The sequence below is a fragment of the Ekhidna sp. genome, from assembly GCF_040220215.1.
Taxonomy (GTDB): domain Bacteria; phylum Bacteroidota; class Bacteroidia; order Cytophagales; family Cyclobacteriaceae; genus Ekhidna.
Window position 1 is genome coordinate 115,343 of record NZ_JAVJTR010000020.1, and the last position, 114,405, is coordinate 229,747.

Annotated in this window: 117 protein-coding genes (2 of these 117 only partly in view); 51 read left to right on the forward strand and 66 right to left on the reverse strand. The window is 40.0% G+C overall.

Annotation, left to right across the window (positions count from 1 at the left end):
• On the reverse strand, positions 1–1,644 hold the 5' portion of the coding sequence (locus RIC88_RS14205; protein ID WP_350218217.1) for an ABC transporter permease. 768 nt of this gene lie to the left of the window's left edge; the window shows 1,644 of its 2,412 coding nt (coding positions 1–1,644); its start codon is at positions 1,642–1,644; its stop codon lies beyond the left edge, outside the window.
• 124 nt (positions 1,645–1,768) lie between these two features.
• Here RIC88_RS14205 and RIC88_RS14210 point away from each other — a divergent pair, with 124 nt between their 5' ends.
• Both RIC88_RS14210 and RIC88_RS14215 read left to right on the forward strand, forming a co-directional pair.
• The gene (locus tag RIC88_RS14210) at positions 1,769–4,207 is read left to right on the forward strand and encodes an ABC transporter permease (RefSeq protein ID WP_350218218.1); all 2,439 of its coding nucleotides are present in this window, start codon (positions 1,769–1,771) and stop codon (positions 4,205–4,207) included.
• 72 nt (positions 4,208–4,279) lie between these two features.
• The gene (locus RIC88_RS14215; protein WP_350218219.1) at positions 4,280–4,765 is read left to right on the forward strand and encodes an RDD family protein; all 486 of its coding nucleotides are present in this window, start codon (positions 4,280–4,282) and stop codon (positions 4,763–4,765) included.
• A 194-nt stretch (positions 4,766–4,959) separates the two neighbouring features.
• Here the strand turns inward: RIC88_RS14215 and RIC88_RS14220 are convergent, their stop codons facing one another.
• The 7 genes from RIC88_RS14220 to RIC88_RS14250 all read right to left on the reverse strand — a co-directional run bounded on the left by RIC88_RS14220 (position 4,960) and on the right by RIC88_RS14250 (position 11,161).
• The gene (locus RIC88_RS14220; protein WP_350218220.1) at positions 4,960–5,637 is read right to left on the reverse strand and encodes a VOC family protein; all 678 of its coding nucleotides are present in this window, start codon (positions 5,635–5,637) and stop codon (positions 4,960–4,962) included.
• Between the two features lie 6 nt (positions 5,638–5,643).
• Positions 5,644–6,015: a VOC family protein gene (locus RIC88_RS14225; protein ID WP_350218221.1), complete on the reverse strand. Its 372-nt coding sequence runs from the start codon at positions 6,013–6,015 to the stop codon at positions 5,644–5,646.
• Between the two features lie 64 nt (positions 6,016–6,079).
• Complete coding sequence (locus RIC88_RS14230; protein ID WP_350218222.1) at positions 6,080–8,248, reverse strand: S9 family peptidase; 2,169 nt, start codon at positions 8,246–8,248, stop codon at positions 6,080–6,082.
• A 125-nt stretch (positions 8,249–8,373) separates the two neighbouring features.
• Positions 8,374–9,261, reverse strand: a complete 888-nt coding sequence (locus RIC88_RS14235) for a 3-hydroxybutyryl-CoA dehydrogenase (RefSeq protein ID WP_350218223.1) — start codon at positions 9,259–9,261, stop codon at positions 8,374–8,376.
• 116 nt (positions 9,262–9,377) lie between these two features.
• Positions 9,378–10,442, reverse strand: a complete 1,065-nt coding sequence (gene fbaA / locus RIC88_RS14240) for a class II fructose-bisphosphate aldolase (RefSeq protein WP_350218224.1) — start codon at positions 10,440–10,442, stop codon at positions 9,378–9,380.
• A 79-nt stretch (positions 10,443–10,521) separates the two neighbouring features.
• Entirely contained in the window at positions 10,522–10,668 is a 147-nt protein-coding gene (locus RIC88_RS14245; RefSeq protein WP_350218225.1) for a hypothetical protein, read from the reverse strand.
• 157 nt (positions 10,669–10,825) lie between these two features.
• Positions 10,826–11,161 carry a DUF6249 domain-containing protein gene (locus tag RIC88_RS14250; RefSeq protein ID WP_350218226.1) on the reverse strand — a complete coding sequence of 112 codons (336 nt, stop codon included), beginning with the start codon at positions 11,159–11,161 and terminating at the stop codon, positions 10,826–10,828.
• A gap of 127 nt (positions 11,162–11,288) precedes the next feature.
• Between RIC88_RS14250 and RIC88_RS14255 the strand changes: the two genes are divergently transcribed.
• On the forward strand, positions 11,289–11,834 hold the full coding sequence (locus RIC88_RS14255; protein ID WP_350218227.1) for an RNA polymerase sigma factor: 546 nt from the start codon (positions 11,289–11,291) through the stop codon (positions 11,832–11,834).
• Positions 11,831–12,175 (forward strand): hypothetical protein, encoded by a 345-nt coding sequence (locus RIC88_RS14260; RefSeq protein WP_350218228.1) that lies wholly within the window; start codon positions 11,831–11,833, stop codon positions 12,173–12,175. The genes RIC88_RS14255 and RIC88_RS14260 overlap by 4 nt, the downstream gene beginning before the upstream one ends.
• 4 nt (positions 12,176–12,179) lie before the next feature.
• Here the strand turns inward: RIC88_RS14260 and RIC88_RS14265 are convergent, their stop codons facing one another.
• From RIC88_RS14265 to RIC88_RS14275, 3 genes are all read right to left on the reverse strand, one after another.
• On the reverse strand, positions 12,180–12,572 hold the full coding sequence (locus RIC88_RS14265) for a VOC family protein (RefSeq protein WP_350218229.1): 393 nt from the start codon (positions 12,570–12,572) through the stop codon (positions 12,180–12,182).
• Between the two features lie 83 nt (positions 12,573–12,655).
• On the reverse strand, positions 12,656–12,910 hold the full coding sequence (locus RIC88_RS14270) for a hypothetical protein (RefSeq protein WP_350218230.1): 255 nt from the start codon (positions 12,908–12,910) through the stop codon (positions 12,656–12,658).
• 7 nt (positions 12,911–12,917) lie between these two features.
• On the reverse strand, positions 12,918–13,634 hold the full coding sequence (locus RIC88_RS14275; RefSeq protein ID WP_350218231.1) for a hypothetical protein: 717 nt from the start codon (positions 13,632–13,634) through the stop codon (positions 12,918–12,920).
• Between the two features lie 117 nt (positions 13,635–13,751).
• Between RIC88_RS14275 and RIC88_RS14280 the strand changes: the two genes are divergently transcribed.
• From RIC88_RS14280 to RIC88_RS14290, 3 genes are all read left to right on the forward strand, one after another.
• Positions 13,752–15,806 carry a carboxy terminal-processing peptidase gene (locus RIC88_RS14280; RefSeq protein ID WP_350218232.1) on the forward strand — a complete coding sequence of 685 codons (2,055 nt, stop codon included), beginning with the start codon at positions 13,752–13,754 and terminating at the stop codon, positions 15,804–15,806.
• 51 nt (positions 15,807–15,857) lie between these two features.
• Positions 15,858–16,766 carry a DUF4097 family beta strand repeat-containing protein gene (locus RIC88_RS14285; RefSeq protein ID WP_350218233.1) on the forward strand — a complete coding sequence of 303 codons (909 nt, stop codon included), beginning with the start codon at positions 15,858–15,860 and terminating at the stop codon, positions 16,764–16,766.
• A 75-nt stretch (positions 16,767–16,841) separates the two neighbouring features.
• The gene (locus tag RIC88_RS14290) at positions 16,842–17,399 is read left to right on the forward strand and encodes a redoxin domain-containing protein (protein ID WP_350218234.1); all 558 of its coding nucleotides are present in this window, start codon (positions 16,842–16,844) and stop codon (positions 17,397–17,399) included.
• A 64-nt stretch (positions 17,400–17,463) separates the two neighbouring features.
• Here the strand turns inward: RIC88_RS14290 and RIC88_RS14295 are convergent, their stop codons facing one another.
• The gene (locus RIC88_RS14295; RefSeq protein WP_350218235.1) at positions 17,464–18,009 is read right to left on the reverse strand and encodes a carboxymuconolactone decarboxylase family protein; all 546 of its coding nucleotides are present in this window, start codon (positions 18,007–18,009) and stop codon (positions 17,464–17,466) included.
• 232 nt (positions 18,010–18,241) lie between these two features.
• On the opposite strand from RIC88_RS14295, the gene RIC88_RS14300 reads away from it, so the two are divergent.
• From RIC88_RS14300 to RIC88_RS14330, 7 genes are all read left to right on the forward strand, one after another.
• Positions 18,242–20,221, forward strand: coding sequence for an OPT family oligopeptide transporter (locus RIC88_RS14300; RefSeq protein ID WP_350218236.1), 1,980 nt, complete (start codon positions 18,242–18,244; stop codon positions 20,219–20,221).
• A gap of 139 nt (positions 20,222–20,360) precedes the next feature.
• Entirely contained in the window at positions 20,361–22,790 is a 2,430-nt protein-coding gene (locus tag RIC88_RS14305; protein ID WP_350218237.1) for an ABC transporter permease, read from the forward strand.
• A 103-nt stretch (positions 22,791–22,893) separates the two neighbouring features.
• Positions 22,894–24,378 (forward strand): sodium-dependent transporter, encoded by a 1,485-nt coding sequence (locus RIC88_RS14310; protein WP_350218238.1) that lies wholly within the window; start codon positions 22,894–22,896, stop codon positions 24,376–24,378.
• Positions 24,375–24,485: a MetS family NSS transporter small subunit gene (locus RIC88_RS14315; protein ID WP_350218239.1), complete on the forward strand. Its 111-nt coding sequence runs from the start codon at positions 24,375–24,377 to the stop codon at positions 24,483–24,485. The genes RIC88_RS14310 and RIC88_RS14315 overlap by 4 nt, the downstream gene beginning before the upstream one ends.
• Entirely contained in the window at positions 24,478–24,948 is a 471-nt protein-coding gene (locus tag RIC88_RS14320) for a pyrophosphohydrolase domain-containing protein (protein WP_350218240.1), read from the forward strand. The genes RIC88_RS14315 and RIC88_RS14320 overlap by 8 nt, the downstream gene beginning before the upstream one ends.
• Before the next feature lie 33 nt (positions 24,949–24,981).
• Complete coding sequence (locus RIC88_RS14325; RefSeq protein WP_350218241.1) at positions 24,982–25,581, forward strand: SGNH/GDSL hydrolase family protein; 600 nt, start codon at positions 24,982–24,984, stop codon at positions 25,579–25,581.
• Positions 25,574–25,984 (forward strand): DoxX family protein, encoded by a 411-nt coding sequence (locus tag RIC88_RS14330; RefSeq protein WP_350218242.1) that lies wholly within the window; start codon positions 25,574–25,576, stop codon positions 25,982–25,984. Before RIC88_RS14325 ends, RIC88_RS14330 begins: the two co-directional genes overlap by 8 nt.
• Before the next feature lie 42 nt (positions 25,985–26,026).
• Here RIC88_RS14330 and RIC88_RS14335 read toward each other — a convergent pair whose 3' ends face one another.
• Positions 26,027–26,491 carry a hypothetical protein gene (locus RIC88_RS14335; RefSeq protein WP_350218243.1) on the reverse strand — a complete coding sequence of 155 codons (465 nt, stop codon included), beginning with the start codon at positions 26,489–26,491 and terminating at the stop codon, positions 26,027–26,029.
• Positions 26,492–26,618: 127 nt separating this feature from the next.
• Between RIC88_RS14335 and ffh the strand changes: the two genes are divergently transcribed.
• Positions 26,619–27,947, forward strand: a complete 1,329-nt coding sequence (gene ffh / locus RIC88_RS14340) for a signal recognition particle protein (RefSeq protein WP_350218244.1) — start codon at positions 26,619–26,621, stop codon at positions 27,945–27,947.
• Positions 27,948–27,949: 2 nt separating this feature from the next.
• On the opposite strand, the gene RIC88_RS14345 is transcribed toward ffh, so the two are convergent.
• The 3 genes from RIC88_RS14345 to RIC88_RS14355 all read right to left on the reverse strand — a co-directional run bounded on the left by RIC88_RS14345 (position 27,950) and on the right by RIC88_RS14355 (position 32,099).
• The gene (locus RIC88_RS14345) at positions 27,950–29,161 is read right to left on the reverse strand and encodes a M14 family metallopeptidase (protein WP_350218245.1); all 1,212 of its coding nucleotides are present in this window, start codon (positions 29,159–29,161) and stop codon (positions 27,950–27,952) included.
• 45 nt (positions 29,162–29,206) lie between these two features.
• Positions 29,207–30,187 (reverse strand): pyruvate dehydrogenase complex E1 component subunit beta, encoded by a 981-nt coding sequence (locus RIC88_RS14350; RefSeq protein WP_350218246.1) that lies wholly within the window; start codon positions 30,185–30,187, stop codon positions 29,207–29,209.
• Between the two features lie 148 nt (positions 30,188–30,335).
• Positions 30,336–32,099 carry a tetratricopeptide repeat protein gene (locus RIC88_RS14355; protein WP_350218247.1) on the reverse strand — a complete coding sequence of 588 codons (1,764 nt, stop codon included), beginning with the start codon at positions 32,097–32,099 and terminating at the stop codon, positions 30,336–30,338.
• A 148-nt stretch (positions 32,100–32,247) separates the two neighbouring features.
• Between RIC88_RS14355 and RIC88_RS14360 the strand changes: the two genes are divergently transcribed.
• Positions 32,248–32,457 (forward strand): PspC domain-containing protein, encoded by a 210-nt coding sequence (locus RIC88_RS14360; protein WP_350218248.1) that lies wholly within the window; start codon positions 32,248–32,250, stop codon positions 32,455–32,457.
• On the opposite strand, the gene RIC88_RS14365 is transcribed toward RIC88_RS14360, so the two are convergent.
• From RIC88_RS14365 to hisS, 4 genes are read right to left on the reverse strand one after another with little or no spacing between them, the layout of a single operon-like run.
• A complete protein-coding gene (locus RIC88_RS14365) occupies positions 32,454–33,440 on the reverse strand; it encodes a glycosyltransferase family 2 protein (RefSeq protein WP_350218249.1) in 987 nt (328 codons plus the stop codon). The two genes, RIC88_RS14360 and RIC88_RS14365, sit on opposite strands and share 4 nt — an antisense overlap.
• Complete coding sequence (locus RIC88_RS14370) at positions 33,441–33,773, reverse strand: YbaB/EbfC family nucleoid-associated protein (protein ID WP_350218250.1); 333 nt, start codon at positions 33,771–33,773, stop codon at positions 33,441–33,443.
• A 7-nt stretch (positions 33,774–33,780) separates the two neighbouring features.
• Positions 33,781–35,403 carry a T9SS type B sorting domain-containing protein gene (locus RIC88_RS14375; protein WP_350218251.1) on the reverse strand — a complete coding sequence of 541 codons (1,623 nt, stop codon included), beginning with the start codon at positions 35,401–35,403 and terminating at the stop codon, positions 33,781–33,783.
• A gap of 30 nt (positions 35,404–35,433) precedes the next feature.
• Positions 35,434–36,789 (reverse strand): histidine--tRNA ligase, encoded by a 1,356-nt coding sequence (hisS, locus tag RIC88_RS14380; protein WP_350218252.1) that lies wholly within the window; start codon positions 36,787–36,789, stop codon positions 35,434–35,436.
• Positions 36,790–36,862: 73 nt separating this feature from the next.
• Here hisS and RIC88_RS14385 point away from each other — a divergent pair, with 73 nt between their 5' ends.
• The gene (locus RIC88_RS14385) at positions 36,863–37,255 is read left to right on the forward strand and encodes a hypothetical protein (protein ID WP_350218253.1); all 393 of its coding nucleotides are present in this window, start codon (positions 36,863–36,865) and stop codon (positions 37,253–37,255) included.
• A 108-nt stretch (positions 37,256–37,363) separates the two neighbouring features.
• On the opposite strand, the gene RIC88_RS14390 is transcribed toward RIC88_RS14385, so the two are convergent.
• From RIC88_RS14390 to RIC88_RS14405, 4 genes are all read right to left on the reverse strand, one after another.
• Positions 37,364–38,245 (reverse strand): hypothetical protein, encoded by an 882-nt coding sequence (locus RIC88_RS14390; RefSeq protein WP_350218254.1) that lies wholly within the window; start codon positions 38,243–38,245, stop codon positions 37,364–37,366.
• A gap of 91 nt (positions 38,246–38,336) precedes the next feature.
• Positions 38,337–38,870 (reverse strand): hypothetical protein, encoded by a 534-nt coding sequence (locus tag RIC88_RS14395; RefSeq protein WP_350218255.1) that lies wholly within the window; start codon positions 38,868–38,870, stop codon positions 38,337–38,339.
• A gap of 20 nt (positions 38,871–38,890) precedes the next feature.
• Positions 38,891–39,397, reverse strand: a complete 507-nt coding sequence (locus tag RIC88_RS14400) for a DUF4199 domain-containing protein (protein ID WP_350218256.1) — start codon at positions 39,395–39,397, stop codon at positions 38,891–38,893.
• A 73-nt stretch (positions 39,398–39,470) separates the two neighbouring features.
• On the reverse strand, positions 39,471–39,899 hold the full coding sequence (locus tag RIC88_RS14405) for a helix-turn-helix domain-containing protein (protein ID WP_350218257.1): 429 nt from the start codon (positions 39,897–39,899) through the stop codon (positions 39,471–39,473).
• 35 nt (positions 39,900–39,934) lie between these two features.
• Between RIC88_RS14405 and RIC88_RS14410 the strand changes: the two genes are divergently transcribed.
• Both RIC88_RS14410 and RIC88_RS14415 read left to right on the forward strand, forming a co-directional pair.
• On the forward strand, positions 39,935–40,333 hold the full coding sequence (locus RIC88_RS14410) for a DoxX family protein (RefSeq protein WP_350218258.1): 399 nt from the start codon (positions 39,935–39,937) through the stop codon (positions 40,331–40,333).
• The gene (locus RIC88_RS14415; protein WP_350218259.1) at positions 40,333–40,905 is read left to right on the forward strand and encodes a toxin-antitoxin system YwqK family antitoxin; all 573 of its coding nucleotides are present in this window, start codon (positions 40,333–40,335) and stop codon (positions 40,903–40,905) included. Before RIC88_RS14410 ends, RIC88_RS14415 begins: the two co-directional genes overlap by 1 nt.
• Here RIC88_RS14415 and RIC88_RS14420 read toward each other — a convergent pair whose 3' ends face one another.
• Both RIC88_RS14420 and RIC88_RS14425 read right to left on the reverse strand, forming a co-directional pair.
• Positions 40,906–41,640 (reverse strand): VIT1/CCC1 transporter family protein, encoded by a 735-nt coding sequence (locus tag RIC88_RS14420; protein ID WP_350218260.1) that lies wholly within the window; start codon positions 41,638–41,640, stop codon positions 40,906–40,908. It lies immediately after the preceding gene.
• Complete coding sequence (locus RIC88_RS14425; RefSeq protein ID WP_350218261.1) at positions 41,640–42,062, reverse strand: hypothetical protein; 423 nt, start codon at positions 42,060–42,062, stop codon at positions 41,640–41,642. The genes RIC88_RS14420 and RIC88_RS14425 overlap by 1 nt, the downstream gene beginning before the upstream one ends.
• A gap of 45 nt (positions 42,063–42,107) precedes the next feature.
• Here RIC88_RS14425 and RIC88_RS14430 point away from each other — a divergent pair, with 45 nt between their 5' ends.
• The 7 genes from RIC88_RS14430 (at position 42,108) to RIC88_RS14460 (ending at position 47,695) form a co-directional block, all read left to right on the forward strand.
• Positions 42,108–42,317, forward strand: coding sequence for a hypothetical protein (locus RIC88_RS14430; protein WP_350218262.1), 210 nt, complete (start codon positions 42,108–42,110; stop codon positions 42,315–42,317).
• A gap of 30 nt (positions 42,318–42,347) precedes the next feature.
• Positions 42,348–43,364, forward strand: coding sequence for a D-alanine--D-alanine ligase family protein (locus tag RIC88_RS14435; RefSeq protein ID WP_350218263.1), 1,017 nt, complete (start codon positions 42,348–42,350; stop codon positions 43,362–43,364).
• A gap of 77 nt (positions 43,365–43,441) precedes the next feature.
• Positions 43,442–43,630: a hypothetical protein gene (locus RIC88_RS14440; RefSeq protein WP_350218264.1), complete on the forward strand. Its 189-nt coding sequence runs from the start codon at positions 43,442–43,444 to the stop codon at positions 43,628–43,630.
• Positions 43,623–44,603, forward strand: a complete 981-nt coding sequence (locus tag RIC88_RS14445) for a hypothetical protein (protein WP_350218265.1) — start codon at positions 43,623–43,625, stop codon at positions 44,601–44,603. The genes RIC88_RS14440 and RIC88_RS14445 overlap by 8 nt, the downstream gene beginning before the upstream one ends.
• 2 nt (positions 44,604–44,605) lie before the next feature.
• Positions 44,606–45,196, forward strand: coding sequence for a DUF4230 domain-containing protein (locus tag RIC88_RS14450; RefSeq protein ID WP_350218266.1), 591 nt, complete (start codon positions 44,606–44,608; stop codon positions 45,194–45,196).
• The gene (locus RIC88_RS14455) at positions 45,193–46,902 is read left to right on the forward strand and encodes a DUF4230 domain-containing protein (RefSeq protein WP_350218267.1); all 1,710 of its coding nucleotides are present in this window, start codon (positions 45,193–45,195) and stop codon (positions 46,900–46,902) included. The genes RIC88_RS14450 and RIC88_RS14455 overlap by 4 nt, the downstream gene beginning before the upstream one ends.
• Positions 46,903–46,906: 4 nt before the next feature.
• The gene (locus tag RIC88_RS14460) at positions 46,907–47,695 is read left to right on the forward strand and encodes a peptidoglycan-binding domain-containing protein (RefSeq protein ID WP_350218268.1); all 789 of its coding nucleotides are present in this window, start codon (positions 46,907–46,909) and stop codon (positions 47,693–47,695) included.
• Between the two features lie 635 nt (positions 47,696–48,330).
• Here the strand turns inward: RIC88_RS14460 and RIC88_RS14465 are convergent.
• From RIC88_RS14465 to RIC88_RS14550, 18 genes are all read right to left on the reverse strand, one after another.
• Positions 48,331–50,391, reverse strand: a complete 2,061-nt coding sequence (locus RIC88_RS14465; protein ID WP_350218269.1) for a M13 family metallopeptidase — start codon at positions 50,389–50,391, stop codon at positions 48,331–48,333.
• Between the two features lie 610 nt (positions 50,392–51,001).
• Positions 51,002–51,625 (reverse strand): hypothetical protein, encoded by a 624-nt coding sequence (locus tag RIC88_RS14470; protein ID WP_350218270.1) that lies wholly within the window; start codon positions 51,623–51,625, stop codon positions 51,002–51,004.
• Positions 51,626–51,734: 109 nt separating this feature from the next.
• Positions 51,735–52,358 (reverse strand): hypothetical protein, encoded by a 624-nt coding sequence (locus RIC88_RS14475; RefSeq protein WP_350218271.1) that lies wholly within the window; start codon positions 52,356–52,358, stop codon positions 51,735–51,737.
• An 80-nt stretch (positions 52,359–52,438) separates the two neighbouring features.
• Positions 52,439–53,014: a Crp/Fnr family transcriptional regulator gene (locus tag RIC88_RS14480; protein ID WP_350218272.1), complete on the reverse strand. Its 576-nt coding sequence runs from the start codon at positions 53,012–53,014 to the stop codon at positions 52,439–52,441.
• A gap of 309 nt (positions 53,015–53,323) precedes the next feature.
• A complete protein-coding gene (locus RIC88_RS14485; protein WP_350218273.1) occupies positions 53,324–53,611 on the reverse strand; it encodes a hypothetical protein in 288 nt (95 codons plus the stop codon).
• A gap of 36 nt (positions 53,612–53,647) precedes the next feature.
• A complete protein-coding gene (locus RIC88_RS14490; RefSeq protein WP_350218274.1) occupies positions 53,648–53,917 on the reverse strand; it encodes a hypothetical protein in 270 nt (89 codons plus the stop codon).
• 53 nt (positions 53,918–53,970) lie between these two features.
• Positions 53,971–55,311, reverse strand: coding sequence for a cell envelope integrity protein CreD (creD, locus tag RIC88_RS14495; protein WP_350218275.1), 1,341 nt, complete (start codon positions 55,309–55,311; stop codon positions 53,971–53,973).
• A 49-nt stretch (positions 55,312–55,360) separates the two neighbouring features.
• Positions 55,361–55,651, reverse strand: a complete 291-nt coding sequence (locus RIC88_RS14500; RefSeq protein WP_350218276.1) for a winged helix-turn-helix domain-containing protein — start codon at positions 55,649–55,651, stop codon at positions 55,361–55,363.
• Entirely contained in the window at positions 55,648–56,262 is a 615-nt protein-coding gene (locus RIC88_RS14505; protein WP_350218277.1) for a hypothetical protein, read from the reverse strand. The genes RIC88_RS14500 and RIC88_RS14505 overlap by 4 nt, the downstream gene beginning before the upstream one ends.
• 69 nt (positions 56,263–56,331) lie before the next feature.
• Positions 56,332–56,901 (reverse strand): redoxin domain-containing protein, encoded by a 570-nt coding sequence (locus tag RIC88_RS14510; RefSeq protein ID WP_350218278.1) that lies wholly within the window; start codon positions 56,899–56,901, stop codon positions 56,332–56,334.
• 265 nt (positions 56,902–57,166) lie between these two features.
• The gene (locus tag RIC88_RS14515) at positions 57,167–57,778 is read right to left on the reverse strand and encodes a hypothetical protein (protein WP_350218279.1); all 612 of its coding nucleotides are present in this window, start codon (positions 57,776–57,778) and stop codon (positions 57,167–57,169) included.
• A 320-nt stretch (positions 57,779–58,098) separates the two neighbouring features.
• The gene (locus RIC88_RS14520; protein ID WP_350218280.1) at positions 58,099–58,395 is read right to left on the reverse strand and encodes a rhodanese-like domain-containing protein; all 297 of its coding nucleotides are present in this window, start codon (positions 58,393–58,395) and stop codon (positions 58,099–58,101) included.
• Positions 58,396–58,444: 49 nt separating this feature from the next.
• The gene (locus tag RIC88_RS14525; RefSeq protein ID WP_350218281.1) at positions 58,445–59,179 is read right to left on the reverse strand and encodes a tRNA1(Val) (adenine(37)-N6)-methyltransferase; all 735 of its coding nucleotides are present in this window, start codon (positions 59,177–59,179) and stop codon (positions 58,445–58,447) included.
• A gap of 85 nt (positions 59,180–59,264) precedes the next feature.
• Positions 59,265–61,883 (reverse strand): FtsX-like permease family protein, encoded by a 2,619-nt coding sequence (locus RIC88_RS14530; RefSeq protein WP_350218282.1) that lies wholly within the window; start codon positions 61,881–61,883, stop codon positions 59,265–59,267.
• On the reverse strand, positions 61,880–62,206 hold the full coding sequence (locus RIC88_RS14535; RefSeq protein ID WP_350218283.1) for a PadR family transcriptional regulator: 327 nt from the start codon (positions 62,204–62,206) through the stop codon (positions 61,880–61,882). Before RIC88_RS14535 ends, RIC88_RS14530 begins: the two co-directional genes overlap by 4 nt.
• Positions 62,207–62,367: 161 nt before the next feature.
• Entirely contained in the window at positions 62,368–63,813 is a 1,446-nt protein-coding gene (locus RIC88_RS14540; RefSeq protein ID WP_350218284.1) for a glycosyltransferase family 2 protein, read from the reverse strand.
• Between the two features lies 1 nt (position 63,814).
• Entirely contained in the window at positions 63,815–64,564 is a 750-nt protein-coding gene (locus RIC88_RS14545; RefSeq protein WP_350218285.1) for a hypothetical protein, read from the reverse strand.
• Between the two features lie 110 nt (positions 64,565–64,674).
• A complete protein-coding gene (locus RIC88_RS14550) occupies positions 64,675–65,091 on the reverse strand; it encodes a response regulator (RefSeq protein ID WP_350218286.1) in 417 nt (138 codons plus the stop codon).
• A 170-nt stretch (positions 65,092–65,261) separates the two neighbouring features.
• On the opposite strand from RIC88_RS14550, the gene RIC88_RS14555 reads away from it, so the two are divergent.
• Both RIC88_RS14555 and RIC88_RS14560 read left to right on the forward strand, forming a co-directional pair.
• Positions 65,262–66,512 carry a YaiO family outer membrane beta-barrel protein gene (locus RIC88_RS14555; RefSeq protein ID WP_350218287.1) on the forward strand — a complete coding sequence of 417 codons (1,251 nt, stop codon included), beginning with the start codon at positions 65,262–65,264 and terminating at the stop codon, positions 66,510–66,512.
• A gap of 13 nt (positions 66,513–66,525) precedes the next feature.
• The gene (locus RIC88_RS14560; RefSeq protein WP_350218288.1) at positions 66,526–66,735 is read left to right on the forward strand and encodes an RNA-binding S4 domain-containing protein; all 210 of its coding nucleotides are present in this window, start codon (positions 66,526–66,528) and stop codon (positions 66,733–66,735) included.
• On the opposite strand, the gene RIC88_RS14565 is transcribed toward RIC88_RS14560, so the two are convergent.
• Complete coding sequence (locus RIC88_RS14565; RefSeq protein WP_350218289.1) at positions 66,725–67,090, reverse strand: VOC family protein; 366 nt, start codon at positions 67,088–67,090, stop codon at positions 66,725–66,727. The two genes, RIC88_RS14560 and RIC88_RS14565, sit on opposite strands and share 11 nt — an antisense overlap.
• A gap of 52 nt (positions 67,091–67,142) precedes the next feature.
• Here RIC88_RS14565 and RIC88_RS14570 point away from each other — a divergent pair, with 52 nt between their 5' ends.
• The gene (locus tag RIC88_RS14570; protein WP_350218290.1) at positions 67,143–67,772 is read left to right on the forward strand and encodes a 2OG-Fe(II) oxygenase; all 630 of its coding nucleotides are present in this window, start codon (positions 67,143–67,145) and stop codon (positions 67,770–67,772) included.
• Positions 67,773–67,968: 196 nt separating this feature from the next.
• On the opposite strand, the gene RIC88_RS14575 is transcribed toward RIC88_RS14570, so the two are convergent.
• A complete protein-coding gene (locus tag RIC88_RS14575; protein WP_350218291.1) occupies positions 67,969–70,473 on the reverse strand; it encodes a DUF7151 family protein in 2,505 nt (834 codons plus the stop codon).
• Positions 70,474–70,690: 217 nt separating this feature from the next.
• Between RIC88_RS14575 and RIC88_RS14580 the strand changes: the two genes are divergently transcribed.
• Positions 70,691–73,141: an ABC transporter permease gene (locus RIC88_RS14580; RefSeq protein ID WP_350218292.1), complete on the forward strand. Its 2,451-nt coding sequence runs from the start codon at positions 70,691–70,693 to the stop codon at positions 73,139–73,141.
• Here the strand turns inward: RIC88_RS14580 and RIC88_RS14585 are convergent, their stop codons facing one another.
• Both RIC88_RS14585 and RIC88_RS14590 read right to left on the reverse strand, forming a co-directional pair.
• Entirely contained in the window at positions 73,142–73,591 is a 450-nt protein-coding gene (locus RIC88_RS14585; RefSeq protein ID WP_350218293.1) for a peroxiredoxin, read from the reverse strand.
• Positions 73,581–75,776, reverse strand: coding sequence for an efflux RND transporter permease subunit (locus RIC88_RS14590; protein WP_350218294.1), 2,196 nt, complete (start codon positions 75,774–75,776; stop codon positions 73,581–73,583). The genes RIC88_RS14585 and RIC88_RS14590 overlap by 11 nt, the downstream gene beginning before the upstream one ends.
• 106 nt (positions 75,777–75,882) lie before the next feature.
• Between RIC88_RS14590 and RIC88_RS14595 the strand changes: the two genes are divergently transcribed.
• The 9 genes from RIC88_RS14595 (at position 75,883) to RIC88_RS14635 (ending at position 88,002) form a co-directional block, all read left to right on the forward strand.
• Positions 75,883–76,677, forward strand: coding sequence for a thymidylate synthase (locus RIC88_RS14595; RefSeq protein WP_350218295.1), 795 nt, complete (start codon positions 75,883–75,885; stop codon positions 76,675–76,677).
• Positions 76,678–76,717: 40 nt separating this feature from the next.
• Positions 76,718–77,395, forward strand: coding sequence for an L-serine ammonia-lyase, iron-sulfur-dependent subunit beta (gene sdaAB / locus RIC88_RS14600; RefSeq protein ID WP_350218296.1), 678 nt, complete (start codon positions 76,718–76,720; stop codon positions 77,393–77,395).
• A gap of 90 nt (positions 77,396–77,485) precedes the next feature.
• Complete coding sequence (locus RIC88_RS14605; protein WP_350218297.1) at positions 77,486–78,919, forward strand: TolC family protein; 1,434 nt, start codon at positions 77,486–77,488, stop codon at positions 78,917–78,919.
• A 32-nt stretch (positions 78,920–78,951) separates the two neighbouring features.
• Complete coding sequence (locus tag RIC88_RS14610) at positions 78,952–80,307, forward strand: efflux RND transporter periplasmic adaptor subunit (RefSeq protein ID WP_350218298.1); 1,356 nt, start codon at positions 78,952–78,954, stop codon at positions 80,305–80,307.
• 110 nt (positions 80,308–80,417) lie between these two features.
• Positions 80,418–80,939, forward strand: coding sequence for a lipocalin family protein (locus RIC88_RS14615; RefSeq protein ID WP_350218299.1), 522 nt, complete (start codon positions 80,418–80,420; stop codon positions 80,937–80,939).
• 17 nt (positions 80,940–80,956) lie between these two features.
• Entirely contained in the window at positions 80,957–84,262 is a 3,306-nt protein-coding gene (locus tag RIC88_RS14620) for a SusC/RagA family TonB-linked outer membrane protein (RefSeq protein WP_350218300.1), read from the forward strand.
• Positions 84,262–85,734, forward strand: coding sequence for a RagB/SusD family nutrient uptake outer membrane protein (locus tag RIC88_RS14625; RefSeq protein WP_350218301.1), 1,473 nt, complete (start codon positions 84,262–84,264; stop codon positions 85,732–85,734). The genes RIC88_RS14620 and RIC88_RS14625 overlap by 1 nt, the downstream gene beginning before the upstream one ends.
• 7 nt (positions 85,735–85,741) lie before the next feature.
• Positions 85,742–86,617, forward strand: coding sequence for a substrate import-associated zinc metallohydrolase lipoprotein (locus RIC88_RS14630; RefSeq protein WP_350218302.1), 876 nt, complete (start codon positions 85,742–85,744; stop codon positions 86,615–86,617).
• Positions 86,614–88,002, forward strand: a complete 1,389-nt coding sequence (locus tag RIC88_RS14635) for a DUF4302 domain-containing protein (RefSeq protein WP_350218303.1) — start codon at positions 86,614–86,616, stop codon at positions 88,000–88,002. Before RIC88_RS14630 ends, RIC88_RS14635 begins: the two co-directional genes overlap by 4 nt.
• Here the strand turns inward: RIC88_RS14635 and RIC88_RS14640 are convergent, their stop codons facing one another.
• The gene (locus tag RIC88_RS14640) at positions 88,003–88,563 is read right to left on the reverse strand and encodes a hypothetical protein (protein WP_350218304.1); all 561 of its coding nucleotides are present in this window, start codon (positions 88,561–88,563) and stop codon (positions 88,003–88,005) included.
• A 101-nt stretch (positions 88,564–88,664) separates the two neighbouring features.
• On the opposite strand from RIC88_RS14640, the gene RIC88_RS14645 reads away from it, so the two are divergent.
• Positions 88,665–90,587 (forward strand): OmpA family protein, encoded by a 1,923-nt coding sequence (locus RIC88_RS14645; RefSeq protein ID WP_350218305.1) that lies wholly within the window; start codon positions 88,665–88,667, stop codon positions 90,585–90,587.
• Here the strand turns inward: RIC88_RS14645 and RIC88_RS14650 are convergent.
• The 4 genes from RIC88_RS14650 to accC are packed head-to-tail and all read right to left on the reverse strand — an operon-like array spanning position 90,584 to position 94,341.
• Positions 90,584–90,946, reverse strand: a complete 363-nt coding sequence (locus tag RIC88_RS14650; RefSeq protein WP_350218306.1) for a DUF5615 family PIN-like protein — start codon at positions 90,944–90,946, stop codon at positions 90,584–90,586. The genes RIC88_RS14645 and RIC88_RS14650 overlap by 4 nt on opposite strands.
• Positions 90,946–91,518, reverse strand: a complete 573-nt coding sequence (locus tag RIC88_RS14655; protein WP_350218307.1) for a Maf family nucleotide pyrophosphatase — start codon at positions 91,516–91,518, stop codon at positions 90,946–90,948. The genes RIC88_RS14650 and RIC88_RS14655 overlap by 1 nt, the downstream gene beginning before the upstream one ends.
• On the reverse strand, positions 91,502–92,806 hold the full coding sequence (locus RIC88_RS14660; protein ID WP_350218308.1) for a DUF1015 domain-containing protein: 1,305 nt from the start codon (positions 92,804–92,806) through the stop codon (positions 91,502–91,504). Before RIC88_RS14660 ends, RIC88_RS14655 begins: the two co-directional genes overlap by 17 nt.
• A gap of 44 nt (positions 92,807–92,850) precedes the next feature.
• A complete protein-coding gene (accC, locus tag RIC88_RS14665) occupies positions 92,851–94,341 on the reverse strand; it encodes an acetyl-CoA carboxylase biotin carboxylase subunit (RefSeq protein ID WP_350218366.1) in 1,491 nt (496 codons plus the stop codon).
• Between the two features lie 97 nt (positions 94,342–94,438).
• On the opposite strand from accC, the gene RIC88_RS14670 reads away from it, so the two are divergent.
• Together RIC88_RS14670 and RIC88_RS14675 are read left to right on the forward strand one after the other, a co-directional pair.
• On the forward strand, positions 94,439–95,701 hold the full coding sequence (locus tag RIC88_RS14670; protein ID WP_350218309.1) for an aminotransferase class I/II-fold pyridoxal phosphate-dependent enzyme: 1,263 nt from the start codon (positions 94,439–94,441) through the stop codon (positions 95,699–95,701).
• 90 nt (positions 95,702–95,791) lie between these two features.
• Positions 95,792–95,968, forward strand: coding sequence for a BF3379 family histone-like protein (locus RIC88_RS14675; protein WP_350218310.1), 177 nt, complete (start codon positions 95,792–95,794; stop codon positions 95,966–95,968).
• Positions 95,969–96,039: 71 nt separating this feature from the next.
• Here RIC88_RS14675 and RIC88_RS14680 read toward each other — a convergent pair whose 3' ends face one another.
• Positions 96,040–97,407, reverse strand: a complete 1,368-nt coding sequence (locus RIC88_RS14680) for a T9SS type A sorting domain-containing protein (RefSeq protein ID WP_350218311.1) — start codon at positions 97,405–97,407, stop codon at positions 96,040–96,042.
• Between the two features lie 63 nt (positions 97,408–97,470).
• Positions 97,471–97,923 (reverse strand): hypothetical protein, encoded by a 453-nt coding sequence (locus RIC88_RS14685; protein WP_350218312.1) that lies wholly within the window; start codon positions 97,921–97,923, stop codon positions 97,471–97,473.
• An 87-nt stretch (positions 97,924–98,010) separates the two neighbouring features.
• Here RIC88_RS14685 and RIC88_RS14690 point away from each other — a divergent pair, with 87 nt between their 5' ends.
• Entirely contained in the window at positions 98,011–98,136 is a 126-nt protein-coding gene (locus tag RIC88_RS14690; RefSeq protein WP_350218313.1) for a hypothetical protein, read from the forward strand.
• On the opposite strand, the gene RIC88_RS14695 is transcribed toward RIC88_RS14690, so the two are convergent.
• The 7 genes from RIC88_RS14695 to ligA form a co-directional block, all read right to left on the reverse strand.
• Complete coding sequence (locus RIC88_RS14695; RefSeq protein ID WP_350218314.1) at positions 98,137–98,355, reverse strand: nuclear transport factor 2 family protein; 219 nt, start codon at positions 98,353–98,355, stop codon at positions 98,137–98,139.
• 11 nt (positions 98,356–98,366) lie between these two features.
• Positions 98,367–98,849, reverse strand: coding sequence for a RidA family protein (locus RIC88_RS14700; protein ID WP_350218315.1), 483 nt, complete (start codon positions 98,847–98,849; stop codon positions 98,367–98,369).
• The gene (locus RIC88_RS14705; RefSeq protein WP_350218316.1) at positions 98,846–99,643 is read right to left on the reverse strand and encodes an MBL fold metallo-hydrolase; all 798 of its coding nucleotides are present in this window, start codon (positions 99,641–99,643) and stop codon (positions 98,846–98,848) included. The genes RIC88_RS14700 and RIC88_RS14705 overlap by 4 nt, the downstream gene beginning before the upstream one ends.
• Before the next feature lie 63 nt (positions 99,644–99,706).
• A complete protein-coding gene (locus RIC88_RS14710) occupies positions 99,707–100,579 on the reverse strand; it encodes a helix-turn-helix transcriptional regulator (RefSeq protein ID WP_350218317.1) in 873 nt (290 codons plus the stop codon).
• Between the two features lie 50 nt (positions 100,580–100,629).
• Positions 100,630–101,502 carry a 4-hydroxy-tetrahydrodipicolinate synthase gene (gene dapA / locus RIC88_RS14715; RefSeq protein WP_350218318.1) on the reverse strand — a complete coding sequence of 291 codons (873 nt, stop codon included), beginning with the start codon at positions 101,500–101,502 and terminating at the stop codon, positions 100,630–100,632.
• A gap of 344 nt (positions 101,503–101,846) precedes the next feature.
• On the reverse strand, positions 101,847–102,326 hold the full coding sequence (locus RIC88_RS14720) for a DUF6913 domain-containing protein (RefSeq protein ID WP_350218319.1): 480 nt from the start codon (positions 102,324–102,326) through the stop codon (positions 101,847–101,849).
• Positions 102,319–104,400: an NAD-dependent DNA ligase LigA gene (gene ligA / locus RIC88_RS14725; RefSeq protein WP_350218320.1), complete on the reverse strand. Its 2,082-nt coding sequence runs from the start codon at positions 104,398–104,400 to the stop codon at positions 102,319–102,321. The genes RIC88_RS14720 and ligA overlap by 8 nt, the downstream gene beginning before the upstream one ends.
• Before the next feature lie 148 nt (positions 104,401–104,548).
• On the opposite strand from ligA, the gene RIC88_RS14730 reads away from it, so the two are divergent.
• Together RIC88_RS14730 and RIC88_RS14735 are read left to right on the forward strand one after the other, a co-directional pair.
• Positions 104,549–105,997 (forward strand): CCA tRNA nucleotidyltransferase, encoded by a 1,449-nt coding sequence (locus tag RIC88_RS14730; protein WP_350218321.1) that lies wholly within the window; start codon positions 104,549–104,551, stop codon positions 105,995–105,997.
• A 32-nt stretch (positions 105,998–106,029) separates the two neighbouring features.
• Positions 106,030–106,749 (forward strand): tetratricopeptide repeat protein, encoded by a 720-nt coding sequence (locus RIC88_RS14735; protein WP_350218322.1) that lies wholly within the window; start codon positions 106,030–106,032, stop codon positions 106,747–106,749.
• Here RIC88_RS14735 and RIC88_RS14740 read toward each other — a convergent pair whose 3' ends face one another.
• Both RIC88_RS14740 and RIC88_RS14745 read right to left on the reverse strand, forming a co-directional pair.
• Complete coding sequence (locus RIC88_RS14740) at positions 106,750–107,208, reverse strand: SRPBCC family protein (RefSeq protein WP_350218323.1); 459 nt, start codon at positions 107,206–107,208, stop codon at positions 106,750–106,752.
• Between the two features lie 31 nt (positions 107,209–107,239).
• Positions 107,240–108,460 (reverse strand): cation:proton antiporter domain-containing protein, encoded by a 1,221-nt coding sequence (locus tag RIC88_RS14745; RefSeq protein ID WP_350218324.1) that lies wholly within the window; start codon positions 108,458–108,460, stop codon positions 107,240–107,242.
• Between the two features lie 105 nt (positions 108,461–108,565).
• On the opposite strand from RIC88_RS14745, the gene msrA reads away from it, so the two are divergent.
• Positions 108,566–109,096: a peptide-methionine (S)-S-oxide reductase MsrA gene (msrA, locus tag RIC88_RS14750; RefSeq protein WP_350218325.1), complete on the forward strand. Its 531-nt coding sequence runs from the start codon at positions 108,566–108,568 to the stop codon at positions 109,094–109,096.
• On the opposite strand, the gene RIC88_RS14755 is transcribed toward msrA, so the two are convergent.
• The gene (locus RIC88_RS14755) at positions 109,093–109,623 is read right to left on the reverse strand and encodes a hypothetical protein (RefSeq protein WP_350218326.1); all 531 of its coding nucleotides are present in this window, start codon (positions 109,621–109,623) and stop codon (positions 109,093–109,095) included. The two genes, msrA and RIC88_RS14755, sit on opposite strands and share 4 nt — an antisense overlap.
• Positions 109,624–109,770: 147 nt before the next feature.
• Between RIC88_RS14755 and RIC88_RS14760 the strand changes: the two genes are divergently transcribed.
• A complete protein-coding gene (locus tag RIC88_RS14760; protein WP_350218327.1) occupies positions 109,771–110,151 on the forward strand; it encodes a rhodanese-like domain-containing protein in 381 nt (126 codons plus the stop codon).
• A 399-nt stretch (positions 110,152–110,550) separates the two neighbouring features.
• A complete protein-coding gene (locus RIC88_RS14765; protein WP_350218328.1) occupies positions 110,551–111,114 on the forward strand; it encodes a carbonic anhydrase in 564 nt (187 codons plus the stop codon).
• Between the two features lie 54 nt (positions 111,115–111,168).
• Here the strand turns inward: RIC88_RS14765 and RIC88_RS14770 are convergent, their stop codons facing one another.
• Positions 111,169–112,056, reverse strand: a complete 888-nt coding sequence (locus RIC88_RS14770; RefSeq protein ID WP_350218329.1) for a hypothetical protein — start codon at positions 112,054–112,056, stop codon at positions 111,169–111,171.
• A gap of 184 nt (positions 112,057–112,240) precedes the next feature.
• Between RIC88_RS14770 and RIC88_RS14775 the strand changes: the two genes are divergently transcribed.
• The 3 genes in view from RIC88_RS14775 to RIC88_RS14785 are tightly spaced (each overlapping or abutting the next) and all read left to right on the forward strand, a layout consistent with a single transcriptional unit that may run on beyond the window.
• Positions 112,241–113,674 carry a sodium:solute symporter family protein gene (locus RIC88_RS14775; RefSeq protein WP_350218330.1) on the forward strand — a complete coding sequence of 478 codons (1,434 nt, stop codon included), beginning with the start codon at positions 112,241–112,243 and terminating at the stop codon, positions 113,672–113,674.
• Positions 113,671–114,120, forward strand: coding sequence for a GNAT family N-acetyltransferase (locus RIC88_RS14780; protein ID WP_350218331.1), 450 nt, complete (start codon positions 113,671–113,673; stop codon positions 114,118–114,120). Before RIC88_RS14775 ends, RIC88_RS14780 begins: the two co-directional genes overlap by 4 nt.
• Positions 114,102–114,405 carry the beginning of an amidohydrolase gene (locus RIC88_RS14785; protein WP_350218332.1) on the forward strand. It continues 833 nt past the right edge of the window, so 304 of the gene's 1,137 nt are visible here — the first part of the coding sequence; the start codon lies at positions 114,102–114,104; its stop codon lies beyond the right edge, outside the window. Before RIC88_RS14780 ends, RIC88_RS14785 begins: the two co-directional genes overlap by 19 nt.

A 114,405-nucleotide genomic window follows, 5' to 3' on the forward strand; every position in this document is an offset into this window, starting at 1 on the left:
TTCCAAATTCATGAGGTCTATATAATTGGGATCCACTGAAAAATGATAGAGAGTAATCGGTTCCTGATCTTCTTTCCATCGTGCCCCATTGCCATGCGATCTGCCAATGGCCGGATGATGAGAGGTGAAAGAAACACTCTCAACCCCGGCTAATTTTCCGTAATGTGATTTCAGCACCTGCGGATCATGATCATGGGTGTTTACGTAAAAGACCTCTGACTCATTAAATCCATAGTTCGCATTTACCAAGAAATTGGCCTGCTTATGCAAGATCAAAATGGTAACAAGCATCAGAATGGAAAGGCAAAACTGAGCACTAATTAGCGTTCGCTTTCCAATGAAAAGTGACGCGAACGATCGTCGTTTGGTAAAAGATTGAGATAATGATCCTTTTAGCGAATTGACGGTCTTTATCTTTGATAGAAATATAGCTGGCCCAATCCCGGTAAATAAGCCTAGTACTATGGTGAAAAGGATAAAGTAGCCGTAAGTGCCTACTGAATCCTTGAGTGAAATTCCAACCTGATTAAAGATCCAGATTTCATTGAACACATTGATGAGGTACCGGTAGATGAAGACTGCAATGACTAATGAAATAAGGGCTGTAAGTACCGATTCCGTCAAAAACTGAGAAATGATCTGTCGCCTGCTTGCACCATTTACTTTTCTGATGCCAATCTCCTTGGCTCTACTTAGTGATTTGGCAATGGAAAGATTGGTATAGTTGATTGATGCTGTGACAAGTACAATCAAACCGAGTAGCCCGAAAAATGCTAGCATAAACCAGGGAAGCGTAAACGATATCTCATTAGACATAATTCTACCGGGTACAATTTCATTCAACGCTTGAAGTCGGAAAACTCTGTTAGGTCTATCTTCCTGAATTTCAAGGTTCGCTTTTGCGATCTCATTGATGATTTGTTCGGTTTTCGCTCTGTCAGCACGATTGTTTAGTACCAGGTAATTGTAGTTATCCCAAATATTTTCCCATTCATCGTAGCGAGCACTGATTAGTCCTTTCTCAGCTAAAATTGGTAATGTAGCCATGGAAGCAAGTGCTTCAAATTCAAGATGAGTATGATCTTCTACCCTTGATACAATGCCTGTGACCTTATAGCTCCCATGATCCTCAAATTCAATGGTTTGACCAAATGCGGATTCTACAGGGAAAAGTTTATCGGCAAGCTCCCGACTCAACACTACACTATATGGATCAACTAATGCCTTGGCGGGATCACCTTCATCTAGTTGAAAACCAAACACTTCAAAAAAGTCTTGATCTGCATATAATGATTGGATATTAAGAATTTTGTGAGGTGATCGTACTTCTCCTCTAAAACTACCATTTAGGTTAGTTGCTTTATTTATAAAGGAATAATCATCTATCAGATGCTTTTTGAAAAGCAAAGAGGATGTTGCATAACCTTCATCAAACATCCCTTCCTGTCCTTCAGCATAGGTAGTGATGCGATAAGTAGTGTCACCATGAGGATGAAACTTGTCGTATTGGAAATGATCGTAAACCAATAGAATTAGTACCAGACAAATAGACATACTTAGTGATAAGCCAAATATGTTCAGGCCCGTAAATAGCTTATGCTTCCAAAGATTTCTGAAGGCAATAGTTAGGTAGTTCTTTAGCATTCTTTTTAGCGTTTTGTCTTGCATGATATGACATTGGTAACACTAAGGATGTTGCAGTTTTGATTTGGTTGTATGAAACCATAAGCTTTATTAAGAGTATATTATTAAAAATCCAATCCCTCCCATGTTTAAGAATCTGATAATTTCCGCCCTAAGAAGCCTAAGAAAAAAGCCGGCTTTTTCAGCTATTAATATTTTGGGTCTCGCCCTTGGCATGGCTACCTGCCTAACTATTTTGCTCTACGTTAATCATGAAACTTCCTTCGATGAATTTCAAAATGATAATGTATACAGAGTTGCTTTGAACCGTGTATATCCTGAAAGAGAAGTTGACTTTACAGTAATCCCACACTCGATAGGGCCACAGATGGTAAAGGATTTTCCTGAGGTTAAAAATCAAGCACGGTTCTTCAAGCCCAACAACATAGCGACATTTCAATACGAAGACAAAACACTAACGGAAGAGCACTTTGTATTCGCAGATTCCACCATCTTCTCATTGATGTCAATTGAGCTTATAGAAGGAGATGTAAAATCTGCCTTGGTAGAGGAAAATTCCATTGTTCTGACAGAAAGTACAGCCAAGAAATTTTTTGGAGATGAGCCTGCGATAGGTAAATTATTGAGTGTTCAAGGTGGTAATAGTCTTGAGGTGACAGCAATTACTGCAGACTATCCTGATAAATCTCACTTTGAATTTGGAGCCATTATTCCGCTCCATTCCATTCCGTTTTTCAGACAGAGTAACTGGGCAGGATTTTCAACCTTGACCTACATAGAACTGGCAGAAGGCGCTGACCCTGATGCGTTTGAAGAAAAAATACCAGCATTTATTAAACAGTATGCCGAAGGAGAAATTCAGCAAAGAAATGGAATATCCTATGATGAATATATCGCTGCAGGAAACGGTTATAACTATTATTTGCAGCCGATTAAAGACATCTATCTGACAAGTCATATATCCGGGGAGCTTAAACCAAACGGAAACATTACCTATGTCTATATTTTCTCAATTGCTGCAGCTTTCATCTTACTAATCGCATGCATAAATTTCATGAATCTGGCCACAGCGAGATCGGTGGAGCGAGCGAAGGAGGTAGGAATACGTAAGGTAATGGGCTCTCATAAAAAACAGCTGGTTGCTCAGTTTTTATCAGAGTCTACCTTCATTGCCATAATGAGTGCGGTTATCGCTCTGGTGATTACTTATCTTTTTGAAGGAAATTTTGCTCAGCTTTCAGGAAAAGACCTTTCGTTAATTAGTTTTTTAACTACACAGAATACGTTTATTCTTGTTGTTTCTGTACTGACAATAGGAATTTTAGCTGGATTGTACCCGGCTTTCTTCATATCTTCTTATTCGCCTGTTGGAATTATGAGAGGAAATCTAAAGACTTCTAAAAAAGGTGTTGGACTTAGAAATGCTTTAGTGATTTTCCAGTTCACCATATCTATAGCTTTAATCTCGGCTACTCTATTGATTTATAATCAAATGGATTACCTGTTAAACAAACCTTTAGGTTTTGAAAAGGAACAGGTAGTAGTGATTGAAAATGGATTCAGCATTAATAATGATCCAAACAATCTGAATTGGGATCGTTTTGAGACCTTTAAGAATGAAATTATGAACCTGCCAAGTGTTTCAGGGGCTGGTTATACATCCTCTCTTCCGGGTGATATCCTTCAGGGTTTTATTGTCCGGGTTCCAGGATATGGGGAGAAAGAAAGCCTGGTGACCAGAATGATTTCTGCGGATGATGATTTTTTGACCAGTATGAATATGGAGATATTGGAAGGTCGAAATTTCTCTAAAAATTATAATGACTCTTTATCGGTGATCATTAACCTGGCTACAAAGGATAAATTAGGATTGGCTGATCCGATTGGGAAGAGGCTTATTCATGTAGATGATTCTTCTCAGGTATCTTATACTGTTGTAGGTGTTGTAAATGATTTCCACTTCGAGTCGCTTCATTCCGAGGTAGAACCTATGGTGATTACTAAAATGGGATCAGCACAAAGTTTTGTAAACAAGTATACAGTCAAAATCGATGGCGATAATGTTCAGCAGGCACTTGCAAATATGGAAGAGGTATGGAGACGTTTTGTTCCTAATGCACCGTTTAGGTACTATTTTCTGGATGAAAGCCTTGAGCAGTTTTATCAGTCTGAACAGACCTCCGGGAAACTATTTACAGTCTTCACGTCCTTAGCCATCATCGTAGCTTGCATTGGTTTGTTAGGATTGTCTGCTTTCATTATCAATCAAAAAAGGAAAGAAATAGGAGTGAGGAAAGTGTTGGGTGGAAGTATTTTTTCTATTGTGTTCCTTTTGTCAAAGGACATTCTCAAGCTGATTCTTATTGCCACATTGATCGCCATTCCTGCCGCCTATTTTTGGGCAGATAGCTGGCTTCAAAACTTCGCTTATTCGACAGGAGTAAGCTGGCTGGTTTTTGTGTTTGCAGGAGTGGGTGCACTGCTTATAGCATTGATTACCGTCAGTTTTCAATCAACTAAAGCAGCCATGGCCAATCCGGTGGAATCGTTGAGAGATGAGTAGAACGTCTATTGGAATTAGTAAAACTGAAATGAATGAGTTAATTTGTTACGTATAAACTAAACCTAACTCATTATGTCAGAAAACAAATACGCAGGATTTTGGCTCAGATTTGTAGCCTACTTGATCGATGCAATTCTTTTAAATTGTATAAACTGGCTGGTCATTTTCCCTGTCATGGGAGCGATCGGATTTGGAATTGGCGCAACAGCCACCGGGTTTGATTTTGACACCATGTCTGAGGGTGACATCATAGCAATGGCAACTGCCGTAGGTGGGATGCTCTTCGCAGGTGGACTTATTGGAACCGTAATCAACATACTTTACTTCACCCTAATGGAGGCAAGTAAATACCAGGCAACTATTGGTAAGCTAGCGCTTGGTTTGAAGGTCACAGATATGGATGGCAAAAAATTGGATTTTACTAAAGCACTTATTCGACAGGTAGGTAAAATTGTTTCAGGTATTATTTTACTTATCGGTTACATCATGGCAGGTTTCACAGAGAAGAAGCAAGCATTGCATGACATGATCGCCGGAACTCTGGTTGTGAAAAAATAATTGTGATTTTTAAAAATGAAAGCCCCGAAGCAATTCGGGGCTTTTTTTCTATCAACTCCCTAATAGTTTAACCTAATCGTATTATGAGTAGTAGTGATTATAAATCACTAGATAGTAGCATATACAGTGCAAAATAGATGCCAAGGTGTTGATTAGGTAGCTACTTTTTGAGAGAATTTTTTCTTTTAACTATTTCAATTTTTTCCTTTAACTATTTCAATTTTTTCCTTGGAATAAATCACTCCAAAGGAACTGTTACCATTTTCAATCACGCATTCAAAAGGAAATGGAAAGGCTGTGTCATTACATGGAATCCAGTCTTTTTGATTGTAATCAATAGTTATAAATAAACCGGTCTCTGATCCTATGGCACAGAACTTTTGAAAGTCGCCACTGAATTTCTGAAGGTCACATTCCTGATTGAGTAAATCATACACATTTTGTACATCCTTAACAGGCAAACCAATCTCACTTATGTGTAGAAATGATTCAGAATCAAAAGATGATGTGGATGGAATTTTTAGATTTTTTCGAGCGATAAACTCAACAATATTCCCGGCAGGATCATAAAAATACAAAGCCTCCGCATTCCAGTTTCTAAAGTCTACAATTTCATTTCCGTGAAAGGGTAGAATTTTGGTTCGCTTGCTGATCCAGTCTTTTGCTTCTTTGATTTGATAGGAAGGGATGTTGATAGCGAAGTGGTAGTAAGATTTTTGCTCCACTTCCTGATAAGTCAGTCGAGTAGATCCGATTTTTAAGGTAAAACGATCATGATGACTTTCCTCCAACTTAATACCTAAAATGTCCCGATAGAAGTGTTTTTGATCTTCAAGTTCAGAGGTGTAAAGTAGGAGCGAATTGATTTTCATCTTAGATTACTCTATTTCTTCACCAAACATGATTCGATGGCCATCTATGGTTCGAATGCCAAATTCTCGTTGACCCCAGGGCTTATCCGCAAGATTGCTTATGATTTCAATCTTTTTTTGTTTCAATTCTTCAAAGATTAGATTGATGGCCTCAACATCTATATAAGCAAAATACGAATGGTTATTGGTGTCAAATGCCGACACATCAGCAGGACATTCTCCCAGCATAATCTCAAAACTTTCACGCCTAATGCACACCCAACCGTCCACTTTCCATAATAGTTTAAATCCCAGCTGGTTTTCATAGTAGGATAAGGATTTATTCAAATCCTGTACGGCTAATACGTATCTTGTTCCTATGATTTTTGATTCGGGCACATGTTCAATATAACAAAAAAGCCTCGAATTTCTCCGAGGCTTCAAAATCGTTTAGACTTCCGAACTATTCTTCAATTCCTTCTAAATCGAAAAGGAATGCATATTGAAGGGCCGTTGTTTTATATTGCTTAAACCTTCCGGAAGCTCCTCCATGTCCGGCTTCCATGTTCGTGTCCAGAATCAATGTATTCTGGTCTGTTTTCATGTCTCGTAACTTTGCCACCCATTTGGCAGGTTCCCAGTATTGTACCTGAGAATCAAACAGGCCAGTTGTTACAAGCATATTCGGATAGTCCTGAGCGGTCACATTATCATAAGGAGAATAAGACATCATATATTCATATGATTCCAGCTCTTTAGGATTTCCCCATTCGTCAAATTCGTTCGTGGTTAATGGAATCGTTTCATCCCACATCGTTGAAACCACATCCACAAAAGGAACAGCAGCCAGGACACCATTATAAAGCTCAGGTGCAAGATTTATAACTGCACCCATCAATAAACCACCGGCACTTCCACCTTGCGCATACAAGTGCTCAGGAGAGGTGTAGTTTTGTTCAATTAGGTATTTGGAACAGTCGATAAAGTCGTTGAAAGTGTTCATTTTCTTGAACATTTTACCATCTTCATACCATTGACGTCCCATCATTTGCCCGCCTCGGATATGTGCAATTGCGAATGCAAATCCTCGATCCAGTAGACTGAGACGAACCGAGCTAAAGCTGGCATCCATAGTAGCTCCATATGATCCATATCCATATTGAAGCAATGGGCCGTTTCCATCTTTCTTGTATCCTTTTTTGTATACAATCGAGATCGGCACTTTTTCACCATCTCGAACAGTAGCCCACAATCGTTCAGTCACATAGTCATCAGGGTTGTGACCACCAACAACTTCCTGTTGCTTCAGCAAAGTCTTCTCCCTGGTCTCCATGTTATAATCAAAGGTGGAATTCGGTGTAGTCAGAGATGTGTATCCGAATCGAAGCACTTTTGTATTAAATTCTGCATTGACCGAAGTATAAGCGTTATATGCAGGCTCACCGAAATCAAGGTAGTGCTCATCTCCTGATTTTTGATCGATGATGCGAAGGTTGGTCAAACCATTCTCTCGTTCATCCACCACCATATAATCATTGAAAAGCTCAATACCCTCAAGCAGAACATTTTCTCGGTGAGGAATCACATCTTTCCAGTTCTCTTTTCCTGTTGCGTTGGCTGGAGTTTCCATCAAACGAAAGTTAGTAGCGTCCCAGTTAGTTACGATGTAAAATTTATCTTCAAAGTGGGCGATACTGTATTCATGTGCATTTTCATCCCTAGGTATGAATTGTTTAAAGTCTCCTCTCGGTGTATTTGCATTCAGAATGTGATAGTCACTCACAAGCGTGCTGCTGTTCCAAATGATAACATAATCATCAGATTTGGACTTGTAAACACCAATGTAGAATGATGGATCTTTTTCATGGTAAACCATCACATCCATTTCTGGCTGTGTGCCAAGCTCATGCCTGTATATTTTCTCTGATAGGAGAGAGACCTTATTTTTTGCCGTGTAGAAGAATGTTTTATTGTCATTGGCCCAGGCACCACTACCAGTCGTGTTTTCAATTTGATCCTCCAACATTTCACCTGTCTCAAGGTTTTTGAAGCGGATGGTATAGATTCTTCGGCTCAGTGTATCTTCAGCAAAGGCCATTATTTTGTTATCCGGGCTCACATCAATTCCACCGGCGGAATAGTAACCATAGCCCTCTGCCATTTCATTGACATTCAAAAGGATTTCTTCTTCGGCTTCAAGCGTCCCTTTTTTCCTGCAGTATATTGGGTATTCACCACCCTCTTCATATCGAGTATAGTACCAATATCCATTTGAAAGATACGGAACTGACTCATCCGTTTGCTTGATACGGCCTACTATCTCATCGTATAGTTTTTGCTGAAGGTCTTCAGTATGTGACATCAACGTTTTTGTATAGTCATTCTCGGCATTGAGATATGCCAATACTTCCTTGGTGTGATTGTCTGGGTCTGCGGCTCTTTTTTGCTCATCAGTTAAGCGCATCCAGAAATACGGATCAACTCTTGTTTGTCCGTGCTCTTTTAAAATCGTATCAGCCTTCGCTGCAACAGGTGCATCGGGTCTCATGGTTTTTTCTTCAGTTTTTTGATTAGTACATGCTGCAAAAAGTACAAAAAGTAGCAGCAGCATAAAGGATTGAGTTTGTTTCATTTTTGAAGTGAATTTTAAGGTTGTAAGTTCCTGATTCGCTCAAAAATATCCTAATGGCATTATATGATCGGTAAATAAAAAAAGGCAGATCTTAGATCTGCCTCCCTGATTGTTTAGCAGTCTTATCAATTGAACATTCCACTCACGACCAAATCTTTTGAGCCGGGTGTGTATTTATAAAAACCTTCGCCTGTTTTGGCACCTAGGTACCCAGCTGTCACCATGTTCACGAGTAGTGGACATGGTGCATACTTTGGATTGCCAAAGCCTTCATAAAGGACGTTCATAATAGATAGGCAGACATCTAGACCAATGAAATCCGCTAATTGAAGAGGTCCCATAGGATGAGCCATTCCCAGCTTCATTACAGTGTCTATTTCTTCAACTCCGGCAACTCCTTCGTGCAGTGTGATGATCGCTTCATTGATCATTGGCATCAGGATTCTGTTCGCAACAAAACCAGGATAATCATTAACCTCAACAGGCACTTTACTGAGCTTTTTGCTCATTTCCATGATAGTGTTTGTGGTTTCATCTGAGGTCGCATACCCTCTGATTACCTCGATCAATTTCATTACCGGAACCGGGTTCATAAAGTGCATTCCGATTACTTTATCCGGTCGCTTAGTAGCTGCTGCTATTTTTGTGATTGAAATGGAAGAAGTATTGGTTGATAGGATAGCATTGGCCGGAGCATGAGCATCCATCGATTCAAATATCTTCTTTTTGATATCGAAGTTTTCTGTCGCCGCTTCTACAACAAGATCCGCATTTTTCACTCCTTCTTCTGTTGAAGTAAAAGTGGTGATGTTCTTGAGTGCTGTTTCTTTATCGGCCTCAGAAATCTTTTCTTTTTGGACCATTCGATCCAGGTTTTTGGAAATTGTAGCGATTGCCTTTTCCAGAGCTGTTTCATTGATGTCAATTAGTGAGACATTGTATCCACTCTGAGCAAAGACGTGAGCGATCCCATTGCCCATGGTTCCACTACCTATTACAGATATATTTTTCATAAACTAGTTTTTTTAACCGTCATTGCGAGGAGGAACAACGAAGCAATCCCAAAATTAAGATTGATTCACTTTGCTACCCTGCAGTTCTTTGCAAGTTCACAATGACGCTAATGTATTTAAGCGTTTTTACCTACACAGTTCAGATCCTCAAAAGCAACCTTTAGTCTCTCCACAAAAGACTTTTCCGCTTCTCTGATCCAAACGCGAGGGTCATACTTTTTCTTGTTAGGCTTGTCTTCTCCTTCAGGGTTACCAATCTGTCCTTGCAAATAGCCTTCGTTTGCCTGATAGTATTCTTTTACACCATCCCAATATGCCCATTGCAAGTCGGTATCGATGTTCATTTTGATAGCTCCATAAGATATTGCCTCTCTGATTTCCTCTCTTGATGAACCTGATCCACCATGGAAAACAAAGTTCACAGGGTTCTTGTCTGTATTATGCTTTTCCTGAATGTGGTCTTGAGAATTCTTAAGGATAACAGGTGTAAGCTTTACATTCCCTGGCTTGTATACACCGTGAACGTTACCAAATGCTGCAGCAATGGTGAAATTATTACTTACTTCTTTAAGTTTTTCGTATGCATAGGCTACTTCTTCAGGTTGAGTGTAGAGCATGGAATTATCAATTCCGGTATTATCAACACCATCTTCTTCACCACCGGTTACGCCAAGTTCGATCTCAAGCGTCATTCCGATTTTACTCATTCTTTTGAAGTACTCTACGCATGTACTGATATTCTCTTCAATTGGCTCTTCCGAAAGATCCAACATATGGGATGAGTAAAGTGGCTTGCCTGTTTCTTGGTAATGCTTTTCCCCCGCATCCAACAAACCATCTATCCATGGAAGTAGTTTTCTGGCGGCATGATCCGTGTGAAGTATTACTGTAACGCCATATGCTTCAGCTAATTGATGGACATGGTGAGCGCCTGCGATACCACCGGCGATAGCAGCTGCTTCACCTTCATTCGAAAGACCCTTTCCGGCCATGAAGGCAGCACCACCGTTTGAAAACTGAATCATAACCGGAGAGTTAATATCTCGTGCAGCTTCAAGTACTGCATTGACAGTGCTTGAGCTGGTTACGTTTACCGCAGGGAGTGCGAAATCGTTTTCATTGGCATAATTTAGAAGGTCTGTAACCTCCTGTCCTGTGAGTACACCAGGTCTGAATTTCATTGTATCAAGATTTGAGAGTTATAAACAGAATTTTGTTCTGCAAATATAACTTCTCATCCATTGAATGAAAACGTTTAGATCATGCTTCGTGGTAGGCTTGCTGAATTGTTTGGGTATCAATGTGTGGGTCTGAATCGATTAGTTGCGATTCGCTTTCCCATTTGTAGGCAGCTACGGCGAATAGGATGATCAGGTATAGAAGCTTGATTAGGATTTTCCACTTCATAGGATTCATTAGACACATGATGAATCCCGAAGGTTTAAAACGATTGCGTAAAATTAATTTTTGTAGACGAACGCCTTAAATTCTTAGACGAATAAAAATGACGCAACTGTTTGATTTTGAGTTTTTTGACCACTGAGTTGCGTCATACTCCCTATCGCTATTTGTCGTCTATTTCTCTTTTTACAATGCCATAGTACGCAAGAAATCCAATAGCTAAGCTCACTGCTTCAATTCCGTAGGGCATTGCTTCATCACCATCCAATCCCATGGAGTCGATTACAATCAATCCTAAACCGCCGAACAAAACAATCAATCCCCATTTCAGGGCACTTTGTCTGCTGTCCTGTTTTTTGAAAAGGTTCGCTGTATCAGTATTGACCATGTCTTTGTCAATTAGCTTCTTTTTGAGGGAATAGTTCGTAAGGATATTCACAAATAGGATTACCGATCCGAAAACAGATATAATGGCAATAACGGGTATTAAATCATTCATAATTGTGTAGATTTTAATTGAACATTTCTCCGTATGACATCAAGGGTTTGTGAAAATGTTGCAGGCTAAAGAAATATTTCTTTTGAATGCAACATTTCTACTTCATTAGCGGACTAACATGGTATCCATGGATGAAAAACAATTGGTAAAGCAAGTTTTGAGTGGAAGCGATTCTGCGATTAGGCTGCTCATAAGTAAATATGAGCGGCTGGTTGTTCATATGGTGGCCAGAGTGGTATCAGATGACATGGATAGCGAGGAACTTTGTCAGGATGTGTTCATAAAGGTGGTTGATAAACTAAGCACTTTTCATTTCGACTCAAAGCTTTCCACCTGGATAGCAACGATTGCATATCGTATGGCTGTGAATTTCGCTAAGAAGAAAAAGTTAGTTCAGGTGGATTTAGATGAAGTAGCTTTTAAGGTAGGAGAGGATGCTGAAGTAACGGAAGAGGAGGATATGAAGCGATTTATTTTAAAACTCTTAGATCAGCTTCCAATCAATTATAAGACAGTCCTAACTTTGTTTTATCTGGATGGATTTAGCTATCCTGAAATCATGGAAGTGACCGGAATGCCGGAGGGAACAGTAAAAAATTACATTCACAGAGCAAGACTTAAGCTAAAAAAGATTGTAGAAGAACAAGCAAGAAAGGAGGTAGCACTGCTATGACAAAAAGAATAGAACAATTAATTGATGAGGCCTTAAGAATAGAGCCCTCATTTCAACTGAGAAAAGACTTTAAGGACCGGGTTGTTCAGGCAATCCGAAAGAAAGAGAAGGCTAGTCAGCGAAAGCTATATATGTGGATGGCACTTGGAACCTTAATTATCATGGGATTTGGCTATGGAGTCATTTCGTATTTTTTGCCTTCCATGCTTGAAAGTTTCAAGGGATTTAGAGGGTCAAGTCAAATAGTTCCTCTAGCGGTACTTATTGGTATTATTACCATTGTGATACAGTACCTGGATAAGCGATTGGTTAAGGATAAGATGCTTACATCCAATATGTAATGCCTCAAAGAAAGGGGGCATCTATGGGTTCCCAGAGCTCGATCTTCCTGCCTTCAGGATCCATGATCCAACCAAATTTACCGTATTCGAATTCTTCAATCTCACCAATTACTTCCACACCTTCTTTCTTTAGTTGAGCTAAGAGTTCAACAAGATTCTCTACCCGATAGTTAAACATGTACTCTTTATCGCTTGGACGAAAGTAGGTGGTGTCTTTTGAAAATGGACCCCATGCAGTGGTGCATTCTTTATCTTTGTCTTCATGATCTCGCCACTTAAATAAGCCACCATACTGATCTGATTCGATTCCCAGGTGGGACCGGTACCAGTCTTTCATTTTTTCAGGGTCTTCGGTCTTAAAGAAGATGCCTCCAATCCCTGTTACTCTTTTTTTCATTATTTCAATTGTTTGAATCAAATAAACGGAGAAAATGAGAGCTGGAAAAAACAAATGTGAAAATCATCTGAAAGGGTGAGTGGTTATTGAACAGCCTTACACTCCTGATACAGTTGCATGACTCTTTCAGCTTCAGTTTGAGCCATTCTTGCTTCTGCTGCTCTATCAAGTGCGAATTGTGCTTGCATATCGGCTCTTTCTTTTTCTTTTTCTGCTTCTTCTTTAGCGACCACTGCTATTTGAGCATTCTTTTCCGCTTCATAGTCTTTAAAATACGCGAAGGTTATCGAGCAAGCTGTTGTTATTAGTAGCATGACGATTATGACATTCTTCTTCATGATTAGGTTATTTAGATTGACAGTCTCTTAAGGCAGCTTCTGCTCTAGCCATTGCTTCCTCAGCGTCAGCTTGAGCCATTCGGGCATGAGCTGCTGCTTCCTCAGCCATCGTTCTCATTTCATTTGCTTCTTCTTGCAATTGGACAACCTGAATTTGGAGCTTCTTTGCTTCAAAAGCAGCTTTTTCTGCATCATTTGCTTTTTTTAATGCAAACGCTAAAAATGTGATACATACCAACGATATGAGACAGAAAGTAATGATTTGGGTAGTCTTATTCATATGAGGTCTAATTAATAATCTATCTAAGAAAAATATCGAAACCAGAAATGGTATAGCAATAAAAACCAGGTCCAAATACATCGCCGGGACAACCATGAATGCTCCAACTACTTTTGCATAATCAACCCAATGTTTGTCTGGTCTGTTCCTGAATCGGTTAAAGTAAACTATCGATAAGGCTCCTGCCATAGTTGCTGGGAGCCATGAGTCTCCAAGGTTATAATTTCTGGACAGGACCAAAGAAATTAAAAAGAGGACGAAGAGTATAATTGTTGGTTTTTGATATTTCTTGTAAGGATTGTCTAGCAAATAATAATAGATCGAAATGATTCCGGTCAAAAGGACAAATCCAACCTGACCAACTTTGATTCCCAGCTCACCTAAGACAATTGTAATTGTTAAAAAACCTAAATAGGGAACTATATATTTGATTATATCCTTCATTTGACTTTAAAAATAATGGTTTGGTCTTAATGGGTCGACCACTCACAAAAAAACTATTATTTTTAAAATCAATCTTTTCAATATTGCGTTGAAAGAATACGTCTAAAAAATATTCATATGAACAAGTTGTTGTTGATTGCCGGGTTTGTACTACTCACTTCTTTCGGTGTTTCCACTGAGTATGGTCAGGATATTCAGTCTTTTATTGAAGGGGATACACTGAAAACACTAGCCCCTAAAGAAGAGCATCCCAGTGAGGCATATGTTATTACCAATCTCCTAAATAGAATTCACTATCGAAAGCTGCCTTTGTCAGACTCCATTTCATCAGTCATTTTCAATAGCTACTTTGAGTCACTGGATCCAAACAAAGCTTACTTCTTCAAGTCTGACGTAGCAGAATTTGAAAAATATCGATATGAACTGGATGATCAAATTCCTGAGGGTAAACTTCAATTTGCTTATGATGTATTTGACGTATATCGTAGAAGAGCGCTTGATCAAATAGATTATGTTTTTACACTTCTTGAAACGGAGTTTGACTTTTCAAAAGACGAAACTTATGTGTTTGACAGAGAGGAAGCAGACTGGCCGGAAAACAGTGAGGAACAGAATGAAATATGGAGAAAGATCATCAAAAATCAGGCACTAAGCTATAAGCTGGCCGGCAGAGAATGGGATGATATTTCTGAAAGCTTGACGAAGAGGTATCAACGTATTCAAAAGGCTATCTATCAATACAACAGTGAGGATGTATTTCAGAGCTACATGAATGCCTACACCAGCTCCTACGATCCGCACACAGATTATTTTTCCCCACCGGATGCTGAAAATTTCCAGATAGATATGAGTCTTTCGCTCGAAGGAATTGGTGCGCGATTGATGCAAAACCTGGATTACACACAAGTGGCTGAAATCATCCCTGGAGGTCCTGCTTATAAGAGCAAGCAACTTCAGAAGGATGATAAAATCATTGGGGTTGCCCAAGGGGATGATGGAGAGTTTTTGGATGTCATTGGCTGGCGATTGGATGATGTAGTTTCTAAGATCAGAGGACCAAAAGGTTCTGTGGTACGACTCCAAATCCTAAAAGCAAGTGAAGGAATCAATGCATTACCGGATACCCTACGTTTAGTTAGGGATAAAATTAACCTGGAGCAACAAGCTGCTAAATCGGAGATGATACCGATTACAGAAGGTAATACCACTTATAATTTAGGTGTCATCACTGTGCCAAGTTTCTACCTGAACTTTGATGAGTTGCGTGAGGGAAAAGAAGATTACAGAAGCACCACAAGAGATGTGAAGAACCTGATCACAAAGCTTCAGGAGCAAGGTATGGATGGACTACTTATAGACCTTCGATTTAATGGCGGTGGATCGCTTCAGGAGGCCATTGAGATGAGCGGGCTTTTCATTCCGGATGGTCCTGTCGTTCAGGTTAGGAATTATGACCAGTCTGTGGATAAGATGGACGATGAAGATGGTGGTGAGGTGTTTTATGATGGACCACTGGCTGTTTTGGTAAACAGGGGAAGTGCTTCTGCATCGGAGATTTTCTCTGGAGCTATTCAGGATTATAAGCGTGGAGTGATCATTGGTGAAAGCACTTTTGGAAAAGGCACTGTTCAAAATGTGATTGACCTGAGCAGATACATTCGAAATCCGGAATTGAATCTTGGACAAATTAAAATGACGTTAGCGAAATTCTATCGGGTGACTGGAAGCAGTAATCAGCGTGTGGGCATTGCCCCGGATGTTCAGTTTCCTTCCATTTATTCGCCGGAGGATTTTGGAGAGGCGAGCAGAGAAAATGCTTTGCCATGGGATGAGATAGCTGGCGCTAAGTTTAAGCCTGTGAATATGATCTCAGAGGAGCTTTTGGATCATTTAAATACACTGTACCGCGATGATTTAAATTCTGATGAAGACTTACAAAAGCTGGCAAGAGATATTGAAAAGGCGAAGGAAAACCGAAACAGAAAATCAGTATCGTTGAATCTGGAGACACGTCGGGCTGCCTCTAACAATGATGAAGATGACCTGGCAACAGCCGTCGATAATAGTGATTTGCCTGATCAGGCAGATATTGATGAAAAGCTCAAAAAAGATCCTTATTTAAAAGAAGGACTTAGATTACTTGCGGCGATGAAAAAATTCAAGATAGGCTAGGCAACCATTTCGGAAAATCTTCATCTTTAAGTTATAATCTAAAATAAAGTCATGAAGAACCTATTAATTGCGATTTGCACGCTTGTATCATTATCAGCCATTTCACAAAATATCCTGGCAAAAGCTGAACTGGGAGCTGAAAACGTGGATGAGGTGAGAATTGAAGGCTCATTTGTTGATGTTTATGTAAACTCCGGAGATAAAGTCTATTTCAAAGGTGTAATAACCGGTAATGGAGATGAGGACGATTATCGATTTGATACTGATATTGTTGGCAAAACCCTCGTTATTCGAGTGGATCGAAAATCGAACCTCAGTTGGAAAAACTATCGAATCAACGAATCCCGCATTGACCTGACGATTGTTGATGGTGTGCGATTGGATATTGACAACTCTTCAGGGGATATCAATGTAGCAAACTTGAGAGCATCAACATCAAACATAGAAGCTACAAGTGGCGATATAACACTACGCAGCATTGTGTCAAATCTAAAAGTAGAAACCTCAAGTGGAGATATTGACATAGACGGACTTACAGGTGATTCGGAGATTGAATCAACTAGTGGTGATCAGGAGATTTTTAACTCCAAAGGAAATATTGAGACAAGATCCAGCTCGGGAGATATTACTGTTTCTGGATTTAATGGAAAAATTAAAATTCAGGCAACCTCCGGAGATGTAGATGTCCGTAAGGGGGTTGGTGCATTAAAAATCAGAACCTCTTCCGGTGAAATTGATGGGTATGGAATTGAACTTAATGATAACTCATATTTTGATGCGACATCAGGTAATATAGAAATAGACTTTGTCAATGATCTCGATGATCTAAGTTTTGATTTGACCGCTACTTCTGGTGATCTGGAAGTAGGAAACAGGTCTGGAGAGAAAAGGCTTGTGATCGAACGTGGAGGGATTAAAGTAATAGGCACTACATCAAGTGGCGATCAGGAATACGAATAATTTCGATTTCGAGACACCCAACAGTTCAAATAATTTCGTATTTCTTTTATTGCGTTAGTAGAAAAGCGAAAGAAATTGGACAGATTCATTTTAAAGGAAGGCGAACCAATACCATCAATAAATGCGTTTGACATTTTTGACAATGAATTGGATTTAGAGTCTTTAAAAGGGAAAAAGCTTTTAATTGCATTCTTTAGGCACGTTGGATGTCCATTTTGTAACATTCGGGCCCACACTCTTCAAATGGCTTATCCGCATTTGAAAAAGAGGGGGATGGAAATGATCTTCTTTTTCGAATCAACAAAGGAAGTCTTGCTTGCCAATCATTTCTATGAAAATATGTCTCCGGTCCCGATTATCTCAGACCCGGACAGGGAGTGGTATCAGAAATATGGCGTAGAGAGTTCTCGCTCCAAATCAATAAAAAGCCACATTGTTTTTTTGATACAAACAACGCTTGTGGCAAAATTTAAAAAACTTCCGGTGCATTGGATGGCAGGAGAAGAGTCTTTCAACACTATTCCTGCTGAGTTTTTAGTTGATGAACGAGGCATCTTAAGAAAGGCCAATTATTGGAATAACCTGAAAGACAGGATTTCAATGGATGCGATCATGTCTTTCATTAAACGATAACAAAATTAGGTTAAAAAAGGGCTGGAAAACCCAGCCCAAGTTATTTATAGATACTCCAAATCTACTATGCGTGCTCCAGTTCAGGGGCAATAGGAAAATCGATATCTGTATCAGCAATATGGTTCGTATAGTTGGTGATGGTATTCACTGCAACAAATCCTATTAATTCAGCCAGTGCTTCTTTGCTATATCCTGCAGAAAAGAAGTTGTTAATAAATTCCTGATCTTGATTTCCACGGTTTGTGGTCATTTCTTTGGCAAGCTCGGACAATGCCTTCAGCTTTGTATCAGCTATTTCCCCTGATCTGATTTCGATCGTTTCTTCTTCTGTTAATCCTTGCATCTTACCTACTGCAGTGTGTGCTGCCCTGCAATAGTTACAGTCATTAGCTTCAGCTACTGAAAGGGCAATAGCCTCAACTTCTTTTCCGGTAAACTCACCTTTCGATAGCGTCTCATTTAAATCAAGTACTCCTTTTAGCGCTTTGGAAGAGTTACCGATGGTTGCGTATATGTTTGGCACTTTGCCCATTTTCTCTTTTAGTGCATTGAAAATTTCTTTTGATTCTTCAGGTGCTTGTTCAAAAGATAACGGTTCTAAATTTTTCATGTGTATTGTATTGTTTTAATTTATACTTACAACCACACAACAAGGGTGAGGCTCATAGGTTCTATGAATATGAGTTATCCTGCGGCTATGTCATCACATTGACTTTGTGCCTAATCACGTCAAGCTATGGGAACTATCAATTAAGGGTGGTGAAATCCATTTTTGTTTAATCCAACACAAATAGACATTTTTGCCGGTGTTGAAATTCAAAACCTAACCTAAAACCAACATAATGGAAAAACCATACATTGACTCGAATACCAGCCTGCCTGAGATTACCGTCAAAGCAGTTTTGCTGGGAGCCCTTCTTTCCGTGGTGCTTTCGGCGGCCAATGCCTACTTTGGACTATTTGCCGGACTGACTGTTTCAGCATCAATTCCGGCGGCAGTTATATCTATGGCTTTATTGAAGGTCTTCAAGAACTCAAACATTCTCGAAAACAACCTGGTGCAAACAGCAGCCTCAGCTGGTGAATCTCTGGCAGCAGGTGTTATTTTCACTATTCCGGCCCTGGTAATTATGGGCTATTGGGAAAAGTTCAACTATTTTGAAACCATGGCGATTGCATTATGTGGTGGAGTGCTTGGAGTACTTTTCACGATCCCGCTAAGGAAAGCATTGATTGTAGAAGAAAACCTGAAATTCCCGGAAGGTGTTGCCACCGCAGAAGTGTTGAAGACCGGTGAAGAAGGAGGGAAGTCCGTGAAGTACCTAATATGGGGATCGGTCATCGGGGGTTTATTTAAGTTGGCAGATTCATTCCTGAATCTTTGGAGCGGACTATTCGAAAAAGCTGCCTTGTTTGGACAGAAATTTTATGGATACTTCAGTCTTAACTTATCACCTGCCTTGGTGGCAGTTGGATACATTGTTGGTCTTAACATTGCCTTTCTGGTATTCTTTGGAGGTGTGATTACATGGTGGATAGCAATGCCAATCTATATTGGGTCGAATGGATTTGACGCAGTTGCGGCAGAACTGGTTGCCCTAGGGAAATTTACCAACGTGAGCGATGTAAATGCAGACACTATTGGTAATGCGCTTTGGAGTGCTAAAATGAGATATCTGGGAGTAGGAGCAATGGTAGTTGGAGGACTATGGGCTCTACTTAGTCTGGCCGGATCTTTAGGTACCGCTTTTAAAGCTGGAATTGCTGCATTCAAAAAAGGTGGTACCTCCATGAAGGATCAGGTTCGAACGGAGATGGATACACCTATGTCCTGGGTAATCATTGCAATTGGTGTGCTTGTTGTTCCAATATTTCTCATCTATCAATCTGCAATTGTGGACATTACTGTGTCCACTACCATGACATTAATTATGGTAGTTGCAGGATTCCTGTTTGCTGCTGTCGCTGGCTATATGGCTGGTTTAGTTGGTAGTTCAAACAACCCAATTTCAGGAGTAACGATAGCAACCATACTCTTTGCTTCAATCCTTCTTCTAACTTTGATGGGGACAGGAAACGAAATGGCTGGAGCCGCAGGAGCCATACTTATAGGTGCTGTCGTTTGTTGTGCCGCGGCAATTGCCGGAGACAACATGCAGGATTTAAAAGCAGGACATATACTTGGTGCAACACCTTATAAGCAGCAAATCATGCAAATTGTAGGGGTAGTAGCCGGTGCCCTTGCGATTCCAATTGTGTTAAACATACTTTTGATAGGCAATGGCATAGGGGCGCCAACCCCGGAACAACCTGAGTCCTTAGCTGCCCCTCAAGCGACTTTGATGATGAGTGTGGCGCAGGGCATTTTCGGAGGAGGTTTACCATGGAATATTATTTATATCGGGGCGGCTATCGCTGCTGCGATTATAGCGTTTGATCAATACTTAAAGTCAAAAGGATCAGAATTTAGAATGCCGGTGCTTGCAGTAGCTGTCGGACTCTACCTTCCATTTGAGCTGGATTCTTCAATTTTTGTTGGAGGGGTGCTAGCTTATCTACTGACCAGGGCTACAAAATCAAATAAAAATATTGAAAGAGGTAACAATGCAGGCTTGTTACTTGCCTCAGGACTGATTACTGGTGAGGCGTTGATGGGAATTTTAATTGCAGGTCTAACGGTTGGAGTAATGAAGTCAGGAGGAGATCCTAATGCTATGCGAATTTTTGAAGATGCCTCTAGCTGGCCTGGTTTGATCATTTTTGGCTTGATTATATATTTCATTTACAAAGTTGTGATCAAAGTATCTAAGGAAGAAGAGTAAGTACTGTCCAAATACGAACGATTTTGGTGTACACCTGGCTTCACTATTCAGAATGAAGTCAGGTGTATTTTTTTGTATATCAGCTAGTTATACAATCTGGCATGGTTTTAACTTTTAATAGTCTGAAAACCTTTTAACCATGCTCAAGAATTATCTTAAAACGGCGCTTCGCAATCTCTCAAGAAACAAAGTATACAGCGTTCTCAATGTAATTGGTCTAGCTCTGGGCATTGGGTGTGCGTTGGTTATCTACAAAGTCATTGTTTTCGAAAGCAACTTTGATAAGCATCATGAAAACTACGATAATATTTATCGTATAGTAGGTCAGGGGATTCGTGCGGGTGAGGTAAGTAAAGGTTCAGGAACACCTCACCCGGTAGGACCAGCCATCAAAGAAGATTTCCCTGATATAAAAACGGTTGTGCGTACACATTATGTATGGAGCCATCAGATCAATATCCAGGATGGTCAGAACATCAAGAAATTTCTCTTAGAAGAAGGGGTGGTCTACTTAGATCCTGAATTCTTTGAAGTTTTTACTGTCGATTTTATTGCCGGGGATAAAGAGTCTGTATTGACAGAACCAAATACAGTGGTTCTTGCAGCTTCTGAAGTTAGAAAGTTTTTTGGACTTGAAGTGGGAAGTGAGGCTCAGGCAATGGGCAGAATGATCAATGTTGGCAACCTGCAGGATTACAAAATTGTAGGGGTCATTGCTGATCCACCGGAAGCCACAAACTTTGAATTTACCGTATTATTGGATTATTACTCACAAGGCATCAATAACCCATACTTTGGTGACGGGAATAGATGGAATTCAACAGCCTCAAGTACCAATACATATATTCTGGTTGAAGATGGATTTAATCCTGAAGATTTTGATTCAAAGCTAATTGGGTTTGTAGAAAAGCATTATGAGGAAGGTGCTTCTGAGAGAAGAAGATTTGTAACTCAGCCTTTATCAGAAATTCATTTTGATGACGAATACGGCAACTATGTTTATTCTACTTCACCTGCCCTGATCAAAGCACTGGCTGTTATTGCCATATTTTTAATTCTTACAGCATGTATCAACTTCATCAATCTGGCTACTGCCCAGGCCGCTAATCGGTCAAAAGAGATAGGCATCAGAAAGGCTATAGGTGGCTATTCCGGACAATTGGTTATTCAGTTTTTTACTGAAATTACATTGATCACACTCGTTGCGTTGTTTTGCTCCTTGGCAATTGCTGAATTTTTATTTGTTCAGCTTGAAGATGTGATTAGGACACGACTTTCCCTTGATCTATTGACAAGCTTTGAAACTGTTGGTTTTCTATGTATTCTACTCATATTGGTGAGTTTCTTATCCGGATTTTATCCTTCTATTCTCCTGAGTAGTATGAATACCGTCAAGGCACTGAAGAGTAAGATTACGGCTAAAGATGCTTCAGGTGGACTTAATTTGCGGAAAGCGTTGGTCGTTGCTCAGTTCACCATCTCTCAATTTCTGATCATTGGGACGGTTATAATTGGAGCTCAAATGAAGTACTTCATGGAAAAAGATCTTGGCTTTGAGAAGGAGGCCATAATCAAAAGCTATTTACCAGAGCGGGATGAAGTAAAAAATGCTCGGTTTAAGAACCTAATGCTGGAAGATCCTACCATTGAGCATGTTACTTTTTCAATTAGTTCACCCACCGGAAATTCCAATTCACATTCCAACTTTAACTATCCCCCATTGGAGATCGAAGAAGACTTCAATGGTAGCTTTAAGCCTGCAGATGAACATTACATGGATCTTTACGAACTAGAGCTACTGGCAGGTAGAAATATTCGTAAAAATGATAGCATCAATAAGGTTGTTATCAATCAGCAAATAGCAGACCTGATGGGCTTCAAGGATAATTATGCTGGAGCTATAGGGGAGCAGTTGACATCCGGGTGGATAGAAGGTGACCTGGAAATTATTGGAGTGATGAAGGATTTTCATTCGAGGGATTTAAGCGAAGGTCTTCAGTATGTTTTCTTATTACGTCATCCGGATGTGTACTATGAGGTAGCTTATAAGACCAAAGACGGAGCTAACATAAAGACCGCTATCACCCACTTTGAAGACAGTTGGGAGAAGGTATATCCAGAATTTGTCCTTGATTGGCAGTTTTATGATGAGGAACTGGCAGAAAATTATGAGCAAGAGCAGAGTGTTGCTACTCTAATGAGCACGTTTGCTACCGTATCTATTATCATAGGTTGTCTTGGGCTCTACGGTTTGATTGCGTTTATATCCGCGAACAGGACGAAAGAGGTGGGAATCAGAAAAGTGTTGGGGGCATCCATTCTCAGCATCATTGGTAAGTTCACCAAAGAGGTATTTGTCTTGGTTATCGTGGCATTTTTGATAGCTGCACCGGTAGCATACTACATATTAAATCAATGGCTGAATGACTATGAATTTAGAATTGATATTGGTGTAGGATTTTTTGCTGTTGCTTTTGTAGTAACTCTTATTATTGCTGCCTTAACAGTAAGTCACAGAACAATTAGTACGGCATTAATCAATCCGGCAACAACTCTGAAGGACGAGTAAGCGGTTTCAGTTTTTAAGAAACCTATCCTTTATAAAAATGGCTTCTCTAGCCTGCTAAACTTTCCATATATTTGGCGGATTCCCAAATTCGCAAATGTGATTTATGAGCAAAGAACAGTTTAGTAATCGTTGGGGTATTGTATTGGCCGCTTTGGGCATGGCCATAGGTGCCGGTAACCTTTGGCGATTTCCACGTCTGGCAGGTCAGTATGGTGGGTCATTTATTTTACTTTGGATTCTTTTCTTGTTTATCTGGTCTATACCACTTTTACTTTCAGAGTTTGCTATTGGAAAGAAATTCAAAAGCGGTGTAGTAGGAAGCTTTGCGCAGTTTGCCGGCAAGAAGTACACCTGGATGGGTTTTTTTATTACCATCTGCACGTTAGGAATTGCATTTTATTATTCCATTGTCACGGCATGGTCCTTTAGATATCTGACTTTCTCATTTAACAACATTTTTAGAAGCGAAACTTTAAAGGAAACACTCCAGTCAAATCCGGACTACCTGACCAATTTTTGGGCGGGTATTTCAAATGGTGACTGGATTACGGTAGCAGTTTATATCTGCGTCATTTTTCTAGCGGCCTTCATCTTGATTCGTGGTGTTAAAAATGGACTGGAAAAAGCCAACAAACTTTTGATCCCAAGTTTGTTTATTCTATTGGTTATCATTGTCATTGTTGCACTCAACATGGAAGGTGGTGTAAGAGGCCTGGAATACATGTTTGCAATAGATTGGTCCTTATTCAGCAACCCCACCATTTGGATTGAAGCACTTTCACAATCAGCATGGAGTACCGGTGCAGGCTGGGGGCTAATGATGACACTTTCAGCGTTCTCCAGAGATAATGAAGATGTGACGCTTAATACATTTATTGGAGCGTTTGGAAACAATACGGCTTCATTACTTTCCGGTATGGCTATACTTCCTGCTGTTTTTGCATTGGCCGCTTCAGACGCAGAGGCAATATCATATTTACAATCAGGAAATCAGGCCTTGACTTTTACTATTATTCCAAAACTTTTCACGAATGTGCCCGGAGGTGATTATTTATCAGTGCTATTCTTTCTTGCGCTATTTGTAGCGGCATTTAGTTCGTTATTGCCCATGATTGAGCTTTTCCTTCAAAATGTCGCTGATCTAAATGTTTCCAAACGGAAAACGCTTATAGTAGTAATCATTTGTTTCATTGCTTTTGGTTTTCCTTCTGCATGGTCTTTAGATTTCTTTTCCAATCAGGATTGGGTTTGGGGTGTTGGGTTGATCGTTACAGGCCTATTCATATTGATCGTGGTGGCAATGAACAATCCTGTTAAGTTTAAAGAGTCCACTATTGATGTTGGATCCGATATGGTGTTGCCATCATCTTTTTTCCGTTTTGCCATTTTCAGCAACATTGCAATTGGATTTTTCCTTATTTATTGGTGGCTGTCTCAGGATTTCAGCTCTACATGGTTCAATGAACAAGGGCAATGGGATTTATTTGGAGTGTATAGCAATGCCTCTACCATCTTACAATGGGGAGTTGTGATTATTGTCGGCTTAGTGCTAAATGGATATTTGTATAAGAAATTTGTAAAACAATGAGTACTGGAGCAATCATAAGCATGGCCATTATTCTGACCGTTGTGGTTGGAGGCTTTATTTATTTTTTAATACGAGCAATCAAAAAAGAACGAAATATCAATGGATAAAATTGACCCGTTAAATCAAGTAGCTGAATTCCATAAAACATTCCGACATCCGATATTAAATGATCCACAGATACCCAGTGAGGATCGCTGCAAACTAAGAGTATCCTTAATTGCAGAAGAACTAAAGGAACTGCAAGAAGCCATAGCAGATAATGATATGGTGGAAATTGCAGACGCTTTGTGCGACATTCAATACGTTCTCTCGGGAGCTGTATTAGAATTTGGGTTGGGGGAGAAGTTTCGCGAATTATTTGATGAGGTACAGCGCTCCAATATGAGCAAGGCTTGTGATTCTGAAGAGGAAGCAAAAAAAACTGTCACACACTACAAGACTGAAAAAGATACAGATGCCTATTACGAAGAGCGTGACGGGAAATGGCTGGTTTACCGAGTAGGCGATAATAAAACACTCAAGTCGATTAACTATTCACCTGCAGATTTAAAGTCTATAATTGAAAAATAGGGAAAAGGAACAGTCGATTGTTTTTAGATCGTTATGAAGCGATCTTCCTTTTTCATTTTATTCTGTTTACTGGCTTGTCTCAGTTTTGCTCAAACTGTAAAAATTCTTTTTGTTGGAAATAGTCTAACCTACACAAACAATCTTCCGGAGTTAGTTGAGAAGGAAGCCAAAAGCAGGGGAATTAAAGTCAAAACTACCTCGCTAACTTTCCCAAATTATGCAATAGTGGACCATTGGGATGATGGTGAATTACAAAAGCACATTATGGGTAAAAGTTATGATTTTGTTATCGCTCAACAAGGTCCGTCATCTCAAGCCGAAGGGAGAAGAATGCTTATCGAAGATGGACGAAAACTGAAGAAGCTGTGCGATAAGTACGAAACAAAGTTTGTCTACTTCATGGTATGGCCATCCCAAGCATATTATCACACTTTTGATGCGGTAATTAAAAACCATCGGGATGCTGCGACTGAAAATGGTGCTATTCTCTGTCCGGTAGGTGAGGCATGGAAAGCTTATTTTGATGGAACGAAAGATTTTTCATTGTATGGAATGGATGGATTTCATCCATCTCCAAAGGGTAGTAGGTTAGCTGCGGAAGTAATAGTTGATACATTATTTAAGAATGAATAAGCTAGAAAAAATGAGAAATTATGCTGACCTTCCGATTCGACTAGCGGTTGGTTTTCATTTGATCTACGGAACTCAGGACAATGTCTTTTCCTGGAATAGAATGCTGGAATTTCGTGATTTTTTAGAAATTTTTGGAGCTCCATTGCCACTGGCCTCTGCTATCATTTCCGTATATGCACAGTTCTTTGCAGGCATCTTGTTCATTCTTGGCTGGAAGGTGAGAGAGGCAGGCGCTGTGATGATTTTTAACTTTATTGTAGCAATATTGCTGGTACATCTAAATGATCCTTACCCTAATATCTACCCGGCTATTTCTATGCTCGCCGGTGCAATATTTTTGGTCTTAAACGGGACTGGACATGTCAGTCTTCAGCATTGGCTTGAAAGTAAAAAAGGCAACTAGTATTTAGCTGCCTTTCTTTAGTAGTGGTGATTGTGCGAGTTCTTAGTTTACCCGAGTCATGTAAACCGTTCGATTGTCTTCATGCTCATCACTGACTAATATCCCATCAATAAGCTTCCATTCATCATCATCGGTGGTAATGTTGAAATCATCGTCATCGTCTTCAATGTCTTCGATGATCAAATAGCCTCTTTCATTAATATACCATGAGCCTTTTTCGGTTTCGGTCTCGTCATAGGCATTTACCGTAATCTTCAGGTCGTTATTAGCCCGAAACTCAAAGTAAATTTCAATGTCATCCATGATGCCATCCACAAATCCGGAGACCGCTTTAATGAATATTTCTTCGAGCATCGTGTCAGCTTCTTCAGCCTCTTCCTCTATCTCTTCTTCAATATTTATTACAAGTTTCCAGGTTCCAATAATATCCCTTTCTTTCACTTTTTGAGCTTGGGTGACAAAACCCAAAAAGAATGTAGCCGCTAATAGTAGAGTGATCCGTTTCATTGTTATTGTATTTTGTAATGCAAGGTACTGGTTATACTATAATAAATTTAAAAGGTTTCATTTTTATGGAACTATCATCTACTGAACACTATTTTATACCTTTGCAACTGGATTTTTAAGAGCAATTATGTTTGATAGTTTAAGTGTAAAACTGGATAGGGCGTTTAAGACGCTAAAAGGACAAGGGCAGATCACCGAGATCAATATCGCATCTACTATAAAGGAGATACGAAGAGCGCTCGTAGATGCTGATGTTAACTATAAAGTAGCTAAAGATGTAACTGATAACATCAAGGAAGAAGCACTTGGAAGAGATGTTTTGATTTCAGTTTCTCCAGGCCAGTTGCTTACAAAAATTGTATCTGAGGAGCTAACCAAATTGATGGGGGACACGAATGTTCCAATCAGCCTTGATGGAAACCCTAACATTATCCTTATTTCAGGCCTGCAAGGATCCGGTAAAACAACTTTTACTGGTAAACTAGCGAACCTACTCAAAAAGCAGGGACGAACGGTTATGTTAGCTGCCTGTGATATCTATCGTCCTGCGGCGATTGATCAGCTAAAAGTGCTTGGAGAGCAAGTAGGCGTAGAAGTTTATGCTGAACCTGAAAACAAGGATGCTGTCAAAATTGCGCAGAATGCAATTAAGTATGCAAAAGAAAATGGAAAGAGAACGCTGATCATAGATACCGCCGGTCGTTTGGCTGTTGATGAGCAGATGATGAATGAAATATCCGAGCTCAAAAAGGCTGTGAATCCTGCAGAGACACTATTCGTAGTGGATTCAATGACAGGTCAGGATGCGGTGAATACCGCAGCAACTTTCAACGAACGCTTAAATTTCGACGGAGTAGTATTAACGAAGCTTGATGGAGATACACGAGGGGGTGCCGCACTTTCAATTAGAAAAGAGGTAGAAAAGCCAATCAAGTATATATCAACCGGTGAGAAAATGGATGCTATTGACCTGTTCCACCCGGACAGGATGGCTAGCAGAATCCTTGGAATGGGTGATGTGGTAAGCTTAGTGGAGCGTGCACAGCAGAACTACGATGAAGAAGAAGCCCGAAGGATCAATAAAAAGATTCGTAAAAATCAGTTTGGTTTTGATGATTTCCTTGCTCAGATGGAGCAGATGAAAAAGATGGGAAGCATGAAAGACCTTTTGGGTATGATCCCTGGTATGGGAAAAGCGATCAAAGACATTGACATAGATGACGATTCATTGAAGCCAATTGAAGCTATTATCAAATCGATGACTCCAAAGGAACGCACGCAACCTGAAGTTCTGAATGGAACAAGAAAGCAGCGGATTGCAAAAGGCAGTGGAACTTCAATCCAGGAAGTAAATCAATTACTTAAGCAATTTGAACAGATGCGCAAAATGATGAAAATGATGAACAAGTCAGGGGGGAAGAGAGCACTTGCTAATATGCTTGGGGGAATGAAGTAGGGTTATTCGAATAGAATTTTCATCAATCCCTCGGCTGTAACCGATGACTTTTCTTTAATGAATTCCATTGGCGTGTTGTCTCCGATCTCATAAGTAATTCCGGGAACATTGAACTGTGCAACAAACCAACCTTTAGATACTGGAGATTGTAATCCAGAAGGAGCATCTTTCACTTTGTATTCAGGTATATTGTTTTCAATGTACTGAAACCACTCATCTGTAAACTTCCTATTTTTTGTCTTAAGGGTGCGATCTGTGCTATAATAAACATCGTACCATGTGCTATGAAAATCCAGGCCTAAAACGATTTCAAGTCGATCATCGTTAAGTGTGTTTATGATATGATTGGCTATTGCATTGACTTCCGGCTGTTTGTAGTACTGCCAATCCCTATTCAGGTCAACGCCAGCGGCATTATGTCTCCAATGCCCTAAATCTACACCATCAGGATTAACTAGGGGGTAGACCAGAAAACAATATTCTTTTAGAAATTTGTCACTTAATTCATTTACTAATATTTCATTGAGAAAGTATTTCAAGGCAAAAAAACCAGTAACTTCAGGTGGATGTTGACGACTTAAAATGACAATGGTCTTTTTACCAGATCCTATTTTTAGGAACGGTAATTTCCTACCAAGCATGCTTAAACCTGCGCTACTTGATTTCACATTTTCAGCGTGGGATAAGCTATCACACCAAGTACCAACTGTAGTGGATGAAACTATTGGCTGTGCTGCTATCCAGATAGTATCTGAGATTAAGGACAATTTAATTGTCAATTGCTGGGAATCTTCTGAAATCTTAACTGCTGTAGAATCAACGCGTGACCAGCTTTTCTGATCAACGCTTATATTGGGCCAATACCTATGTTTATATTTATGAGGATAGTCTATGCAAATAGTTAGACTAGTTGGAGATTTATCTAAAGCAGAAACTAGTCTTAATGCATACCAGGGACTAGAGTTTATAGGTTCATTTTCCGGAGTTGTTGTGATTGAAATTACGGAATCATTGAGAACTGTAAGGTTAGAAAATCGCGCTCCATCAAACTGATTATCGATCGTTATTGCTTCATTAACTTTAAAAATCCTTTTTTCCTGAATCGTTATTTCATTATCAGTAGTATCTACAGGGTTGGGAAATCGATGATTTTTAAGCTGAACCCGACAGCTTATTAGGCACCCAATAATTAAGAACGAAGTTAATATTTTCAAAGCTAGATTAGTAAATCAAATCTTTTAGAAGCTATCCAATGATTTTTATTTTTGATAAGTTACTGCCTTCACAGCCTCAATTGTACGAGCCACGTTAGGTAAGACTTCTTCTATTAAGGTAGGAGCATAAGGAAGCGATACATCTTTATTAGTGATACGATGAATCGGGGCATCCAGCCAATCAAAAGCATTTCGTTGTACATGGTGACTTATCTCTGAAGATATGGATGATAGCGGCCATGCTTCTTCTACAATGACCAAACGGTTGGTTTTCTTCACTGACTCCACAATTGCTTGATAATCGATCGGACGTACGGAGCGTAAATCTATTACTTCCGCTTCCGTTCCATCTTTGGCTAATTCTTCTGCCGCTTGATTAGCTACCTTCATCATCTTACCGAAAGAAACAATGGTCACATCGGAACCATCCCTTACGGTATTGGCCTGACCAATTTCCAGTAAATACTCTTCTTCAGGGACTTCTCCTTTATCTCCGTACATGAGTTCGGACTCCATGAAGATGACCGGGTTGTCGTCTCTGATAGCTGTTTTCAAAAGACCTTTTGCATCGTAAGGATTCGAAGGTACAACTACTTTCAATCCAGCAGTGTTTGCATACCAGTTTTCGAAATTCTGAGAGTGCTGCTGGCTCAGCTGACCTGCATTTCCCGTTGGTCCCCGAAAAACGATTGGTACATTGTATTGCCCACCGGACATAGATAGCATCTTGGCCGCACTGTTTATAACCTGATCAATGGCCACCAGGGAGAAATTGAAAGTCATAAACTCAATGATAGGGCGAAGGCCATTCATTGCTGCTCCAACACCCACTCCTGCAAATCCAAGTTCAGTAATCGGAGTATCGATTACACGCTTGGCCCCAAATTCGTCCAGCATTCCCTGGCTTACCTTGTACGCACCATTATATTCGGCCACTTCTTCACCCATGAGAAAGACATTTTCATCTCTTCTCATTTCTTCACTCATTGCTTCACCTAGGGCTTCTCTAAACTGGATTTCTCTCATGGTTTCAGTTGTAATTTTCGGTGTGCTAAATTAATGATGAATGCCTGATTATTGAGGTTTTAGAACAACCTTTTCAGATCACGAATACATTAGGGCATAAAAAAAGCCCTGCCATTGGCAGAGCTTTTCTGATTTTGTTGTCTGTAAATTACTTCACAGCTTCGTTTACTGCATCAGCGTAGTTAGCAAACTCAAGATCGTTCAATGCCATGTCCTTGTATGAAGGTTCAGCATCAACAGCTTTCTTAAGGTTTGACCCTACTTCAGAAGCATTGTTTTGTCTTGCTGCAGAAACCGCTAGTAGGTAGTAAGCATCAGCTCGTTCTACTTGCTTAAACTCTGCATCAGCCATGCTGTAATCATCACTCAATAAGTAAGCAAGACCTCTGTCGATCATCACATTTTCATTGTTTGTTGCTGAAGCAAAAGAAGCTTTTGCTTTGTCATATTCAGCCATTCTTACTTCAACAGCACCTTTCATAGCATTCACTTTGCCGTTTATGTCGTTTGAAGAAGAGCTCACATTTCCAAGGGTTTCGTATGCAGCAGCATAATCTCCTTGAAGTATCTGTACAGCAGCCATGTTAGCCTGAACTTCACCGGCAGAGCTCATTTTGTTCATTGCAATTTCAAGCTGAGTAGCAGCGCCATCTAGTTTAGAAGCATCGCCTCTTTTAGCCATCTGAATGTGAGCAGCAGCAAGGTTGTTGTGGGCTTGCCACATACCAGACTTATCAGCAGCTGCTTTGTAGATTGCTGCTTTTTCCTCCAAAGAAGGAGTAAGTGTTGCACTGAACATTAGCTCTTCGATTGTAAGGGTGTCAGCCTCAGCTTCTCCGTTTACAATAGCTTTTGCCAATACTGCAATCTCCGCATTTGATTTCTTTGGCTTTACAGTAAGTACTTCAGTTTTCGCAGATCTTAAACCAGGATAGACGTCATTGAATACTTTTTTGTAAGTAGAAAGCTTCTGCATTTCTTTTTCTTTTTCAACGAAAGAGCCTGACCCATTAATGATGTTATTGTATGCTTTTTTATCGTCAGCAGAAATACCCTCATAGGAAGCTAAAGCGGCTTTAAAAGCAGCCCAATCCTGAATTACAGGCTTAAGGATGAAGTCAATAGAATCAGCTGCTCCTTTATAATCGTAACGATCCATTCTACTTCTATAGAACTTTTCGATTTCTTTCGCACGATTCTGTGAAAGATCGCTGTTTATTGTTTCAGAACCTTCTGGTGAGTGAGTACCTGTAATGGTAACAGTTCTGGTAACGTTTTTCTCAGCGATAAATGCATTCAAATTATCTCTTTTTGCTTTGTTGGAAACTCCATCATAAGTCAATGAGGATCTAAGATTAGAAACTCCTTGATCAAAGTAGAAATTCACGTTGGTTGGTACCAACTCTTCTTTATCATTGTATCCGTGCTCAGCATAAGAAGCCATTGCTACATCCTTCACCCAAGCAGAAGTCATTACCAACCCTTGAGCAACAGCTAAGCGATCAGTAGATTTGGTCTTACCATTTCGTGTATCTGTTGCAACACCTTGAACATAGAGCGTTCCAGGGTTCATACCTTCCTGGTACGGCAATGAAAAGTTTTCAGCTTTTCTTGAAGTTGTAGTGGAGCTATTAGGAAACTCAGAAGCTTGGAATTCAATTGACCCAACACTCACTTCCTGATCACCATAAACATATATCGTATTCAAGGTAAAGCTTGTGTTAGAAGGAAGAATTTTTGGAGGAAGTACAGCACTCATTTCGAATGGAACATTACCACCATGTACCTCAAGCGGATTAGGGTCTACTTGAAGGTCATTCTCCTGAGCCAATTTTATCATCTTATCGAGCTTACAACCGGAAAGCAAAATTGCTCCGGCAGCAAATGCCATGGCTAGGTTAAATTTTTTCATTTGATTCAGTTTTTTAATTGTACAAACAATAAATAGTATAATTCTTAGTTATAATGCTGGCAAAATTAATCGAAAATATCATTTTCAAGCACTATTGGAGCAACTATCTAAAACATGTATTGTTTATCTTTGTGCCAATAAAATCATTATGCAGGACTATTTAGAGAAATACGCGTTTGGAGTTTGTACCCGTTTGGGAGAGAAATTTCGTATACCTACCTCAAGCATACGCCTCTTCTTTATCTATTCATCCTTTTTGACCTTTGGTTCCCCTGTGATCATATATCTGGGACTTGCTTTCGTGATGAACTTCAGAAAGCATCTTAGAAGAAGAAACAATACCCTCTGGTATTATTAAAAATCACTGAATTTCCGCTTCTTTTTCACGTAATACTCAAATACAACCATCATTGATTGCGGCGTGGCTGATGTGTTCTTCCTCTTTTTTAGGGTTTTAATCGAATAACTTAGTATATAAAAATGAGCTTTTAAAACAGCAGTAGCATGATTAAAGCTACCTTCCAAGATAAACTTGAGGGCCGCCAGCCAGTCTAAGAATATTCGAATTGGAAATTTCAGGATTAGGTGGGGCAATGGAAGGTTTTTAATAAGCAAGCTGAGCCCGTTTCTGAAATTGAGGTACGTTTTGAATGAACTTGATTTATTTAGTGTCCCACCCCCAACGTGATAAACTGTAGCTGCAGGAATTGCTCTTATCTTCATGCCCATACTCTGAATTCTCCAGCATAGGTCAATCTCTTCCATGTGAGCAAAAAAGTCCTGATCAAACCCTCTGGCGTTAAAAAACACCTCTGACCTGATCAACATACACGCTCCTGATGACCAAAAAATGTCTATTGGATCATTATACTGTCCTGAATCAGCTTCCAGCTCATCGAAAATTCTACCCCTACAGTAAGGATACCCTAATGAGTCAATGAAACCTCCACTCGCTCCGGCATATTCGAATAGTGCACGGTGATTGTAGTCTTTTATTTTTGGCTGGCATGCCGCATATTCCGGGTTGGAATCCAGAAAGGACACTAATGGATTAATCCAGTCTGGTGTAACTTCTACATCAGAATTTAGGAGGAGATAATATTCTGCTTCTATTTGTTTAAGGGCTTCATTATACCCTCCGGCATAGCCATGGTTTTCATCAAGAATTATGAGTTGAACTTCAGGATGATTGGCTTCTAAAAAAGCGACAGAGTCATCTGTAGAAGCATTATCGGCAACAATAACTGTGGCATCCTTAGAATATTTAATCACACCGGGAAGAAACTTTTCCAGATAAGCTCTTCCATTATAATTAAGTATGACGATTGCAGTTTTGGTCATTTACAACATGCCTGAGAGATCCATGCCGGGAATGTTTGGCATCAGGCCTTCCGTGGATTTTTTGATGTGCTCTTTAGCCTGGAAATCAGCTTTTGAAACAGCCTTATTAACAGCTGCGATGATTAGGTCACGCATCATATCCTTATCAGTTCCGTTTACCAGTGTCTCATCTACCTCCAAGCCAATAAGTTCCTTGTTTCCATTAGCGATGGCTTTCACCAACCCGCCACCGGATTCGCCTTCCACTTTTATGTCTTTGAGTTGATCCTGGGCTTCCTTCATTTTGGCTTGCATCTCTTTCACCTTGCCCATCATTTTCATCATATCAAACATATCCTTCTTATTTTTTAATCAATGCAAAAGTACCTTTTTGCGTTCGTTTTTCACCACTTGCTGTTTCAAAGATGATTTCGTATAGATAAGTTCCCTGCCCTGCGAGAGAACCATCGATTGTACCATCCCATCCTGGTGTTGGCTGGTCGGATGAGTATATTAACTGGCCCCAGCGATTATAAATATGGATGGTGGCGATCTCAGTGGGAAGCCCTAAAAACTCCAGTGTGTCATTCAACCCATCTCCATTTGGTGTAAAAGCATTGGGCACATAAATCACTAATTCATGTCTAACCGTAATGGCATTGGATTTTAAAATTAAACCATCAGAATAAACGGATGTAGCAGTAATGAACTGTCTTGGACTGCCGTCTTTACCATCTAATTGAATAGTAAACTGGTCGTTATTGATTTCTCCGGTGGTTTGAGAAAATGAATTTCCTGATTGATATTCATTTGATGGGATTTCGGTGAGTGAGTTAACGGGGGTAGTAAAAACTACCTGATATTCATTTGTTCGAATAGATGAAGCCTCTACCAACGGTGGGTTTGTTTGGGCAGTATAGAGCACTTGCTGACAGCTATCCACATACTCAATTTGATAAAAGTATTTTCTGCCATTTGATCCAATGATGTCAGTAAATGATGACGTTTCTTCTGAGCGGAATTCAAATTCATTATCCTCAAGCTTTCGATATACATTAAATGTTCCTGTTTCAACCAGATCAAGATTTATGAAAATCCCAGAGGAATCATATGTCGAGTAGAGTGTTTCAAACGGAGAGAGGGAGAGGTCGGTTGACTCGGCGCAGAAATCAGTACTCGTCTGACTGGTGTTATTGCAGGGATCATATGCCACAATGGTCACGCAATAATCTTCTTTGCTAAATATAATATCCTGAAGAGTCAGCGAAGTATTCTTCAAATACCCATCGTAAATTTTAGAAGACGAGGTTTGGTGAATGTTTATCCTGTAATTGGTCAAAGTATCTATTTGATCCAGTTGTAAGTAGAGTGTAAACACATCCTTGCATGATTCTTTTATCGAGGCATTGAGAATTTCAGGTGCCTCCAATACCGGAATGGGCACAACTTCCTCAAAAAACGAATTACAGTTTTCATTAGCATTGTTGAAAAAACCTTTCAATCCTATACTTTGGCTGGCGGTGGTTGAAAAAATGAAGGTGGCAGATTGATCAGTTAGCAGTGTGGCAGAGTCTGTGGATGAGAAGTAAACCCTGATGCTATCATAATAGCTATCTACAGAAGTGACTGAGACTTCAGATCCATTACATTTTTGAATTTCGATTTCCGGCTTGATTGAAGCAAAAGCTTGTACAAGTAGTGTATCAGTCTTGTCATCTATCCCGTCCGCACCGACTACCTGTACAATCTGATAGGTATCCGAATCCTGGTAAGTAAAGGTTTTACTATTTGTAATCCCCGCACCTACAAAATAGTAGTATTGACGGGTCACATCACCAAAAGAGTCGTGTTCTGTAATGTTTACGGTCATGGGGGTACATCCACGATCAAACTCCACGGAAAACCGACCCTTGCTGCTAAATACCTGGGCACCAGCCAGCATGGGCATTAGTAGTAGGATCAAAATATGTTTCCATTGTTGCATCAAACAGATTTACGAACAAGTATCGTAAAGTTAACCTTTAAAAAGCTGGATTATTTCATCCGGTTTCATAGGTTTTTGCTCTCCTGATTGCATGTTTTTAAGCATGTATTCACCCGACTCCATTTCATTATCTCCTATAACCAGCGTATAGGGGGTATGAATTTTATCAGCATAATTAAACTGCTTCTTCATCTTTTCAGAGGTAGGATAGAGGTCTGCTTTGATCCCTGCCTCACGTAGTTTCATTACAATTTTTTGTGCATGCTTAAGATTTGATTCATTGAAGTGGACGATCAGAATATCCAACGGTTGAGTGATTTTTTCTGGAAACAGGTTTAACTCTTCCATTACATCGTAGATTCTGTCAAGACCGAAAGATATACCAATGCCGGAGGTTCCTTCCAGTCCAAACATTCCGGTCAAGTTATCATACCTTCCACCACCACAGATACTGCCCATTTGTACGCTGGTAGGTTTTACTTCGTAAATCATCCCCGTGTAGTAGGAGAGGCCCCTGGCAAGGGAAAGGTCCAATTCAACTTTCAGGTTCTTGTCAGCGAATTGACCCAAACTTTCGAAATATTGGGACACTTCCTGTACGCCTCGGTTTTTCGTATCCATTGACCTCACCTTATTCATTAGCTCATTTCTGTCTTTGGATGAGATCAAGTCCATTACTTCCTCAAGCTTCTTGCTTTCTCCCCCTATGGAAAGTATGTTTTCCTTGACTTGTTCAATTCCGATTTTATCCAATTTGTCAATTTCCGAACAGAAAGAAACTTCTTGTCCTTTCAATCCTGCATGAGCTGCGAGTAGAAAAAGTATCTCCCTGTGGTTTACTTTAATCACGTAATCCTCAAGGGTTAAATCGTCAAAAACATCATTGAAAAGTAGTGTTAGCTCTACTTCATTCCAGATGCCATTGCTGCCTACTATATCCGCATCGCACTGATAAAATTCCCTATACCGCCCTTTTTGTGGGCGATCAGCGCGCCACACAGGTTGTATTTGAAATCGTTTAAAGGGAAATGAAATCTCGTGCTGGTTCATTACCACAAATCGGGCAAATGGTACAGTGAGGTCATACCTTAACCCTTTGTCGGAAATTTTTGTAGTTAGATGCTTACTCCCTTTGGCATAGTCTTTATCCTGAACCTTGCTGAGATAATCTCCGGAATTCAAAATCTTAAACAAAAGTTGATCGCCTTCGTCCCCATATTTTCCGGTTAGCGTGGAAAGGTTCTCCATGGCTGGAGTCTCCAATTGACTAAACCCGTATTTGATAAAGTTGTGTTTAATTTTTTCGATGATGTAGCTTCTTTTTGCAGAAACTTCAGGACCAAAATCGCGTGTGCCACGGGGTAGTGTTGGCTTACTTTTAGACATTTACAATTCGTTTTGGACAAAACTACATAATCCCCTAAATTTGCGGCTCATTTCACTTAAGAAGACCAAGAAAATGGCCGTAACTAGATTAGAAAGAAAAGGAAGAAAAAATAAGAATGTCGCTAAGAATAGGGTGAATGCTATGAAGCGTTTGAATACTGTTCCTACTATCAAAAATGTAGACATTGAAGAGATAAAGGCCGAATTCGCTAAGAAGGCCAAGTCTAAGAAGGAAGAGCCTAAAGCAGAAAAAGCAAATCCAAAAAAGGAAGAAGCTCCGAAAGCAGCTGCTGAAAAAGCAGAGGTGAAGGAAGTATCTAAAACGGAGGACAAAAAGGCAGCACCAAAGAAAAAGGCAGCTCCAAAGGCGGCTGATAAAAAAGAAGCAAAGCCGAAAGCTGAGAAAAAAGAAACAAAGAAGGCAACTCCAAAGAAAGCTGCAGCTAAGAAAAAAGAGGATAAGTAATATCCTTTCTTATCAAGCCAAACAGCCCTGACGGTTACCGTCAGGGTTTTTTTATGCATAAAAAAAGCACTGAAATGTCAGTGCTTCATGATTAGGTAGATTAAGTGCTTATTCTTCTGTAATTCTTTGCCTGATCCGCTTAACCTCCAGGGTGATGTCACGCATCACATCCCTCGTTAATACAAATTCGGGATCACTCTGCATTTTTGCTTCTATCTCCTGTAGGTCACCTTTATAAAGCCTGTCCAGAATAGACAGTTCAGTGATCATATCTGCAATGGTATCATCAAAAGGTAGGTCATCCAGTACCTGAATGATGTCCAAAAGAGCTTCTTCTTCCCCCAAGACAATCTTCACAAGAGGTTCCAGTAGTTTTTGATTTTCAGGAGTATTTGGAAATGTTTCCAAAGTGATCACCGCCTGGTAAAGCCCTTCTACAAAACTGCCTGTAAGTGCAAGCCCTGCCATAGTTAAATGGTGGTCTTCCTCCATTTTCATACTTGTTTCGAGGAAAAGCTTTCCTAAAATTCGAGCAATTTCTTCTTCGTTTTGGCTGGAAATATGACCTCTGAAATCATTTAAGTCTCCTTCGTTATATATAGCTGAGTCCCCCAGAAATTCAGCCATTCTATGAGAGGCCCTTAAATAATCAATGCAGTCATCTTCATGCCCGTATGCAGCCAAATAACTAATATCAGATGCATATACACCCATATTGAGGGCCATTTTATCACGATTCTTTTTGTAACTATCGATTCTGTCCAATGAATTAATATGGCCTTTATCAAAACCAGCCCCGACAGACTTTAAAGTGAAGGGTACTAACGATGGATCGGGCAAATCCTCCATTAGCTTTTCTAAATCCTTCATGGTTTTTTCTTCTGCTAGTTGCTCTTTTGACTTCTCGCTTTCTCCCGAAGATGAACTTGTACAGCTTATAAGAATAGCTGAAAGAAATAAAATGGTTAGGGATTTCAAAGGTGACTTCATTGGTTAACTTTAATGTGTTCTCTATTCAAGTTTAATGTTTTTTTGAATTAAAATGAGCTTCCAACCAATAAAATAGTGGTAGAAATCCTACCTATATGCCAATGTCATATAAAATCCCCGGCAGATCACGAGGCTGATCATCCAGTTCAACTTTTAGCTTATTATTGAGGGATTGTGGTTCATGTTTAAAAGCAAAGCTCTCGACTCCTTCATCAAAGAACACATTGATTTCCTTCCTGGTTATCAAAATATCCACGATTAGCTCTCCTTTATTGACATCAACACTGTCCAGGCTAAACTGATTTTTTTCTAAATCAATGTTACTTCCATTTACAAACCAGACGAATTCCGTAGGACTGACATCATTTGCAATTGTGATTTTGACTTTGCTAAATGGGTCCGCTATTCTTAAGCTGAACCAAGACTCACCGTCTGAGGTAAGGTTGCTCAATTTGCTTCTACGCTTGCTGGCTACATTGGAACGAACATTCTCCGGTATATAAGTGCCCGACTCTTTCTTTATAAATTCTACCACCCCGGAAGCTCCTGAGTTTTCTTTTTCAGATGAGGTGCACCCTAATGCAATAATAAGTGGCATCACCCAAATCAAACATCTTTTAATCATGAAGGAAAGTTAGATAGAATCTATTTCCTCTTCAATATCAAAGCTGAAATTAAGGTAACTATAAGCCCAACCGGAAAAATCTCAGTAAAAGTTATAGCGGCCATAACATGAGGTTGCTGATAGGTTTCTATCCAGTCTTTAATGTCTTCGATTTGCTTTTCTTTTTCCGCTGTGGGCACGTCAGACTTCTCAACTAGCTCAATCTGTGAGGCCTGATATTTATCAACGAAATCCGGGGCAAAACTCGGGAAGTAGATCATCCATCCAACAACGTAGATAATTGAAGCAACAAGAGTTATCCCTAATCCATTTACAAATCCCTCTTTAAATGTCAGGCTACCCTTTTCATCCCTGATACTTTTAACACCCATAAATACTGCGGACAAAGCAGCCAACATTATAGCATAACCGACAATTTCTCTACCTGAAAAATCAGGGTTATCACCAGATCCAATTGTGATGAACCATGAGCTTACAATCAATGCACCACTGATAAGCCCATATTTAACTACTGTTTTCTTTTTCATTGTTTTTCTTTTGGTTCAAAACACGATTATCCTGCAATCTTTTTCTTCATCCTTTTGGGTGATTTATAAAGAATCACACTTTTGAGGGATGAATTAGCGCTATTTCACGGGCCTTTTGGATAGCCTGGGTTCTTCTCTGTACATTCAATTTGGCATAAATATTTGAGATATGAGTTTTAGCAGTGTTTAGTGATACAAAAAGTTTATCTGCTATTTCCTGATTTGACAAACCTTCTGCAAGAAGAGCTAAAACTTCCATTTCCCTTTTACTCAGCCCCAGTTTTTCAGGATCAAAATGATCTGGTCTTTTTCTTTTAAATGATCCGGCCCCTAGCCACAGACCAAACCCCAGAAAAACTATTCCGATGATTGCACCATAAATTTCCATACTTAAATCGCGAACTATAGTCCGATAATGGATAACTTCAAGTATGATCATCAGAAGCCCCATTACTCCCCCGTAAATCCAGTAGATCTTATTTAGCTTGTGTAGCTTTCTCAAAATATTTCTAATTTTCGTTTCATTAAATCACTCCTATGCTTAGAAAAATTGCCTACATCGTTGCTCGTTTGGCTGCCGCATTCATCATGGGTCAAACCCTCTTTTTCAAATTTACAGGTTCTGCTGAGTCTATTTACATCTTTTCAATGGTTGGTATGGAACCTTGGGGTAGATGGATGGTGGGCGTCTCTGAGTTGATAGCCGTTATTCTTTTGATTATCCCCGCTACAGCTTGGGTCGGGGGTATGATTGCAGTTGGATTAATGGTGGGCGCCATTGGTATGCACCTCACTATTTTAGGCATTGAGGTAATGGGGGACAAAGGCCAGTTGTTTTATTATGCATTGATCGTTTTTCTTTGTGGCTTATATGTGGTTTTCAACAACCGAGAGAAGATTTTAAACGATGTACTACCAAAAATTTTAAAGAAGTAATGAAGAAACTTATTTGGATTTTAGCATTTGTTATTAGCGCCTGCGGAGGTTCAAATACATCCAATTCATCAAACACCGAAGGAAGTCAAATTCCCGGAGGAGCAATCATCCAGGATTATAAATCTGTTCCCGGGCTTCAGAAAGCAATTGTTAAAAAGGATGAGGTTACTGTTGGAGAAGGGGATTTTCTGAATGGTCAATATCATGGTTCGTGGACCAGCTATACGGCTGATGGTAAGGTGCAATCCATCACCACCTATTTAAACGGGAAAAAGCAGGGTGTTCAGCTTTTGTTTGACAATGTAGGCTATGTAGAGACTAAAGCTTCCTATCACAATGATCAACTCAATGGTGAATACCTGGTTTATAAACGAAGAATAATCGTTGAGCGGAAAAACTATACCAATGGAGTATTGAATGGATTGCAACAAAAGTATTACGTTGACGGAACGGTGATGGAAGAATCGAACTATGTAGATGGTAAAATAGATGGAGTTGCCCGGTGGTATGATCAGGAGGGAAATCTCAAGATCGAATATGAATACGACATGGGTAAACTGGTAGAAAAATGATTACCGGATCATTTGTTCTAAAAAATCTCCAACAAAGTAAGATAAAGTAGCCGCTGCTCCTCCCAGGAGCAGTGTTTCCATTACGCTCTTTAGTTTTTTGGTACCGGTGACTACACTTTTAAGAAAACCGATCCCAATAAAACACAGTCCGGTTAAAACGGATGAGATCATGAATAAATCAGATGTCATTGGATTCAGGTAGTCCACCACATAAATAAGTAGTGGGATGAAGCCAAGTAGCAAAAAGCTAAGAAAGGTGATGGCACCCATTTTGAAAGGAGATTTTGTCTCTTTTGCCATCTCAAGTTCTTCCTTCATCATAATATCCACCCAGCGATCTTTATCTTCAGTGATCACATCGACTACTTTTTCCAACAGCTCCCCTTTAAAACCTTTGGCCGCATATATTTCGCGGATTTCTTCCCGCTCTTTTTCCGGGAGGTTGTCCACTTCCCAGTATTCTATGGCTTTATGCTTTTCGTAATTTTCCTTTTCTGACTTGGTAGACAAATAGCTACCTACAGACATAGCAAAACCGTCCGCAATTAGATTGGCAAAACCAAGAATGATAACAATAGAACTCTCCAGATTTGCACCAGCAGATCCTGCCACCACCGCAAAAGTGGTGACACTTCCATCGATACCCCCATATACAAATTCACCGAGGTAGGCTTGAATCCGACTCAAGTAGGTACTTTGTCCGTGTAGCCTGGATTCGTGCTTTTGATGAGCCATTACTGAATCGTGTCAGCAGGGTCTTCTTTCATGAATATATAAGTAGTCACACACCCGGAAGAAGTGGAGTCAGAAGACAATTCAAGGCCTCCTTGCGCAAGTAAAGCAATGTATTCATCGCAAATTGTCTCACCTTCCTGATCTGAGCAGAGCTTTAGTTTACCATCCAGCACCCAAAATCCTGACTCAACGGTAAAGTCTTGTTGAAAAGTGTAATTTCCATCTCCCATTAGCTCTAGTCTGTAGCAGGAGTCATCGCATGGAACATCCTCACTGCCATTTCGGCCTTCATCCGCACAGCCGCTAACTTTAATCGTTTCGGCCACCCAGGTTCCCACAAATGAATCAGCCGAATCATCTTTACCACAACCCAATATCAATATCAGGCTAAATGTCACTATGAGTAATTGAAATTTTTTCATAAAGTAAAAATAAATCAAAATTGGGTCAATAATATTGCTTTCAATATGAGTGGATTGGCATTTTCAAGTATGCGGGTAGGTAAGAGGTACCGATTGGTCAACTATGGAGAGAAAAGCGAGTTTGTCCTGATGGAAGTGGTAGGACGAAATGACTATCGCCTAAAGGACATTTCTTCGATGGAGGATTACCTGATGAGCGAACTCATCCAATACGGAAAAGGTGAAGATTTTGAACTTCGTGAAATTTATGACTGAAATATTCTAAGTTCGTCTTAAGAAAATGCTATGAAAAACATCCTTGTCCTTTGCGGTGGCCAATCTCCGGAACATTTAATCTCTGTACGATCTGCCAGAAATATTTTGAATGCGATGGATCATTCAAAATACAAGGTAACGTTAGTCGGCATTTCACAGCAAGGTGCCTGGAGACTAATCACTATGGAAGAGATGGGTGACGAAATAACTACGCAGGGTCGTCCTGTAGCTATTCGGCCAGGTGAAAATGAATGCCTGACCTGTGAAGGTGAATCGCTTGGAATGATTGATGTGGTATTTCCAATCCTACATGGCCCGAACGGGGAGGACGGAACCATTCAGGGACTCCTAAAATTGCTAAAGCTGCCATTCGTGGGGCCGGATGTCTTAGGTTCTGCGGTATCCATGGATAAGGACGTGACCAAACGTCTGCTTCGAGATTCGGGAATGAAAGTAGCTGATTGGATTTTGATTGAAAAAGGGGAACCAGCCTTTGATACCATCACGAAAAGTCTGGGATCCGTCGTGTTTGTAAAACCAGCAAATATGGGGTCTTCCGTAGGAGTGCACAGAGTGACCAATGAAGCTGAATGGAAGGAGGCTATTTCAGATGCCTTCAAATTTGACCGGAAGGTTTTGGTCGAAAAGGGGATCAAAGGGCGGGAACTTGAATGTGCCGTGCTGGGAAATGAAGACCCACAGGCGACAGGCGTAGGTGAGGTGCAGTCGGGTGACTTTTACTCATACGAAGAAAAATACACTTCCACATCTCATGCAGAGATCATCATTCCTGCAAAAATTGATGAAAAATACCTACCTGAATTAAAGCAAACCGCGATAAAAGCATATAAAGCACTGGACTGTGAAGGAATGGCCCGTGTGGATATGTTCTTAACAGAAACAGGTGATATTTTAGTGAATGAGGTGAACACCATTCCAGGATTCACCAACATCAGCATGTATCCCAAGCTGTGGGAAGAGGCCGGCATCAGTTATTCAAAGCTGATTGATAAGCTGATCGATTTAGCTATTCAAAGAGGTAATTGAGAAAATACCACTAATCGGGTATTTGATTTCGGGCAAAAATTGATTCTCTTTAAAGAACCAACCTAATCACTTAACCCATGAGGCACGCACTCATACTTATCCTTGTTGCGGTAATTACGATTTCAGTTATTTTGATTATCTATCGTCCAGATTTGCTGGAGGATGTTTGGTTATGGTTGGTTGGTTTGATTGGCCCGATCATCGGGTTTACGAAAGCCATCATAAAATCCGTTTCCAACTTCTTCAAATCCCTGGACCATGCTTAACCTTTACCAATCACGAGATAAGGAATTGTTCAATCGTGTTTTACTTCAAGGAGTCGTTCTGTTACTTGGTGCTTTTTTCATCATACTCTTTATCCATGAATATTTCGGAAATCCCTGGATCAAGGGCTGGGGCAAACATGTGGCGGTGATCATCTCATTTGGCGTGTTTATCGTGGTTTATGCCTTTTATAAGTCCACAACAGGGAGCAAAAAGAAGAAACCGGACTCCATGTCTAAATTCTTCTTTTGGGGCATACGGGTGATCATTTTCATTTTGCTGGGTCTGGGTGCCTTTGGTGTGATGATGGTGTTTGAGACCAATACCGGAGAAAGCGCGGTGTTTAAAGCAATAGGACTTGGGATAGTGACGCTTTGGGCGTGTATCTTTTTATCTTATTTCATTTGGGCCATCTACTTCTACAATGTAAACCTTGGACTCACCGATGAGGAGTGGAACAAGATTTATTCTGCCAAAGAGGATAAACGAATGGGCAACTTCTACCATGAGGATGACATTGAGGCGGAACCGGAATACAATCCCTATAAAGACGAGACTTTTGGAATGCCAAACGGAACTGTGCGCGGAATGATTGCTTTTTCCTTGCTGTTTGGAGCCATAGCACTACTTGTGGTAAGCTTTGGAATGACCAATGAAATTGACCCAACTTCACTTTTTTGGGATCAGTATGAGTTTTTCAAAACCGCTTTCCTGATGATGATTGCATTCTATTTTGGCAGTCGTTCGCTGCAGTACTTACGACCGAATGGCGCTCCCGTTCCTGTTGGTAAAAATGGAACACCATCTGCCAGCCAGCGCGCAAAACCTTCGATCGCTGATCAGGTACAGAAAGAAATCAAAGAGCCTTCACCTGTAGGAGCGGATGATCCGATGAAAGCAACTGCGGAAGAGGCACCCAAAAAGGAGAAACCTGCTAAGGAAGACTTCTCTACCGTTGATCCAATGAAAGGCTGACAATGAGGCGACTGATTTATATCGTTTCGTTGCTGATCTTGCTGTCTGCCTGCAAGGATGATCGAGGTTTAGTGGTCGGCAAAATAAAGAAGGCCTCCAAGCTGGCTACCACGGAATTTACCATTGATAAGATCGTGTATGGTGTCAAACGAAAGCGTCTGCTTTGGGTGGTGAAGCTCAATGAAGCAAAGTTTCTGGCACATTCCAAAGCGATAGTGAAAGCAGGTGTAGACCTGGAGAAACTGAAAAAAGAGGATGTGGATATTGACGGGAAGAGCATCTCACTCAAATTGCCACCCGTCGAGGTGATCAATTTTTCATATCCGGCGGAGCAATTCAGGCAGGATACGCTTATTTCCACAGATGCCTTCCTCAATAAAATTTCATTGGAAGATCAGGAAAGCTTCTTTCAGGATGCAGAGATCGATATTCGAAACTCATTGAAGCACATGAACATCATTGAGGCGACTGAAAAAAAGACACGCCTGATGTTGGAAACCCTACTCCGCACCCTGGGCTATCAGGAGATTTACATTGACTTTCATAAAGGGGAATTGATCCCGGAAATCACAGAAGAGGAGGTAGGTGTATGATTTACTTTCTTCTCAAAAACTGGAAACTGTTCCTCGATATTGTACTCGTCGTGGGTGTACTAATCGCCTTCACTTTCTGGGATCCCATTGGCATGTTTACCAATGCCCGGACCAAACAAACGGCCAATCTGGTGACGGGCGTTCGGGATATTGGACAACTGGTCACGGCAGAATACTATGGAGAAGTGATTTCTTCATGGAAGGAATTTAAGCTTACGGAGTTCCCGTCTGATACGCTGACTGATTTTGCGGAGAATGCATGGCAGGAAGTGGCACTGACTATATGGGAAAATAAAAATCGTAAGAGTGAGCTGAAAAGCAAGGTGCGAAACACTGAATTTCATTTAGACCTGCCATCTAATAATACTTTCAACGAGTTTGTGGCCTGCCTTGGAAACAACTACCTAACCCGCGATATGAACCGGATTTACAAGGAAGCAAGCCTGGTAGGGAATGTAGAGCAGACCATTTACAAACGGATGCTCAAAGACTTTAAGAGTGAATTTAAACGTCTCAGCAAAACCAGTGGACTCAAGGGGAGTAAACTGGACTCTGCCATGAATGAATATCTGCTGGAGGTACCGGCGTTCGTATACGATTTCTTTCCGTTTTATCAGTATGTCATTGGGCAGGACCTGGATCGTGAGAAAAAGAAAAACATTGTTTTCATCGGACGGGGATCCGTCAAGGCAGGGTTTCATTTTGGTCAGTTAGATGAGAGCAACTTCCTCTATGAGGAGGATCGAAAAATGATCCACTTCTACGGGATTAAACCGACTGTTCTGGATGTGGATATCAACCCCTGGTTTATACCGGAACGGAAAGTCAAGGGCTTTGAGCTGGTGTCTTTTTCCGGCAATGTAAACTTCGAAGAAGCGAAGGAGGTGAAGCGTCAATGCAAGCAAAAGCTACTAGAGCAGGCGCGGGGTGCCGAAATTGTGGAACGAGCAGAAGCGAATGGAAAGGAAGCCTTAAGAAACTTCTTCTCCTTATTGCTGGACGAGCCAGACCTTCAGGTTTCGTTTCATACCCATCCGTATGATTTGCACCTCGCCTCCATCAAAGCAGATACCCTGGTAGATCGATATGAAGCTGCCTTTATCGATAGCCTTTACCAGCAGTATCTGGGCATGATCAATACCGTAGGGGTGGAGAAAGCAGAGAAGATGACGCAGCATTTTAAACGGTTTGTTGTCGATCTGAAAAAACTGGCCTTTTTGGAAAAGCAATATCCGTTTAGCTACTACTCGCTCGGTGTTGCCAGTATTTTAATAGACACCTTAAACATCGATTCTGCCGATGTGCTACAGCTTATAGCCACACGGGATAAGCTTCGTACCAACGAATATGAGCTGATTACTTCTGTAACCATTCAGCATTCTGACTGGTTTGTATCCGGCGATTTTCGGCAGGAATGGAACACCGCGCTGGTCGCGCTGGATAGTGCAGCTCTGAGCCGATACGACAGCACACTGAATTTGAGCAAGTTTAAATATCAACTGATTCCTCTTAAAGATTCCGTGGATATGGAGAAATGGAAGGCTTTGGCACTGAAGATGCCATTTCCATGGGATTCGCTCCAGCTGGCTGAGGTCGATACCGTGGCGAAGGTGATCACCAGGAAAAAAATGGAGGAAGAAAAACTTCGCCCGCTGACGCGCATGCAGGCTCGCATCACTGATTTTATTGACAGACTAAAAAAATAGCACCATGATCAAGAAACACTACATCAAAGAACTGAACATCTCCAAAGTGCTGAAGGTAGGAGCAAAGGGGTACGACGTGCAAAAAGTCCAGGAGTGGCTGAACCTCTGGCGGTTTGTTGATCCTGGGTGGTTTCATCGGGTGTCGGTAGACGGAGACTATGGTCCGCAAAGCGAGGCAGTGGTTCGGGACTTTCAGGCACACAAAAAGCTGACGGTGGACGGAGAGGTTGGGCCCAATACATTCCGAATGCTATGCAGCCCCATGTTCAATGCGTTTAGCCGAATCAATGGAAATGACCTCAGGCAATTGATTGTTGCCTATGCCCGTCAGCATTTGCAAAATATCCCTCGGGAGCTCTACAATTCCAACATTGGTCCGTGGGTGCGGGCTTACATGGATGGCAATGAAGGCAAAGAATGGGCATGGTGCATGGGCTTTGTGCAGACGATCCTAGATCAGGCCACTACCACACTAGGAAAGCGATTTACGGAGATCATGCCCCATTCATATAGCTGTGATGTGGTGGGAAGTCATGGCCTGAAAGAAAAGAAATTGCACCGAAATGTCAATCTTAGAAATAATCCTAAGCTTATTGAGCCGGGCGATGTGTTTCTGAATATGAAGACCCAGTACGACTGGGTGCATACTGGCATTGTGATTGGTGTGGAGGGTGATTGGGTGCATACGATCGAGGGAAACACCAACGATGAAGGCTCCCGCGAAGGGTTTGAGGTTTGCCTGAGAAGAAGAAACTTTCAGGCAAACACAATTGATGTGTACAAAGTGAGTTAAAGAAGAGACTTAGTACTTGCTTTTCTTCTCTCTTTTCTCAGCTTTTTTCTCCTTGGCCGTCTTGGCAGGAGCTTTTTTTACAGCTTTTTTTGCGTCTTGTGATTTTGACATAATGTTTCTGATTTAAGTACGCTAATGTCGCTATTTCAGGGTGAGAAAATATCAAGGTCCGGAAAATTTATTTTCAAATAACCCCATTGCATTCATGCAAGCACCCAGTGGTGGTGTAAGGACTCATTGTTGCAAAGTAAATACCCATTGGAGAGAAGTAAATGCTCATTGCTTTGCTGCAAGTCCTTCTTGCTACGCTTGAAGTCTGTCTTGCTGTACTTTAAATACTCATTGTTTTGCTACAAATGCTTCATGCTGTGGTGAAGGTGTTTATTGTTAGGATGACACATGGTATTATTTACGTGAATGTCCCGGATTTATTCCGAGACCTTCTTGTTTTTTCTGGAAGATCCCGGCACAGGGCCGGGATACTTAGTAGTATCGTTTATGGGACACGAACCGAGGCAGGTTTTAATAGACTTCCTAAGTTTTAGAAACTTCGGAAATATGAACTTATAAAATAAAATCATGATGAACACGGAAGTAACTTCCGCGCTAGGAGGGTTTATATATTTTTTAAATACTCACCAAATTTCTATCCTTTCAGTTTCTGATCTGTATAGAGCGTTTCTTTCATTGACTTTAAATGCATCGTAAAATGGCACTAAGTTCGAAAGTATTCCATTGATCCTGTACTTGTCGGGCATGTGAGCGTCAATTTGAATCCGCCCGAGTAATACTTCATCTGTGTAGATCGCCCTTTTTGATGCAGCATATGATATAAAAAATAGTTGCTCGGCAGAATATCCGTTTACTAATTCTCTTTTTGTTGATTTTTTTATGTGACGTTGTAATCCGTCAAAGGCTATGGCAACTCCAGCTAGGTCAGCAATGCTTTCATGAAGAACCAGTTGCCCATTTAAGAAAACATTGTCCATTGGTTCGTAGGTATCAATTTGCCTGGCAAATTTCTCTGCCTTTTCATCAAAACTTGCTAAATCTGTTGGCGTCCACCAATTATTCAGGTTACCATCCGCATCAAATTTTTTTCCCTGGCTATCAAAACCATGGCTGATTTCATGCGCAATAATTGATCCAATCCCACCATAATTTATAGCTACGTTTGCTCCTGCGATGTAAAATGGCGGTTGTAAAATAGCAGCGGGGATTCCGATTTCATTAAATAATGCATTGTAAAAAGCATTTATAGTGACAGGAGACATCCTCCATTCTTCCGTGTTTATTGGTTGGTTGAGAGCTTTTACTTTTTTATCAAATTGAAAGCGAAAACAGTTCATTACGTTTTGAACGTAGGAAGAATGAACTGAATCGCCATTAATATGAAGTTTGGTGAAATCAGGCCATGCCTCCGGATGTCCAATTTTAATTCTTAATAGACGAAGTTTGGAGAGGGCATTTTGTTTTGTAGAGTTTGACATCCATGACAGATTATTAATACGGTTGGCAAACGCTTCTTTTATATTATTAGCCATATCCGCTACCTCTTTTTTTGTCTGCGAGGCAAAGTGTTTTTCAACATATATTTTACCTATAATATCCCCCAATGCTTCATGTCGCATTACATTTAACACCCTTGCTTCCCTCGAACTTAATTCTTGTTCACCCCTCAAGTGCTTGCCAAAAAAGTCAAAATCAGCTTTAACAAATTTGTGATTTAAATATGGTGCAAATCCATCCAACAATCTCCATCGCAAATAAGCTTTAATATCATCTGGCTTGCTTTGAGTTAAAACCTTTTCGATTGCTTTTAAGAACCCAACGTCTCTTGAATATATTGAGTCCTGAACTAAACCTAGTTGAGAGAAATAATCAGTCCATTTAATGGAAGGTGTATATGATACCAGATCACTGATTGGAATTTTAGCCCAAAGATCTGGGTCTCTCCTTTGTACAGCATTAAGCATTGCTTCAGCTAACTCCGTTTCAATCTCTAAAACCTTTTCGGCTCTGTCACTTGCTTGAATGCGATAAATCCCACTCAAGGTTAAAATGTTTTCAATATGTTCAATATATTTTCGTCTGGTTCCTTTTGATTGATCGTCTTGCAAAAGATAATAGCTACTTTCATACAGCCCCACTCCCCAAGCGTCAAGGTAAAGCCCCAGTTGTTTGGTATTTCGCAAATCAGAGACTACACGCCAACTAAAAAAGGGTGCGTACCAGTCATGGTTTCTGGATATTTTATGAGCCTCAATCAAGTACTTTGTTACATCATCATTGTTCTTAATTTTTTCTATTAACTCTAGGTAGGGGAGTAGCGGCTTCAATCCAATTTTTTCGGCTTGAACGGAATCCATAGCTACTTTGAAAAAATTATATACCTTCTGTCTGTCAGAAGGTTCATCAACCTGATGTTTTAGAGGTCCTTCTTTTATTAATTGGATTACCTGTTGATTTGTCTTTTCTTCTATTTCTTCATTGCTCCCCAAATATGAATAACCAATTGGTAGCCTTGTGTTGTCTATCCATCTTCCATTAACAAATCTGTAAAAATCGTCACCTGGATTAACAGTAGTATCCATCTCATCAGGTGAAAACCCGGATGTTTGTACAACATTTTCTTTATTTGAAGTACACCCATTAAAAAAAATGACTGCTAATAGAGATAATGATATTATTTTCATCAGATTCAGAGCCTAAAATGCTTGAATACGCATGCACTGGGGAGTTGACATGTATCCTAAATATACGAACAAGTAAAATGATTTCATCTATATTTTAAGGCAATAGAGATGATATCTATTCACCAGTAAACTTCACTACCCATTGTTTTGCTACAAGAGCTTCTTGTTGTGGTGCAGGTGTTTATTGTTAGAATGACACATGGTATTATTTACGTGAATGTCCCGGATTTATTCCGAGACCTTCTTGTTTTTTCTGGAAGATCCCGGCACAGGGCCGGGATACTTAGTAGGTATCGTTTCGTGGGACATGAAACGAGGCAGGGGAGGGTTTTATTAGACTTCCGAAGTTTTAGAAACTTCGGAAGTATGAACTCGCTATTTCCAAGTAAGTAAAAGATATAGCCTAAAGATTTTTTTTCAAAAAAATCAGAAATGCTTCCAAATGTAGAAACGAGAAAAGTTACTAAACTTATCCAATGCGAGAATTGAACTTTAAATTTCTCACTTTCCTGTCCGACGAAGCACGAAATCCCTGCTTGCGTATAGGTGATGTTAGAGACTGGTGTCTATTATTTGTTAAAGTGGGTATTGTTAAACCCTTACTGAAATACTAAAAATTATATCCGAAATGTAGCCCTGGCTCAGGTGTCCATTTTGGCCACTTGTCATCCTTTTCTTTAAATCCAACTGGCATTTCAGATTGATATGGTCGGCCAGCAATACCAATTGATGGCTCGAAAAAAAACCTATCCTTAAATAGTTTGATGTGATAACCAACTCGATAAGTATTGAATATAATGAGACCATCACCAACTTTCTTATCGTTTTCACTCTTAAATGTTTGCCACATAGGCCCTGCATGCACTGCTGCGTAAAGACCTTTCCAAAAGTATCTTTGATAAGCAACAGAAAAACCATGTTCTCTTATATAACCAGGATATTTCTCTTCAGGTGTTCCGTATGCCTTATTATAAAAAGGGTTTATTCCAAGTGGCCAAGAATGTTTCCAGGTTATTAGTTCAATGGAAATGGCATCCTTTCCAGTGATGCGATAGCCTAAATTAAGTTGAGCGAAACCCGGGGGGTCTACTTTATCTAAATTACCCAATAGAAACATAGTGCTTCCAACGAAGCACCGTTTGTAATTGCTGTCTGTTTTAGCATATTGTGCGCTGAGTTGGAGCGTACTTGTCATCAGAATGACAAAACCAAAGAGTGAAATTTTCTTTTGCATATATTTTCTTTTTATGTGAGATGAGAGTGCAAAAGTCTGTAGGTAATAGACTTAAAATTGTTCACTTAAGTTAAGAAATGAAGTCGTGGTTATTTTCCCGATTAGGATGTTAAAACTTAAACCCAAAATCAAGCCCGGGTTGAATAAAGTAGTTACGCCATTTTTGTTCTACTTCTATAAAAGATTCTGGAACATTTGTTCTTACCGGCCAATAGCTAATTCCAATGGCTGGTTCAAAAAAGAAGCGGTTTTTACAAAACTTAAACTGGTAGCCTACATAGAAGTCCAGATATAACGTGTAACCATTTCCAACCTTCTTATTTTCCTCATCCATGTATTTTTCAAAAGCATTCAATGCATAAACGGATGTATAGACTCCTTTCCCCAAAAACCGCTGGTAACCCAAGGTAGGAGCAAGTATGCGCGCGTGTCCGGGATAGTTTAGTCCCGGTGTATCAAATGATGGCCCAAAAGGAATTCCTATTGGCCAGGCATAAGTGGATCTTTTAAATCTAAAATGAAGAACATCTTTAGGTGTAATCCTGTATCCAACATTTAATTGGACATACTCAGGTGGATTTGGGTCATTCGGAATGAAATTTCCTAACATCAGGAGTGAACTCCCAACAAACCACTTTTTATACGTGCTGTCTTGTTTGGCTTCTTGTGCTGCAAGTTGTAAAGTGCTTGTCAATAGTAAGGCAAGGCCAATCCATAGTACTTTCTTATGCATATCTTTTCAATTGATACTGCAAAAGTGGATTGGCGAGAAGTGACTACTCGTTCACTTAAGTTAAGAAATGAAATTACCTTCTATTTTTTCTCCATAATCCTAGCTCTTAGTCTGCTCAGTGATTGAGGTTTGATCCCTAAATAGCTCGCTAATTGGTGTTGAGGAACACGCTGGATTAGGTAAGGTCTTTTTTGCAGTAAGTTCAGATATCGCTGTTCGGGGGAAGAAGTCTTAAACTCGTCAAAATCGGTTCGTTCCTTGGCTAATAATTCTTCTGACAGCATCCTGCACATGATTTCAAACTTTGGAAATTTACTGTTCATTTCTGCTTCCATATCTGAATTTCCCACTGAAAGAATACTGTCTTCAACACAACTAATGTAATATTCAGAAGGAGCTTTATTTATCACACAGTGAGGCGTTAGGACTTCCATTTCTGTGTAGAAAGCTGTTGTTTTTTCTTCTCCGTCTATTAGGTAATAAGTCCGAATACAGCCTTTTAGAATAAAGTAACTATCCAGTGATTTCTGTCCTGCTTTGAGTAATGCCGTCCCTTTCTTTACGGAGCGAAACAGGTCTAACGAAAGTATTGCGTTCTTCTCATCTTCTGTCAGTGAAATGTATTTTGATATAAAATCAAATAGTAAATTTTGCATTGTTTATTTTGTCAATACTATTGTATGTTTCACTTGCCACCAACCATTTAATGTAACGTACGCTAATGCGTGTTATTTACATTATATATTTCGGTTCTTTTATCAGTTAACATGTTGATAGCCAGTAATCAGAACCTGCCTCGCCGGCGGTTCTATTCAGGTTATAACACGCACTCCAAATATATAAAAACGATTTGGTTACTTGCTAGATAGCGGAAGTGGTATTTTTAACCGTTAACCTGATGGGTTTGCCTGAGAAGACGAAACTTTTCAGGCAAACACCATTGATGTGATAGGATAGATTAACTCCTAGCTTCCTGCGAGGGGAGAACCAAAAATACCTACCGCCAGTTCTGCCCAGATAAGAAGAAAAGCAATAAGAATGATTGCAATCAGCGCAATGCGATTTTCCCTGTTTGGTACTTTTCTTAAAATCATCTCAAGCACAACTCCCGTAATGGTTAACAGAATCCCCATTACCAGAAAGTCAAAGACTGTCCAGTTGATCTCCGATGAAAATTGCATTGCGAAAAAAGGAATCAGCAGCAGGATTGGTACTGCGATCAGAATTTTCACAAGTCTTTTGTTTTTGTTCATTGCGTACATCGTATTAGAATTTAAGTTAATAATGTTTTACAAACCAGACATTTCTGCAAGATCACCTACCGCCAGTGTGACCCACATAATTAAAAAAGCCAGGATGATCTTGAAGAGGTAAGGAAACTGTAGTCCCAGCCGCTTCATTGCCACTGTGCCTAACGGCGGACAATAAATTAGGGAAATTGAGAGGTAGAAGATACCAGGAACCGGGTGTACAAACACCGCATTTAGTACACCTATTATCATGAACATGATCATAAATGCCCAGCTTAATATATTTTTAATACTTAGTGCCCTATTCATTTTCTTACTTGTTTAGCTAATGCTTGATTCATAATCATTTGTTTTACAGTTATTTATTCTGTTTCAATATTCAATTTGTACCAGTTAATATTTCTGGTGAAGTACATGGTTAATCCCAGGATGATCGTCAGCCCAACGCTTCCCATTAACAAGGCATAATCTGCTAATTGAAGGGTGACGAAGAGGAATCCGTAAATGCCGGTGATCGTGGTTATTAGCAGAAGCGAAAGCTTCATTTTTTTGAAGACACTTAGTGAGTATAGCGAGATCATAATGACAATCCCAAGCGTGGAAATTCCATAAGCTACATTAAAGTTCGTATGCTCAGAAATCGAGACCAAGAGGATGTAAAACAGGCACAGCGCAAGCCCTACCAGTGCATATTGGAAAGGATGAATTTTTCGCTTGTTCAAAACCTCCACCAGGAAGAATATGAGAAATGTAAGTGCTATGGTCATCACCGCATATTTTGCTGAACGATATGATTTTTGATAATCATCCAGTGGTAAGATCAGTTCCACACCAAAGGATGACTCCTGCATTTGCTGGCGCTGGCCATTACCAATCCATGTCTGCGGATAGTTTCTGTTGAGCTGCAGAATAGTCCAGTCTGCTGTAAAACCATCTTCACCCAGCTCCCTGTTGTCTGGCAGAAAATTTCCATTAAAAGAGGGGGACTCCCATGGCGATTTTAAATTGACATTTGTAGTGCTGCCGATTGGGATGAAAGCTAGTTTTTTGCTTCCCTGGAGGTCTAAGTCGAACGAAAATGGAATCTCATTTCCTGTTTGTTTTGCTAAAGACGGAAGATCTATGGTTACCCCCGAGTAGATGATGTCCTGAAGTTTAGAGCCGGGGTTTACGTTGAGATTCCCACCATTCCATTTCAGATTTATCTTGTTCTTAATTCCTCTTAGATCAGATATGCCAATGGTGAGAAAAGCCTGATCAAATTGAATTTGTTTTAAGTTATTCGGATCGGGCTGGCTCTTGATTAGAAAATTACCTGAAATAGCCAATACTGATTTGTATACAACCACTTCATAAATTCCTCTTTTCAATTTCTCAGGAACTATGTCACCGGTAATGTTGAGATTTTCTGGCAGGATTTGCCAGTATTTTGTGACGGAAATTTTCTCGTCATCTTTTTCATACTCATAAATCACAGGGATGGAAAGGATAGGCCCATTGATGAGCTGCTCATTCGCCCATTTGGCACTTACTTCGTTCGTTGTTTCATTATTCAGTTGCTCTCTTTCCTGGATAATTGACTGAATCATGGATGCGGGAATAAGCAGGAGCAGCATCAGGAAAGTGATGGTAACTAATTTTAGCGTAACCGAATTCTTAATCAGGTTGCTCACTTTTTCAATGGGGGTGTTATCTGTGTTCATAATGAGTAATTAAAAGTACTTTGTATTTCAAAGTGTTTATGTAAAATTTTTATTTCAATAATTGTTCAATAGCGTTAATATGTTTTCTGAAAGCTTCTTTGCCATTCGTGGTGGCAGAGTATTTTGTGTTGGGTTTACGATCAAGAAATTCTTTTTGGAATTGTACATAATCACTTTTCTCAAGCGACTTCAGGTGACTGGCTAAATTTCCATCCGTCACATCAAGTAAATCTTTAAGTGTATTAAAATCTAAAAAATCATTGACCATCAAGGCAGACATAATCCCCAGTCGAACTTTGTTTTCAAATGCTTTATCTAAATCTTGTAAAAGTTTTTTCACGACTTGTATCTCCAATGCATAATCGATCCATAAACAATATGAAGTACACCAAATCCAACAGCCCAGAAGATCAATCCGAATCCAATGAAATGCGTAGCGATAAGTCCGAGTACAATTTGAATCAGTCCTAAACTTCTGATTTCATTGAGGGTGTACTTGCTGGCATTTACAAGTGCAAGACCATAAAAGACCAGCGTCAATGGAGCGACAATTCCCACATACCCTTTGAAAAGTAACATCAGACATAAAATCCCTCCGGTGATTAAGGGAATGGCGAGGTTGATTAGAAGTCGCTTTGTTTGGATGTCCCAGATCTTTTGATTCCTCTTTTTTGTCTCCCGTGTGGTGAAATAAATTCCAGTAGTAACGGCTAGTACTAAGGTACCCACCGCAATTAAAAGAAGTTGAGTCAGGCTTTCACTCGTAAGAATAGCACTCCGATAGCCAAGATAATCCTGATTAGTATACACTGTTTGATAGGCCATATAGGCACCAAATAGTGCTATAATTCCCGCCGAGACGCCCGAAAGTCCGCTGAGTGAAATGAATCTGGAAGACCGGTTCATAATGTCCTTGATTTCCTTCAGGTCTTCTATGTATTTTTCTTTCATTTAAAAGTACTTTGAAATACAAAGTAATAATACGCAATTGAATTTTGCAAGTTTCATTGGAACGAAGAATCAGCTCTCAGTAAACTGCACAATCTCATCTATGGCCATGCGGTCTCTGAGCCCGTTTGCGTAGTGGACCTTTCGAATGATCCCTCGCTCATCCATCAGGAATTCTGCAGGGATGGTTTTGATGGATTCATTTCCATTCATCCAGTGTACCGGTAGTCCTTTTTTCTTTGCCTCAAACACCTTTTGAAAGAAGCTGGTGAAATGACTTTTAGCAGATTTGAGTCCGGAATTTTCAACTCCATAGGCATCATACCAAATTTTGCCCGGATCGGAAATTAGGGGAATGGGGGAGATGGTTTGATGGAAATTACTGGAGAGCAGCAGTTCCTTCTTTGATTCGAAGAAGAAAATCATCTCCAATCGTTTTGCTTTTATTTCCGCATGATGCTTTTGAAGGCTGTGAACACGGGTATTACAAAACGGACACCCGGCATGACGAAAGAAGGCTATGAGGACTTTCTTCCCTTTATATGCGGAAAGGTCAATTTCCCTATCGAATATATCATTGAGTTTAAATATGGGAGCTGGAGCATTGATGTCCAGCGTTAATCTCCCTTTTGAGTCTGACATTTATTAGTCGTTGGTTATAGATGGTCTATATACGAACAAGAACTACGTGGTGGATTGCATGCATAACTCACGAATGATTAATAAACCCTCACCATGATCCCACACCCTTCCTGCCTTTGCCGGCAGGAAGGCGAGACCCTCAGGGTGACACGCATTTTTAGAACGGAAATATCATTGTCAGTCTGAGGCTCTCGAAGACGATATTATCTTATCTCTATAGGCAAGACTTAATTCTGTTAATTTATCGAATGAAGAATTTCCATCTCTAGTCACATTTCTGATCATAGTTAAACACATGCTCTGCAAAATCCTTCCATTTAAGTTTTTGCTCGGTAAGTAGTGTGCAATCAGTATAAAGGCGTTCTTGAGCGAGTTTTCTGTAGCGAAAATCATCGATTACAAACGGTCGCTCTCCTGCTAACGCCACATAATGCTGATTGTCCAGTGCGCCACCTACAGTGATTCCGCTAATAGATGTACTACCAGTACTACTTGCATCCGGGTGCGCGTACACTTTAATTTTAGAATCAAACCCCGGGTTAAGTAGTTGGGCTAATTGATATCTTTCCTGCTTGCCCGGTAACTGGATACGCTCAAAAAATATCCATCCATTATCGGGTAGTACTTTGATGAATTCATCATTATCTATGTTTTGAAGTACTTTCCCCAAAGCTATATCCTCATGTTTAGCATCCTCTCCGGGGATGATTGCTAGTTTTATGACATCAGCAACTTTATAGTTACTCTTTTCATCGCCCACTTTTACGGTGAGCGCAGAAATCAAACTGTCTGTGTATGAAACACCTCTCAGGATGCCTCTGACGGTATCTCCTTCATTGGTTATCAAATAAAAGTCGGTTGGGTTTTGGACTTGCATTTGATCCAGTTGTTGGACAAAAAATTGGGCTTGGCAGTTTATTGCTATTGATAAAAGCAGGACTGATAATGATTTCATCTGATTAGATACTCGAAAAATTTAATGCGAATTTCTTACTTTAAGGAGTATTTAAGACGTTTTTTTCTATAATTATTTATCGACCAATATTCAGGATTAATTACTGGATCTTCCTTTTATTGACTATGGTTGGTTTGAGCTATGGCTTATTCCACACCCTTCGTCAGGATCAGGGTGACACGCATGCTTAAATGTAGGAACTTTATTGTCAGTCTGAGGTACTAGATGATGCTATTAAGGACTTACAGCCCATACTTCTCCAAACTCATCCAGCCGCCACCGTTCATCGCCTTAAAGCCATTGGCTTTTAGCATGCGTTTGACTTGACCACTCCTCATGCCTGAAGCACAGCAAGTGATAATAGGCTTTGTTTTGTCCAGTTGACCCATGTAACTAGGAATACTATCCATGGGGATGTTTTTGCTTGTGCGAAGATGCCCACCTTCAAATTCGGTTTTTGAACGCACATCTATAATAACTGCACCTTGTTTTATAAATTCTTCGATTTTTTTCTTTTTTCCTGTGAATAATCCTAGCATGGTTGTTAATTCTGATTTTAACCTAAAAGTAACCTGGGATTAAAAAAGTTCAGATAGGTGAATTATATGCTAAATAATAATCCTTCAGCAGTTCCCAACTCTCTTTGGTGTATTTACGATCAGCATTGCGAATGTTCAATTCGCTGGTTGTCTCTTTCTTTTCTAATAAACTGAAATGAGTCATCACCCGAAATACTGGATGGTCTTTTTGATTTCTTACAATCATCTGCCGGGCAGGAAAAAGCCCTTTGGTTAATGCCATTCTTTTGAATGCTTTCATCTCTCGTTCCGGATAGAGGAGGTAACAGCACCCATTCGAGTCAAGTAGGCGAATGATATGATTAAGTAGATCTGTTGCATCTAAACTACTTGAATGTAATGCCTGGTTTTTATTTACGTTATCTCCTTCCTGACTGTCTTTAAAGAAAGGAGGATTACAAATGATCAAGTTATATTTTTGATCAGCCTGGAAGTCCTGAATAGAAGTTTGATAGCAGAATAGTCTGTCACTCCATTTCGAATCTTTAAAGTTTTGAGTAGCCTCCTGATATGCATTTTTATTGATCTCTATTGCATCAATCTGAGACTCTTTTGTTACCTGTGCAAGCATCAACGACAAGAGACCTGTCCCAGCTCCAATGTCTAATATTCGTGTTGGTTCATCTGCCCTCTGAACCTCATTCGCAACCCAGCCTCCGAACAAGCATCCATCGGTCGTTACTTTCATACCAGATCGCCCCTGTTCGATGCGAAACTGCTTGAATTGGAAGTAGGAATTGGGCATGGAGCGAAGATATATCAACTCACCCCGACCTTCGGTCACCCCTCTCTATTCTTAGAGAGGGGAAGGGGAGAGTTAGTGATAATATCTACTCATACCTCAGCTTGGTAGCTGGATTGGCTTTTGTTACTTTGGATGCTTGCCAATAGATGGAAACAATCCCTACAAGGAATAAAAACAGAATGCTGGCGAAAATCTCAATGAAGCCAAGCCCTGTCCCGTACCGAATAAGAAAATGAAGGAAAAGCTTATCATAAAAAACGTAGGAGACAGGTATGGCTATTAGCGCTGCGATTAGAATCAGCTTAATGAAGTCTTTCGTTAGCAGGTAATAAAGGCTTCTGTCTGTAGCGCCCATAATCTTGCGCACGGCAATTTCTTTTGTTCGGTTTTCGGTGGTGTAGGAAACCATTCCTAATAGCCCCAAACATGAGATAGTGATGGCGAGGGCACTAAGCACACTAAAAAACTTGATCTGAACCCGAAGGAAATAGTAAGCGTCCTCGATTTCATCATTCAGGAATGTCGCACGGAAGCTTATCTGCTGATCGATACCCTGCCAGATATCTTCCAGTTCGTTAATTGTACGTTTAATGTTTGTAGAGCTGACTGTCAGAAGAGCATATTGACTATTCTCAACTGAATAGCGCATCATGAGCGGGTTAATCAGCTCACTTAAAGGCTCAAAATTGAAGTCTTTCAAGATACCAATGATTCGGCAGTTAGTACCATCGGCTAGGGCAAATCGCAAGGTATCCTTTTGAATATTGAATACCTTCATGGCTTGAATAAATGACTCATTCACTAAAACCAACTCTTCATTTTGATTAGACTGACTGAGTGATTGACTTTCACCCCAGGCTAGCTCCATCTGCATGTTTTCTATAAAGTCATCACCAATAAATACTTCATTCACCTCAATAGTGTCCTGCTGGTTTGAAGTAGCATCTTTCATCACTCCCAGGAACAGCCCAGGCAAGTTGGAGGAGGTCGTAAGCGCTTTTACATTCGGGTGTTTTTGTAGCTCGTTTATAGCAATTTGACGATCCATGCCTTCAAAAGGTATGGAAAGAATGTTATCAGACTGAAAACCGTGATTGTTGTTAATGACATAGGCATGTTGACGACCGATGGCCATAACACCGATTACGAACACCAGCGAAAGGAAAAACTGGAATACGAAGAGGCCTTTCTTGAACCCTGAAACGTTACTCTTTCCATTTTTAATTTCCCCTTTCATTGTCTGAATCGGGTTGAGCTTCGCAAAATACTGAGCCGGGAACATGCCTGCGAATATTCCAACGAGGATGGAAAAGATGAGGAAAGTTAAAATCTGCACAAAGCTAGGATTGGTATCCAGTACCTCGGCTGCAATGATCATGGACAAAAACTCCCTTTTCATGGGATAAAGGATTGCCAGTGAACCTATTAAAGCAAGAACAGAGAGGATAATGGTCTCGATAATAAACTGCGCTTTGATTTGTTGCTTTTCTGCCCCCACAACTTTGCGAATGCCAATCTCTTTGGCCCGCTTTAGCGCACGCGCAATGGACATATTCGTATAGTTGAATACTGCCGGCAGCAGCACCAAAAGTCCAATGACCAAAAAGAAAATCATGGTGGGCTGATCCCACCCAATTCCTATGGCCTGACTGATATTCCAGCGAGGAACCACTTCATTTAGATTGATATATTCCAATGCTATTTCTCTGTCAGGATTGAAGTTGGCGGCTTGTGCTGTGGTCTGCTCTAGTGCCTCAGCCAATAGCGGTTCTGAATCCGGATCATCCAGCAAGGCATAAACGTAGTTTCTACTGTGGTTCATCCAGTCATTGTCAAGATTAGCATCTTTCACCTGTGGGTGATTTTCAAGTGATGTGAGCACCTGAAAATATAAGTGTGTTTGCCTGGGGTTTTCCATAACCCCGGTGACATTCAGAGCGCCATAATCAGTAAGTAAAATTTTGCCAATAGGATCCTCATCCCGGAAGAGTGTCTCCGCAACTTTCTCAGTGATGACAATGCTGGAAGGAGATGTGAGGGCAGTTTTTTGATCCCCTTTTATTAGCCTGTAACTAAAGACGTCCAGAAAAGACTGATCGGTAAAATAGCCCTGGAAATTCATCAGGTTGCCATGATGATTCACTTCAGGCTTAAAATTATCCTTAATAGTGACTGCATCCTCCACAAAGGGATATTGTACCTTGAGGTGATTCCCCATCGCATTGAACGTGGATCCAAAGGTTCGGTCGCTTTCCTGATCAACAATATGGGTATTGATCTGAAAGATTCTGGATTTATGCTCCTGCCACGAGTCGGTCTGATAGATCGCGACAGATATGGAAAGTGCTAAAAGACAGATAGACATTCCCAACGCTAAGCCAAGGATGTTTAAGGATGTAAATAGTTTGTGTTTAGAGAAATTGCGAATCGCAATTTTGAAATAGTTTTTGATCATTGCAGTTGAGTTTTTGTGATAGAAAGGAGAGTAGGCGGCTTTTGACTTCCGCTTTTTTAGTCCGTAAGAAAAAAGTAGGGAAAGTACCTGATACCAGTATCTGAAGTCAGCCTTCAGCTTACCGGATTGTTCAAGGGTTAGTCCATAGACCTCATCCAGGTCTCCTTGAATATCTTCCAGGTCAGCCTTTCCTGCATACCATTTTAGCAGCTTTTCAGCAAACTTGGGTGGGTTTAAAGTGCGTTTCATTTGATAGAAAGGTTGACTTTAGATCCTGCCCATAGCTGATCTCTGAGCGCTTTCATATTGTTTAGTTCTGTCACTGCACTGTCCGTGAGTTCAAAATAGCGCTTTCGACGACCGCCTCGTTCGTTGGTAGGTTCACCCAGGTAAGAGGAGATATAGCCTTTTTCTTCCAGCCGGGTGAGTGTAGAGTGCAGTGCACCGATACTCAACTTTCGATTGGCTCGTTCTGAAATATCGTTGAGTATGGCCACACCATAGGCATCTTTTGCCAGGTTGGCGATGGTCAGTAAGACCAGCTCTTCAAATTCCCCGATGTATCCTTTCATAGGTTGATTTTTTAATGTCCATTTCGACAGGCTCAATGTGACAGGTTAGATTACTTTCTACTTTTAAGAATTAATAATACGACAAGGTTAATAGATATGTTTCTATTTTTAAGAATAAATATTAAAAATTACCTAATAAACTCGGAAAGATTGAGTTTTTACTATTCTATAGCAAGCAGCTCATTGTTTGGACTCATTGAAGAAGATTTGAACCCGGTACGCTTCATTTCACCCCAGCCTTTATTGCCCTTCAACATTTCTAGGTTACCAATAATTGCAAAGTAGACAGTAATTGGATGAAATATGAGTGGCTCCAGTAATGCAATCAAGAGTATTCTGAAAATATCATTTCGATTTGTGTAGTTAAAGTACGAGTTTTCTTCAGCCAGCAGGGTAATAGAGGAGAAGAACACAGCAAAACTGTATACCAACCCTAGAACAAGAAAGGTGTGATTCCAATCAACTAGTCCTAAAAAACTTAGAACTAATAGTGTGACTATGCCAACAAATTCCAAAATAGGAGCCAGCCACTCAAAGACAAACCAGAAAGGAAAACTCAACATTCCCATTATTCCATATTTTCTTTTGAAGAAAACGTCTTTATGCTTTACAAGCGTTTCGATGGTACCTCTGGTCCATCTGCTTCGTTGCTTTTTTAGTATATCAAATGATGATGGTACCTCTGTCCAGCAGAGAGGTTCCGGGATGTACTTGACTTTATAAGGAAGTCCATTGTCGTGCATATACCTCCTCATTCTTACTATCAGTTCCATATCTTCTCCTACAGTATTAGTGTCGTATCCACCGCACCCTATTATCACATCACGTCTAAATAGCCCGAAAGCACCTGATATCAAAATCAAACCATTCAGTTTACTCCAGGCCATGCGTCCAAGTAAGAAAGCGCGCACATATTCTATTATTTGAAAACGCACCCAGAAATTTCGTGATTGTCTGACTTTTACAATATTCCCATCATCAATGATTGAATCATTTAGCACTCTCACTACCCCGCCTACTGCTATGGTTTTATTGCTCAGGACAAATGGCTTTACCATTTTGGTCAGGGAGTCTGGTTGTAAAATACAGTCTACATCAATGCATGCGACCAATCCTGATCTTGAGTAATTGATGCCTGCGTTCAGCGCATCAGCCTTGCCTCCATTTTCCTTGTCTATTACTATAAGCTTTCTTAATGAAAATTTTCTAGAGGTATAAACCGACCTTACACGTTGACAGTCAAGCTTTCCTAATGGCTTCATCTTATCGAGCTTCAAGTCGAAGCTATGAATGAGCTTTTGTATTGTATCGTCTTTGCTGCCGTCATTAACTACAATTACCTCCAGATGACTATACTTTAGAGCCATTAGGGATTTCACATTTTCAACGATGGTTAAAGATTCATTGTAAGCCGGAGCTATTACTGATACCCTGGGAGCATACTCAGATTTAGTGATGAATGTATAATCTGAATAAATATTTGCAGACTTATATTCCCGATATGCGTGACGCGAAAGCAAGGCTTGACCTAAATAGACCAAGAATACAAACAAGGTATAGTAAATGAAAACATCATTGTATAGTTCTACGATTTCAATTGGATTCATATCAAGCTACTTTTGAAAATTCATAATTAGGTTCATTTAGCTGATTGTCCTCCTCGTCCGGATCACTATAGACAAGAATTTTACGAAGGATAAGTGCTTTTTGGGCCTCATCGGCTATACGGGCACTCTTGGATTTGACCAGGCGGCTAAGTTGGTGAAGGTCCGCCTTTTGTTGGTAATGCAATATCATACGTAAACTGAATAGAACCACAGACTTTTGCTTGTGATCGAGCCATCGAGTAAACTGTGGGATTTTTTCTTTGGGAAGTTCCTTAAGCAAACCATGTATCTTCATTGCTTCCCATACCGAAATAGTAATTTTTGGATTTTCGAGAAAGAACAAAGGGTCGTAGGAAAGCCTCATCAAAGACATAATTGCTTCTGCCCTAAGTGCTTTGTTTTTTTCTAAAACATATTGAGTAAGTACCGGAATGGCAGTTACTATTCTAAGCTTACTTAGTGCTTCAAACGCTTTCAGTTTTTTCTTTAAGTTCCCTTTTTCGGCTTGTCTTATATTATAAGTCTGCAAACCAAGATTCAGGAATAGTCCTTGCAATGCCGGCAGATGATGGTCAGAAATTGCTTTGGCAAGCTTTACTATCTCCGTTGAAGCAAGTGCTTTAAGGGAAACATGTGGATTCTCTTTTTGGATAAGGAATTTCTTCAGTTTCTTAATGTGTACTTCTTTGTTCTCCGAAGTAATGGCCTGAATTAATAGGAAAGCAATGTAACGAGCGATCCGTTTTTTCATTTTGGATCTTTTTGTTTTGGAGAATCTTATGACAAAAATCGAACAAAAAAGTATGGCGCTGATAAGAATCATGATAGTCATACTTACCAATATTATAGTAGAATTTAGTATCATGATTTTTCAGGTTTGTTTAATTGAAGCAGGAGTGAGGTGTGGTAAATCAATTCCTCTAAATGGATGGGCTTATCAATAAAGGTATTGACAAGCATATCATTCATCGACTCTCGCATTTGACTACTTACGTCAGAGGAGAGAATCAAAATTGGTATAGTCATATTGATATGATTTCTCACCGTCTCTATAAGAGTAATTCCCGACATATAGGGCAAGAAAACTTCAGTTATGATTAAATCAATTTTTTTTTCTGAGATAAGCTTCGCTCCTGAGCGACCATCTGAAACTGTGTAGCATTTGGACCCTAGCCTGTTTTTTATCATGGAGGACACCAGTGTGGAACTGATGTAATCCGTATCACAGACTAAAACGGTTTTGTCCTTTTGCTCATGGTGTGTTAGTAAAGTGTCCATTGCAAAATTTGTTTTTTGGTGATTCAAAACTCTACAATGCTCAAGCTCTAAATGAGCGCATTTTACCTAATTCATATAATTCAGTGATTCACGTATGGAAAGTCAGGAAAATGCGCAGAAATCAGTTCAAAAGGATTTTGATATTTGTACGATCGAAATACTACCAAAAAATGAAACAGATATTTTTTACCTGCCTCATGTTTCTTTTGCCATACATTGGATGTTCGCAAGAATGGAAAAAAGAATCTCCTCAAGTAATAGTTGATCATGCCCGGTCTGAAGCCGGCGAAGGAGATTATACTAAAGCGAGGGAAAAACTCCAATACATTCTTAAGATCGTACCCGATCACCAAGATGCAAGAATCCAACTTGGTCGTTCATATGCATGGGAAGGCCGATATGATGAGGCGATTCGCATATATGATGAAGTATTGAGCAAAAATCAGGATAACCTAAACGCATTGATGGCTAAAATTGATGCTCAAGCATGGAGCGGTCGCCTTAACGATGCTCAAGGAACTGCTGATCTTGCGTTGGAATATCATCCAGGTCATGAAGAAGTTTTATTTAGAAAGGCACAAATTTTATCATATAACGCTGAAGTAGGTCAGGCTATTGAAATACTGGATGAGGTATTGAGAATCAATCCTGCTAACCTGGAGGCTTTTGATTTAAAAATTAAGTTAGAAGAACAATCAAGAGCTTATGCTGTTGTCATCCGATTCGGGGTTGATGTTTTTGATCAAGCATTCGACCCGGCATTGAATGGTTCGATAGAAGTGAACAAAGAACATAGTTGGGGAGCAGTGATCGCGAGAGTGAACTATGCCCATAGATTCAAACTGAATGGAGCTCAATACGAAATGGATTTCTACCCGGCTATCAATGACAAAGTATACGGGTATGTTAATTATGGTTTTTCCCAAAGTGTGTTGTTTTCAAATCATCGGATGGGTGCAGAGGTGTTTGCAGTAGTTTTGAATAAGTTAGAGACATCTATTGGAGCCAGGTATCTTCAGTTTACCACGCAAAATATTCTCACCTATACTGCCTCGATGAGGTATTACTGCAAGAGTATGGAATTTTCCGTGCGTCCATTTTATACTCATAAAAAATCCTTCACTGCAGCGTCTATTGATTTTGAAATAAAGAAGAATTTCAAGCAAACGGAGACTTTCATTGAACTATCTACAGGTTTTGGATTCTCACCCGATATCAGGTTCAATCAGACATTTACAGGACAGTCGGAACAGTTCTATACTCTGGAATCGAGACGAATTGGACTGAAAATTCAAAAACGTTTCGGTGATCGTTGGAATACCTCATTAGAATCAAGAATGAATTATCGCGAATTGTCTGAAGCTTCCAATGACTATTTGTTAATAACCAGCATTATTTCGAGCATCAGATACAAAATTTAATCAGCTTTGCTTCATGCAAACATTCGAACTGGAAGGACACGACTTTATAGAGTTGAATAAACTATTGAAAATCATGCAGTTAGTTGGCTCAGGAGGGGAGGCCAAGCAATTTATTGATGAAGGGTTGGTTCAGGTAAATGGAACCATAGAAAAGCAGCGTAGAAAGAAACTGCGTAAGGGAGATAAGATCCTGTTCGAAGGACAAGAAGTGATTATTGGTTAAATTCCCCCAGGTGCCATAGCACACCCGATGGATCGTATACAAACCCTTCCCGACCCCAATCGAAGGAAGTGGGCTCAACCAATTTTACCCCCTCATATTTCTTATGTAGATTTTTTGCTTTTAACACTTCCCAATAGCTGGAAAGGTCAGATACCTCTAGAAATATCATGGAGTTGTTCACCCAGTCTTTTGAATAATGGTCTTGTAAGTAAAAACCAAATTTATCAATTGAGAAGTAAGACATTTTAGGAGAGGTGATAGATTCATTAAATCCCCATTCTCGGTAGAAGCTTCGAGAAAGCTCATAATTCTTAGCGCCAATGAAAGTTCTGATTGATTCTATAGCCGGCTTCATACTGGTTGGTGATTAGTGGTGTTTGTGTAATTTCGCTCACTTTTTCGCAATTGTGAACTTTTTTCCAGAAGAAAAGTGGATTGACTGGGTTGATCAGCTTTCAGAAAATGATTATGTCGTTATTGACAATTTTCTTTCACCTGAATTATACCAGGTGGTTAGGAAGTTCTTGTTGCAGAGGCTTGAGGAGGATGAATTCAAGCGTGCAGGTCTTGGATCGGTGTTTAATAATCAGCTGGATACTTCCATCAGAGGAGACTTTACCTATTGGTTGGATAAGGACAGAGATATCACATTGTCGCCTGCATTTGAGTTAATCGAAGAAATCAAATTCACATTGAATCGATTCTGTTTTCTTAGTTTATCCGGGTATGAATTCCATTTAGCCCATTATCCTGCAGGTACCTTTTACAAACGTCATGTGGATCAGTTTCAGGATCGCAGCAACCGGATGATATCTGTGATTATATACCTCAATGAAGGATGGAAACATGGAGATGGGGGAGAGCTTAAAATCTACAAAGATGAGGAAGAACTACTTATAGATCCAATTGCTGGCAGATGTGTGATGTTCAAAAGTGCGGATGTACCTCACGAAGTAATGAAAACGAATGTAGGTCGCTATAGTCTCACGGGCTGGATGCTATATCAGCCGAGTGGTGTGGGGTATTTGTTGGGGTGATGTCCCTTTCATACTCACAGTATATGCTGTCTCTGTTTTTCAGAAGTTCAACCTTAAATTGACCATTCCTTTAAAGCCCCAACACTTTCAAAATGGTTCCCAACAAAAGCAATTAAGAAAACATCAGACATCTACAATGAAAAAGCCCCTTCCATATTTTGGTTGGGGCTTTTTGCTTAGCGACTAGGTTAGGTTACTAATCACGTTTTCTTCTTTTTAGAGGATCAAGTTTATCCTTATAAGTCAGGCTATTCCATCTGGCTTTGTATTCTTTATCTGACAGGGATGTTGTTCGTCCTTTAATACCAGTCTTAACTTTAATATATAGTGTTGGCCTAAAGTATTTATCGTCTGGATAATCACTACTATAAAAGTCAATCTCATAATTAACACGATCCAGCATCACCACGACCATGCCCTTGTTGGTATCTTCATTAGTAGCCCATGAGGTAATCTCGGTTCTATTCAGAAGGAAGGGTACGGTTCCATTAAAGTAAAAACCTTTTGGAAGTCGATACATGTCAGAGAATTCATTTGCTCCTTTGGATTCTGTTTCTGCTGCTCCGGGACTCATCCATGGATCATTACCATTTGATGTAACCCAATCAGCGTTGTTGTCTTCTACCAGAGGAGCATCACTGGTAAGCGTTTTTACGCCAACCCAGTTTTCACTATTTGGAGGGCTACCTTTTTCTGATGGAACTGCCGCTCTTAGGTAAAGAATTGCTTCGACAACCTCAAATGAAGATCCTTCAACTTCATTATTTATGATGTCCATGATTTTAGGAAAATATAGAATGGAATGTGTGCTATCATTTTCTACTGAGCTATTAACACTTAAAAGGGATCCATACTCATTGTTACCTCTATTATCAATAGAAACATCTATTGCATCTGCATAGGTATTAAATCCATTCGAAAAATAGAATTCAAAGATATTGTCAGAGTTGCCATCCGAACCGTCATTCCCGTTACAAACATGGACGGTTGCAAGAATAACATCGCCACCATCAACAATATCTCCATCATTGTTCATGTCATAACCAAATCTCAGTCTTCTACCTCCTGCTGTTCCACAACTTGCAGATGCTGTATTTTCAACAAATACACTTTGTCCGTCACTGCCATCACTACCATTAGAACCATCAGCACCATTACAAACATAATAGGTGCCTACTTCCTCACCCGTGTCGATGGAATTATTACCATTAAGATCCAAACCAACTTGGAATTCCAAACCACCATTTGCACAGTTAGCTCCAGGATTTTCAGTCGACGTACTAATTATTGTATTAGCTCCGTCGTTCCCATCATTTCCATTAGACCCGTTTAAGCCATTGCAGACACTATAGCTGGTAAGAATTTGATCTCCACCATCCGCAAGATCTCCATCGTTGTTGTTGTCGTAACCAAACGTTAGGGTTGTTCCTCCGTTTGAGCATGCTGCTCCGGCTGGAGCAGAGGTAACTATCACACTTTTACCATCAGCTCCATCGCTTCCGTTAGAACCATTTTGACCATTGCACACATATATGGGGCTTCCATACTCTTCACCTGAATCAAATATCTGATTACCATTGGCATCCAAGCCAAGTTCAATTTTCACTCCTCCATTGGCACAGTTCGTTCCGTCTGGTTCAGTTGTGGTTCGAATAAAAGTGCTAATACCGTCAGCCCCATCTGAACCATTTGATCCATCAGCACCATCCAAGCCATTGCACACAAAATAAGTGTAGTCTACTTCTTCATTTTGAAGTGTACCATCCTGCGTCACATCATCCATGCCGATTTCAATCTTTAATCCGCCATTTGCACAATTAACTCCCGCAGACTCAGTTGTCACTCTGGTTATACTGGAAGTGCCATTTGAACCATCATTTCCATCAGTGCCATCCGAACCATTGCACACATATGCTGTGGCGTCTACTTCGGCCGCATCCAATACATTATCATTATTATCATCAATTCCTACTACGATTAAAAGGCCTCCGTTTGTGCAGTTTTCGCCACTGCCTTCTGATGTGACATTAATCAGGGTGCTTAGACCATCAGATCCATTCGACCCATTAGTACCGTCAATTCCATTGCAGAGTTCGTAACTTGCATTTATTTCACCATTATCTAGTTCGCCGTTATCGTTATCATCCAATCCTACCTCAATGGTTAGGCCTCCATTGGCGCATGAGGTACTGTTAGATACTCTAATCAAACTGGTGAGACCATTTGCACCATTTTCTCCACCGTCAGCTCCATCACTTCCATTACATACATAGAAGGTGCTCTGCACCTCATTGTCATCCAAAGAGTTGTTGCTATTTGTATCTGATCCAATTTCAACAAGGGTGCCTCCCGATTCGCAATTGTTACCAGGATTTTCAGGTGACGTTCTTGCAACTAAAGAAGTACCATTTTGTCCATTGGATCCATCGTTTCCATCTCCTCCATTGCAGACGAAGCTAACAGATGATATTTCAGATTCATCCAACGTTCCGTTTTCATTGGAATCCTGTCCCACAGAGATTCGTACACCCCCTGAGGAACAATTATCTCCGGCAGGTTCGTCCCGAACATCCACCAATGCATTGAAACCATTTAATCCATCCACACCATTGGTAGGCTCTGTAGGTTCTTCGTTGCATGCTATAAGGATTATTAAAAAGAATAAAAGGAAGGTTGATTGTCTAAGGGTGAGTTTAAACATGGTAGTGAGTTTTAAATTTGACGTAATATAAAATATAAAAATATGATGAAAAAATATAATTTTAAGGTAATTGCTGATTCATTTCGACGAACACCCTTTTGTTCACTATTGAACGATGTTTATTCTCTTGCTATCTCTTAAGACGTTGGTTTTTAATTGATTAACAATTCTGGCATCTTTTATGTCTTACGTGAGACTGAAAACCTAATGTAAATACATGCTTACCTCTTTTAAATTATTCTTTCGGTCACTCAGACGAAACAAACTTTTCTCATCCATCAATATTTTAGGACTGACAGTCGGGTTTTTCTCGTCCATTCTGATTTATCTGTATGTGCAAAATGAGCTGAGTTATGACACCTTCCATGAGAAAGGTGATCAGATATATCGAATCAATCAGACTTTTATCTGGGGTGAGGATAACCCCAATCAATTTTCTAGTACCGGTCCGGGTGTAGGTTATGCTATTAATCAGGAAATACCAGAAGCAAAAGAAGTCGTAAGAATTCATACGCCTGAGTTGATGCCCATCCGATTTAAAGATGGCGATGAAGAAAAATTTTTTAATAAAGAATATGTATTAGCTGCAGATTCAAACTTTTTTGAGGTTTTTACTTTTCCATTACTTAAGGGAGATTTGTCAACGGCCCTCGACCATCCATTCTCAATAGTTCTTACTGAAGAGGTTGCGAAACGATTTTTTGGTGATGAAGAACCAATGGGGAAACTAGTAGATTTGGGTGGTGGACCAATAAGGAATACTTATAAGGTCACAGGTGTTGTAAAAGAGACAAATACTAATTCATATATAGACTTTGATATTCTCATTTCGCTCAGTAGTATCGATCGCATAAAAAGAAGTAATTGGAGTTGGATGTGGACGACTTTCGAAACTTTCATTTTATTAGAAAAGTCTGCCAATCCGAAAGCAGTCCAGGCTAAGCTCAACGAGCTTCCTGCCAAGCATGCCATCCAGACACTGGAAGTAATGGGCTATACGTATGATGAATACATTGCGGCGGGGAAAGAATGGAATTTATATATGCAGCCTTTTCAGGATGTCTATTTACACTCGTCCGGAATATATAATCGATTAAATCAGGTTGGAGATATTAAGGTAGTGGCTGCATTGATTGGATCGGCGATTTTCCTTTTGATTCTATCTTGCATCAATTTTATTAACCTAAGTACCGCACAGTTTACAAACAAGGCACAGGGAGTTGCTTTAAGGAAAGTTTTGGGAGGTAGCAAAGCTTCTTTCATTCGAAGGTATTTTGGTGAATCTTTAGCCTATTGCATTATTTCGGCCACCATTGCTATGGTTAGCCTTTTCTATGCTATTCCTTATATTAATCAATCGATAGGCACCTCACTTTCTTTTTCGCTAATCGACCCAATTCTGGCCGTCTTTGTAGTTCTGTTAATCATGATTGTGAGCGTTGTTTCCGGGCTTTATCCATTCTTGTTTTTCAATTCATTCAAACCAATTTCGGCAATGAAAGGAGAGATGAGATCAGGCAAGAAAGGCCTTAAATTGAGAAATGGAATGTTGGTTACTCAATATGTACTTTCTTTTCTTTTGATCATATGCACAATCACGATCTACAAGCAGCTGAATCACTTTATGAATGTAGATCTTGGCTTTGAAAAGACTAACTTGTTGTCAATTGAAAACGCGCATTGGACCGGGTCGCAAGTAGAGTTTGCAAATGAGTTATCAAAACTGGATGGTGTTGTAGGTACGGCTGTTTGTGATGCTACACCTCTATTAGCCTTCAATGGAGATCAATTCATTCCGGATAAACCGGAAGGCGGGTCTTTACCTTTGAATTATGTACTTGGTGATGAAAATTACATTGATCTATTAAAAATAAAGATGGCTGTAGGTCGTGGATTTGATAAATCCTACTCCGATGATGTAAATGGAATTGTCATTAACGAAACAGCTGCTCATACGATAGGATGGAAGATTGATGAATCTATTCTGAACAGGAAGATTACCAATTGGAGTGGCACTTATCATATCATAGGTGTAGCGAAAGATTTCAATTTCTCATCTCTTCACTCGCCAATCGAACCATTTGCAATTTTTCATTCCAAATCAAATGCGCAGGGAAAACGTCCACTGACACAGGTCATGGTAAAAACAAATACCACAAATACTGATTTTGAAAAATTGAAGGTTGAAATTGAAAATAAATGGCAGGAATTTGTTCCGGGGAAACCTTATGATCATGTGGTGCTAAGTGATTTCTTTGAAAACTCTTATCAAACAGAGCAAAGGTTTGGTAGTGTGCTTTCATTCTTTGCCATACTCACTATAATCATTGCCTCGCTTGGCCTTTTTGGAATTGTGGTTTTCTCTGTGGAGCAAAAGTTAAAGGAGATTGGTGTTCGGAAAGTTTTAGGAGCATCAGTAAATAGCATTGTATTTCTCTTTTCAAAGAGCTACGTGAAGCTTCTTTTGATTGCGTTTTGTGTGGCGGCACCACTTGGCTATTATTTCATGAACATCTGGCTAAGTGATTTTGAATATCACATAAGTATTTCACCTGACATCTTTCTTTTGTCTTTAGGGCTATTATTATTTATTTCATTAGCCATTGCTATTATTCAAACAACAAAAGCCTCATTAATGAATCCTTCTGAGGTCTTGAAAGATGAGTGATTAAAGTGAATTGATTATGCTTAGGGTTTCTTCGATATGCTTGTCAGCATTAAAGTCAGCTCTGAAGACATGAACCACTTTTCCGGATTTGTCAAAAACAAATGTTACTCTGGCGGGTATCAGTCCAAAGAATAAGGAAGGAATCTTAAATGCTTTGAGCGCTTCTTTTTTAGAATCACTCAAAAGAATGAATGGCAGTTTTCGGTTATTTACTACTTTCTTGTGGGATTCAGAGCTGTCCTGACTTATGCCAATGACCTCAGCGCCAGCTTCTTTAAACTGCTCATAATTATCTCTAAAACCACAAGCTTGGGCAGTGCAAACTCTGGTATTGTTTTTTGGATAAAAGTAAATGACAAGTGGCCTGCCTTTAAAATCATTGAGTGAAATAAGATTGCCATCTTGATTTACAAGTGATATTTCAGGAAGAGAATCTCCTTTATTTAGCATTTTTCTTAAACGTGATGAGAAGTAATGGCAACAAACTCAAGTCGATGATTAACGCGATCACCAGAGAAAGGCTAACAAATAAGCCTAGGTAAAAAGTTGCGCCGAAATTTGAAAAGAGATAAAGCGCAAACCCGGCGGTCATTATGATAGAAGTGATAAGCATAGCACTGCCGGCATGTTTAAATGTTTTTTCTATTCGCTTATGTGCATTTTCTTCCTTGTCTTTTAAGTAGTAACTCATCATATGAATCGTATCATCAACGGCTATTCCGAATGCGATTGTAAAGATGATTGAAGTGGTCATTTTGAGCGAAATGCCAAGCCATCCTAAAATTCCTGCTACCATTATCAGTGGAATCAAGTTTGGGATTAAGCTTATAATCATCAGCTTCCATGAGCGAAAATAAATCCCAAGGATAACCCCTATAACCCCAATTGCTGTTAGTAAGCCCTTCAGCAAATTGATGGATAGCAATTCATGACTTTTATCAATGAGATAGGTAGTTCCCGTGATTCGGTAGCTTATGATATTCCTATCAATATGCTGATCAAGATATTGAATCAATTTCTGATTTCGTTGGTCAGTTTCGTGTGAACCAAGTTCAGGAAAGAAACCAATTAAGCGTCCCGTTTTACCGTCCTCCGTTACCAGTTTGTCCAGTCGTTTCGGATCAATTCGATTTTTAAGTCTTCGAATTTGCAAATACGTTCTTTCACTATCCGGATATCTATAATTTTCATTTAAACCTCCATTATTTGCCATATTCAGGTACTTGACGATGGTTGCCGGGGATTGCACTTTAGCTATGGGATATTCATTAAGTAAGTATTCCTCAATTTTCACAATTTCGTCCATCACCTTTTTATCCCAGATAGCAAGAGAAGTATCCGCTACCTCTACTCTTACTTCATAGGGCTTGGAGCCACCGAGCTGTTCATCTGCATATTCAAAATCCTGACGGACTTGTGAATCTTTCGGTAAATCATCCAGTAGGAAAGAGTTGATTTTAAGCTTTGTTATTCCGGGGATAACCAGAAGCATTACAATTGAACAAGCTAGAACCACAATTTTCTTATGCCTGATTAAAAAGCCTAACCAACTATTTGGTACTTCAATGATCCGTTGATTAGTAGAATAGGTGGTCACGGATGCCATCAGCAGACCGAAAGTGAATGTGATAATGAATGCAATCAGTATCCCTGCAGCTGCAAAAAGTCCAAGTAATTGAACTGGCTCTGTATTGATCCAAAGTAAGCTTAAAAAGCCAATGGCGGTGGTAACTGAAGTTAGCAAAGTTGGAATCCAGACGATCTCAAGTGCCTTTTTTATTTTCTCTTTCTTACCATGTCCACTGGATTTTTTCAATGCATTCATGAGGTGCACTGCGTCAGACATGGATACAAAAAACAGGATGGGAGGTAGCAATGAGCTTAACAGATTGATTTTGTACTCCAGCATGCCCATTAATCCAAAAAGCCAGACAATTGAAAGGAGGCTTATTAGAAAAGGAAGGAGAGCAGATTTAAAGTTCTTAAATATGAGAAGAAGTAATCCAAAGCTTAGAATCAATGAGCCGATGAGGAATTTACCAAAATCGTTTTGGATGTAAGAAATGAACACCCCCGCAGCACTCAGTTTGCCTACCAAACGAATACTCGGAATCTCGTAAATCTCGCCCTTTAACTGAATGGCTTCTAATATTCGCTCACTTCGCTTTTGGTCGTTAAAATGAGCATGATTTAGATAGATACTCAGTGCTTTTCTGTTCTTACTAAAAGCAGCTTTATAAAATGGATTTCCAAAAATTCTTAAACTATCCTGCTCTAAGTGATACTCAGTTGGATTGTCCGTATGCATTAATGGAAAAATCACCAGACCTGTCGGTGACTTTATGACGTGCTGTAATGATAAAGGCGAATAGACGTTTTTGACATCAGGAATGTTGATCAGCGATTTTTCAAACTTGGCAGCATTTTTTAAAAATGATTCATTGAAAATTCCATTCTCATTTTCGATAATGATGTGGAGATAGTCATTATCGTATCCAAACTGTTCTACGTGCTCCTGATACGCCCGACTATCTGGGTGATTATTTGGAAAGAATTTCTCAAATTCGAAATCAAAAGTGACATATTGCAGATTCCAGCCAAAAACGGCAGTAATCACTACCAGTAAGCTGGTCATTATCACCTTTCCCTTTAGGGTAATTAACCGCTCGACATATTTATCTAATCGTGGGTTCAGTGTTTGTTCGTTTAAAAGTTAATTTTGTTACCAAACTACGAACAGAATGCAACAATACCTGAACCTAATGCAACATATCCTGGACAATGGCTCTGAGAAGGGCGATCGTACCGGGACTGGAACAAAAAGTGTATTCGGGTATCAGATGCGTTTCGATTTAAGCAAAGGTTTTCCATGTGTTACGACCAAGAAACTGCATCTAAGATCAATTATCCATGAATTGCTTTGGTTTCTTCAAGGCGATCAAAACATCAAGTATTTAAAAGAAAATGGTGTTTCAATCTGGGATGAATGGGCAGATGAAGAGGGGAATCTCGGACCGGTATATGGTGTGCAGTGGAGAAGTTGGGAAACACCGGATGGACGTAAAATTGATCAGATCAAAAAGTTGATTGAGGGCATCAAAAATAACCCCAATAGCCGTAGGCATATTGTAAGCGCTTGGAATGTGGCTGACGTTGATGATATGGCATTACCGCCTTGTCATACACTCTTCCAGTTTTATGTCGCAGATGGGAAGCTCAGCTGCCAACTCTACCAGCGGAGTGCTGACGTGTTTTTGGGCGTTCCTTTCAATATTGCTTCATATGCGTTGTTTACGATGATGGTAGCACAAGTTTGTGATCTGGAGCCGGGAGATTTTGTGCACACTTTTGGTGATGCTCACCTGTACAACAATCATTTAGAACAAACAGAATTACAACTTTCAAGAGAGCCACGCCAGCTTCCTACAATGAAAATCAATCCTGATGTTAAAGATATTTTCGGATTTAAGTTTGAAGATTTTGAACTTTTAAATTATGATCCGCATCCACACATAAAAGGTGCCGTTGCGGTGTAACATTTTTAAACTCAAAGTAGTCAACTAATCAGTTAGTCACATGGCAGAAAGCAGTGGAATATTCGATATGATTGGTCCGGTAATGATTGGCCCATCCAGCTCACATACGGCTGGTGTTGTTCGTATTGGTCGAGTAACAAATAAGTTATTGGGAGGGGTGCCTGATCATGCGGACATTATCTTCTATAATTCCTTTGCTAGAACCTTTGAAGGACATGGGAGTAACCGTGCGATTCTGGCAGGATTGATGGATTACCGAACTGATGATAAAAGGATAAAGGATGCCTTGAGTTTATCAGAGAAAGTAGGTTTGTCATATAAATTTAGATCGATTGGAAGTGCTTCAACCTTTCATCCAAACTCGGTGAGAGTTACCGCAAAAAAAGGAGGCGATAGTGTAGAAATTCTCGGTGAAAGCAGAGGAGGTGGTGTCATCAGGATTAAAGAGGTGAATGGGTTTGATTCGAACTTTACTGCAAGTCTTCACACGTTGATTATAGAAGCAGACGATGTGAAGGGAAGCATCGCATTCTTTACTGAGGTATTATCTCAGGACGAATGTAACATCGCCACCATGACAGTGTCTCGGAAAGGAAGAAACGATTTAGCGTGCCTGATTCTGGAAATGGACTCAGGAATAGATGATATAACACTAGAATATTTAAAGAAGAGGAAGTGGGTGCATAAAGTCATCTACATACCGGACATTGATAAATAATATGAAATGAGCTTGAAGATGAATTCGAAGTTTTAAACCAACTTGAATTCAAGCGAATTCCATTTAGCCTTTTAAAAGCAATAATTATAAATGAAAAAATTTGGACTAATTACTTTGCTGATTTTATTCGTTTTTGCGGGAATCAGTCAGGAAAAACGTGTGCTATCGCTGGAAGAATGCATAGAGATAGCGGTTAAAAATAACCTGAATGTAAAGCGTAGTGAACTTAACCTACAAACTGCCGAGGTGAACCTATTGCAATCTCAGGCAGGTAGGTATCCAACGCTAAATGCAAATGGAAACTATGGTTACAACTGGGGTCGAGGAATTGATCCAACAACAAACCAATTTATCGATCAACGGATCAATTTTAATAGCGTGGGAGTTTCCACCAATATACCTGTAATTCAAGGGTTACAGGTAACTAACAGCATAAGGCAAGGTAAGTTAAATACACAGGCCTCAAGAAAAGATCTGGAAAAAGCGGAAAATGACATTTCATTGAACACTGCAAACTTTTACCTAAATGTCATTTTCAATAAGGAACTACTCGATAATGCTCAATTCCAGCTTGAATCGAGCCAACAGCAACTTGATCGCACAAAAAAGCTTGTTGCCTCTGGCGCATTACCACTTTCTAATGAACTGCAACTTGAAAGTCAAGTTGCTACTAACGAGGTGAACCTTATTAATGCCCAAAATAATCTGGACTTAGCTGTATTAGCACTAAAGCAAGCTCTTTTACTTCCACCGGGTCAGGAAATTGATGTAGTGATTCCAGATATCACAATAGATCAGGCGGAAATTGAAAATAGTAGCATCATGAATCTTTATAACCAGGCGCTTTTAAATATGCCTGAGATTCAAAGTGCCCAGCTAAGAGTGGAAAGCAGCCAAGTTGGTGTGGAAGTTGCAAAAGGTGGAATGTATCCTTCTTTAAGTATTTCCGGAAGAATGGACACTAGATATTCTGATGCATCGCAGCAATTTGTTCCGACCTCTGATCCAGTTACAGTTCAGGTGCCCACTGACCTTGTTACAGAAAACGGTGATGATATCTTCTTACAACAGGAAATTGCCGATGGCAATTTTGAAACAACATCATTATCTACACAATATGATAACAACTTTAGTAGAAGTTTATCATTGAATTTGAACATTCCAATCTTCAATGGATTTAATACAAGAAGCCAAGTTCAACGATCTAAAATCACATTACAGCAGGCTGAGATAAATGAAAGAGAGCAGCAAAATATTTTATACCAGACGATCGAGTCTTCCTATAGAAATGCAGTAGCTGCTGCAAAAACCTACTCTGCATCTCAAAAACAGGTAGCTTCATTGGAAGAGACCTTTAGAGCAGTAGAAAATCAATACAACAACGGTGCAGCAAACTTTACAGATTATCAGGTTGCATCAAATAATTTATTTCAGGCAAGAACAGATTTATCGAGAGCGAAATATGATTTCGTATTCAAACAAAAAGTGCTGGAATTCTACCAGGGTAAACCATTAACATTCTAAAAACCGTTCACCAAATATTTATCTAAAACATCATGGCAAAGAAGAAAAAATCAAGCAATAAAATTTTATACATCCTCGGTGGTGTAGTGGTGGTATTAATACTATTCGCTATAATCGGTAAGTCTCAGGGATGGGTGGGACAGAAAAAGAAAATTGAAGTAGAAGTAGCCAAGGCAGAGAAAAATACAATCATCGAAAAAGTGAGTGCTTCAGGTCAGGTTCAGCCTGTAGTTGAAGTGCAATTAAGCCCGGAAGTTTCAGGTGAAATCATTGAAATGCAGATTGAGGAGGGTGATTCGGTTAGCAAGGGTGATTTTCTCTTGAGAATCAGGCCGGATAACTTCCAGTCAGCGTTGGAACGAGCTCGCGCTAGCCTTAATCAGCAGGAGGCCAACCTGGCACAAGCAAGATCAGCACAAGCGCGATCACAAGCAAACTATGAACGTGCAAAACAAGACTTTACTCGTCAGAAAAGCCTTTATGAGCAAAAAGTGATCTCGCAAGCAGATTATCAATTGGCTGAGGCCAATTTTAAAATAGCTGAGCAAGACTTAGAATCAGCAAGACAAAGTGTAATTGCTGGTGAATATATTGTTAAAAGCTCTCAGGCTACTGTGCGCGAGGCTCAGGAAAACCTCCGACTAACAACCTTAAGAGCTCCAATGAGTGGAATCGTTTCCAAACTTCCGGTTGAGCTAGGAGAGACAGTGCTTGGTACATCTCAGTTTCAGGGAACCGAGGTAATGCGAATCGCTGATTTGTCTAAAATGGAAGTGAAGGTTGATGTCAATGAGAACGATATTATTCGAATTAATGTAGGTGATACGGCCATTATAGATGTGGATTCATATTCTTTTAAAGAAAAAACTTTCAAAGGGGTTGTTACGCATATTGCTAATACGGCAAACGATAAAATATCCGCTGATGCTGTTACAGAGTTTGAAGTTCGCATTCAAATTTTGAATAGCTCATATAGCGACCTGGTGAAAGAAGAAGGTATTAGATACCCATTCCGACCGGGTATGACCGCAAGCGTTGATATCATCACTGAGGTTAAGAAAAACATTTTAACCGTTCCTCTTGCATCTGTTACCACTCGATCTGAAAAGGATAATGAGGATGAAGGTGATGATGATTCTACCACCGAAGCTTTAATTGACGAAGAAGTTGATGAGGTAGTCTTTGTTGTGAAGGATGGTGTAGCTGTACTTACTAAAGTAGAAACTGGTATTAGTGATTTTGACCGGATCGAAATTGTGTCAGGCCTTGAAGAGGGAACAGAGGTTATTTCGGGTCCTTTCCTTGCTGTATCGAAAAGATTGAAAGATGGCGATGATGTGGAAGCTAAGAAAGAAGGCAAGGATAAAAAGGAATCTAGCTCAGAATAAGTAAGAAATGTCATGGACTAAGTAAGGGATTTTTCATTTTGTGTTGCTTCTAGGTTAGAACAGAAGAATATTTAAATAACATGGTTATTCTGTTCATTAACATTTAAAATATGAAAAATCTAATATGTCTATTAGCAGCATCTATTGTGATTCTGTCTTGTGGGAAAGATGACGGTCCGGTCATTACACATGAGATGGGGACCTGGGAATTGGATAGTTATATCTTAACCAATGTGCCAGAAGGATTTAAATTAAGAAATGAAGGGCAAATTCTTGCAGTTAATGAGATTTCTTTTGGTGGTGGCGTGACAATTGAATCATATGAATTAACTCTAAATTCTAACAAGACTTATAAGCGTAGTATTGGTGTTACAGGTCCCGATATAAAGGATGATGGAACCTGGGAGCTTGAAGACGATGTGTTGACATTAACACCGGAAGATGAAGATGAGCAGGAGTATAGAATTGAGGAAAATGACAATGATCAATTATGGTGGAGTGTAGAGTCCCAATTTTTACTACTCCATGATACAGTAACTGCAGACTATTATAATTCTCTCGATAATGAGGGGAAAAGTGAATTGTTTACTGCTGTCAGCATTGATTTAGTCTACGCATTCGAAAGACAATAAAGAACCGAGTAAGTGCAATGAGGAGCATATCCCTTTTCCTTACTTTTCTGTTTTTGTCGATCTCTGCTTTCTCACAGCAAACCATCATTGGACAAGTAAAAGATTCGGATGGAACAGCATTAATAGGAGCAACAGTTTTTAATGAAAATACCGAAGAAGGTACCATCACAGACATTGATGGGAACTTCTCAATCATTGCAAACAGGGGAGATGTTCTGATTGTCCGTATGTTGGGGATGAAGACCCAGCGAATAACAGTAGGGCAGCAATCCTTCGTTGCAGTCACTCTTGAAGAAGATATTCTTGTTACAGATGAAGTCATCATAACGGGGTTTCAGGAAGTTGATAGAAAGCTATTCACCGGAGCTTCAGAAAGTCTTAAGATGGATGATATACGTCCGCAAGGCATGGTAGATGCTAGTCGTGTTTTGGAAGGCCAGGTGGCTGGTGTGAACGTGGATAATGTTTCCGGAACATTTGGTACATCAGCAAGAATCCGAATCAGGGGCAATGCATCCATCAATGGCAACAATCAGCCTTTATTTGTTGTGGATGGAGTGATTCTTGAGGATCTTTCCAATATAGATGCCGATGACCTCATTTCAGGAAATTCCAATACACTTGTAAGTTCATCTATTGCCAACCTTAACCCGAATGATATAGAATCCTTTCAGGTATTGAAGGATGCTTCAGCAACGGCGATATACGGTGCTCGTGCAGCAAATGGAGTCATTGTGATTACCACGAAGAAAGGAAGAAGCGGTCAATTAAGAGTTAATTACAATGCTAACTTTTCGGTAAAACTAAGACCAACCTACAATCAATTCGATCTGCTCAATTCGGCTGAAGAGCTATCTGTTTATCGTGAACTAAGCAGAAAAGGCATTGTGGATATCAGCACTTCTGTTAGAGCCAGGAATTATGGCTCCCTAGGAAAAATGTATACGCTCATTGCCAATCATGAGCTAGAATGGGGACCTGGAGGTACGCTCAATGAGGCATTTTTAAATCAATACGAAAATGCGAATACGGATTGGTTTGATGTTCTCTTTAGAGATTTTGGCCTTCAGCAACAACACTCTTTGAGCTTTACCGCGGGTAATGAAAAGTCTAATAGTTATTATTCAATTAGCTATCTGGATGATCAGGGACAAACCATTGCTGATCAGGTGAAGAGGTTTACCGGAACCGCCAGGAATACTTATTTCATATCTGATCAATTCATCTTTGGATTAAAGCTGGGCGCAAGCTACCGTGATCAAACAGCTCCCGGAACTCGAAACAGAGAACTAGATCCAATTACCGGACAGTTTAATAGAGACTTTGACATAAATCCCTACAGTTTTAGTCTCAACACCGCCAGATCTATCCGGCCTTTTGACAATTCAGGAAGAAGGGAGTTTTTCAGAAGAAATTTTGCGCCTTTTAATATTCTACACGAGCTGGAAAACAACTTCATAGACATCCGGGTTTTAGATGTGTCCGCCCAAACAGATTTTGAGTTTACTCCACGTGATAACATTTCACTCAAAGGTGTACTTCAGGTTAGGTATGCAAACACAGAGCGTGATCATACAATAACGGAGAACTCAAATCAAGCTGAGGCATTCAGGGCCAATGGAACTCAGTTTATTCAGCAAGCAAATAACTTATTATATAATGATCCTAATAATCCGGGATTGAATCCGGTTGTAGTACTTCCACAGGGTGGTTTTAAATATCTGGATAGAAGTGATCTGTTAAACTTTTTCAGTCGTGTAAGTGGTGACTGGTCTAAAACAATAAATGAAATACATGAAGTAAACGTGCTGGCGGGGCAGGAGCTACGGCTGACAAACCGAACAGAGTCCTCAGCCACAGGACTTGGAGTAATCTATGAAAGTGGCGGGGTAGTAGTCACTGACCCGAATATCATAGAATTCTTCAATCTTCAGAATATTGATTATTTCAGTTTAGATCAGGAAAAGGACAGGTTTATTGGTTGGTTTTTAAATGGTGGTTACGCATATAAATCAAAGTATGTAGCCAACTTCACTTTTCGTTATGATGGTTCTAACCAACTGGGAAAAAGTCAGGAAGCGCGATACCTACCTACCTGGAATGTAAGTGGAGCCTGGAATGTGTATAATGAGTCATTCATGAGTCAGCTTACAGTTATTTCTGATTTACGTGTGAGAGGTACCTATGGAGTTTCTGGAAATCTACCTCCTCAGGCTAGCTCCAGACTCAACCTGCAATCAGATGTAACCATTCGACCAACCGATGTAGAACCTTATCTATTTATAGCCGATCTAACTAATTCGGATTTAACATGGGAAAAGCTAAAGGAGCTGAATGTTGGCTTGGATTTCGGACTTCTCAATAGGAAAATCGACGTAAGCTTTGACTATTACATCCGAAACTCATTTGATCTAATTGGGATCGTACAGACCAGCGGAATAGGCGGACAGGGGCTAAAGGTTGGCAACTTTGCTGACATGGAGATCATTGGGTATGAGTTTTCCATCAACACCACTAATTATGAGCGCAACGACTTTAACTGGCGATCAAATATTAATATGGGCTATAGTCGTGACAGGATTACCAAACTTGATTTTGGTCCTCGTTTCGTAGACGCTGTTGGGCAAAATGGAGCTGCAGTCTTAGGGAGACCAAGAAGGTCCTTGTATTCTGCCAATTTTGCGGGGCTAAATGAGGAAGGTGTCCCAACATTTATCAATGCAGAGGGCGAAAGAGTACTTCAATTTGATTTGCAAGGGAGAGAGGGCATTGAGGATGCACTTGTTTTTGAAGGTTCGACTGAACCTCGGGCTTCAGGTGGCTTTTCTAATATAGTGAGCTACAAAGGGTTGAGCTTGAATGTCCTGCTTTCTTTTAAATGGGGGTATAAAATCAGATTAAACGATGCTTTCTTTGAAACATATACTGATTTTGATGCATTGCCAGGACAGCTTGTAGATCGATGGGCCGTTCCAGGGGACGAAGATCTGACAGATATACCCACAATTGTTGACCGGAATGTGGCACAATCCGATGGTAGTGTTGTATTGGCTTATAGGCTTTATAACAAAAGTACAGAGCGGGTGGCAAGTGGAGATTATGTCAGACTTAAAACTGTCAGACTGAGCTATCAACTACCTCGCTCATTCATTAATAAAATTGGATTTTCAAGTGCTAACGTTTCGGTAGAAGCACAAAATTTAGCGCTACTTTATTCTGATAGAGAAAACTTAAGAGGACAAGATCCTGAATTCTTCAGTACCGGGGGAGTTTCACTTCCTCAGCCTAAGTTGCTCACCTTTTCATTAAATGTTGGATTTTGATGCAAAAGATTAAAACCATATTGAACTTTAGGGTTTTGATACCAGCACTGATTATGCTGAGTTCTTGCAATACCTTTTTAGATGAAGATCCTGATAATAGAGTGACACTTGATAACCTGGAGAAGGCTTCACAATTGCTCGTAAATGCATACTCTATTGCCAGTCCCAATTTCACCGAGTGGATGAGTGATAATGTACAGTTTACTCAGGGTACTAACAAAAGACTCAGTCATCAACAAATGTACACCTGGGAGGATGTTACAACAGGACCTACCGAACAGGACACTCCTGATTTTTTTTGGTTTCAGACATACGCCGCTATTTCACATGCCAATGAAGTTTTAGCAATTTTGGATGAACTTCCTGTCGAAGATGGCGAAGATCGGGCTAGAAAAGACGCATTGGAGGCTGAAGCATTGCTTACCAGAGCTTATGGGCATTTCATGTTGGTAAACATGTTTGGCTTGCATTTTGGGGAATCCGGTGATGGCATCCCATACATAAAAACACCTGAAACAACTTTTCTGAAGACCTATGAACGAAGGTCTGTCAGGAGGGTGTACGATGACATTGAGGAAGACTTATTAGATGGCCTGGAAAAGGTTGATGATAGTTTTTACAATAACTCAGGTAAATATCATTTTAATAGAAATGCTGCACTTGCATTCGCCTCACGTTTTTATCTCTTTAAACGCGATTTCATAAGATGCAAGGAATACAGCGATGCATTATTAGGGTCTAATCCGGGGGCATTTGTTCGGGATCTCACTTCTCAGGATTTTCAGTTAGCAAGTTCCTCAGTTACAGAATACCCTCGTTTGTACACTTCGCCGGAGTTGGCAGCCAACCTTATGCTAATGCGAAAAATATCCTTAACTCAACGTCCGGATTTTGCCTATGGACCTGAATCGAATTTTTATAGCTCATTGTTTGGCGCCTCGATTTTTGGAGGGTTAACGGACGAAAGAGAGAATCCGGCTTTTGTAAAGGGGTTAAATGCTGTATTTCCGGCCCGGTATGAAAGTTTGTTTGAGAGAAGTAGTCTCAACTCTTCAGTTGGTTTCCCATACTACATTCATATCGCATTTACAGGCGAGGAAGTATTGCTAAATAGGGCAGAGGCGAATGCTTTTCTCGGAAATTTGAGCCAGTCAATAGCTGATCTACAGGTTTTAAGTGAAAAAAGATTTAGTGGCGGAACGCCAACAATAACTTTAGAAGACTTAAGGTCATTTTATGGTAGTTCTGATGATGTAAACAATGTTCTTTCCTACATCATTTTTCTGGAAAGGAGAAAGGAATTTATTATTCAGGGTATGAGGTGGTTTGATTTGAAAAGATATTTTATACCTGTTGTTCATGATTTAGAAGATGGTTCTACCGTTACATTACAAGGGGATGACCTTAGAAAGGCTTTACAGATTCCTAAGTCTGCCATTGATGTAGGTGGTCTGGAACCAAATCCAAGATAATGCTATGATGAGACGACATACATATCAAGCCAAATTTTTAAGGATAGGTGTACTTGCTTTGATCATGGTAGGATGCTATCCTAGTGAAGAATTGAATGTACCCGTTAACGATCCTGATATTGATTTAAGTTCAGATTTAGATGAGTATATAGATGTAAACTTCACTCAGGAATATGGCATGGCTATCCGTTACAAGTTTGTAGATAATTATGTTCAACCCGGTCAGCGCGTTTCTCCACCACGACTTGAAGTAGTTAGACCAATGCTGGATTTTATAGAAGAGTATTGGATCAACCCATATAAGGAGGTTGAAAATGGTGAGAATTTCTTTAGAGCCCATGTTCCAGCTGAAATTATTTTTTTAGGAGGTTTGATTTACAATAACGACGGAACCGTAACCCTTGGCACTGCGGATGCCGGTGCGCAAATTACGTTTACAAATGTCAATGCGATTGATGTTAATGATGAAGATTGGAGAGCCCTTCAGCTACAGACTGTATATCATGAATTTGCACATACGGTTCATCAGCGCTATAAACTTCCTAATGCATTTGAGACAATTGCTCCGGAAGGATACACGGGTCCAGGCTCCTGGTTTGTTTTAAATAATGAAGAAGCACTCCAAAGAGGATTTGTCTCTCCATACTCAACAAGCTCGCCAAACGAAGATTTTGCAGAAACCGTCTCCTTTTATCTTTTTGATCCGGACTTTCACGACAATTTCATCACTCAGGAAACCAATTGTGAAACAGATGATTGTGTCAGTAGGAATGAGGGAAAGCAAAAAATTGCAGATAAGCTCTCCTCAATTATTGATCATTATGAGAACGCGACAGGTGTCAAGATGGAAGACTTAAGGAATGCAATTCAAAGTAGACTATGAAAGCGAAGAATTACATATGGCTTTCTGTTCTTTTAATATCACTTGGGTGCTCGAATGATGACGGTGCAAAGTTGCCATCAGTAGAGGATCGGGTTAACGAAGCAGTAGAGGAGTTGCGGGAATCATTGGTGGCGCCAGCCAATGGCTGGAGACTGGATTACAGGCCGACAAGTCAGACAGGGACATATCTAATTCTACTTGATTTCAATGTTGACGGAACTGTTAGGCTACAGTCAGATGTAACTTCAAATAATGGAGAATTTAGAGATCAGGTGATCGCTTATCGAATTGATAGCTCGCAAGGTATAGAGCTGATAATGGAAACCTATAGTGTATTCCATTATTTATTTGAGTTGCAACAAGCTTCATTTGGCGGTGAGTTTGAATTCATATTTGAAGGAGAGGAAGGAGACAATCTGAACTTTAAAAGTAAAACTGATGCCGGGTCTGATGTAACCAATTTACTTTTCATACCTGCCACTCCTTCGGATAGTGATCTAATTTCTACAGCGTCACCAATGACCTTAAGTCAGGGGCATTTTCAATCTGAAAATCTAGGAGGAATTGGATCATTCGGAATATTCAATTTTCATCTGCAAGATCAGGATTTTACACTTTCTGCTACATTCGATTTACAAAGAAGAAAAATCAAATTTTTGGGAATAGCAGATGGTGCAGATATGCCTGCAGTTATTGGCAGTAATAATATTCTTGAAATAGGAGTTGAAAGGAATTTCAGCTTTCAAAATGAGAAGATCATTCTGGATCAGTCAATCAACGTATCCTTCAGCGGAAATACTTTTGAAATACAAGGGATACCTGTTGGAGAGGGTTCGTGGTTTCAGGAGAGCTTTTGCACCGGTCAGCAGGATTCGGTTACCCGATTTAGTGCAACAGGTACAGATTTAGGATCTTTTGATGCAAGTAGTTCTCTATTCCAGGTGGCTAACAGTTTCAATGCTTCCGCGGATGATGTCTATGCAATTAATCATATCTTTTTATACGATGAAGATGATAATTCTATTTCAAGCCAAATAGAGGATGTATTCCCTGATGTAGTAGCATTCCAATGGTATCAAGCCGTTGAAATTGCTGACAGTGTTTTTAATGGCGTAGGGTTTGTGACGGTTGATGAGTTTAATAATGTTGAATTTTTCCTTCGAGGATTTGATTTTACACAAAGTGGAAACTATCTGCAGATTACATTCAATGGAAAAGATTTAATTACAGAAGACAATCCTATACAAGCTCAACTTGATGGCTTAGATGAATTAACAGATCAGCTTTTTTCTGGTGGAGAAATCTATGTGATAGAATTGCTCAATATCGAAGGACTATTTGAATTTTATAATCCCTGTAATAAGCATAAGGGGTTTCTTTTTTAATTATTCCATTTCCATCGCACTTTCAACTGCATCAGTTATTTCTTGCATCTTTTGCTTTGTGTACCTGCCTGAAGTTGAATATACGATTTTTCCTTTTGGATCAATCACATAGAAATATGGAACGTCATTTCCGTCAAAATTGAGTGCATCCTTATATTCCTTAATCGTACCCTTATAAAACAATACATTTGGCTGAAGTCTCAAATCAATGGTCTTTTTTAGGTTGTTCATCACTTTCTTATATGCCGGCCTTTTTGCTCCTGTGAACATGGGAACCAGGTAAGCATGTACGTCAAACGAAAAATCAAAAGGCCCAGGGTTTGGATTTTTATAGATAAACTGGTTGTAGATAGGCTCAAACCATCCCTTTAAATCATCCTCTGCTTTCTTAGAGTACGCTAGGCCAATCAAGCTGTGTTTTCCGCTGATGTCCGCAGGTAGGTTTACGAATTCATTGGTCAAAGATTCAGCTTCCATTTTGGGAAATTGATTTCCTACTTGAGCTTTTAGCATGACAGTAAGAAAGATTAGCGAAGCTGAGTAAAGCAATATCTTTTTCATGAGGTTACATTTTGTATGTTTAAGCTACTTATCATTATTGAAAGAATCCGATTTCTGTCATTATTTTTCTAAATTCAAATTATGAATCAACCATTACAACCATGCAAAATCGAAGAATCAGCTATTCTCTAATTCTATTTCTCATTGCTTTTTCTGTTTTCTCACAAGCCCATAGAGATGCTTATAATCAGGGAATGCAAGCGATTAAGTTTCAAAAGTATGAAATGGCCATCGAAAAATTCCAGGAAGCCATCAAGCTCAATCCGCAGTATGCTGATGCTTGGTTTTACCTTGGGAAGACCTATGATTTTTTAAATCGAACCGAAGAAACCATTAATGCCTATCGAAATCTGGAGCAAGTTGATCCAGGGTACAACTCCAGCATCTATTATGATATCGCTAAGGCGTACATAGACCTGGACAATCTTAGGAGTGCCCGTATTTATATTAAAAGATATTTGGAGAAAGCCCCTAAGGGGCCAAAAGCGGCTAAACTTATTCACCTGGCAATGAACAGGCTTAATTATATAGATATAAGCCAGGAGCTCAGGGAAATGCCACCAAACACGTCTGAACCCGAGCCTATTGCGTCAGTTAACAGCATTTCAGGAGATTATATGCCGTCTGTAAATCCTACAGGTACAAGATTGTATTTTACAAGTGTACGGAAGGGCGGATTTGACTTTAAAGATGAGAATAGCGCTGAACTGGATTTTGGAGAAGATATATACTTTTCGAAGCTCGAAGGGAACGAATGGAGTGCCCCAGAGCTACTTCCGAAACCTATAAACTCTATGTCCAATGATTTTGGGTCGGCTTTTACAGGTGATGGCCAGAATATGGTTTTTGTGCGTTGTGATGAGGATGGGGCCATTGGGAGTTGTGACCTCTATATCACTCAATTGAACGGGAATACCTGGAGTAACCCGGAGAATATGGGGAATGTGGTGAATGATGAAGACTGGGACAGCCAACCTACGATTAATTCGGATGGAAACCGCATCATTTTCACCTCACGCAGGGCTGGTGGCTATGGTGGCTCAGATCTTTACATGGTGGAGAAGAATCACCTAGATCTTTGGGGGATTCCTCAAAATTTGGGAAGTATCGTGAATACACCATTAACTGAGAATAGCCCATTTCTTGCAGCGGATGGAAAAACACTCTATTTCTCATCCACTGGACATCCGGGAATGGGAGGTGCCGATGTTTTTTACACAGTATTTGAGAATGGGAAATGGTCTACACCAAAGAACCTGGGCAGCCCAATCAATTCACGAGGTAATGATACCAACTTTAGCATTTCAGCCGCTGGCCATGCTTATTTAGCATCGTCCAGACTCGATGAAAATAACTTCGACATCTTCAAAGCGGAATTACCTGACGAGTTAAAGCCAAAACCAACAATTGTAGTGCAGGGAATTGTGTCTAACTCTGAAGATAACAAACCTTTAAGTGCATTGGTACTGATTGAAGACTTGAATTCCGGTGAATTAATTGCTACGAATAAGAGTAATGAGGCAACTGGTGAATATCTGGTAGTGCTACCCGCAGGACGTGATTACAGTGTATCTGCAAATGCGGAGGGATTCTTTTTCTACTCTCAAAGTTTTGAACTCCCTAAGGATACTGCATACGCTGAGATCACAAATGATATAGCACTAGAGCCTATCAGGAAAGGAACCAAGGTGGTGCTCAATAATATCTTTTTTGAAGTTGGTAAAGCTGAGCTTAAGCCTATCAGTTACGTTGAGCTAAATAAAGCGGTAACACTTATGAGGAATAATAAAACCATGAAGATAGAAGTGGGCGGGCATACGGACAGTCAGGGAGCAGATGCGACCAATTTGAGCCTTTCTCAAAAGAGGGCACAGTCTGTGGTGGAGTATATGGTGCTGGCCGGAATTGAAAGAGAACGATTGGTTGCAAAGGGATATGGCGAAACTGTCCCAATTGCAGATAATGCCACCGCTGACGGAAGGGCTAAAAATCGACGTACCGAATTTGTGATTGTAGAATTTTAGGAAGCGAATGGAAACCTGATTCCCGTTTCATTAATTTCAATAAAATCATACGTTTCTAACATAGAAGAAATCTTTGGAATCACTTCTTTCATTCGTGCGAGAAGTGATTCTTTTTTTTCGAGTCCATAAACAAAAATCATTCTATCCGGGACTTTTCGGCTTACGTAGCTCTTTACAAAATCATCGTCTTTGGTAACAATTACATATCCCTTTTGGATGGTCAGACGTCTTAGCTGATCATCTTTAACGCGATGTTTTTGCCTTGCTTTTATTTCATTGACATGATACCCATTTAGTCCGGCATTTCGAAAAGCAATAGCTAAATCAGGTGGCAGGTTTTCGTCAATGATGAATTTCACTAAAACTCTTCTTTCAGCACCTTATAAACCGCATCTACTGGCAATCCTACCACATTGAAATAAGATCCTTTGATCCACTCCACACCAATCTTTCCTATCCACTCCTGAATGCCGTAGCTGCCTGCTTTATCCAGTGGCGGCTCTATTTCGATGTAATAGTCAATTTCCTCATCTGTGAGTTCCCTAAACTTCACTTCTGTGAGATTAGAAAAAGAAACTTGCTTTTCACCTGTGCTTATACACACACCGGACATTACCTGGTGGATTTTTCCTGAAAGAATCTTGAGAATTTTTCTTGCTTCGGCTTTACTTTCAGGTTTACCTAAAATTTTATCCGTAAAGATCACCACTGTATCCGCTGTAATAATAGTGCCCTGATCTCCAAAAGCTTCCCTATGTGCTTTATTTTTCTCCACCGCAAGGTATTCTGCCACTTTATCAGAAGCCATGCCTTCCGGAAAAACCTCATCAAATGGAATAGTTTTCACTTCAAATTGAAGACCAACTTCCTTCAACAACTGCTTACGCCTGGGTGAATTAGAAGCGAGAATTAAATTATTGAAATGCTTCATCAAAAAATGAGTTGAATTCGTCTTCTTTTATAGATCCGAAAAGAAACCCGCAAATTACTTTAGGATAGAAGTATGTACTTTTTTGAGGTAAAGTATATCCGCTGTAGCAGACTTCTTTCACCGTCTCTATGGAGATGTTTTTGGTGATAATGGCACATTGTGCTTCTCTTTTTATCACCGAAGTTAGGCACTTCGTAAAGTTCCGCTCAAAGGTTAGGTTCTTGCTCCCTCGCTGATCTTTTCCCGCAATACCCAGGCATTTTTCAAAAACGAAATAGTGCAAGACCGTCAGATCCAGTTCTTTGATGGTACGAGGAAAATCCCAGGTTATTGTATCAATCATCTCGGGCTTCAACCTAATCTTAAATGCTTCATCTTCGATGAGGAGGCCAAAAGCCCATTTTTTTCCAAGAATCACCTCATTTACATCCGTTGCTTCTTCTATTGGTTTGATGAAAAAGTAATTCTCCAGACTTTTGAGTAATTCTGCTTTTGAAAAATTCTCTAATCCATTAACAACTCTATGTGTAGGGAGGATTCGTAGATCATCAGCTTCGGTGTTGGTAAAATACATCAGGTGATAATTGTAACCTTCTTTACCAGTATGATTTGGATTAGTTCGTGATCGTTCTTTTTGGTAGAGTAGCGATCCTTCATACCGATGGTGACCATCTGCAAGAATGATTTGTTTATCCTCAATGATTTCCATGATCCGTTTAATGACTTTTACATCATGAATCACACTGAAAACATCCCGGACACCCTGATAGTCTTCTGTTTCATATAGGGGATCCATCATGGCCTCATCTAAATATTTCTCTATTTCATGGGAGGGGTCAGTATAAAGTCCATGGGTAGGACTTACATTCAGTAGTGTCTTGTCCAAAATATCCATTCGATCATTCACCGAAAAAGGCATGGTGTTTTCGTGTCTCAGCAGCACTTTTTCACTCCAATCATAAACCCTAAGATTGGCTATAAATCCTTTTCTGATTCGCTCCCTGTCAGAGCCCGGTAGCGTAAAATATTGATAGTAGACGTAAATAGCCGGAAGCTCATCTTGCTTTACAATACCTTCCTTTTTCCATTGTATAAGTCTTTTTGAAGCACCTATTATAGAATCTTCGCCTTTGGGGACAGATAGATGAATGCTGTTATATTCTTCTTCGTATAAGGCTTGACGTTGACTCTCAGAGACAACATCAAATAATGGTGAAACCAACTTATCAATGTTCTTGATTAGCTTTTCATTGTATCTCCAGGCTCGAAGAGGCTTAATTTCTGCCATTCAATGCGATTAATTTTTCTGAATATTCTGTGTTAACGACTGAATCATTTCAATCGTTCTTTCCATTTGCTGGCAGAAGTTTGCTTTGTCAGGGAAGGTGCTTTTTTTACACTTTTATTGACCACCTCATTAGCTATCAATGCGGCCACTTCCGAAATATCTTTTGTTGGTTTCGTTTTTAGACTTTCCGGATCATAATGTGATTCCACAAACTTTGTTGTGAAAGATCCGTCTACAAATTCCGGATGGGTTAGCACAAAATCACAAAATGGGAGGGTAGTCTTCACTCCGGTGATTTGATACTCAGCTATAGCCCTTCGCATCCTGTCAATTGCTTCCGAACGGTCTTTACCATAGGTGATTAGCTTAGCAATCATTGGATCGTAATAAATGGATACATCCAGCCCTTGCTCATACCCGTCATCAACCCGTACACCAGCTCCCTGGGGGCGTATGTATGTTTTTAGCTTTCCGGTATCCGGAAGGAAATTATTTTCCGGATCTTCAGCGTAAACTCGTACTTCCAGACTGTGCCCATTAATGGATAGTTCATTCTGGCTAAAACTTAGCTTTTCCCCATTTGCAATTCGGATTTGTTCCTTTACCAGATCTATGCCAGTGATCAACTCTGTAACCGGATGCTCTACCTGGAGTCGGGTATTCATTTCCAGAAAGTAGAAATCCATGTTCTCATCAGCGATAAACTCTACCGTGCCGGCACCAAAGTAGCTACATGATTTAGCAACATTTACAGCAGCCTCGCCTATCTGCTTTCTTCTTTCCTCTGTTAAAAGGGCAGAGGGGGCTTCCTCAATGACTTTTTGGTGTCTTCTTTGGATACTACACTCTCGTTCAAACAGGTGAATGATGTTTCCATGCTGATCTCCAAGTACCTGTACTTCAATGTGTTTAGGAGAGGAGATAAACTTTTCAATGAATACTTCATCGTTCCCAAAGGAATTGCGAGCCTCACTCATAGCACGATCCATTTGTTCTTCAAAATCTTTTGGATCATTGACGATTCGCATCCCTTTTCCACCACCTCCGGCACTTGCTTTGATCATTACCGGATAGCCAATATCATTGGCAACTTTCTTTGCTTTTGTAACATCATTGATGGGCTCGTCCATTCCAGGTACCAGCGGTACATTGAACTTTTGTACTGTTTGCTTAGACGTAAGCTTGTCGCCCATGATGCGAATGGCTTCCGGGGATGGGCCAATAAATATCAGACCTTCTTTTTCTACACGTTCAGCAAAAGATGCATTTTCTGATAGGAATCCATATCCCGGATGAATAGCATCGGCACCAGTTTGCTTGCATGCAGCAATGATTTTGTCCTGAACCAGATAAGATTCTGAGGCTGCAGCCGGACCAATATTTACTGCTTCATCAGCATATGAAGCATGTGGTAGCATTTTATCCGCTTCACTATACACCGCTACTGTCTTGATTCCCAGCTCTTTGGCTGATCTCATTACCCGAATAGCTATTTCACCTCTATTTGCAACTAATATTTTCTTTATAGACATAATTCAATCGTTACCGCAAGTTTATTGAAAAGGCGACATTCATTATATGCGCATTCCTGCTAAATTTGCAACTTGTTTGAAAAAAGGAGAACACAAGTAAATGGATTTATTTGAGAAATTACTCAGTGACAAGGGAGCGTTAGGACAATACTCCTATCTGGATCAGGATGTAAACTATTATTTCTTTCCAAAGCTGGAAGGTGAGATTAAGCCTCGTATGACCTTTAAAGGAAAAGAAGTTTTGGCTTGGAGCTTAAATAACTACCTGGGCCTGGCCAATCACCCGGACATTAGAAAAGCGGATACGGAAGCTACTGAGAGGTGGGGGCTTGGTTACCCGATGGGAGCCCGAATGATGACTGGAAATTCAGACTATCACGATCAGCTGGAACAGGAGCTCGCTGATTTTGTGAGTAAACCTGCCGGTATGCTACTAAACTACGGCTATCAGGGAATCATGTCTGTCATAGATGCGCTGGTTGATAGAAAAGACGTAGTGGTATATGATGCAGAATGTCATGCTTGTATCATCGATGCGCTTAGAATGCACATCGGAAAGCGATTTGTGTTCCCACATAATGATATTGAAAGTTGTGAAAAACAACTGAAAAGAGCTGTAAAACTAGCGAATGAGCAAGGTGGTGGTGTTTTGGTCATCACCGAAGGGGTCTTTGGGATGAGTGGAAACACCGGCAAGCTCGATAAGATCGTTGAGTTAAAGGACAAGTACAATTTCAGATTACTGGTAGATGATGCACACGGGTTTGGGACCATGGGTAAAACCGGTGCTGGTGCAGGTGAGCATTACAATTGTCAGGATGGGATTGATATCTACTTCTCCACATTTGCAAAATCTATGGCTAGTATTGGTGCTTTTATAGCAGGAGAAAAGAATATCATTGATCACTTAAGATATAAAGTAAGGTCTCAGATTTTTGCCAAATCTCTTCCAATGCCATTGGTCGTAGGAGCCTTGAAGCGACTGGAAATGCTCAGAACTATGCCAGAGCTTAGAGAAAAACTTTGGACAATTGTAAATGCATTACAAAATGGATTTAAAGAACGTGGTTTCAATATAGGTTCAACAAACTCTCCTGTTACACCTGTAGTGATGAATGGCGATGTGATGGAAGCATGTAATATGGTAGTGGATTTACGTGAAAACTATCATATATTCTGTTCGCTGATTTCATATCCAGTTATTCCAAAGGGGATGCTTATTTTAAGAATAATTCCGACAGCCATGCATACGCTGGAAGATGTGGAGGAAACATTAAATGCTTTTGAAGCTATTAAGAAAAAACTGGATAATGGAGTTTACAGAGAAGCTGGAGTGGAAGGAGCCATGATCGCAAAATCTTAATATTTCTTCCAAAAAATCTGTTTATTTACGATTTTGGGCTATATTGCCTCAACTTTAAAAATTTATCGATAACCTTAATTACCTTATAACATGAAAAGATTTGAACAACTAAAGTCAATGGTTGAATCTCTAGAAGCAGATTTCGAAAAGTTCTACGATAAGAAAAATAATGCCGCCGGTACTCGAGTAAGAAAAGGTATGCAAGATATGAAGAACCTTGCTCAAGAAATCAGACTAGAAGTTCAAGACATCAAGAACAAAGGATAATCGATTACTAATCGAGCCGATAAAGAAACTGGGAGCCAAATGGCTCCCTTTTTTTGTTTCAGGCCACCAAATTACAATTTGATCACCTTCATATTGTATGTTATTCCATCAACTGAAATGCGCACTAAATACATCCCTGACTTAATTTCCGTCCTGATTTCAATAAGATCTGTATTGATTGCTTCACCGGCATAAAGAAGAGATCCTTCCAGATCATACAATTTCACCTCTGCTGTTGCTATGGTCTCGTTTAACTCAATATGAAAGGAATCACGGAATGGGTTTGGAAATATCGTGAATCTGGATTTTCCATCTTCACCATTACCTAACGGAACCTCTTCCAGGTCTGTATAATAAATGACATTATCTAACTCTTGCACTACAAAAACCCGATTGTTTGAGGTTTCGGCAAATGTGCAATGAGTGAAATTGGGTATTTCACCAAGAAAGACAGGATCAATCTGCCGCTTTTCAAATTCAGCTTGTTCATGTCCTGAATTGTGAAAAATACCCGAAAGGTTAAAAGATTGACCTATTCTGGATGCAAAGACACTGCCATTTGAAGGAAAAAATAGCTGGTGTGCTTCCAGATAAAACCAATCATATCCAAAAGGAACCATGCGTATGTGCTGCCATTCAGTGCCATCTAAAGCACCTTGAAAACTGTTTTTTAGATTTACAGAAGTAGCAACAGTGCCTGTTGCCCCGAGCATGCCAATCACCAAATTATCTCGTTGGTCTATAGCCATACTGGAAATCTGAACAATTTCTGTAGACCCAATATTATTTTGGCCCCAGTTAAATGATACAGGAGGTAGTTTGGACCAGTTTTTTCCCTGATCCTGAGAATATAGAATGGCTCCATCTTTTGAGTTGTATTCATTGATCGAAGCATAAATTCTTCCTTTACTATCCTGAGCCAGGTGAGCTATGTAATGGTTCTTAGTGAGTCCAATATCCAATTTGAACCAGGATTCACCATGATCAATGCTTTTATAGAGTCCATTACCCCTAAAATATCCCACATCATTTTGAACTTCAATATGACCAGTGCTTAGCAGTAATGATTTGTCAGGTAGGACAATAAAGTCTGTAATCTCAGATTCCGGATTGAATAAGCTCCAATGCCAGCTGTTGCCTTTATCAGGTGATATGTAAATATTCCGATCTAAAGTAATTGCATAGAAATAATCGCCTGAAGTTACGATCCTAATAATAGGAAAATCAGCAGAGAGAATTTCTTTCCAGGAGTGTCCTAAATCAGAAGTGATAAATAAACCTTTATCAGTACCCACATAAAGTTGATCCTGTTCGTCAACCGTAATTGTAAAGTAAGTAGCCTGATCGTGAGGTGGCCCTTCTATCGGCCTCCAAAAATCTGTTATTTGCTGTCCTGCCAAACCCAATGGCAGAAAAATCAGCAGCCAAGTCCATTTCAATGCTGAAGATAAAAATTGAGTTTTATACGGAAATGTCCAGGGGTGAGATTCACCCCCGAACGGTCAACCACCTAAAGATAATTCTTCAATCCAGGCATAGCCTTTGTCCGGATCAGTAAAGTACTGTTCACGGTTGTGAGCATATAACTCCTGGTATTTTTCAATTTTTGAAGCATCCTGATGAATATGTGCAGCGCCCACACATCGAATGCCTCTAATTGTTGATAGTTTCAGGTTATTAGCTTCTTCAAACATATCCGGATACCCAACGCGCCATCCATATTTTGACAAAACCAATGGTATGGTTGATCGGTATCGTTTATGTGCTTCAAGATCTATCGCTTTAAATCCAAACAGGTTGATGAAAATCTTAAAAATCTCATGGTCATTGATTTGATTATAAGCTTCGATAAGTGATCTTTCCCAATGTTCAATGTCCCGAATGGTTACTTCACCACTTAATCGGGTGAGAAGTATTCGCCCGCTTTCCCACCAAATGCTACTCAAATTTTCCATTTAAGTCAATTAGTCAGTTGCTGATATAGCTCAAAAGCACTCCGCTCCACCCAGCATTGGCTTAACTGATTCCCCCGAACTTCCCAGATGGCAATACCTGTAAAGCTCACAGACTCCCCATTGCCCGGTAGCCCGAAAATGCCGTTGTTATTGCCGGAGCAAACCCAACGAGAAACGACCAGGTTTTCAGATGGATTGGAGAAGATATCCTGACTAATGGTGCTTGCATCCCTGAGTTTGGTTTGGAAATTCAGTAACCCAGGCTTTAAAATTCGCTCGTCCTTTGATTACTTTTCCTCCTGTAGTGATTGTGTAATCTTCCGTCATCAATTCATCGATGGCATTAAGTTCATGAGTAGGTCCCCAGACCCTGCCAAGAAACTCCAATACGAGTTTCTCCGCCTTATTTTTAGATTGCGATGTAGTATTCATAGTTGAATGAGTTAGTTAAATGAAAACCAATACGGCTTTTTCTTGATTGTGGCAGTTGCAGTTAACCCTACGGAAAAATTACGTGGTAAGGAATGAACTCCCAGAATGGATCGGGTGTGTTCACCTTTTTCCTTAAGCACTTCCACAAACAGGTTTGAAGCACCGTTCGCAACATATGGTCCTTCATCCCAATGGTTGATGCTTTGGTAATAGATATCCAGGTGATTCATTCCCTCCAACTGGCTAAAAGACAAGTACTTATTCATCTGAGCCAAGACATTCATGGCACAAAGTTGCAAAGCATCATACCCATCCTGAGCATTGAGCGTATCGCCAAGGCGTCCTTGAAATAGAAAGGTTTCGTCCTTTATGGGAAACTGAATGGCGATGTAAGCTGTATTCCCTCTGATATTAAAGGAAGAATAGTTTCCCCCCGGGGTTGATGGTGCCGGCAATTGCAGTCCGGCTTCTGTTGTGTGGTGTTCTATTGTCATTGAATTAGTGTTTCAAAAATGAATTTCTTTCCATCTTCAGGTACCAGTAAACGATCACCGATACCCCGCTGTTTGGCTAATTCCCTTAAATCATGTCGGGTTACTGTCTCGTGATCCAGTGCACCGATATGCGTGGCTATCACCAGACTTTCTGGTGCATATTCACTAAGTATGATTACCTCTTGTTCGTCCATTACGAGTACCTCACTATCAGAGGTAAATGCAGGTGCAAACACAGGATGTACACTGTAAAATCGATTGCCACCTCCATGGCAGACAATGACTTTTGGGTCGAATTGATCAATGGTTTGCATCACATCAACGCACCAGATGGTATCCCCACACCAGTAGAGGGTGTCTTCTCTCGAGTGTTGAAACACAAAGCCGGAGACGTCACCCATCAGTGAGAGGATTTCACCGGATCCATGTTGACAGGCGGTGCGTGTTAGTGTAATATTCCCAATTTCCACCTGCTTGTCAACAGAGATGACCTGACTGAATCCCATCTCCTGAATGAACCGTGCATCAGAAGGCTGACAATAGATCTTGGTATCTTTTGGCAACACCTTTTGTGCTGCTTCATCGAAGTGATCCGGATGCAGATGAGAAATAATAACCGCATCAACATTCTCAAGTATTTGTTCGATTGAAAATGGCAAATCAACTACTGGGTTTTTGGTTTTACCTCCAAAAGACATCTGACTGAAGGCTGGTGCAAAGTAGGGGTCAATCAGGAACGTCTGTCCTCCGTAGGTTACTTTGAGCGTCGCATTGCGGATCAATTGAATGTTCATGGTCTTTTTGAATTTTTAAGCAAAACTATCGGCACTTTTGACGATAGATCCTATTCAAAATTGCTAATTCAACTGGTAACGATGCTCTCTGATGAGTGGATACAATGAGTTTACTTCCTGCAAGCCTATTTTGTAGGCTATGTCTGTATGAGTCATGGAGCCTTCACGTATATATTCCAGTGCTTTACGAATCCTGATTTGCTGGATCAGCTTGTGTGGAGTGTACCCAAAAGCATCTCTAAACACTCGAATGAAATGAAACTTGGACATGGACGCCTCGCGACTTATTTCATTGATGGAGAGATTTGGATCGTTGTATTGACTGAAAATGATGTCTTTGCCTAAAGCCACTCGTTTGAAGAGTTCCTTACGTGTATTTGCACGGTGAGAAGCAATACGCTCGACTGCCAGATGGTCGTTCCGGATGATATGAGTAAGAATATCCAGCAATTGCAGCTGGTAATCTTCAGATGAATTCCGCGTGAAGCTCAGTAGTTTGTTCCTGAATGCTGGGCGGTTGAAGTGAATATGGTTGGTAAAGGTGAATGAAGATTGCTTCTGCGGATCATCCAGTAAGAGTTCATCTGTCAGCATAATGGAGCTAATCATGTCTTGATAAGTGTCCAGGCTAAGATGTACGTTAAGCATGTGAAGAGAAGTCTGCTCTTGGATCCGATATTCAAACGATTCATAGGGATTGACTATGAAGAGGGTGTCTTCACAAAATCGGAGTGATTTTCGGTTGGTTTCTACGTGCACATGCCCTTCATTAATTACGGAGAAAATTGTGAATGCACTCTCGACAATCTCCTTTTCCAGCGTTTTATAGTTGGCATTTACCAGCACATCAGGCCAGCTAATTTCCGGATCTGAGGCAGGCTTATTTCTCAACCTGGTGAGCGTTTCCTGCGGGGGGCATTGATCAACAATGAGCATGATGTTATTAGAATCAACTAAAACATCAAAAAGATAAATTCAGTTCTTGGCTAGCTTTTAAAAAAATTCACCCACTTCTCCACTAGCACATCAGATGCATCATAGAGTGGGGGTTTTACCGTTCGCTTGCAAATATCAAGTGCTTCCAGTCCAGCTTTGAGGGAAGAAGGATTTCCTTCTTCTGAGAGCATTTCATACACAATCTCCAGCTCTTGATTTAGCCGTTCAGCTTTTTCATAATCTCCGGCTATGGTGGCGTTCACCATATTAGTGAATTCACTCGGCATGATATTTCCAATCACAGAGATAACGCCTTCACCACCCATTTTAATGATGTCATAGGCTAACGAATCGTCCCCGGAAAGTAGCATAAAACCTTCCGGTCGGCTCATAGCAATTTCCTTGCATTGATCCAGGTCACCGGAAGCTTCCTTCATCGCGATGATGTTGGGATGTTTAGCTAGTTCAACCGTTGTTGCAGCTTCTACATTCGATGCGGTTCGTGAGGGCACATTATAAAGAATAATGGGATGAGGGTAAGCATCTGCCAGCATTTGGTAGTGGCGGATAATGCCTTCCTGAGATGGTTTGTTGTAATAAGGACTTGCAGAAAGAATAGCAGTTAAATCAAATTCTTTGAGATCCCTGGACTTTTCAATCAGGTCAAATGTGTTATTTCCACCAAGCCCAAACACGACTGGTTTTTTGCCATTCAGGTGCTTTAGCACAAAGCTTAGAATTTCAAGCTTATCATCCCATGAGAATACCGGTGACTCACCAGTGGTTCCCTGCACCACGATATAGTCTGCATTTCCCGCTACGATATGATCCAGTAGCTTCCCCAGTGATTGAAAATCAACCGTAAAGTCTGCATTCATTGGGGTGGCCAGCGCCACGCCTGTTCCTTTCAGTTCTGCTTTCATTGGGAACAAATTTACCATTGGTTCGATACACTTCAATCTAATAAACCAACAAAAACCTGCTTCGCTTTTCTTGAGTATTGGGATAGACTCCTATAGTTTATAAGATTGCTTCGGTTGTACCTCCCTCGCAATGACGTAAAAATATATGACCTCATCATGAGTGCAACGAAGTGATCTTTTGATCAAAGCCTTACTTAGTTAGAGGAAGATAGCTTTGATTATACTTCTCTCGTAACTATTATCGTCATCGCGAGTGCAACGAAGCGATCTCATGATTAAGTCTTACTCATCAAATTAAGATTGCTTCGCTTCGTCTTTGTAATAGCGTAATGGATAACGATAGGTCAAATCATCTTCAGATATCTCACAATATTGGCCACCGATTTGGGCTTGCTTTCATCCATCTTTAGTGAGAGCTGCAACAAATCATTATACTGCTCAGTTTCAAATCCTATTTTACAAATTGCCTTGCTTATTGCGAGTACATACCTGTAATTGAGATTCTCTGAGGTATCCAGTGAGATCAAAAAATCAAATGATTGATTGATAAAGAAATTAAGGTTGTCTTTTTTTATACTTCCTGTACCGGAGATATCTTTTTTATTGAAGATCAGCACATTTTCAGAGGGCTTGTCCGCAAACCCAATTTTCGTCACATCTTTCCCATCATTTTTCAGCAATTCTTCTAGCTTATCGATGGTATCTGCATTGAATTCATTGGAGTTGTAAAGGATTCCAATATTAGATGCTTCCGCATACGTACAATGTTCCTTATCGGCAATGGTCGGTTTGCCTTTGTGCTTAAGGAAGAGGTTTTTAATCATGTTGTAAAAGTTCTCTAAATGATGACTCGTTCAGGATGGTTATTCCCAACGAATCAGCTTTCTCTTTCTTGGCAGGCCCCATATTTTCACCGGCCACCAGGTAATTGGTTTTGGAAGATATGCTACTCGCCACCTTACCTCCATTTTGCTTAATCAGGTTTTTGAGCTCATCTCTCCCAAATGAATCAAAGACTCCAGACACAACAAATGTAAGTCCTTTAAAATGATCACCTGCTCCTTCTTGTCGTTCTATTTGGAAAGACAATCCGGCTTCTTGCAATCGGTGAATCATAGTCCGACTTTCTTCATCTCTGAAATATTCAACCACACTTTCAGCGATTCGTTCTCCAATTTCATGTACACTCACAATTTCATCAAAAGACGCATCCATTAGACGATCAATCGATTCAAAATGTTGAGCCAATTTTTCCGCAACCGTTTTCCCAACATAACGAATGCCTAATCCAAAAAGCACACGCTCGAAAGGAATTTCCTTCGATTTTTGAATGGAAGCAATAATATTTTTTGCTGATTTTTCCTTTATAGACCGCTTGGTTGTTTCACCGGTTAACTCATCTACCTCCTCAAACTGCAGATTGTTGATGTCATCAAAAGTTAGTGTATAGAGATCACTGAGATCATTGATAAGTTTACGTTTTAGAAACCCCGCAATAGTTCTCGGCCCTAAAGATTCTATGTTCATCGCATTTCTACTGATGAAATGTTCAATGCGTCCCTGGACTTGTGGAGGGCAGCCATCTCTGTTAGGGCAATAATGTTGTGCTTCACCTTCCTTCCGGATCAATGGGGTGCTACACTCAGGGCATACAGTGATGTAGGAGATTTGCTTTGCATCTGAAGGCCTGCTTTCAAGGTTTATGCTTGTTATTTTCGGGATGATTTCACCACCTTTTTCCACGTTCACGCTATCCCCAATTCGCACGTCCAATCGTTCGATTTCATTGGCATTATGGAGTGAAGCACGCTTAACTGTGGTGCCGGCCAGAAGAACAGGCTCTAACTCAGCTACCGGAGTGATTGCTCCTGTTCGCCCAACCTGATACACAATATCATTTAAGGTGGTAATGGCTGATTCTGCTTTGAACTTGTAAGAAATCGCCCACCGGGGATTTTTAGCGGTGAATCCAAGTTCTGATTGTTGCGCAATGCTATTGACCTTTATGACAATCCCATCTGTTTCGACTTCTAGCTTGTGACGTTCCTGATCCCAGTGATTGATAAAATCAAAGACCTCATCTATGGTTGCACATTTCTTATAGGTTCGAGAGACATTGAATCCTACTTCCTCTAGAAATTTCAGGGATGCCTCATGCGTGTCATACGAATCTGAGTCATCCAGGTAGGAGTAGAGGTAGCAGTCCAGCTTACGATCAGCCACAATTTTGGAATCCTGCATTTTCAATGTTCCGGAAGTTGTGTTTCGTGCATTGGCGTAAAGGGTTAAAGGACTTTTTCCTTCCACTTCCCGCTGCTTATTTTCTTTTTTCACACCTTCGTTCAACTCGATGAATTGTTGTTTTGGCATGAATACTTCTCCGCGAACCTCAAAAGAGCTTGGATAATTATTCCCTCGAATTTTCAACGGGATAGATCTAATAGTCTTTACATTAGTCGTAATGTCATCCCCTTTTGTTCCATCTCCGCGTGTAATCCCACGAGTAAGGATTCCGTCTTCGTATTTGAGGCTGATTGCAACACCATCGAATTTAAGCTCGCAGATATATTCATAATCATCTGTACCCAGCCCACGTTTTACACGCCCATCAAAATCGATAAGCTCTTCTTTTGAATATGTGTTACCCAATGAAAGCATTGGGTATTTGTGAACTACTGTTTCAAATTCCTTTGTGATATCACCACCTACACGACTGGTTGGTGAGTGAGAAAGCTTAAGCTCCGGATATTTATGCTCCAGTAGTTCCAGCTCTTTCAGTTTCTGATCAAACTCATAATCAGTTATTTCCGGTTTTGATTTCTGATAATAGAGGTAATTGTGGTGATTTAATTCCTCGGTAAGAGCTTCAATTTTCTTTTTTACTTCCTCTGAGTTCATTGAAAACAAATCTATTTCATTCGATTAGATTATTTATGATTTTTTATGATGTCAATGCCTTCCTTTCTAATTTCGAGCTCTTTTTTAGGAAGTCGTTTTTGACTCCCTTGCCAATCCTTAATGATTGATTGAAAACTATCTTTGCTTCATGCATCAGTACGAAGAGCATTTAAAATCATTGCCCATATTTTCCACTGTTTCTCAGGCGGCAAAAGCAACAGGAGTAGAGGTGTATGTGGTTGGTGGTTATGTACGGGATTTGATGCTCCGGCGTTCATCCAAGGATATTGACTTTGTTTGTGTTGGTAGTGGGATTGAACTGGCTAAAAAGGTAACTGAATTACTCGGAAAGGATGCGAAGCTTTCCACTTTCAAAAATTTTGGAACGGCGGCTGTCCATCACGACGGGTTTGAATACGAATTTGTAGGTGCCAGGAAAGAGTCTTATCGAAAAGACTCCAGAAATCCGATTGTTGAGGATGGAACACTCGAGGATGATCAAAACAGGCGAGACTTCACCATCAATGCGATGGCGCTTAGCCTCAATGAAAAGACTTTTGGTGAATTGCTGGATCCATTTGATGGGAAAGAAGATCTGCGCAATATGCTGATAAGAACTCCCCTTGAACCAGGGATTACATTTTCTGATGATCCCCTTCGCATGTTGCGAGCTATTCGTTTTGCAACCCAGCTTCATTTTGATATAGAGCCTGATACATTTCAGGGTATCATAGATCATGTTGATCGTATCTCGATCATTTCACAGGAACGTATTACCGACGAGCTCAACAAAATCATATTAACCGACAAACCATCTTACGGTTTTCAGTTGCTTTTCCATTGTGGGTTGTTAAAGTTGATTTTCTCTGAAATGACAGACCTCCATGGCGTTGAGAAAATCAATGGAATGGGGCATAAGGATAATTTTTATCATACCCTTCAGGTACTGGATAACATCTGTGAGATGACAGATGACTTATGGTTACGATGGGCTGCTATTTTGCATGATATAGCCAAGCCGGCTACTCAACGATTCAATGAGAAGGTGGGATGGACCTTTCATGGTCATGAGGATTTGGGAGCTAAGTGGGTACCCAAAATTTTCAAGAAACTTAAACTTCCGCTCGATGATCGGATGAAGTATGTCCAAAAGCTGGTGAAACTGCACTTAAGACCTATTGCCCTTGTAAACGATCGTGTGACAGACTCTGCAGTGAGGCGTATGGTTTTTGAAGCAGGAGAGGATGTGGGAGATTTAATGACGCTTTGCAAAGCGGACGTCACCTCGAAGAATCCGGAAAAGGTGAAGAAGTATCAATCTAATTTTAAAAAGGTTGAAAAACGGATCAAGGAAGTTGAGGAAAGAGATCATGTGATGAATTTTCATCCGCCTGTATCAGGGGAGAAAATTATGAAGGTGTTTGATATAAAACCTTCCAGAGTTATTGGAGACATCAAGAATGAAATCAAAGATGCCATTCTGGATGGACGTATTAAGAATGATGAAAAGGAGGCCTTTGCATTAATGTTAAAAATTGGTAAAAAACGTGGGCTTATAGCTAAGGATAAATACATTTCCGCCTCCAAAGACAAATAACTATGTTTGCACGCTTATTAGAATATGACATTATGAAAAAAGTACTTATTGTTTTCTCTCTTTTCTTAATCGGATTCACTTTAAATGGTCAAAGCCTGGAGAAGGCACCTGGTGATTCCATACCGTGGGAGCTAAGAAAACAATCCTTTATCTTCAATACTGCGAAGATGTTTAATGATCCGGTGGTTGCGCGAACCGCGCTGTACAGCCTCCTTGCAGAAAACCCGGGGAATGTTGCGTTGTATGATTCATTAGCTTATTTATACTATCAGTATAATCAGAATGCCTCGGCAGTTTTAGTCGCACAGCAAGCACTTCAAATCAATGCTCAGGATCAGTTTGCGATGGAAATTGCAGCTACAAGCTTAGACAAGCTGGGGGCAAAAAGTCGTTCATTGAATTATTACGAAAAATTATACCTCGCGAATGGAGATATCAATACACTATATAAGGTCTCGTTCCTTCAATTAGAATTGGATAGATACGCTGAGTCTAACACTTCTCTTGATATTATTATAGGAGATCCTCAATCAGATGAAAGGACCATTCGGTTTCCGACAGAGGATGGCAATGGACAGGATGTGAAGCTAAAAGTGGCTGCACACCGGGTGAAAGCTATGATTTTAGAAGATCAGGGAGATATAGAAGGCGCCAAAGTAAAATACCTTGAGGTGCTGGAAATGCATCCCGGTTTCCAAATAGTTCAGCAGCAACTTCGTGAAATGACAAAACCAAAAACTGAAGGGGAGTAATTACTTCTCTTCAGCTTCCTGCTTCAACAATTCCAGCCAGTTTAAGAGTTCATTGTACACTTTTTGGTGGTTTTCTACCAGCACAACAAAGGTGCCTTGAAAAGAGGCACTGATTGTGGCAATCGTTTGATTTTCATCAGACTCTAAAGTCCAGACATAAATTCTTTTCACAAGCTTAGCCTTGCTCGTCCACGCAAGGGATGTTGGCTTTTTCACATGCTGTATTTCTGAGTTACCGTGTGTTCTTCCCTGAACCCATTGAAACTTGGCACCTTCCGCCAACTCACCAAATAAGGTTACTTTTTTTACTTCAGGGTTCCACTTAGGCCAGTTTTCCATATCAACAAGAATATCCCAAACCTTTTCGATATCGGCATTGATGATGGCAGAGTGAGAATCTCTGATTCCGGCATTCTCATTTATTTGTCCTTTTTGAGCGAGTGCGTTAAGCTTCTTCATTTGGGATAGATTATGAGCTAAAAGAGCTAAGTTATTCAACTTCGGAAATTTCTGCTTCCTTTTTTTTGTCCTTCTTCATTAATCCGGATGTCATGACCAGACTGGTTACAATAATGACGAAGAGCAGGATACCCTTTTTAAATCCATCAAAAATGAATTCTTCAGGGATAGAATAAAAGAGTAAAAGCGTTATTAGTCCTCTTGGAGCAATGGTGATCGCCTGCTTGATATTCTCATGTTTATGAGGGAGAAATGAAACAATTCTGGTAACATAGATTACGATAAGAATGGCAGCACTTACAATAGCAACTTTCACATCCAGAAGTGCTGTTAATGCTATTGAGAAGCCAAAAATCACAAAAAAGAAGGTTCTGACTACAAATGCCGATTCTATTGTAATCATTAAGAATGATTCCCGAATGTTTTCAATGGCCAGGGGACGTAGGTATTTCTTAAGCTTTCCAATAAAAAAGAGTTTATAGTTATTAAGAATAAGTCCGAACACCAAAATGATAAGCAGCGAAGAAAGGTGCATCAATTTACCAATACTGAAGAGCAAGAACAGGACACTGATCATCAGGAACAGTTTCACTTTTGTTTCTAGGTTTTGGAATGCATAAATCAACACGTAAGAAAGAATCACGGAGGTAACGATGGTGACCACAAGGCCAAAAGTGAAGTCTCCCATGACCATTACACTACTGGAGGAATTACCCAATTCGATCAAAAAATAGAAGATCATAATCCCAAGAATATCGGAGAACGTGCTTTCGTAAATGTGAAACTCCTCAGCCTTTTCATGAAGGTTTGTTACCGAAGGGATGACAATAGCACTGCTTAAAATTGATAGTGGGGTTGCATAGATCAGGGCTGTGATCCAATTCATATCGTTAAAGGAGGCAATTAGAATCCCTGCAATTGCAAACATGCAGATTAATAGTCCGGAGATGGCAATAATGAATGACTTAGAAATGAGCTTTAGCTTATCTTTGGCTATTTTGAGTTCCAGTGCTGCTTCAAGTACGATCAAGATTAATCCTAACGTTCCCAGCACTTCCAGTATCCTAATCCGGGCGAATATTTCAAGTATTTGTTCCTTTTCGATTCCGGCCAACCCAATGATCTCCCTACTTGCTATTCCAAGAAAAATAAGCAACAGAACAGATGGAATATTGGATTTTTCTGAAATGTGGTTAAAGAGATAAGAAAGGATGATGATCAGAGAAGCTGCGATGATGATATAATATTCCATTTCAATTGATTAGACGACTAAATTAACAATTCGAAATTAGTGCATGGACATAGGAACTAAATGATTGAACAAGAAGTTAGATTTGCCAACTTATTAATGTGAAATATGGAAAAAGCTACTTTTGGATCTGGGTGTTTCTGGTGCACTGAAGCTATGTTTCAGCGCCTGAAAGGGGTGTCTAATGTGAAATCAGGCTATGCTGGTGGAACCACTAAAAACCCAACATATAAAGAAGTATGTTCTGGCAAAACCGGTCATGCTGAGGTCATCCAGGTTGAATATGACCCTAATGTCATTTCCTATGAAGAGCTTTTGGAAGTATTTTGGAAAACACATGATCCCACCACATTAAACAGGCAGGGAAATGATGTAGGCACACAATATCGATCTGCTATTTTTTATCACAATGAAAGTCAAAAAGAACTGGCAGAAGCTTATAAGTTCAAGCTCACACAGGCTGAAATATGGTCAGATCCAATTGTGACGGAGATTTCTGCATTAAATGATAATTTCTATCCGGCAGAAACAGATCATGATAATTACTACAACGACAACTCAAGCCAGCCTTACTGTGCTTTTGTAGTTGCCCCAAAAGTAGAAAAGTTTAAAAAAGTGTTTGCTGAAAAACTGAGTTAGTTGTAATGCTTGCTCAGGTGATGCACATGTAGCCTAATTTTATCCACTCGGGCTGTTACATGCTTCACATATTTATACAATTCAGTCTCTAATATATAAACCTGCCCGGAGTAGGAGTTTATTCCAACATCATTTGCAGTTTCCTCCGCATGTCGCTCAATGTCACGCATCGCCTTACACTCTTCATTCATAAAATGAACAAAGCTTTGGGTGTCATATTCTTCTTCGAATTTCTTTATATCCTTGAGCGTTTTTTTTATCTCCCGGTCATCACTTGTTCGGGATAGCTTCACCAAAATTCCGTACAAAACAGTATCATAATGGTGTATTTGATCCAATAATTTGAGTATTTGTACACGATATGCTTCATCAGAGCAAAGCTCCTGTAGACCTGCATAGGTAGATAGTTTGTCAGCTTCAAGATCCCAATCATAGGTTATCTCGTCAATCTTTTCATCCAAACGCTCCTCTTGTCCAAAAAGGGATATTGAAAGAAGAAATAGGAAGCTTAAAAAAATGGTTTTCATAATTTTATGCTTAAGTAGCTGGTTAAATCAAAATTCGATCCAAAAAATTGTAATTTGAATCAGCGCTAAGATATGTATTAGTCGCTTAACGTTTTCTACGTATAAAACCTGATTTTTGAGTTATAGTTCAATACAATAATTACTTATATGACGATCAAACGAACCATTTATTTTTTATTTGTTTTGCTTGGGTGCTCGACGGTGAGTCAGGAACCAATTGAAATCATAAATGCTGAAAAGCTCATTTCTTTAAAAGGAAGGGGGGTGACAGTCATAGATATCAGAACCCCTAATGAATATGAGAATGGGCATATTCCGGGAGTTATACATTTGGATTTTATGCAAAGTGGATTCTTGGATAAGATCAAGGAACAAAAGTTAAATGAACCGGTTATTATTCATTGCGCGAGTGGAGGTAGAAGTGGAAAAGCCGCTAAAATGATGAAAGAGGCAGGGTTTAAAAAAATATATGATTATTCAGGAGGGTTCTCAGACTGGAAAAAGAAAGGATTAGAAATTGAACAATAATTGCACAACGGGAAAACGATCTTTTGATAATAAATCTCTGGCTGAAGAGGCACTCATCCAGCATCATATCCGAAATAGTTATAAAACGGGAGAAGGACCTATAAATGTATATGAATGTGATGATTGTGGTAACTGGCATTTTACATCTAAAGGAATCAAGAATGAATTATTTAGCGATGCGGAAATTGTAAAAAAAATACAATCAGAAAGGATAGGTTATCAATGGGAACGGAAAATAAGATAAAAAAAAACCGCTTCGTTGGGCCGAAGCGGTTAGGATTCAACTTTTTTTATTATGAGAAGATTAATAATTAGTGATGAATCCCGATACAAATAGAACGAATATTATTGAAATAGTTATATTATTTTACATTAACGGTTATTAAATAATTTGTGAACATGAATCAAGATCAAGTATTACAACGACTTAAAGAAGGCAATGAGCGATTTGTCTCTAATAAATTGAATGGTGAATTGCAAAATGATCAAAGAAGATCAGAATTAACAAGTGGGCAAGCCCCATGGGCTATTGTGCTAAGCTGTGCGGACAGCCGTGTAGTACCTGAACTAACATTTGATACAGGCCTTGGTGAGCTGTTTGTCTTGCGGGTTGCAGGAAATATCGCTAATACAGATACAATTGCCAGTATTGAATACGCTGTTGCCCACCTGGGTACTGAGATTATAGTTGTTATGGGTCATGAAAGCTGCGGGGCAGTAGGAGCAGCACTATCCGGTGGCGATAACGGCTATAATTTAAACCATTTACTTGCTCAAATAGAACCTGCTAAGGCTCAGGCTGGTAGTTCAGATGTGAATGTTGTGGTGAAGAAAAATGCGGAATTGTCAGCAAAAGATTTGTATGATCGATCTGCAATTATTAGTGGAGCGGTTGATAACGGAAAACTTAAAATAGTTTCCGCTTTTTACAATTTGGGTAGCGGAAAGGTAGATTTTTTATGAATTAGAAATCATTAAACGAATCATGAAGTCCGCATTAATATTTGTGCGGACTTTTTATTTGAATGAATCCCTTCTGTCGTTCAAGTCAACCACCAAAAAGTTGATTCGCTGCATTTCACTAAGTAATGCATTAATATGTGTGCTTTCCATTTCCAATCTTCCCCTTTCCTGAAAACTGTCGGTTAATTGTTTTTCTACTTTCATGTAAGTGTCAATTGCACGGGATAGTTGTCTTACTAAACTCATGGTTGCATACAAACGTTGGTAAAACAATGTAAGCATGCGATTGTGTTTTGTATAATATTCTAGAGGAGGCGTTTTATCGTTGATGCTCGATAGTAAATCTTCAAAGTCTACAATGGATTTGTCATCAATTTTTTCAAGCAGTGGCAAATAGAAAACATTGATATAGTTTCTTAGTTTACTGAGTGATTCGACTAGAGATTCTTCAGATGACAAAACATGCGTTTGAATTTTCCTCTTTTTAGTCGGGTTAAGCCCGTTCACACTGTTTGGTAAAATACCACTTACTACACCCCCAAGACCAAAAATTCCTCCAATTGTTTCAGTAGTCCCTTTTAGTGCGCGATAAATATTAAATCCATCTGGAATAAGTGAGTAGTAATCTTGAACATATTTCTCTAAGTACCTGACATGTACTAAAATACTATCAGGAATTTTCATTGACCGCTGATACTCGTTGATGGATTGAATAATGGTTGCTACTCGGAGTGAATCGGAAGTATGCAAGGAACTTTCCAAATTCTGCGCTTCCAAATTAAGATCAGCAACAGTTGTATTTAGCTCCCGGTAGTACCGCGGGTAGTTTGCAACTGCTTCAAAGTAATTATGAGATGCCTTAACCTGACTTTTACTTAGCGGAGCGCATGAATTAACTAATGTAATGAGACCAAGGACGATGAATGCATGTCTGAATTTCATATGCATAAATCTCAGCACAATTTATTTAACAGGCGATAATATCCGTAAAACTTTTATGAAGGAGGCGGATGTTTTACCTTTGCATCTCACTTAAACCAAAGGAACAAGAAGTTATCTTCTTTTTAAAAGACCAAAAGACCGCAAAATACCTATTTCCACATCTCCTAGAAGAAAGGAGTGGTCTGTGATTCTTGATATAGCAATTTTTGCTATTTACGTTGTTTTGGTTTTCCTCGTCGGACTTTATTTCTACCGAAAAAACAAAACCAGTGATGATTATTATGTAGCTGGCAGGAACGTTTCCAGCTGGCATATTGGTCTTTCTGTTGTCGCTACAGATGTAGGAGGTGGCTTTTCCATCGGTTTGGGAGGCCTTGGATTTACAATGGGACTTTCAGGATCATGGTTGCTTTTTACAGGGCTGATTGGTGCCTGGATGGCAGCTGCGCTACTAATACCGAAGGTTTACCAGCTTCCAGGAATTAAAAAGCTCACCACATTGCCCCAGATTTTTGAATTCTTCTATGGAAAACGGGTAGCTATTCTGGCAGGTGTCATTACCACTATCGGTTATTTGGGCTTTACAAGTTCTCAAATAATTGCAGGAGCAAAACTGGCTTCCGGCACTTTCGTAGACTTTTCATTTACACATGCCGTACTTGTAATGGGTATTGTGGCTATAGGATATACCATTCTAGGTGGCTTAAAAGCAGTGATTTACACAGATACGTTCCAGTGGATCATTCTGATGTCCGGACTTCTCTTCGCAGGTATTCCTTTCGCATTTGAAGCTATTGGAGGATGGGAAGCAGTAAATTCCATCCTGAATAAAGATTACTTAACACTAACCAACCTTACCTGGAAGGATTTGGTTAACTGGTCAGTCACGATTATCCCAATCTGGTTTGTCGGTATGACACTGTACCAGCGAATTTTTGCTAGTCGAGGTGAAAAGCAAGCGAAGAAAGCATGGTTCATTGCGGGTCTATTTGAATGGCCGTTGATGGCGTTCCTGGGGGTTATTCTTGGGCTATTTGGTAGAGTAGCATATGAGCAAGGCCTCTTTGAAGCCGTAGGTTTTGTAGCAACTGCGGATATGGATCCGGAGCTTGGTTTACCAGTACTGCTTAGAACAGTACTCCCTCATGGCTTGATGGGACTGGTTTTGGCGGCTTATTTTTCCGCAGTGATGTCTACTGCTGATAGCTGTCTCATGGCCTCTTCAGGTTCTTTTTTGACAGACATCCTCAGGTTCAAGGACGGAGGGGAGGCAGATATGGACAAGAAATCATTGAGAGCGTCACAGCTAGCCACATTGGTGCTCGGAGTTATTTCGTTGATAATTGCTTTATCGCTTGAAAATGTGCTGGAAGCTATGCTATTTTCATATGCGTTTATGGTTTCCGGCCTGTTTGTTCCTATCGTTGGTGCTTTTTATTGGAAGAAATCAAACAAGCTCGGTGCTTTTGTCGCGATGATTTCAGGAGGACTTATGACCACCTCTTTGACATTGCTGGAAATAAAGTGGTTCGGGCTTGATCCTAACCTTTATGGAATAATTACTGCCGCGTTTGTGTTTATCAGTTTAGGATTAATCATTAACAATAAATCAAAATGAATATAACCTTAAAGAAATACTTCCCTGCTCAGACAGTAGGGCTCTACGAGAAAGAAGAAATTGTAAGCTTTTTGCACCGGTTTCTGGATGAATTTGGTGATCCTAAAGAAGACATTAGAAATTGCATTGAATACGCTCTAAATGCTGGTAAGCATCCCGGAGGGCTAATTATTTCAGCCTGGGATGGCGACACCATCGTAGGAGCAACAATAATCAATAAGACCGGAATGGCGGGTTACATACCGGAAAACATCCTGGTTTACATCGCTACACATTCTGAGTACAGAGGCAAAGGCATTGGTGGTCAGCTTATCGAGCGCGCTTTTAAGGAAACGGAAGGCGATATCGCGCTTCATGTTGAACCGGAAAATCCTGCCAAAAAGCTTTATGAAAAATTAGGTTTCACTAATAAATATCTTGAGATGCGATGGAAGAGACCACAATAAAAGACCTAATCGCATTTAGAAAAGAACTACATACCTATCCTGAGGTTTCCCAGAAGGAATCAGAAACGCAACGTCGAATCATCGAATTCTTAGCCAGCAAAGGTGTTGAGGGGAAGAAGATCGGGGGCACAGGTGTATTCGTGGTTTTCGATTCAGGAAATGAAGGTAAGACGATCATGTTGCGGTCCGACCATGATGCGCTGGCTATTCAAGAGATAAATGATTTTGACTACAAGTCTAGAAATGAGGGAGTTTCCCATAAGTGCGGTCATGATGGGCATACAG

Excerpts from the sequence above, each read along its gene's own strand:
- RIC88_RS14385 (WP_350218253.1), top strand. The coding sequence starts at position 36,863 with ATGGCCGTAACTAGATTAGAAAGAAAAGGAAGAAAAAATAAGAATGTC.
- RIC88_RS14765 (WP_350218328.1), top strand. The coding sequence starts at position 110,551 with ATGAATCAAGATCAAGTATTACAACGACTTAAAGAAGGCAATGAGCGA.
- RIC88_RS14740 (WP_350218323.1), bottom strand. The coding sequence starts at position 107,208 with ATGAAGAAGCTTAACGCACTCGCTCAAAAAGGACAAATAAATGAGAAT.
- RIC88_RS14255 (WP_350218227.1), top strand. The coding sequence starts at position 11,289 with ATGGATGAAAAACAATTGGTAAAGCAAGTTTTGAGTGGAAGCGATTCT.
- RIC88_RS14640 (WP_350218304.1), bottom strand. The coding sequence starts at position 88,563 with ATGAAAAAGATATTGCTTTACTCAGCTTCGCTAATCTTTCTTACTGTC.
- RIC88_RS14735 (WP_350218322.1), top strand. The coding sequence starts at position 106,030 with ATGAAAAAAGTACTTATTGTTTTCTCTCTTTTCTTAATCGGATTCACT.
- RIC88_RS14575 (WP_350218291.1), bottom strand. The coding sequence starts at position 70,473 with ATGTTTAAACTCACCCTTAGACAATCAACCTTCCTTTTATTCTTTTTA.
- RIC88_RS14425 (WP_350218261.1), bottom strand. The coding sequence starts at position 42,062 with ATGAAAAAATTTCAATTACTCATAGTGACATTTAGCCTGATATTGATA.
- RIC88_RS14465 (WP_350218269.1), bottom strand. The coding sequence starts at position 50,391 with ATGAAAATAATATCATTATCTCTATTAGCAGTCATTTTTTTTAATGGG.
- RIC88_RS14325 (WP_350218241.1), top strand. The coding sequence starts at position 24,982 with ATGAAGCGATCTTCCTTTTTCATTTTATTCTGTTTACTGGCTTGTCTC.
- RIC88_RS14730 (WP_350218321.1), top strand. The coding sequence starts at position 104,549 with ATGCATCAGTACGAAGAGCATTTAAAATCATTGCCCATATTTTCCACT.
- RIC88_RS14560 (WP_350218288.1), top strand. The coding sequence starts at position 66,526 with ATGCAAACATTCGAACTGGAAGGACACGACTTTATAGAGTTGAATAAA.
- RIC88_RS14375 (WP_350218251.1), bottom strand. The coding sequence starts at position 35,403 with ATGCAACAATGGAAACATATTTTGATCCTACTACTAATGCCCATGCTG.
- RIC88_RS14320 (WP_350218240.1), top strand. The coding sequence starts at position 24,478 with ATGGATAAAATTGACCCGTTAAATCAAGTAGCTGAATTCCATAAAACA.
- RIC88_RS14305 (WP_350218237.1), top strand. The coding sequence starts at position 20,361 with ATGCTCAAGAATTATCTTAAAACGGCGCTTCGCAATCTCTCAAGAAAC.
- RIC88_RS14430 (WP_350218262.1), top strand. The coding sequence starts at position 42,108 with ATGAGTGGATTGGCATTTTCAAGTATGCGGGTAGGTAAGAGGTACCGA.
- RIC88_RS14285 (WP_350218233.1), top strand. The coding sequence starts at position 15,858 with ATGAAGAACCTATTAATTGCGATTTGCACGCTTGTATCATTATCAGCC.
- RIC88_RS14370 (WP_350218250.1), bottom strand. The coding sequence starts at position 33,773 with ATGTTTGATATGATGAAAATGATGGGCAAGGTGAAAGAGATGCAAGCC.
- RIC88_RS14590 (WP_350218294.1), bottom strand. The coding sequence starts at position 75,776 with ATGACCAGCTTACTGGTAGTGATTACTGCCGTTTTTGGCTGGAATCTG.
- RIC88_RS14720 (WP_350218319.1), bottom strand. The coding sequence starts at position 102,326 with ATGATTAAAAACCTCTTCCTTAAGCACAAAGGCAAACCGACCATTGCC.
- RIC88_RS14540 (WP_350218284.1), bottom strand. The coding sequence starts at position 63,813 with ATGAATCCAATTGAAATCGTAGAACTATACAATGATGTTTTCATTTAC.
- RIC88_RS14220 (WP_350218220.1), bottom strand. The coding sequence starts at position 5,637 with ATGAAAATCAATTCGCTCCTACTTTACACCTCTGAACTTGAAGATCAA.
- RIC88_RS14480 (WP_350218272.1), bottom strand. The coding sequence starts at position 53,014 with ATGCAAAATTTACTATTTGATTTTATATCAAAATACATTTCACTGACA.
- RIC88_RS14695 (WP_350218314.1), bottom strand. The coding sequence starts at position 98,355 with ATGAATACTACATCGCAATCTAAAAATAAGGCGGAGAAACTCGTATTG.
- RIC88_RS14455 (WP_350218267.1), top strand. The coding sequence starts at position 45,193 with ATGATTTACTTTCTTCTCAAAAACTGGAAACTGTTCCTCGATATTGTA.
- RIC88_RS14235 (WP_350218223.1), bottom strand. The coding sequence starts at position 9,261 with ATGAAAAATATATCTGTAATAGGTAGTGGAACCATGGGCAATGGGATC.
- RIC88_RS14330 (WP_350218242.1), top strand. The coding sequence starts at position 25,574 with ATGAATAAGCTAGAAAAAATGAGAAATTATGCTGACCTTCCGATTCGA.
- RIC88_RS14760 (WP_350218327.1), top strand. The coding sequence starts at position 109,771 with ATGACGATCAAACGAACCATTTATTTTTTATTTGTTTTGCTTGGGTGC.
- RIC88_RS14335 (WP_350218243.1), bottom strand. The coding sequence starts at position 26,491 with ATGAAACGGATCACTCTACTATTAGCGGCTACATTCTTTTTGGGTTTT.
- RIC88_RS14350 (WP_350218246.1), bottom strand. The coding sequence starts at position 30,187 with ATGAGAGAAATCCAGTTTAGAGAAGCCCTAGGTGAAGCAATGAGTGAA.
- RIC88_RS14530 (WP_350218282.1), bottom strand. The coding sequence starts at position 61,883 with ATGAAACGCACTTTAAACCCACCCAAGTTTGCTGAAAAGCTGCTAAAA.
- ffh (WP_350218244.1), top strand. The coding sequence starts at position 26,619 with ATGTTTGATAGTTTAAGTGTAAAACTGGATAGGGCGTTTAAGACGCTA.
- RIC88_RS14710 (WP_350218317.1), bottom strand. The coding sequence starts at position 100,579 with ATGCTCATTGTTGATCAATGCCCCCCGCAGGAAACGCTCACCAGGTTG.
- sdaAB (WP_350218296.1), top strand. The coding sequence starts at position 76,718 with ATGGCAGAAAGCAGTGGAATATTCGATATGATTGGTCCGGTAATGATT.
- creD (WP_350218275.1), bottom strand. The coding sequence starts at position 55,311 with ATGAACACAGATAACACCCCCATTGAAAAAGTGAGCAACCTGATTAAG.
- RIC88_RS14470 (WP_350218270.1), bottom strand. The coding sequence starts at position 51,625 with ATGCAAAAGAAAATTTCACTCTTTGGTTTTGTCATTCTGATGACAAGT.
- RIC88_RS14595 (WP_350218295.1), top strand. The coding sequence starts at position 75,883 with ATGCAACAATACCTGAACCTAATGCAACATATCCTGGACAATGGCTCT.
- RIC88_RS14525 (WP_350218281.1), bottom strand. The coding sequence starts at position 59,179 with ATGCCCAATTCCTACTTCCAATTCAAGCAGTTTCGCATCGAACAGGGG.
- RIC88_RS14440 (WP_350218264.1), top strand. The coding sequence starts at position 43,442 with ATGAGGCACGCACTCATACTTATCCTTGTTGCGGTAATTACGATTTCA.
- RIC88_RS14420 (WP_350218260.1), bottom strand. The coding sequence starts at position 41,640 with ATGGCTCATCAAAAGCACGAATCCAGGCTACACGGACAAAGTACCTAC.
- RIC88_RS14400 (WP_350218256.1), bottom strand. The coding sequence starts at position 39,397 with ATGAAAAAGAAAACAGTAGTTAAATATGGGCTTATCAGTGGTGCATTG.
- RIC88_RS14355 (WP_350218247.1), bottom strand. The coding sequence starts at position 32,099 with ATGAAAAAATTTAACCTAGCCATGGCATTTGCTGCCGGAGCAATTTTG.
- RIC88_RS14450 (WP_350218266.1), top strand. The coding sequence starts at position 44,606 with ATGAGGCGACTGATTTATATCGTTTCGTTGCTGATCTTGCTGTCTGCC.
- RIC88_RS14700 (WP_350218315.1), bottom strand. The coding sequence starts at position 98,849 with ATGACAATAGAACACCACACAACAGAAGCCGGACTGCAATTGCCGGCA.
- RIC88_RS14670 (WP_350218309.1), top strand. The coding sequence starts at position 94,439 with ATGGATTTATTTGAGAAATTACTCAGTGACAAGGGAGCGTTAGGACAA.
- RIC88_RS14410 (WP_350218258.1), top strand. The coding sequence starts at position 39,935 with ATGCTTAGAAAAATTGCCTACATCGTTGCTCGTTTGGCTGCCGCATTC.
- RIC88_RS14300 (WP_350218236.1), top strand. The coding sequence starts at position 18,242 with ATGGAAAAACCATACATTGACTCGAATACCAGCCTGCCTGAGATTACC.
- RIC88_RS14685 (WP_350218312.1), bottom strand. The coding sequence starts at position 97,923 with ATGGAAAATTTGAGTAGCATTTGGTGGGAAAGCGGGCGAATACTTCTC.
- RIC88_RS14755 (WP_350218326.1), bottom strand. The coding sequence starts at position 109,623 with ATGAAAACCATTTTTTTAAGCTTCCTATTTCTTCTTTCAATATCCCTT.
- RIC88_RS14390 (WP_350218254.1), bottom strand. The coding sequence starts at position 38,245 with ATGAAGTCACCTTTGAAATCCCTAACCATTTTATTTCTTTCAGCTATT.
- RIC88_RS14365 (WP_350218249.1), bottom strand. The coding sequence starts at position 33,440 with ATGACCAAAACTGCAATCGTCATACTTAATTATAATGGAAGAGCTTAT.
- RIC88_RS14215 (WP_350218219.1), top strand. The coding sequence starts at position 4,280 with ATGTCAGAAAACAAATACGCAGGATTTTGGCTCAGATTTGTAGCCTAC.
- RIC88_RS14770 (WP_350218329.1), bottom strand. The coding sequence starts at position 112,056 with ATGAAATTCAGACATGCATTCATCGTCCTTGGTCTCATTACATTAGTT.
- RIC88_RS14250 (WP_350218226.1), bottom strand. The coding sequence starts at position 11,161 with ATGAATGATTTAATACCCGTTATTGCCATTATATCTGTTTTCGGATCG.
- RIC88_RS14415 (WP_350218259.1), top strand. The coding sequence starts at position 40,333 with ATGAAGAAACTTATTTGGATTTTAGCATTTGTTATTAGCGCCTGCGGA.
- RIC88_RS14260 (WP_350218228.1), top strand. The coding sequence starts at position 11,831 with ATGACAAAAAGAATAGAACAATTAATTGATGAGGCCTTAAGAATAGAG.
- RIC88_RS14705 (WP_350218316.1), bottom strand. The coding sequence starts at position 99,643 with ATGAACATTCAATTGATCCGCAATGCGACGCTCAAAGTAACCTACGGA.
- RIC88_RS14315 (WP_350218239.1), top strand. The coding sequence starts at position 24,375 with ATGAGTACTGGAGCAATCATAAGCATGGCCATTATTCTGACCGTTGTG.
- RIC88_RS14550 (WP_350218286.1), bottom strand. The coding sequence starts at position 65,091 with ATGGACACTTTACTAACACACCATGAGCAAAAGGACAAAACCGTTTTA.
- RIC88_RS14635 (WP_350218303.1), top strand. The coding sequence starts at position 86,614 with ATGAAAGCGAAGAATTACATATGGCTTTCTGTTCTTTTAATATCACTT.
- RIC88_RS14360 (WP_350218248.1), top strand. The coding sequence starts at position 32,248 with ATGCAGGACTATTTAGAGAAATACGCGTTTGGAGTTTGTACCCGTTTG.
- RIC88_RS14580 (WP_350218292.1), top strand. The coding sequence starts at position 70,691 with ATGCTTACCTCTTTTAAATTATTCTTTCGGTCACTCAGACGAAACAAA.
- RIC88_RS14485 (WP_350218273.1), bottom strand. The coding sequence starts at position 53,611 with ATGAACAAAAACAAAAGACTTGTGAAAATTCTGATCGCAGTACCAATC.
- RIC88_RS14655 (WP_350218307.1), bottom strand. The coding sequence starts at position 91,518 with ATGAAGCATTTCAATAATTTAATTCTCGCTTCTAATTCACCCAGGCGT.
- RIC88_RS14515 (WP_350218279.1), bottom strand. The coding sequence starts at position 57,778 with ATGCAAGTCCAAAACCCAACCGACTTTTATTTGATAACCAATGAAGGA.
- RIC88_RS14645 (WP_350218305.1), top strand. The coding sequence starts at position 88,665 with ATGCAAAATCGAAGAATCAGCTATTCTCTAATTCTATTTCTCATTGCT.
- RIC88_RS14435 (WP_350218263.1), top strand. The coding sequence starts at position 42,348 with ATGAAAAACATCCTTGTCCTTTGCGGTGGCCAATCTCCGGAACATTTA.
- RIC88_RS14510 (WP_350218278.1), bottom strand. The coding sequence starts at position 56,901 with ATGTCAGACTCAAAAGGGAGATTAACGCTGGACATCAATGCTCCAGCT.
- RIC88_RS14690 (WP_350218313.1), top strand. The coding sequence starts at position 98,011 with ATGGCAATACCTGTAAAGCTCACAGACTCCCCATTGCCCGGTAGCCCG.
- RIC88_RS14475 (WP_350218271.1), bottom strand. The coding sequence starts at position 52,358 with ATGCATAAGAAAGTACTATGGATTGGCCTTGCCTTACTATTGACAAGC.
- RIC88_RS14625 (WP_350218301.1), top strand. The coding sequence starts at position 84,262 with ATGCAAAAGATTAAAACCATATTGAACTTTAGGGTTTTGATACCAGCA.
- RIC88_RS14610 (WP_350218298.1), top strand. The coding sequence starts at position 78,952 with ATGGCAAAGAAGAAAAAATCAAGCAATAAAATTTTATACATCCTCGGT.
- RIC88_RS14230 (WP_350218222.1), bottom strand. The coding sequence starts at position 8,248 with ATGAAACAAACTCAATCCTTTATGCTGCTGCTACTTTTTGTACTTTTT.
- dapA (WP_350218318.1), bottom strand. The coding sequence starts at position 101,502 with ATGAAAGCAGAACTGAAAGGAACAGGCGTGGCGCTGGCCACCCCAATG.
- RIC88_RS14780 (WP_350218331.1), top strand. The coding sequence starts at position 113,671 with ATGAATATAACCTTAAAGAAATACTTCCCTGCTCAGACAGTAGGGCTC.
- RIC88_RS14585 (WP_350218293.1), bottom strand. The coding sequence starts at position 73,591 with ATGCTAAATAAAGGAGATTCTCTTCCTGAAATATCACTTGTAAATCAA.
- RIC88_RS14490 (WP_350218274.1), bottom strand. The coding sequence starts at position 53,917 with ATGAATAGGGCACTAAGTATTAAAAATATATTAAGCTGGGCATTTATG.
- RIC88_RS14280 (WP_350218232.1), top strand. The coding sequence starts at position 13,752 with ATGAACAAGTTGTTGTTGATTGCCGGGTTTGTACTACTCACTTCTTTC.
- RIC88_RS14520 (WP_350218280.1), bottom strand. The coding sequence starts at position 58,395 with ATGCTAGGATTATTCACAGGAAAAAAGAAAAAAATCGAAGAATTTATA.
- RIC88_RS14275 (WP_350218231.1), bottom strand. The coding sequence starts at position 13,634 with ATGAAGGATATAATCAAATATATAGTTCCCTATTTAGGTTTTTTAACA.
- RIC88_RS14545 (WP_350218285.1), bottom strand. The coding sequence starts at position 64,564 with ATGAAAAAACGGATCGCTCGTTACATTGCTTTCCTATTAATTCAGGCC.
- RIC88_RS14620 (WP_350218300.1), top strand. The coding sequence starts at position 80,957 with ATGAGGAGCATATCCCTTTTCCTTACTTTTCTGTTTTTGTCGATCTCT.
- RIC88_RS14295 (WP_350218235.1), bottom strand. The coding sequence starts at position 18,009 with ATGAAAAATTTAGAACCGTTATCTTTTGAACAAGCACCTGAAGAATCA.
- RIC88_RS14265 (WP_350218229.1), bottom strand. The coding sequence starts at position 12,572 with ATGAAAAAAAGAGTAACAGGGATTGGAGGCATCTTCTTTAAGACCGAA.
- fbaA (WP_350218224.1), bottom strand. The coding sequence starts at position 10,442 with ATGAAATTCAGACCTGGTGTACTCACAGGACAGGAGGTTACAGACCTT.
- RIC88_RS14630 (WP_350218302.1), top strand. The coding sequence starts at position 85,742 with ATGAGACGACATACATATCAAGCCAAATTTTTAAGGATAGGTGTACTT.
- RIC88_RS14535 (WP_350218283.1), bottom strand. The coding sequence starts at position 62,206 with ATGAAAGGATACATCGGGGAATTTGAAGAGCTGGTCTTACTGACCATC.
- RIC88_RS14615 (WP_350218299.1), top strand. The coding sequence starts at position 80,418 with ATGAAAAATCTAATATGTCTATTAGCAGCATCTATTGTGATTCTGTCT.
- RIC88_RS14210 (WP_350218218.1), top strand. The coding sequence starts at position 1,769 with ATGTTTAAGAATCTGATAATTTCCGCCCTAAGAAGCCTAAGAAAAAAG.
- RIC88_RS14445 (WP_350218265.1), top strand. The coding sequence starts at position 43,623 with ATGCTTAACCTTTACCAATCACGAGATAAGGAATTGTTCAATCGTGTT.
- RIC88_RS14505 (WP_350218277.1), bottom strand. The coding sequence starts at position 56,262 with ATGAAAGAAAAATACATAGAAGACCTGAAGGAAATCAAGGACATTATG.
- RIC88_RS14395 (WP_350218255.1), bottom strand. The coding sequence starts at position 38,870 with ATGATTAAAAGATGTTTGATTTGGGTGATGCCACTTATTATTGCATTA.
- hisS (WP_350218252.1), bottom strand. The coding sequence starts at position 36,789 with ATGTCTAAAAGTAAGCCAACACTACCCCGTGGCACACGCGATTTTGGT.
- RIC88_RS14555 (WP_350218287.1), top strand. The coding sequence starts at position 65,262 with ATGAAACAGATATTTTTTACCTGCCTCATGTTTCTTTTGCCATACATT.
- RIC88_RS14660 (WP_350218308.1), bottom strand. The coding sequence starts at position 92,806 with ATGGCAGAAATTAAGCCTCTTCGAGCCTGGAGATACAATGAAAAGCTA.
- RIC88_RS14310 (WP_350218238.1), top strand. The coding sequence starts at position 22,894 with ATGAGCAAAGAACAGTTTAGTAATCGTTGGGGTATTGTATTGGCCGCT.
- RIC88_RS14270 (WP_350218230.1), bottom strand. The coding sequence starts at position 12,910 with ATGAAGAAGAATGTCATAATCGTCATGCTACTAATAACAACAGCTTGC.
- RIC88_RS14460 (WP_350218268.1), top strand. The coding sequence starts at position 46,907 with ATGATCAAGAAACACTACATCAAAGAACTGAACATCTCCAAAGTGCTG.
- RIC88_RS14605 (WP_350218297.1), top strand. The coding sequence starts at position 77,486 with ATGAAAAAATTTGGACTAATTACTTTGCTGATTTTATTCGTTTTTGCG.
- msrA (WP_350218325.1), top strand. The coding sequence starts at position 108,566 with ATGGAAAAAGCTACTTTTGGATCTGGGTGTTTCTGGTGCACTGAAGCT.
- RIC88_RS14675 (WP_350218310.1), top strand. The coding sequence starts at position 95,792 with ATGAAAAGATTTGAACAACTAAAGTCAATGGTTGAATCTCTAGAAGCA.
- RIC88_RS14245 (WP_350218225.1), bottom strand. The coding sequence starts at position 10,668 with ATGAAGTGGAAAATCCTAATCAAGCTTCTATACCTGATCATCCTATTC.
- RIC88_RS14745 (WP_350218324.1), bottom strand. The coding sequence starts at position 108,460 with ATGGAATATTATATCATCATCGCAGCTTCTCTGATCATCATCCTTTCT.
- RIC88_RS14565 (WP_350218289.1), bottom strand. The coding sequence starts at position 67,090 with ATGAAGCCGGCTATAGAATCAATCAGAACTTTCATTGGCGCTAAGAAT.
- ligA (WP_350218320.1), bottom strand. The coding sequence starts at position 104,400 with ATGAACTCAGAGGAAGTAAAAAAGAAAATTGAAGCTCTTACCGAGGAA.